The 115,343-nt window shown below is 36.6% G+C and carries 121 protein-coding genes and 3 pseudogenes (1 of these 124 running past the window's edge); 110 read left to right on the plus strand and 14 right to left on the minus strand.

What is annotated here, in order from left to right; all coding sequences use genetic code 11:
• Nucleotides 1–72: 72 nt before the first annotated feature.
• The 3 genes from CQZ94_RS17600 to CQZ94_RS17610 form a co-directional block, all read right to left on the minus strand.
• Entirely contained in the window at nt 73–750 is a 678-nt protein-coding gene (locus CQZ94_RS17600; protein ID WP_105586412.1) for an HAD family hydrolase, read from the minus strand.
• 22 nt (nt 751–772) lie between these two features.
• A complete protein-coding gene (locus CQZ94_RS17605; protein WP_105586413.1) occupies nt 773–1,027 on the minus strand; it encodes a YbeF family protein in 255 nt (84 codons plus the stop codon).
• A 165-nt stretch (nt 1,028–1,192) separates the two neighbouring features.
• Nucleotides 1,193–2,578 (minus strand): hypothetical protein, encoded by a 1,386-nt coding sequence (locus CQZ94_RS17610; protein WP_105586414.1) that lies wholly within the window; start codon nt 2,576–2,578, stop codon nt 1,193–1,195.
• A gap of 323 nt (nt 2,579–2,901) precedes the next feature.
• On the opposite strand from CQZ94_RS17610, the gene CQZ94_RS17620 reads away from it, so the two are divergent.
• Nucleotides 2,902–3,237, plus strand: coding sequence for a YoqO family protein (locus tag CQZ94_RS17620; RefSeq protein ID WP_105586415.1), 336 nt, complete (start codon nt 2,902–2,904; stop codon nt 3,235–3,237).
• Nucleotides 3,238–3,253: 16 nt separating this feature from the next.
• On the plus strand, nt 3,254–3,622 hold the full coding sequence (locus CQZ94_RS17625) for a YoqO family protein (RefSeq protein ID WP_105586487.1): 369 nt from the start codon (nt 3,254–3,256) through the stop codon (nt 3,620–3,622).
• 32 nt (nt 3,623–3,654) lie between these two features.
• On the opposite strand, the gene CQZ94_RS17630 is transcribed toward CQZ94_RS17625, so the two are convergent.
• Nucleotides 3,655–4,179, minus strand: a complete 525-nt coding sequence (locus CQZ94_RS17630) for a DinB family protein (RefSeq protein WP_105586416.1) — start codon at nt 4,177–4,179, stop codon at nt 3,655–3,657.
• A gap of 86 nt (nt 4,180–4,265) precedes the next feature.
• A complete protein-coding gene (locus CQZ94_RS17635; protein ID WP_105586417.1) occupies nt 4,266–5,336 on the minus strand; it encodes a M24 family metallopeptidase in 1,071 nt (356 codons plus the stop codon).
• A 460-nt stretch (nt 5,337–5,796) separates the two neighbouring features.
• On the opposite strand from CQZ94_RS17635, the gene CQZ94_RS17640 reads away from it, so the two are divergent.
• Nucleotides 5,797–6,978, plus strand: coding sequence for a lysozyme inhibitor LprI family protein (locus tag CQZ94_RS17640; RefSeq protein ID WP_105586418.1), 1,182 nt, complete (start codon nt 5,797–5,799; stop codon nt 6,976–6,978).
• A gap of 52 nt (nt 6,979–7,030) precedes the next feature.
• Here CQZ94_RS17640 and CQZ94_RS17645 read toward each other — a convergent pair whose 3' ends face one another.
• Nucleotides 7,031–8,740 (minus strand): Rqc2 family fibronectin-binding protein, encoded by a 1,710-nt coding sequence (locus tag CQZ94_RS17645; protein ID WP_105586419.1) that lies wholly within the window; start codon nt 8,738–8,740, stop codon nt 7,031–7,033.
• Nucleotides 8,741–8,845: 105 nt separating this feature from the next.
• Here CQZ94_RS17645 and CQZ94_RS17650 point away from each other — a divergent pair, with 105 nt between their 5' ends.
• The 17 genes from CQZ94_RS17650 to spoVM all read left to right on the plus strand — a co-directional run bounded on the left by CQZ94_RS17650 (nt 8,846) and on the right by spoVM (nt 26,865).
• Nucleotides 8,846–11,569 carry a calcium-translocating P-type ATPase, SERCA-type gene (locus CQZ94_RS17650; RefSeq protein WP_105586420.1) on the plus strand — a complete coding sequence of 908 codons (2,724 nt, stop codon included), beginning with the start codon at nt 8,846–8,848 and terminating at the stop codon, nt 11,567–11,569.
• 99 nt (nt 11,570–11,668) lie between these two features.
• Nucleotides 11,669–12,544, plus strand: a complete 876-nt coding sequence (locus CQZ94_RS17655; RefSeq protein WP_105586421.1) for a YicC/YloC family endoribonuclease — start codon at nt 11,669–11,671, stop codon at nt 12,542–12,544.
• Between the two features lie 67 nt (nt 12,545–12,611).
• Nucleotides 12,612–12,875, plus strand: coding sequence for an extracellular matrix/biofilm regulator RemA (gene remA, locus CQZ94_RS17660; protein WP_001251456.1), 264 nt, complete (start codon nt 12,612–12,614; stop codon nt 12,873–12,875).
• 13 nt (nt 12,876–12,888) lie between these two features.
• Nucleotides 12,889–13,506, plus strand: coding sequence for a guanylate kinase (gene gmk / locus CQZ94_RS17665; RefSeq protein ID WP_001257739.1), 618 nt, complete (start codon nt 12,889–12,891; stop codon nt 13,504–13,506).
• A 2-nt stretch (nt 13,507–13,508) separates the two neighbouring features.
• Nucleotides 13,509–13,721, plus strand: coding sequence for a DNA-directed RNA polymerase subunit omega (gene rpoZ / locus CQZ94_RS17670; protein ID WP_002088226.1), 213 nt, complete (start codon nt 13,509–13,511; stop codon nt 13,719–13,721).
• A 197-nt stretch (nt 13,722–13,918) separates the two neighbouring features.
• The gene (gene coaBC, locus CQZ94_RS17675) at nt 13,919–15,124 is read left to right on the plus strand and encodes a bifunctional phosphopantothenoylcysteine decarboxylase/phosphopantothenate--cysteine ligase CoaBC (protein WP_105586422.1); all 1,206 of its coding nucleotides are present in this window, start codon (nt 13,919–13,921) and stop codon (nt 15,122–15,124) included.
• Entirely contained in the window at nt 15,121–17,526 is a 2,406-nt protein-coding gene (priA, locus tag CQZ94_RS17680; RefSeq protein ID WP_105586423.1) for a primosomal protein N', read from the plus strand. Before coaBC ends, priA begins: the two co-directional genes overlap by 4 nt.
• Nucleotides 17,527–17,537: 11 nt before the next feature.
• Entirely contained in the window at nt 17,538–18,008 is a 471-nt protein-coding gene (gene def / locus CQZ94_RS17685; protein WP_105586424.1) for a peptide deformylase, read from the plus strand.
• A gap of 22 nt (nt 18,009–18,030) precedes the next feature.
• Complete coding sequence (gene fmt / locus CQZ94_RS17690; RefSeq protein WP_105586425.1) at nt 18,031–18,975, plus strand: methionyl-tRNA formyltransferase; 945 nt, start codon at nt 18,031–18,033, stop codon at nt 18,973–18,975.
• Nucleotides 18,972–20,306 (plus strand): 16S rRNA (cytosine(967)-C(5))-methyltransferase RsmB, encoded by a 1,335-nt coding sequence (gene rsmB / locus CQZ94_RS17695; protein WP_105586426.1) that lies wholly within the window; start codon nt 18,972–18,974, stop codon nt 20,304–20,306. The genes fmt and rsmB overlap by 4 nt, the downstream gene beginning before the upstream one ends.
• Before the next feature lie 4 nt (nt 20,307–20,310).
• Complete coding sequence (rlmN, locus tag CQZ94_RS17700) at nt 20,311–21,399, plus strand: dual-specificity RNA methyltransferase RlmN (protein ID WP_105586427.1); 1,089 nt, start codon at nt 20,311–20,313, stop codon at nt 21,397–21,399.
• Nucleotides 21,400–21,403: 4 nt separating this feature from the next.
• On the plus strand, nt 21,404–22,156 hold the full coding sequence (locus tag CQZ94_RS17705) for a Stp1/IreP family PP2C-type Ser/Thr phosphatase (protein WP_002014501.1): 753 nt from the start codon (nt 21,404–21,406) through the stop codon (nt 22,154–22,156).
• 8 nt (nt 22,157–22,164) lie between these two features.
• The gene (gene pknB, locus CQZ94_RS17710) at nt 22,165–24,138 is read left to right on the plus strand and encodes a Stk1 family PASTA domain-containing Ser/Thr kinase (protein ID WP_105586428.1); all 1,974 of its coding nucleotides are present in this window, start codon (nt 22,165–22,167) and stop codon (nt 24,136–24,138) included.
• 270 nt (nt 24,139–24,408) lie between these two features.
• On the plus strand, nt 24,409–25,290 hold the full coding sequence (gene rsgA, locus CQZ94_RS17715; protein ID WP_002014503.1) for a ribosome small subunit-dependent GTPase A: 882 nt from the start codon (nt 24,409–24,411) through the stop codon (nt 25,288–25,290).
• A gap of 2 nt (nt 25,291–25,292) precedes the next feature.
• The gene (gene rpe, locus CQZ94_RS17720) at nt 25,293–25,937 is read left to right on the plus strand and encodes a ribulose-phosphate 3-epimerase (RefSeq protein WP_105586429.1); all 645 of its coding nucleotides are present in this window, start codon (nt 25,293–25,295) and stop codon (nt 25,935–25,937) included.
• A gap of 100 nt (nt 25,938–26,037) precedes the next feature.
• Nucleotides 26,038–26,718: a thiamine diphosphokinase gene (locus tag CQZ94_RS17725; RefSeq protein WP_142395862.1), complete on the plus strand. Its 681-nt coding sequence runs from the start codon at nt 26,038–26,040 to the stop codon at nt 26,716–26,718.
• A 66-nt stretch (nt 26,719–26,784) separates the two neighbouring features.
• Nucleotides 26,785–26,865 carry a stage V sporulation protein SpoVM gene (gene spoVM / locus CQZ94_RS17730; RefSeq protein ID WP_001213599.1) on the plus strand — a complete coding sequence of 27 codons (81 nt, stop codon included), beginning with the start codon at nt 26,785–26,787 and terminating at the stop codon, nt 26,863–26,865.
• Between the two features lie 73 nt (nt 26,866–26,938).
• Here spoVM and rpmB read toward each other — a convergent pair whose 3' ends face one another.
• Nucleotides 26,939–27,127, minus strand: coding sequence for a 50S ribosomal protein L28 (gene rpmB / locus CQZ94_RS17735; RefSeq protein ID WP_000124776.1), 189 nt, complete (start codon nt 27,125–27,127; stop codon nt 26,939–26,941).
• A gap of 377 nt (nt 27,128–27,504) precedes the next feature.
• On the opposite strand from rpmB, the gene CQZ94_RS17740 reads away from it, so the two are divergent.
• The 56 genes and pseudogenes from CQZ94_RS17740 to dpaB all read left to right on the plus strand — a co-directional run.
• Nucleotides 27,505–27,867 (plus strand): Asp23/Gls24 family envelope stress response protein, encoded by a 363-nt coding sequence (locus CQZ94_RS17740; RefSeq protein ID WP_000021109.1) that lies wholly within the window; start codon nt 27,505–27,507, stop codon nt 27,865–27,867.
• Between the two features lie 22 nt (nt 27,868–27,889).
• Nucleotides 27,890–29,566 carry a DAK2 domain-containing protein gene (locus CQZ94_RS17745; protein ID WP_105586430.1) on the plus strand — a complete coding sequence of 559 codons (1,677 nt, stop codon included), beginning with the start codon at nt 27,890–27,892 and terminating at the stop codon, nt 29,564–29,566.
• A gap of 470 nt (nt 29,567–30,036) precedes the next feature.
• Nucleotides 30,037–32,085, plus strand: coding sequence for an ATP-dependent DNA helicase RecG (gene recG / locus CQZ94_RS17755; protein WP_105586431.1), 2,049 nt, complete (start codon nt 30,037–30,039; stop codon nt 32,083–32,085).
• Between the two features lie 88 nt (nt 32,086–32,173).
• Nucleotides 32,174–32,767 carry a transcription factor FapR gene (gene fapR / locus CQZ94_RS17760; RefSeq protein ID WP_105586432.1) on the plus strand — a complete coding sequence of 198 codons (594 nt, stop codon included), beginning with the start codon at nt 32,174–32,176 and terminating at the stop codon, nt 32,765–32,767.
• Complete coding sequence (gene plsX, locus CQZ94_RS17765) at nt 32,764–33,756, plus strand: phosphate acyltransferase PlsX (protein ID WP_002128828.1); 993 nt, start codon at nt 32,764–32,766, stop codon at nt 33,754–33,756. Before fapR ends, plsX begins: the two co-directional genes overlap by 4 nt.
• 14 nt (nt 33,757–33,770) lie before the next feature.
• A complete protein-coding gene (gene fabD / locus CQZ94_RS17770; protein ID WP_105586433.1) occupies nt 33,771–34,715 on the plus strand; it encodes an ACP S-malonyltransferase in 945 nt (314 codons plus the stop codon).
• Complete coding sequence (gene fabG, locus CQZ94_RS17775; protein ID WP_105586434.1) at nt 34,715–35,455, plus strand: 3-oxoacyl-[acyl-carrier-protein] reductase; 741 nt, start codon at nt 34,715–34,717, stop codon at nt 35,453–35,455. Before fabD ends, fabG begins: the two co-directional genes overlap by 1 nt.
• 69 nt (nt 35,456–35,524) lie before the next feature.
• Nucleotides 35,525–35,758: an acyl carrier protein gene (gene acpP, locus CQZ94_RS17780; RefSeq protein ID WP_002014515.1), complete on the plus strand. Its 234-nt coding sequence runs from the start codon at nt 35,525–35,527 to the stop codon at nt 35,756–35,758.
• 57 nt (nt 35,759–35,815) lie between these two features.
• A complete protein-coding gene (gene rncS, locus CQZ94_RS17785) occupies nt 35,816–36,553 on the plus strand; it encodes a ribonuclease III (RefSeq protein ID WP_105586435.1) in 738 nt (245 codons plus the stop codon).
• A 148-nt stretch (nt 36,554–36,701) separates the two neighbouring features.
• Entirely contained in the window at nt 36,702–40,271 is a 3,570-nt protein-coding gene (smc, locus tag CQZ94_RS17790) for a chromosome segregation protein SMC (protein WP_105586436.1), read from the plus strand.
• Between the two features lie 14 nt (nt 40,272–40,285).
• Nucleotides 40,286–41,275, plus strand: coding sequence for a signal recognition particle-docking protein FtsY (gene ftsY / locus CQZ94_RS17795; RefSeq protein ID WP_000007653.1), 990 nt, complete (start codon nt 40,286–40,288; stop codon nt 41,273–41,275).
• Nucleotides 41,276–41,408: 133 nt separating this feature from the next.
• Nucleotides 41,409–41,741: a putative DNA-binding protein gene (locus tag CQZ94_RS17800; RefSeq protein ID WP_000891061.1), complete on the plus strand. Its 333-nt coding sequence runs from the start codon at nt 41,409–41,411 to the stop codon at nt 41,739–41,741.
• A gap of 12 nt (nt 41,742–41,753) precedes the next feature.
• Entirely contained in the window at nt 41,754–43,103 is a 1,350-nt protein-coding gene (ffh, locus tag CQZ94_RS17805) for a signal recognition particle protein (protein WP_105586437.1), read from the plus strand.
• Nucleotides 43,104–43,203: 100 nt separating this feature from the next.
• Nucleotides 43,204–43,476: a 30S ribosomal protein S16 gene (gene rpsP / locus CQZ94_RS17810; protein ID WP_000268750.1), complete on the plus strand. Its 273-nt coding sequence runs from the start codon at nt 43,204–43,206 to the stop codon at nt 43,474–43,476.
• 14 nt (nt 43,477–43,490) lie between these two features.
• On the plus strand, nt 43,491–43,718 hold the full coding sequence (locus CQZ94_RS17815; RefSeq protein ID WP_002088196.1) for a KH domain-containing protein: 228 nt from the start codon (nt 43,491–43,493) through the stop codon (nt 43,716–43,718).
• A gap of 121 nt (nt 43,719–43,839) precedes the next feature.
• Nucleotides 43,840–44,355, plus strand: coding sequence for a ribosome maturation factor RimM (rimM, locus tag CQZ94_RS17820; RefSeq protein ID WP_105586438.1), 516 nt, complete (start codon nt 43,840–43,842; stop codon nt 44,353–44,355).
• A complete protein-coding gene (gene trmD, locus CQZ94_RS17825) occupies nt 44,355–45,089 on the plus strand; it encodes a tRNA (guanosine(37)-N1)-methyltransferase TrmD (protein ID WP_002014522.1) in 735 nt (244 codons plus the stop codon). The genes rimM and trmD overlap by 1 nt, the downstream gene beginning before the upstream one ends.
• A gap of 146 nt (nt 45,090–45,235) precedes the next feature.
• Entirely contained in the window at nt 45,236–45,580 is a 345-nt protein-coding gene (gene rplS, locus CQZ94_RS17830) for a 50S ribosomal protein L19 (protein WP_002014524.1), read from the plus strand.
• A 100-nt stretch (nt 45,581–45,680) separates the two neighbouring features.
• Complete coding sequence (lepB, locus tag CQZ94_RS17835; RefSeq protein WP_105586439.1) at nt 45,681–46,232, plus strand: signal peptidase I; 552 nt, start codon at nt 45,681–45,683, stop codon at nt 46,230–46,232.
• A 20-nt stretch (nt 46,233–46,252) separates the two neighbouring features.
• Nucleotides 46,253–47,143 carry a ribosome biogenesis GTPase YlqF gene (gene ylqF, locus CQZ94_RS17840; RefSeq protein WP_002066792.1) on the plus strand — a complete coding sequence of 297 codons (891 nt, stop codon included), beginning with the start codon at nt 46,253–46,255 and terminating at the stop codon, nt 47,141–47,143.
• 55 nt (nt 47,144–47,198) lie between these two features.
• Nucleotides 47,199–47,972: a ribonuclease HII gene (locus CQZ94_RS17845; RefSeq protein ID WP_105586440.1), complete on the plus strand. Its 774-nt coding sequence runs from the start codon at nt 47,199–47,201 to the stop codon at nt 47,970–47,972.
• Between the two features lie 193 nt (nt 47,973–48,165).
• Nucleotides 48,166–49,326 (plus strand): ADP-forming succinate--CoA ligase subunit beta, encoded by a 1,161-nt coding sequence (gene sucC / locus CQZ94_RS17850; protein WP_105586441.1) that lies wholly within the window; start codon nt 48,166–48,168, stop codon nt 49,324–49,326.
• 19 nt (nt 49,327–49,345) lie between these two features.
• Nucleotides 49,346–50,248 (plus strand): succinate--CoA ligase subunit alpha, encoded by a 903-nt coding sequence (gene sucD / locus CQZ94_RS17855; protein ID WP_105586442.1) that lies wholly within the window; start codon nt 49,346–49,348, stop codon nt 50,246–50,248.
• A gap of 88 nt (nt 50,249–50,336) precedes the next feature.
• Entirely contained in the window at nt 50,337–51,206 is an 870-nt protein-coding gene (gene dprA / locus CQZ94_RS17860) for a DNA-processing protein DprA (RefSeq protein ID WP_105586443.1), read from the plus strand.
• 144 nt (nt 51,207–51,350) lie between these two features.
• On the plus strand, nt 51,351–53,429 hold the full coding sequence (topA, locus tag CQZ94_RS17865; protein WP_105586444.1) for a type I DNA topoisomerase: 2,079 nt from the start codon (nt 51,351–51,353) through the stop codon (nt 53,427–53,429).
• A gap of 48 nt (nt 53,430–53,477) precedes the next feature.
• Nucleotides 53,478–54,782, plus strand: coding sequence for an FADH(2)-oxidizing methylenetetrahydrofolate--tRNA-(uracil(54)-C(5))-methyltransferase TrmFO (gene trmFO / locus CQZ94_RS17870; protein WP_002066796.1), 1,305 nt, complete (start codon nt 53,478–53,480; stop codon nt 54,780–54,782).
• A 71-nt stretch (nt 54,783–54,853) separates the two neighbouring features.
• The gene (gene xerC, locus CQZ94_RS17875; RefSeq protein WP_105586489.1) at nt 54,854–55,753 is read left to right on the plus strand and encodes a tyrosine recombinase XerC; all 900 of its coding nucleotides are present in this window, start codon (nt 54,854–54,856) and stop codon (nt 55,751–55,753) included.
• A 42-nt stretch (nt 55,754–55,795) separates the two neighbouring features.
• Nucleotides 55,796–56,338, plus strand: coding sequence for an ATP-dependent protease proteolytic subunit HslV (gene hslV, locus CQZ94_RS17880; protein WP_002014538.1), 543 nt, complete (start codon nt 55,796–55,798; stop codon nt 56,336–56,338).
• Between the two features lie 22 nt (nt 56,339–56,360).
• Entirely contained in the window at nt 56,361–57,752 is a 1,392-nt protein-coding gene (gene hslU, locus CQZ94_RS17885) for an ATP-dependent protease ATPase subunit HslU (protein ID WP_105586445.1), read from the plus strand.
• Between the two features lie 77 nt (nt 57,753–57,829).
• Nucleotides 57,830–58,609 (plus strand): GTP-sensing pleiotropic transcriptional regulator CodY, encoded by a 780-nt coding sequence (codY, locus tag CQZ94_RS17890; protein ID WP_105586446.1) that lies wholly within the window; start codon nt 57,830–57,832, stop codon nt 58,607–58,609.
• A gap of 348 nt (nt 58,610–58,957) precedes the next feature.
• Nucleotides 58,958–59,659, plus strand: a complete 702-nt coding sequence (rpsB, locus tag CQZ94_RS17895; RefSeq protein WP_100061361.1) for a 30S ribosomal protein S2 — start codon at nt 58,958–58,960, stop codon at nt 59,657–59,659.
• Between the two features lie 82 nt (nt 59,660–59,741).
• A complete protein-coding gene (gene tsf, locus CQZ94_RS17900; RefSeq protein WP_105586447.1) occupies nt 59,742–60,629 on the plus strand; it encodes a translation elongation factor Ts in 888 nt (295 codons plus the stop codon).
• Nucleotides 60,630–60,695: 66 nt separating this feature from the next.
• Nucleotides 60,696–61,418, plus strand: a complete 723-nt coding sequence (gene pyrH / locus CQZ94_RS17905; protein ID WP_002111372.1) for a UMP kinase — start codon at nt 60,696–60,698, stop codon at nt 61,416–61,418.
• A gap of 3 nt (nt 61,419–61,421) precedes the next feature.
• Nucleotides 61,422–61,979: a ribosome recycling factor gene (gene frr, locus CQZ94_RS17910; RefSeq protein ID WP_000531504.1), complete on the plus strand. Its 558-nt coding sequence runs from the start codon at nt 61,422–61,424 to the stop codon at nt 61,977–61,979.
• Between the two features lie 85 nt (nt 61,980–62,064).
• Nucleotides 62,065–62,841, plus strand: a complete 777-nt coding sequence (gene uppS / locus CQZ94_RS17915) for an undecaprenyl pyrophosphate synthase (RefSeq protein ID WP_002111371.1) — start codon at nt 62,065–62,067, stop codon at nt 62,839–62,841.
• Nucleotides 62,842–62,858: 17 nt separating this feature from the next.
• Complete coding sequence (gene cdsA / locus CQZ94_RS17920) at nt 62,859–63,650, plus strand: phosphatidate cytidylyltransferase (protein WP_002088171.1); 792 nt, start codon at nt 62,859–62,861, stop codon at nt 63,648–63,650.
• Between the two features lie 23 nt (nt 63,651–63,673).
• The gene (dxr, locus tag CQZ94_RS17925; RefSeq protein WP_002014547.1) at nt 63,674–64,816 is read left to right on the plus strand and encodes a 1-deoxy-D-xylulose-5-phosphate reductoisomerase; all 1,143 of its coding nucleotides are present in this window, start codon (nt 63,674–63,676) and stop codon (nt 64,814–64,816) included.
• A 17-nt stretch (nt 64,817–64,833) separates the two neighbouring features.
• Entirely contained in the window at nt 64,834–66,090 is a 1,257-nt protein-coding gene (gene rseP / locus CQZ94_RS17930) for an RIP metalloprotease RseP (protein WP_002160740.1), read from the plus strand.
• Between the two features lie 109 nt (nt 66,091–66,199).
• Nucleotides 66,200–67,900 (plus strand): proline--tRNA ligase, encoded by a 1,701-nt coding sequence (locus tag CQZ94_RS17935; RefSeq protein WP_105586448.1) that lies wholly within the window; start codon nt 66,200–66,202, stop codon nt 67,898–67,900.
• A 124-nt stretch (nt 67,901–68,024) separates the two neighbouring features.
• Entirely contained in the window at nt 68,025–72,326 is a 4,302-nt protein-coding gene (locus CQZ94_RS17945) for a PolC-type DNA polymerase III (RefSeq protein ID WP_105586449.1), read from the plus strand.
• A 333-nt stretch (nt 72,327–72,659) separates the two neighbouring features.
• Complete coding sequence (gene rimP, locus CQZ94_RS17950; RefSeq protein WP_000359098.1) at nt 72,660–73,130, plus strand: ribosome maturation factor RimP; 471 nt, start codon at nt 72,660–72,662, stop codon at nt 73,128–73,130.
• A 17-nt stretch (nt 73,131–73,147) separates the two neighbouring features.
• Nucleotides 73,148–74,254, plus strand: coding sequence for a transcription termination factor NusA (nusA, locus tag CQZ94_RS17955; protein ID WP_105586450.1), 1,107 nt, complete (start codon nt 73,148–73,150; stop codon nt 74,252–74,254).
• 11 nt (nt 74,255–74,265) lie between these two features.
• Nucleotides 74,266–74,538 carry an RNase P modulator RnpM gene (rnpM, locus tag CQZ94_RS17960; protein ID WP_002088161.1) on the plus strand — a complete coding sequence of 91 codons (273 nt, stop codon included), beginning with the start codon at nt 74,266–74,268 and terminating at the stop codon, nt 74,536–74,538.
• Nucleotides 74,539–74,850: a YlxQ family RNA-binding protein gene (locus CQZ94_RS17965; protein WP_001286519.1), complete on the plus strand. Its 312-nt coding sequence runs from the start codon at nt 74,539–74,541 to the stop codon at nt 74,848–74,850.
• Nucleotides 74,851–74,854: 4 nt separating this feature from the next.
• Complete coding sequence (gene infB / locus CQZ94_RS17970; RefSeq protein WP_105586451.1) at nt 74,855–76,921, plus strand: translation initiation factor IF-2; 2,067 nt, start codon at nt 74,855–74,857, stop codon at nt 76,919–76,921.
• A complete protein-coding gene (locus CQZ94_RS17975; protein ID WP_002088157.1) occupies nt 76,918–77,199 on the plus strand; it encodes a DUF503 domain-containing protein in 282 nt (93 codons plus the stop codon). The genes infB and CQZ94_RS17975 overlap by 4 nt, the downstream gene beginning before the upstream one ends.
• A 15-nt stretch (nt 77,200–77,214) precedes the next feature.
• Nucleotides 77,215–77,571: a 30S ribosome-binding factor RbfA gene (rbfA, locus tag CQZ94_RS17980; RefSeq protein ID WP_002173084.1), complete on the plus strand. Its 357-nt coding sequence runs from the start codon at nt 77,215–77,217 to the stop codon at nt 77,569–77,571.
• A 90-nt stretch (nt 77,572–77,661) separates the two neighbouring features.
• On the plus strand, nt 77,662–78,585 hold the full coding sequence (truB, locus tag CQZ94_RS17985) for a tRNA pseudouridine(55) synthase TruB (RefSeq protein WP_105586452.1): 924 nt from the start codon (nt 77,662–77,664) through the stop codon (nt 78,583–78,585).
• Nucleotides 78,586–78,628: 43 nt separating this feature from the next.
• Nucleotides 78,629–79,600 carry a bifunctional riboflavin kinase/FAD synthetase gene (gene ribF, locus CQZ94_RS17990; RefSeq protein ID WP_105586453.1) on the plus strand — a complete coding sequence of 324 codons (972 nt, stop codon included), beginning with the start codon at nt 78,629–78,631 and terminating at the stop codon, nt 79,598–79,600.
• 100 nt (nt 79,601–79,700) lie between these two features.
• Nucleotides 79,701–79,970 carry a 30S ribosomal protein S15 gene (gene rpsO / locus CQZ94_RS17995; protein WP_001229392.1) on the plus strand — a complete coding sequence of 90 codons (270 nt, stop codon included), beginning with the start codon at nt 79,701–79,703 and terminating at the stop codon, nt 79,968–79,970.
• Nucleotides 79,971–80,131: 161 nt separating this feature from the next.
• Nucleotides 80,132–82,285, plus strand: a complete 2,154-nt coding sequence (gene pnp, locus CQZ94_RS18000; RefSeq protein ID WP_105586454.1) for a polyribonucleotide nucleotidyltransferase — start codon at nt 80,132–80,134, stop codon at nt 82,283–82,285.
• Nucleotides 82,286–82,439: 154 nt separating this feature from the next.
• Entirely contained in the window at nt 82,440–83,339 is a 900-nt protein-coding gene (locus CQZ94_RS18005; RefSeq protein WP_105586455.1) for a polysaccharide deacetylase family protein, read from the plus strand.
• Between the two features lie 86 nt (nt 83,340–83,425).
• The gene (locus CQZ94_RS18010; protein WP_002088150.1) at nt 83,426–84,667 is read left to right on the plus strand and encodes a M16 family metallopeptidase; all 1,242 of its coding nucleotides are present in this window, start codon (nt 83,426–83,428) and stop codon (nt 84,665–84,667) included.
• Nucleotides 84,668–84,802: 135 nt separating this feature from the next.
• Nucleotides 84,803–85,051 (plus strand): YlmC/YmxH family sporulation protein, encoded by a 249-nt coding sequence (locus CQZ94_RS18015; RefSeq protein ID WP_105586456.1) that lies wholly within the window; start codon nt 84,803–84,805, stop codon nt 85,049–85,051.
• Between the two features lie 171 nt (nt 85,052–85,222).
• The gene (gene dpaA, locus CQZ94_RS18020; protein WP_002160749.1) at nt 85,223–86,125 is read left to right on the plus strand and encodes a dipicolinic acid synthetase subunit A; all 903 of its coding nucleotides are present in this window, start codon (nt 85,223–85,225) and stop codon (nt 86,123–86,125) included.
• Nucleotides 86,122–86,547 (plus strand): annotated as a pseudogene (gene dpaB, locus CQZ94_RS18025) (dipicolinate synthase subunit B); the annotation flags it as partial. The gene dpaA and the pseudogene dpaB, both read left to right, overlap by 4 nt.
• A 32-nt stretch (nt 86,548–86,579) precedes the next feature.
• Here the strand turns inward: dpaB and CQZ94_RS18030 are convergent.
• The 4 genes from CQZ94_RS18030 to CQZ94_RS18045 all read right to left on the minus strand — a co-directional run bounded on the left by CQZ94_RS18030 (nt 86,580) and on the right by CQZ94_RS18045 (nt 90,056).
• Nucleotides 86,580–88,127: a recombinase family protein gene (locus CQZ94_RS18030; RefSeq protein ID WP_105586457.1), complete on the minus strand. Its 1,548-nt coding sequence runs from the start codon at nt 88,125–88,127 to the stop codon at nt 86,580–86,582.
• Nucleotides 88,128–88,469: 342 nt separating this feature from the next.
• Complete coding sequence (locus CQZ94_RS18035) at nt 88,470–89,036, minus strand: hypothetical protein (protein WP_105586458.1); 567 nt, start codon at nt 89,034–89,036, stop codon at nt 88,470–88,472.
• A 120-nt stretch (nt 89,037–89,156) separates the two neighbouring features.
• The gene (locus CQZ94_RS18040; RefSeq protein ID WP_105586459.1) at nt 89,157–89,609 is read right to left on the minus strand and encodes an ImmA/IrrE family metallo-endopeptidase; all 453 of its coding nucleotides are present in this window, start codon (nt 89,607–89,609) and stop codon (nt 89,157–89,159) included.
• Nucleotides 89,610–89,621: 12 nt separating this feature from the next.
• A complete protein-coding gene (locus tag CQZ94_RS18045) occupies nt 89,622–90,056 on the minus strand; it encodes a helix-turn-helix domain-containing protein (RefSeq protein ID WP_105586460.1) in 435 nt (144 codons plus the stop codon).
• Between the two features lie 154 nt (nt 90,057–90,210).
• Here CQZ94_RS18045 and CQZ94_RS18050 point away from each other — a divergent pair, with 154 nt between their 5' ends.
• The 12 genes from CQZ94_RS18050 (at nt 90,211) to CQZ94_RS18105 (ending at nt 96,909) form a co-directional block, all read left to right on the plus strand.
• A complete protein-coding gene (locus CQZ94_RS18050) occupies nt 90,211–90,399 on the plus strand; it encodes a helix-turn-helix transcriptional regulator (protein WP_001038783.1) in 189 nt (62 codons plus the stop codon).
• A gap of 51 nt (nt 90,400–90,450) precedes the next feature.
• Nucleotides 90,451–90,699, plus strand: coding sequence for a hypothetical protein (locus CQZ94_RS18055; protein WP_105586461.1), 249 nt, complete (start codon nt 90,451–90,453; stop codon nt 90,697–90,699).
• Between the two features lie 90 nt (nt 90,700–90,789).
• Nucleotides 90,790–91,377 carry a sporulation sigma factor-processing peptidase gene (locus tag CQZ94_RS18060; protein WP_105586462.1) on the plus strand — a complete coding sequence of 196 codons (588 nt, stop codon included), beginning with the start codon at nt 90,790–90,792 and terminating at the stop codon, nt 91,375–91,377.
• A 14-nt stretch (nt 91,378–91,391) separates the two neighbouring features.
• Nucleotides 91,392–91,613: an RNA polymerase subunit sigma gene (locus tag CQZ94_RS18065; protein ID WP_105586463.1), complete on the plus strand. Its 222-nt coding sequence runs from the start codon at nt 91,392–91,394 to the stop codon at nt 91,611–91,613.
• A gap of 178 nt (nt 91,614–91,791) precedes the next feature.
• Nucleotides 91,792–92,076 carry a hypothetical protein gene (locus tag CQZ94_RS18070; RefSeq protein ID WP_105586464.1) on the plus strand — a complete coding sequence of 95 codons (285 nt, stop codon included), beginning with the start codon at nt 91,792–91,794 and terminating at the stop codon, nt 92,074–92,076.
• A 278-nt stretch (nt 92,077–92,354) separates the two neighbouring features.
• Nucleotides 92,355–93,308 carry a DnaD domain-containing protein gene (locus CQZ94_RS18075; protein ID WP_105586465.1) on the plus strand — a complete coding sequence of 318 codons (954 nt, stop codon included), beginning with the start codon at nt 92,355–92,357 and terminating at the stop codon, nt 93,306–93,308.
• Nucleotides 93,305–94,627 (plus strand): replicative DNA helicase, encoded by a 1,323-nt coding sequence (gene dnaB / locus CQZ94_RS18080; protein ID WP_105586466.1) that lies wholly within the window; start codon nt 93,305–93,307, stop codon nt 94,625–94,627. The genes CQZ94_RS18075 and dnaB overlap by 4 nt, the downstream gene beginning before the upstream one ends.
• Before the next feature lie 2 nt (nt 94,628–94,629).
• Entirely contained in the window at nt 94,630–94,818 is a 189-nt protein-coding gene (locus tag CQZ94_RS18085) for a hypothetical protein (RefSeq protein ID WP_105586467.1), read from the plus strand.
• On the plus strand, nt 94,793–95,155 hold the full coding sequence (locus CQZ94_RS18090; protein WP_002192661.1) for a hypothetical protein: 363 nt from the start codon (nt 94,793–94,795) through the stop codon (nt 95,153–95,155). Before CQZ94_RS18085 ends, CQZ94_RS18090 begins: the two co-directional genes overlap by 26 nt.
• Nucleotides 95,156–95,224: 69 nt before the next feature.
• Entirely contained in the window at nt 95,225–95,416 is a 192-nt protein-coding gene (locus CQZ94_RS18095) for a DUF3954 domain-containing protein (protein WP_002192662.1), read from the plus strand.
• A 555-nt stretch (nt 95,417–95,971) separates the two neighbouring features.
• Nucleotides 95,972–96,382: a hypothetical protein gene (locus CQZ94_RS18100; RefSeq protein WP_033716340.1), complete on the plus strand. Its 411-nt coding sequence runs from the start codon at nt 95,972–95,974 to the stop codon at nt 96,380–96,382.
• Between the two features lie 167 nt (nt 96,383–96,549).
• Nucleotides 96,550–96,909 (plus strand): hypothetical protein, encoded by a 360-nt coding sequence (locus tag CQZ94_RS18105; RefSeq protein ID WP_105586468.1) that lies wholly within the window; start codon nt 96,550–96,552, stop codon nt 96,907–96,909.
• Nucleotides 96,910–97,628: 719 nt separating this feature from the next.
• Here the strand turns inward: CQZ94_RS18105 and CQZ94_RS18115 are convergent.
• Complete coding sequence (locus tag CQZ94_RS18115) at nt 97,629–98,294, minus strand: hypothetical protein (protein ID WP_105586469.1); 666 nt, start codon at nt 98,292–98,294, stop codon at nt 97,629–97,631.
• A 2,132-nt stretch (nt 98,295–100,426) separates the two neighbouring features.
• Here CQZ94_RS18115 and CQZ94_RS18120 point away from each other — a divergent pair.
• Nucleotides 100,427–100,666 carry a hypothetical protein gene (locus CQZ94_RS18120; protein WP_105586470.1) on the plus strand — a complete coding sequence of 80 codons (240 nt, stop codon included), beginning with the start codon at nt 100,427–100,429 and terminating at the stop codon, nt 100,664–100,666.
• 129 nt (nt 100,667–100,795) lie between these two features.
• On the opposite strand, the gene CQZ94_RS31240 is transcribed toward CQZ94_RS18120, so the two are convergent.
• Nucleotides 100,796–100,960 carry a hypothetical protein gene (locus CQZ94_RS31240; RefSeq protein ID WP_029441596.1) on the minus strand — a complete coding sequence of 55 codons (165 nt, stop codon included), beginning with the start codon at nt 100,958–100,960 and terminating at the stop codon, nt 100,796–100,798.
• Between the two features lie 280 nt (nt 100,961–101,240).
• Here CQZ94_RS31240 and CQZ94_RS18125 point away from each other — a divergent pair, with 280 nt between their 5' ends.
• Nucleotides 101,241–101,711, plus strand: a complete 471-nt coding sequence (locus CQZ94_RS18125) for an ArpU family phage packaging/lysis transcriptional regulator (protein ID WP_016105984.1) — start codon at nt 101,241–101,243, stop codon at nt 101,709–101,711.
• On the plus strand, nt 101,708–102,250 hold the full coding sequence (locus tag CQZ94_RS18130) for a site-specific integrase (protein ID WP_088099465.1): 543 nt from the start codon (nt 101,708–101,710) through the stop codon (nt 102,248–102,250). Before CQZ94_RS18125 ends, CQZ94_RS18130 begins: the two co-directional genes overlap by 4 nt.
• Nucleotides 102,251–102,619: 369 nt before the next feature.
• Here the strand turns inward: CQZ94_RS18130 and CQZ94_RS18135 are convergent, their stop codons facing one another.
• Nucleotides 102,620–102,925: a WGxxGxxG family protein gene (locus CQZ94_RS18135; protein ID WP_105586471.1), complete on the minus strand. Its 306-nt coding sequence runs from the start codon at nt 102,923–102,925 to the stop codon at nt 102,620–102,622.
• A 345-nt stretch (nt 102,926–103,270) separates the two neighbouring features.
• On the opposite strand from CQZ94_RS18135, the gene CQZ94_RS18140 reads away from it, so the two are divergent.
• The 19 genes and pseudogenes from CQZ94_RS18140 to CQZ94_RS18220 form a co-directional block, all read left to right on the plus strand.
• Complete coding sequence (locus tag CQZ94_RS18140; protein ID WP_105586472.1) at nt 103,271–103,786, plus strand: DUF3231 family protein; 516 nt, start codon at nt 103,271–103,273, stop codon at nt 103,784–103,786.
• A 464-nt stretch (nt 103,787–104,250) separates the two neighbouring features.
• Entirely contained in the window at nt 104,251–104,472 is a 222-nt protein-coding gene (locus CQZ94_RS18145; RefSeq protein ID WP_105586473.1) for a hypothetical protein, read from the plus strand.
• The gene (locus CQZ94_RS31790; RefSeq protein WP_258166029.1) at nt 104,465–104,590 is read left to right on the plus strand and encodes a hypothetical protein; all 126 of its coding nucleotides are present in this window, start codon (nt 104,465–104,467) and stop codon (nt 104,588–104,590) included. Before CQZ94_RS18145 ends, CQZ94_RS31790 begins: the two co-directional genes overlap by 8 nt.
• Nucleotides 104,583–104,846, plus strand: coding sequence for a hydrolase (locus CQZ94_RS18150; protein ID WP_105586474.1), 264 nt, complete (start codon nt 104,583–104,585; stop codon nt 104,844–104,846). Before CQZ94_RS31790 ends, CQZ94_RS18150 begins: the two co-directional genes overlap by 8 nt.
• On the plus strand, nt 104,833–105,168 hold the full coding sequence (locus CQZ94_RS18155; RefSeq protein WP_105586475.1) for an HNH endonuclease: 336 nt from the start codon (nt 104,833–104,835) through the stop codon (nt 105,166–105,168). Before CQZ94_RS18150 ends, CQZ94_RS18155 begins: the two co-directional genes overlap by 14 nt.
• Nucleotides 105,169–105,291: 123 nt before the next feature.
• On the plus strand, nt 105,292–105,603 hold the full coding sequence (locus CQZ94_RS18160; RefSeq protein WP_048517240.1) for a P27 family phage terminase small subunit: 312 nt from the start codon (nt 105,292–105,294) through the stop codon (nt 105,601–105,603).
• Nucleotides 105,600–107,267, plus strand: coding sequence for a terminase TerL endonuclease subunit (locus CQZ94_RS18165; protein WP_105586476.1), 1,668 nt, complete (start codon nt 105,600–105,602; stop codon nt 107,265–107,267). The genes CQZ94_RS18160 and CQZ94_RS18165 overlap by 4 nt, the downstream gene beginning before the upstream one ends.
• A gap of 8 nt (nt 107,268–107,275) precedes the next feature.
• The gene (locus CQZ94_RS18170) at nt 107,276–108,421 is read left to right on the plus strand and encodes a phage portal protein (protein WP_105586477.1); all 1,146 of its coding nucleotides are present in this window, start codon (nt 107,276–107,278) and stop codon (nt 108,419–108,421) included.
• Nucleotides 108,421–109,161, plus strand: a complete 741-nt coding sequence (locus tag CQZ94_RS18175) for a head maturation protease, ClpP-related (RefSeq protein ID WP_105586490.1) — start codon at nt 108,421–108,423, stop codon at nt 109,159–109,161. The genes CQZ94_RS18170 and CQZ94_RS18175 overlap by 1 nt, the downstream gene beginning before the upstream one ends.
• A 3-nt stretch (nt 109,162–109,164) precedes the next feature.
• Nucleotides 109,165–110,316, plus strand: coding sequence for a phage major capsid protein (locus CQZ94_RS18180; RefSeq protein WP_105586478.1), 1,152 nt, complete (start codon nt 109,165–109,167; stop codon nt 110,314–110,316).
• A gap of 12 nt (nt 110,317–110,328) precedes the next feature.
• Nucleotides 110,329–110,622 carry a hypothetical protein gene (locus tag CQZ94_RS18185; RefSeq protein WP_002066670.1) on the plus strand — a complete coding sequence of 98 codons (294 nt, stop codon included), beginning with the start codon at nt 110,329–110,331 and terminating at the stop codon, nt 110,620–110,622.
• Between the two features lies 1 nt (nt 110,623).
• The gene (locus CQZ94_RS18190; protein ID WP_105586479.1) at nt 110,624–110,974 is read left to right on the plus strand and encodes a phage head closure protein; all 351 of its coding nucleotides are present in this window, start codon (nt 110,624–110,626) and stop codon (nt 110,972–110,974) included.
• A gap of 1 nt (nt 110,975) precedes the next feature.
• Nucleotides 110,976–111,320 carry an HK97 gp10 family phage protein gene (locus CQZ94_RS18195; RefSeq protein WP_105586480.1) on the plus strand — a complete coding sequence of 115 codons (345 nt, stop codon included), beginning with the start codon at nt 110,976–110,978 and terminating at the stop codon, nt 111,318–111,320.
• Nucleotides 111,317–111,646 (plus strand): hypothetical protein, encoded by a 330-nt coding sequence (locus tag CQZ94_RS18200; protein ID WP_105586481.1) that lies wholly within the window; start codon nt 111,317–111,319, stop codon nt 111,644–111,646. Before CQZ94_RS18195 ends, CQZ94_RS18200 begins: the two co-directional genes overlap by 4 nt.
• Complete coding sequence (locus CQZ94_RS18205; RefSeq protein ID WP_105586482.1) at nt 111,647–112,240, plus strand: major tail protein; 594 nt, start codon at nt 111,647–111,649, stop codon at nt 112,238–112,240. It abuts the gene before it with no gap.
• A gap of 6 nt (nt 112,241–112,246) precedes the next feature.
• Entirely contained in the window at nt 112,247–112,609 is a 363-nt protein-coding gene (locus CQZ94_RS18210; RefSeq protein ID WP_002128744.1) for a hypothetical protein, read from the plus strand.
• Between the two features lie 26 nt (nt 112,610–112,635).
• A complete protein-coding gene (locus CQZ94_RS31795; protein WP_258166030.1) occupies nt 112,636–112,824 on the plus strand; it encodes a hypothetical protein in 189 nt (62 codons plus the stop codon).
• 16 nt (nt 112,825–112,840) lie between these two features.
• A pseudogene (locus CQZ94_RS18215) lies at nt 112,841–114,049 on the plus strand (DUF2207 domain-containing protein); the annotation flags it as partial.
• 260 nt (nt 114,050–114,309) lie between these two features.
• Nucleotides 114,310–115,343 (plus strand): annotated as a pseudogene (locus CQZ94_RS18220) (phage tail tape measure protein); its annotated part runs 1,369 nt beyond the window's last position; the annotation flags it as partial.

Here is a 115,343-nt window from a genome sequence, read left to right on the forward strand (position 1 = left end):
AAATACCCTATAGAATAGACTTTTTTTAAGTGTCTATTCTATAGGGTACATTTTAAAACGCAGTCGTTTTTTTTATATAATCGTTAAAAATTCACGTAAAGAGCGTATAGTGGGCACAGCGTATTTTAGCTGCGAGTTGTTCCGATTTAACCATATTCCATGCATTCCAGTTATTGTACTACTAATTGCATCCGTTTCTAATCGATCGCCAATATAATAGCAATCTTTCATTTCAAGATTCGATTGCAATACGGCCCTGTGAAAAATTTCTGGGTCTGGCTTCGATATACCAATTTCACTAGAAGTAAAAATATATTTAAAATATTGTAGAATGTTTAGAGCTGTTAATTTTTCGATTTGTTGTTCATAATCACCATTACTAATGATGCCCAATGAATAACCTCTTTGCTGTAAGGATTGTAATGTGTAGAGTACATCTTCAAACGCAATCCAGTTGTTCCTATATAGTTCTATATATTGATTGAATCTGTGCTGAGATTCCTCGAGTGATAAGTTTTCTCCATATGTTTTAAATAAATGATACATTCGCATCCATTGTTGTTCTTGAAAAGATAATTCCTTGGATAAAAATTTGTTGAAATATTGTTCGGATAATGCATGCCATAGTTTCGCAGCCTCTAATTCGTTTCCTGAAAAAATATCATTATATCTTTGGAAGAAATGTGAGATACCATTTCTCTCAGCAGTGTCGTAATCAAGTAAAGTGCCATCAATATCAAAGAAAATCATGTAAAAATCTCCTTATTACTAACTATTTGCGTACTACTGCAGCCTCGTATCCTTTCATAAATAACAAAGTCATATAAGAAACAATAAATGAGAAAATGCTGTACATGCCAACCCAAAAGAAAAATTTTGGAGTAAAGGCGATAACACCTATTATTAAAAAACTAGCAAACGTTACAATCGGCATTACGTAATACGTTTTCGTTCTACGTGTTCCAATAACAGAAATAATAAAGATAAGTAATGGACAAAGAAATAAGACGAAAATCAATTCATTCATAATTATGTCCCCTTTTCTAGTAGAAGTAATATGTTTCTTGTAAACGTTTTGAATAATTGCTCTTCTAAAATAATTTCGCTAAGTTACAAAAAATACCTTTTGAAAGTCGGATATTTTAATAATGACTGCAATAAAAAAACGTAAGCAAGTATTATCTTGCTTACGTTATAGAATAAACATCGCAACGATAGTGGTGACGATTAAGCCGATAACAACTGGTAAAAAGTTTCGGCGTGCGAGTTCAAATGGATCTACTTTACAAATCGCAGCGGCAGGAATAAGGGCCCAAGGAATTAAGGTTCCGCCCCCGGTCCATATGGCAGCGATTTGCCCGAGTGCTGTTAATGTAGCTGTTCCATGCCCAAGTGCTGTTCCGAAAAGGTTTGCAATCGAACCGGCAAGTGATATACCGGAAAAACCAGATCCATCTAAGCCTGTTATGACACCAACGATAGTTAATGTCCCAGCCGATACATATTGATTTAAAGGAACCGTTTGAGACAAAGCGATTCCTAAGTCGTTAATGATTCCGTGTGAACCTTTCGGTAAATAGTCTCCAATAATTTTCACAAAGCCGCTATCTCCTAAATAAAAAAGTGCAGCAATTGGAATAACTGGGCCAAAAATTTTAAATCCAAATTGGAGCCCCTCTATAAAATAATCTGTCGTTTTATTCAGGCCATTTCCTTTGTAGGCGATGAGAGAAATAATGATAATCATAATAACTGTCGTCCCGCCGATAAGTGCTGTTGCATCGCTTCCTTGTAGTTTAAATTGAATCATGCAAAGAATATCAATGATATATACGATAGGGATACATATGGCGAGCCATTTCTTTATGCGAGGAGATAATAAAATGGTAGTTTTGGATGGTTCAGTTGATGAAGTAGAATCTTGCAACGATAAGCCTGTATGAAATTCTTTTCGTAAAAAGAAAAATGCGATAGAAGTTGTAACAACGCCCATAACAATAACGAGGGGAACACTTGCAGAAACAACGCTGGAAACAGGGAGACCAGCAGCGTCCGCTGTTAATTTTGGAGCTCCTTGAATAACGAAGTCGCCAGATAAAGCAATACCGTGTCCAAATAAGTTCATAGCAATTGCGACTCCAATTGGAGGAAGGCCGACGCGTACAGCGACTGGTAATAAAATAGCTCCCATTAAGGCGACAGCTGGAGAAGGCCAAAAGAAGAAAGAAATGGTCATCATCAAAAGGCCGATAATCCAGTAGGCGAGTGTAGGTGTACGAATCATCTTGGTAAATGGTGAAATCATCGTATCATTTATGCCGGTATGAACGAGTAAATTGCTCATCGATACGATAATGGAGATGATTAATATAGTTGGTAATAGTTCAGTAATGGCGTAAATGAAACTTTGGAAAATCCCGCTAATGGCAAGAGGGATAGAACTTGTTGCAGTTAATGCTAGTAAAAAGATAAAAACGATACAAATGATCGTCGTATCTTTCCGAAGAATAAAGAAGGTAATAATGGTTAGTAAACAAAGAACATAGAGAGCGTGTAATAGTGTTAATTCAACTCCCATAACATTCACATCCTTTAGGCATTCGTGTAGTTCATTGTATGAAAGCAGTGAAAGTATGTGAGTATAGGAAAAAGAAAAAAGTGAAATTTCATGTACTGTAATGGTAAGAATTAAAAATGGAATTGAAGGAGGACTTATGCACAAAAAAATTGGTTTTTGGGGATTCATCCCGCTATTTGTGGGCAGTAAGACTCCCACCTCAAAAGTCGGCGAATGCGAGGGGGGGGGGAGGTGGGAGATCGACTGCCCGTAAAAGCCCGATTGGTGAAGGCTAATAATCAGTGGGGGATGGACAAAACCCCCACTGATTAAAGTTTCACTGTATCATATCTTGTAGTCTATTAATCATTTTAAAGCTATTTGCAAAGAATGAATGGATAAGTATTATACCTGTTCTCGGGTTTGTGTTTATACTTTTAAATAGCTGGGATGACATAAAACAACATAGTAAGAAAAGGATTGGAATTATGATAGGTATCATTGTTGTTTGTTCATTTGTCGTAGGGGTTATTTTAATAGAGGGCCAAAAGCAAATGGAGAAAATGTCTATTTTTCAAGAATGGATGTCGTCTGCGAAGGGTTTTTATATTGTAATTATAGTCGTTATTTTTCTAAGAGTCATAATAAGAATAGGGAATTACATATTAAAGAGAGGATAGAATGGAGGTAGTACGAATGAGAGAAAAAATAGGGTATTACGGTGTACTCGCTTGTTTAATATTATCAGTCATTTCAGGACAATTTCTTAAAAGTGAATGGATAGGCGTTATATTATGTATAGGAATATTGATTTTTGCTCCCATGTATCGCTGGGATGAATGGAAAGCATATAGTCGAAAAAAGAAAATTATTTTCAGCATCGAGTTTGTCATTATAATTAGTACGATTCTATTTTTGTTACTGAAAGGAAATGAGATAATAGATGGAATTGTAATTGTTCAAGGATGGTTATTTATCGCGAAATTGCTATATTTAATATGTATTCTAATAGCGCTAGCAGTGATTGCTAAAAAAGTAAACGGAAAAATATTTGCTAATGAATAGAAGAAAGTGCCACCGGATAAGGTGGCACCTTCTTACTTTACTGAATGAGCTTTTTGCATCTTCTTAATTAAACGAATTTGTCCGCGATGATTAATTTCATCTTCAAATACGTGAAACCATTTAAAGTAGTTATTTGCTGGTTTGTCATACCAAAATTCTTTCGTTTTAAATAACCATTCATCTGGTAAAGACTGAAATGTTTCAATAGTCTTAGAGCGTACTTCTTGTAATGTATTTATGTAAAATTCTATGGAGTTTCCTTTTATTTTCTCACGTCCAAGATCCCCTAACTCAACAGCAGGTAACCAACGTTCTAATTCAGAATCTGTCGGTTCACGATCTTCAAAGGTATGAATTTGGTAGTAAAATTCAATAGCAGCCATATGGTACAATAACATGCCAATTGAATTTGCCTCATCATCATATAAATAATCAAGTTCTTCAATTGTTAAGCCTTCCACCGCTTGCATTGTTGTATAACGAGCGTAATTCATCATGGAAATAAGTTTTGAAAATTCTACGTTTAAACCATCTATTTTATCAATTACAAAGTTCAATTAAAATTCCCCCTCTTTTAAACGAATACTCCAGAGAAGGAATTCTATGTGCAGAGAAAAACTCCTGTTAAAAAAGTTCATAATTTTTAACAAGGAATAACAATTAGCTCTCTATTTGCCTTTGTAATAACTTCATATCCGTCTTTTGTAATGACGATATCGTCTTCAATTCTACAACCGCCCCAGTTTGGTATATAAATGCCCGGTTCTACTGTAACAACCATACCTTCTTCTAAAGTAGCCTTACTTTCTTGGGATAGACGGAGAGGTTCATGAATTTCTAACCCAAGACCGTGACCAGTAGAGTGGCCAAAATATTGACCGTATCCATGTTCTGTAATGTAATCTCTCGTTATATCATCGATACTTTTTGCGGTTTCTCCAGGCTTAATTGCTTCAGTTCCACGCTTTAATGCTTCTCGTACAACATTATATATTTTTTTGAATTCTTCCGATGGTTCTCCAATTGCTACAGTACGTGTAATATCGGAACAATATCCATTATAAAGGGCACCGAAATCTAATGTAACGACATCGCCGCTCTCGATTATTTTATTCGATGCAACTCCATGAGGAAGAGAAGAACGAACACCAGAAGCTACAATGATTTGAAATGATGAGGACGTAGCTCCTTTTTTTCGCATGAAAAACTCTAATTCATCTCGGACATCGGTCTCACTTATTCCTGGTTTTAGAAACTTGAGAATGTGGTGAAATGCTTCGTCAGCAATATTAGCTGCAATTTTCATTATTTCTATTTCGGGTGTGTCTTTAATAATACGAATATCTTCGATGATTTCACACACCTGAACCATTTCTGCCTTCATATATTTTTGTAAGTTCTTATATTGTTGCAATGTCATGTTATTTTCTTCAATTCCAAGTTTTTGAATGTTTAATTTGGATACTTGATTTGCAACTTCTTTTTCTAAATTTCCTTTATGCATAATGATTTCTGCGTCTTTTATTTGTGATTTCGCTTGATCAACATAGCGAAAGTCAGTTATAAAAATAGCTTTATCCGCAGAGATTAAGACGACGCCAGCGCTACCTGTAAAGCCTGTTGCATATTGACGATTTTCTTTTTTTGTAATAAGTAATCCGTCAATTTCATAGTTTTTTAGTTGATTTTGGATTTTATTAATTCTTAAAGTCATGTTAATTCCCCCTTTTCACAGTATTGAATAAAGCAAATAGCGTGCCAAAAAATATCTTTAGAGAAAAAGATAGTGGGAATTACATATGTTTTAGAGAAGATAAGAAATTTAGCCCATTATTTGTGGGCGGTGGGCTGCTCGTGAAATACAGATTACTTCAATTAACAGTGGGAGAATGAAAAAAACATCAACTCAAGATTCACTTTCTTTACACACTGTAAAAAAATTTATACAAATACGAAATAGCACTGTCAAATTTTTTGAAAATATCGAAGTGAGGAAAGGAAAGGATAAGTGATGTTTAGAGTATATATTTGGAAAAACATTATGCTTACGTTTTGTTTTGATGTAAATTTCAATATATAAATGAACGATTATTATTGATATAATAGGGAATTGTTGGATTTCTCTCGAAGATAGGGATACGTAACAAATATGAAGGGATAAGGATTGTGAGTATATGAAAAAATTAAGTAAAGTAATGTCATTTTGCTTGGTAGCTAGTATGGTTGTTCTAGCAGGTTGTGAAAAAAGTGAAAACAAAGTTCAAGTAAATAAAACAATTGAACAGCTTGATGAAGCACCAGAAGTGACAGAAAAAGAAGCGAAAAAGATTGTAAGAAAGAGCGTAGATGGAATAGCAAACTCTTTTAGTGAAATGGAAAAAGAGAATGGATGGAGTCGAAATAATCCTGGAGATTTGGGTACAGCTAAAAAAGGCGTTAAGGGTATAGTTTCAGATAAGTTTCTGGAGAAACAGCTTCCAGGTTTGCTTGATACATTTAATAGGTCAAGGGAAACTGATATGTTGCCATTCCCAATTCATATTGAGCCCGACGTGAGGATAACTTATTCACAGAAAAATGATGTTTTAAAGATTGAGACACTTACCCTTGCAAATGACATGGGGAATGAAGCGGAGACATGGGAATTTATTTTAGTTTATACAGATGGAAAATGGTTAATGGATAGATGGTCATCAAATACGCCAGCAGATTTAAAGTTAACGAAAGAAGAAGCTAACGAGCTTCTTAGAGTTCAAGGTTTCAAGAATGTCTCTTTTGTTAGAGAAGAGAATAGTGGAAATAAGAAATATATTTTTAAAGAAAGTAACGGAGTAGTTGCTGTGGACGCCCAAACATCTGTTATTACTCACAATGTAGATGAGAAAGAACAAGAAAAGGTAACGAAAGAAGATTTTATTCAAGAGCAAGAAACAGCTAAGGGAAATGATTCCAGTACGTATACTAGTTCAAAAGAAGAGAAGCAGCCTAAAAAAGAATCTTCTTCAGTATTAGGTAAAACTAAGGTTCTAAATGAGTTAGCCGCTCTAGAAAATCAAGAAAAACATACAAATGTTATGACAACAAACGATATAGTTAATGAAATAGAAGGAAATTATCAATTGTGGGATAGTAAATTAAATGAAATTTACAGCACATTAAAAAATACGATGTCACCTGATGCATTTCAGTCGTTAAAAACGAAACAAATTGCGTGGGTTAAAGAAAAAGAAAGTAAAGTTACAGCAATTGGTACTGATCCAAACAATGGAACGATGAGACGTATAGAAGCTTCAGAAGAGAAATATAAGATGACAAAAGAAAGATGTTATGAATTAGTTAATGGATATATGAACTAAGCTGGAAAAATAAAAAATGCGTTGCTAGCAAGCCAAGCAACGCATTTTTTATTTACGCTTTTAATTTCATTACGATGTCAGCATCTGGTGTTACATATACTGTTTGTTGGTTATCATACGTAACGAATCCAAGTTTTGCACCACTCGGTTTTTTAACGTGACGTATTTTAGTGAAATCAACAGGTACAGAGCTAGACTCTTTTGCTTTACTGTAATAAGCGGCGATTTTTGCAGCTTCCAGTAAAGTTTCTTCAGCAGGTTCTAAAGAACGAATGACAACGTGGGACCCAGGTATGTCTTTCGTATGTAACCAAATTTCATCACGACGGGCAAATTTCGTTGTTAAATAATCATTTTGCTTATTGTTTTTACCAACGAAAATCTCTGTACCGTCACTAGCTAAATATTTATCCAATACTGGTTTTGTAGGTTTTTTCTTTGCGTTTTTCTTCTTACGATTGCGCACATATCCTTCTTCAGCTAGCTCCTCACGAATTTCTTCAATATCTTTTGAAGAAGCAGCTTCCATTTGTTGAAGTAAGCTATCGAAATAAAGAATTTCTTCATTGGTTTTTTTGATTTGTTCTTCTACAATAACAACTGAATTTTTTGCTTTTTGGTACTTTTGGAAATAGCGTTGTGCATTGTCAGATGGTGTTTTTAAAGGATCTAATGTGATTTTTACAGTTCCGCCATTTTCATCGTAATAATTAATGACCTCAATATCTTTATCACCTTTTTTCAAAGCGTACATATTGGCTGTAAGCAGCTCTCCAAATAGTTGATATTTATCTGCTTTTCCAGCATCTTGTAATGTTTTTTCAAGTTTAATAAGTTTTTTCTCATTTTTGTTTTTTTCGTTTTGCATAAAGCGTTCTAAATCGTGAGCCTGTTGTTTTACACGGTCTCGCTCCGCTTTTCCGAAAAAGAAACGGTCTAACAATTCACTAACAGATGAAAATGTTTTTTCTTTTCCTTGTAAGTGAGAAAGAGGGAATAGGTAAAAGAACTCTTTTCCATTCGCTGTTATCATTGCTGGCACGTACTGATGTGTTAGCAAAGGTTTTTGCAAGCTGAAGAAAGCTTCAGATAATGCTTTTTCATTTGCCATACCTGCTTTTTTTACAACTTCTTTTGCAAATAATGGGGAAATTCCCATGAATGCTCCGACAAGTTGTTTGTCCATGTTGCCAGATAAAAAGTCAAGCGGTTTAATAAAATCATCTTCTGTTTCGATAAGAAGCGGATTAACTTTATGTTGTGCTGGTGGGGCAACATATTCAGCTCCAGCATATACAGTACGATGTCGGTTTACCGCTAAAGAAACGTGTTTTAAGCTATCTAAAATAACATTTGTTTTCGTATCTACTAAGATAATATTACTGTGTCGTCCCATTATTTCGATTACTAATGTTTTTACTGATTCGTCACCGATTTCATTGCGACCGCGGACTGTAATTTGAATAATACGTTCTAAGTCAATTTGTTCAATTTTTTCAATAAATCCACCTTCTAAATGTTTGCGAAGAAGCATACAAAACATCGGCGGTAGCGCTGGTGAATCGTAGTTTTGATTTGTTAAGTGCATACGCGCATATGTAGGGTGAGATGAAAGAATCAGCTTTTGGTTTTTTCCGTTTGCTCGAATATGTAATAAAACTTCATATTTTGAGGGTTGATATATTTTTGAAATTCTTCCTGTTTGAAGAGAATTTGCAATTTCATGTGTAATTGCTCTTGTAAATAATCCATCGAATGCCATGAATGAACACTCCTTTCTAACTAAAAGTTAATTATAGCATTTTTTTGGACGAGGCTGAATAAGCTTTCATTAGAGTATGTCTGGAATCAGGAGGTCGATGGCAGGATGAATTGGTATGAAATGCGAGCACATGAAGTGGAGGAAAGAACGAATACGAATGTGGAGGTAGGTCTTACAGAGCAAGAAGCAGAGGGCCGATTAAAGAAATTTGGTACAAATGAATTGCAAGAAGCAAAGCGGCCTTCTGCGCTTATGGTGTTTTTAGCGCAATTTAAAGATTTTATGGTACTTGTTTTATTTGGTGCTACAATTATTTCAGCTTTTTTAGGAGAGTATATTGATTCGATTGCAATTGTTGCAATTGTTATTATCAATGGTGTCCTCGGTTTCTTTCAAGAGAGGAAAGCTGAAAAATCGTTGGAAGCTTTAAAAGAATTGGCAGCCCCTCAAGTTACTGTACTAAGAAATGGGAAGTGGATAAAAGCACCGTCAAAAGCGCTTGTACTAGGTGATATTATTAAGTTTTCTAGTGGTGACCGTATTGGCGCGGATGTTCGCCTTGTGGAATCTTCAAGTTTATATATTGAAGAATCGGCTCTTACAGGAGAGTCATTGCCTGTACAAAAGAAGGTAGAGGCGTTACAAGGCCAAGATGTTTCAATTGGTGATCAAAAAAACATGGCATTTATGGGGACGATGATAACGAGAGGTGCTGGAACAGGGGTAGTCGTAGCGACTGGAATGAATACAGCTATGGGGCAAATTGCAAATATGTTGCAAAATGCTGAGCAAATGGAAACGCCATTACAAAGAAGATTAGAACAGCTTGGAAAAATTTTAATTATTGTTGCTCTTATTTTGACGGCTCTTGTTGTACTAGCTGGTGTATATCAAGGGAATGAAGTGTATCACATGTTTTTGGCTGGGGTTTCGCTTGCTGTTGCGGCTATTCCAGAAGGATTGCCAGCTATCGTTACGGTTGCGCTATCACTTGGCGTACAGCGTATGATTAAAAAGAGGGCAATTGTGCGAAAGTTGCCAGCTGTAGAAACGTTAGGCTGTGCTTCTGTTATTTGCTCAGATAAAACAGGAACAATGACACAAAATAAAATGATGGTAACACATATGTGGTCAGGCGGAGAATTGTGGAAAGTAACAGGTCAAGGCTATGAGCCAACGGGTTCGTTTATGAAAGGTGAAGAAGTAATTGACCCTACTAAGACGAAATCACTGTATCAACTACTTACATTTGGCTGTTTATGTAATAATGCGAATGTTATTCAAAAGAAAAAGACGTATGTGTTAGATGGAGATCCAACAGAGGGAGCTCTCGTTGCTGCTGCAATGAAGGCGGGAATATCACGTGAAGCTCTTAAAGGAAAGTTTGAAGTCATTCGTGAATTTCCTTTTGATTCAACTAGAAAAATGATGAGTGTTATTGTTCGTGATCGTGAAGGCAAAAAATTTGTTATTACAAAAGGAGCACCAGATGTTCTTTTGCAAATGAGTCAAACAATTTTGTGGGGAAATAAGCAGCAGTCTTTAAGTGAAATGTATCGAAAAGAAGTGCAGGCAGCGATTCATAGTTTAGGAAGTCAAGCTTTACGAACGATTGCGGTGGCATTTAAACCGTTAAAAGCTACAGATTCAATTGAACATGAAAGAGAAGTCGAGCAGGATTTTATGCTTGTTGGAATACAAGGAATGATAGATCCGCCAAGACTAGAAGTGGCGCAAGCGGTGAAAGAGTGTAAGGAAGCTGGTATTAGAACGGTAATGATTACGGGAGATCATAAAGTGACAGCAATGGCAATTGCGGAACAGCTAGGGGCTTTACCGGCGGGTGGACGCGTTGTTGAAGGTGTAGAACTTGCGAATATGGATGTAGAGGCATTAGAAGATATTGTAGAAGATACGTATGTATTCGCTCGTGTGTCTCCTGAGCATAAATTGAAAATTGTTAAGGCGCTGCAAAATAAGGGGCATATAGTAGCTATGACAGGTGATGGAGTGAACGATGCTCCAGCTATTAAAACAGCTGATATAGGGATTGCGATGGGAATTACAGGGACAGATGTTGCAAAAGAAGCTTCTTCACTTGTGTTGTTAGATGATAACTTTGCTACGATTAAATCGGCGATTAAAGAAGGTAGAAACATATATGAAAATATTCGGAAGTTTATTCGGTATTTGTTAGCATCTAACGTTGGTGAAATTTTAGTTATGTTATTTGCGATGTTACTTGCACTGCCATTGCCGATGGTTCCAATTCAAATTTTATGGGTGAACTTAGTTACTGACGGTTTACCAGCGATGGCATTAGGTTTGGATAAGGCTGAAGGAGATGTGATGAAGAGAACACCACGCCATCCGAAAGAAGGGGTGTTCGCTAGAGGGCTTGCGTGGAAAATTATAAGTCGTGGTTTTCTAATCGGAGCAGTGACATTAGTAGCGTTTATTATTGCATTTAACCAGCATCCGAATGAATTGAAGTATGCACAAACGGTAGCCTTCGCAACATTAGTACTGGCTCAGCTTATTCATGTATTTGATTGTCGTAGTGAACATTCTATATTTCACCGCAACCCGTTTGGCAATATATATTTAGTAGGGGCGGTTATTATTTCTTTACTGTTAATGCTTGTAGTTATATATTATCCACCATTACAGCCGATTTTTAGCACAATGCCGATACAAGCACGAGATTGGTTGTTAATTGGGGGATTATCATCTATTCCGACCTTCTTATTAGTAGGATCCTTATTAACAAGAAAAAAGGAGAAAAAGAAAAAGCCACTGTTATATAAGAAGGGATTAAACTTGAAATAGTCAATGATATGAAAATATGATATAATTTACAGAAGGTAGTAGAGTTGCATCTCTATTACCTTTTTCATTGAGTTATTTCATGGCTTGGATGTGATAAAGATGATTTGTAGTATGACAGGATTTGGAAGGTCGAAGGTAGAAAACGATACTTTTCAAATAACAGTAGAAATGAAGTCGGTGAACCATCGTTTTTTAGAAATGAGTATTCGGCTTCCGAAGCAAATGATGGTGTTTGAAGACAAGATTCGTAAAATAATTGCAAAGCAAGTTCGCCGTGGACGTATTGAAGTGTCTATTAGTATAACAGGTGAAGGGCTTGTTGAAAGAAAATTAACTGTGAATTGGGAAATTCTTGAACAGTACCAATCCATTATGGAAGATATAAAAGGAAAATTTCAATTACAAGATTCTATTACACTTCAACAGCTAATGGGAATGCCGGAAGTAACGGCAGTTGAAGAAATAGAAAATGTAAATGAACAATTTGAAACCGGTTTATATGAGGCTGTTCGCCAAGCTGCTCATATGTTGAAAACGATGAGAGATGGCGAAGGAGAACGATTACATAAAGATATAGCATATCGTTTGCAAGAGATTCATAATTGTGTAAATGCAATTATTCCACATGCACCAATGGTTACACAAAAATATCGTGAACGATTAGAAAATCGCTTAAAAGAATTACATAACCAAGATTTAGATGAACAACGATTGTTGACCGAAGTAGCAATATTTGCAGAGCGTTCAGATATTCACGAAGAATTAGTTCGATTACAAAGTCATTTAGATCAATTTCATGAAGCACTGCAAATTACAGAGCCTGTTGGAAGGAAAATGGACTTCATCGTGCAAGAGATGCATAGGGAAGTTAATACGATAGGTTCTAAGGCAAATGACTTAACAATTTCAAAATATGTCGTAGAAATGAAAAATAACCTTGAAAAAATTCGTGAACAAGTACAAAATATTGAGTAGCTTTCAAAAAATATATAAAGTTATACGTGGTGGAGAAATCGGATAGACTTACTAGGAGGCGCAAACTATGGCCATGCGGTTTTTAAATATTGGATACGGGAATATTGTATCTGCTCATCGAATTATTGCTATTGTAAGTCCGGAGTCAGCTCCTATTAAACGAACAGTACAGGAAGCGCGTGAACATAATGCTTTGCTTGATGCTACGTATGGGAGAAAAACAAGGGCGGTTATTGTTATGGATGATGGGCATGTAGTATTAAGTCCAATTCAGCCAGAGACGATTGCACATCGTTTGAATAATAAAGAAGATTTAAGTGAGGAAGGGTAGGTTTTACATATTTATGAGAAGTAGAAGAGGATTGCTCATCGTTCTTTCGGGACCTTCTGGTGTCGGGAAAGGAACGGTTCGAAAAGAGCTGTTTAGCCATGAAGACACACGTTTTCAGTACTCTATTTCAGTAACGACACGTAAACCGCGTGAAGGTGAAGTAGATGGTGTGGATTATTTCTTTAAAGAGAGAGAAGAATTTGAAGAAATGATTCGTAATGAAAAGTTACTTGAATGGGCTGAGTTCGTTGGTAATTATTACGGAACACCGATTGATTATGTTGAAAAAACGTTACAAGAAGGAAAAGATGTGTTCTTAGAAATTGAAGTGCAAGGAGCAATTCAAGTTAAGAAAGCCTTCCCAGAAGGTGTATTTATTTTCTTAGCACCTCCAAGTTTATCTGAACTAAAGAACCGAATTGTCGGCCGTGGTACAGAAACTGAAGATGTTATTGAAAATCGTTTAACTGTAGCGAAAGAAGAAATCGAAATGATGGACGCTTATGACTATGTTGTAGAAAACGATCAAGTTGAATTAGCTTGCGACCGAATTAAAGCAATTGTGGTTGGTGAACATTGCCGCCGCGAAAGAGTGGCAAAATACTATAAAGAAATGACGGAGGGTCTATAATTATGTTAAATCCATCAATTGACTCATTATTAACAAAAATCGATTCTAAATATACACTTGTAACAGTAGCTGCAAAGCGTGCACGTGAAATGCAAATTGCTGACAATTGTGTTATTGAAAAGCCTGTTTCTTATAAATGTGTAGGTAAAGCATTAGAAGAAATCGATTTAGAAGTATTAAAATATATACCAAGCGATGACACAATAATTGATTAAGACATTCTTTTCGACAAATTAAAACATAGACTTTATAATTTTCTATGTAACGGTAACAACCTATTTACAAGTAGGTTGTTATTTTTTTACGATAGGGATGAAAAGGAATCGAAAAAGACGGAACGAAATACTGGTACTGACGAGCTGAAAATTCTATTTCAGTAGAATAAGTTTGAAAAAGAAAGAGGACGAGTCATATGCTAAAAGGGAAAAAGATACTTCTATGTGTAACAGGAGGCATTGCAGTTTTTAAAGCGGCTGCGTTAACAAGTAAATTGACACAAGCTGGCGCTCTTGTAAAAGTAATGATGAGTGAGTCGGCAATGAAGTTTGTTACGCCTCTTACATTTCAAGCACTTTCTCGCCATGATGTATATACGGATACGTTTGATGAGAGAGACTCGGCTGTTATTGCTCATATTGATTTAGCGGATTGGGCAGATGTTGTACTTGTTGCACCTGCTACAGCTAATTGCATTGGAAAGTTAGCTGGCGGTATTGCTGATGATATGATTACAACTACTTTGTTAGCTACTACAGCTCCAGTGTGGATTGCACCGGCTATGAATGTGCATATGTATGAAAATAAAATTGTTCAAAAAAACATGATGACGTTAAAAACATTAGGATATACATTTATTGAGCCTGGGGAAGGTTTTTTAGCATGTGGTTATGTAGCAAAAGGAAGACTGGAAGAACCTGAAGCGATTATTGGACGATTAGAAGAGGCTTTCTCAGAACAAAAACCATTGCAAGGAAAACGAATATTAATAACAGCTGGACCGACACGTGAAAAGATTGATCCGGTTCGTTTTATGACGAATTTTTCTTCTGGAAAGATGGGGTATGCGATCGCAGAAGTTGCAGCAGGCTTAGGTGCTGATGTCATACTTGTGTCAGGACCGACAGCATTAGAGTCACCATTACATGTCACAACAATACAAGTAGAATCTGCACAAGATATGTTAGAGGCAGTCCTTCAACATTATCATAATGTGGATGTTGTCATCAAAACAGCAGCCGTTGCAGATTACCGTCCGAAATATGTTCATGATAATAAAATGAAAAAGAAAAATGGCGGTGCTGTAATTGAATTAGAAAGAACAGTGGATATTTTAAAAACGTTAGGTGAGAAGAAGGACCGACAGTTACTTATCGGTTTTGCAGCTGAAACGACAAACATAGAGGAATACGCAACGAGAAAATTACGTGAGAAAAATGCAAATATGATTGTTGCGAATGACGTGAAAGCTCAAGGAGCTGGGTTTGGTACGGATACAAATATTGTGACAATGTATAGAAAAGATGGAGAAATTATTGAGCTGCCACTTTTAACGAAGAAAGAAGTGGCTCGTGAAATATTAAAGCAAATAGAAATGATGTTAGAAGATGATTGTGTATGAAGTTTGCAAGTGTAATTGTTGATGTACCTGCACGTCAAACAGATCGACCGTTTGATTATATTATCCCTAAAAAATGGGAAGATATCGTGCAAACAGGAATGCGTGTAGTAGTCCCATTCGGTCCGAGGAAATTGCAAGGTTTTATTATTGGCATAAAGGATTCGGTTGACCTAGAAAGTAAAAAGTTAAAAGCATTGTATGAAATATTAGATGTCACTCCGGTTTTAAATGATGAATTATTGAAGCTTGGGTATTGGCTTACAAGTGAAACGTTATGTTATATGATTTCAGCTTTTCAGGTGATGCTTCCGACGGCGATAAAAGCAACATATAAAAAGCGTCTGCAACTTCGTAACCAAGAAGAAGTAGCGCCAGAAATTCTTTCTTTATTTCAAGGGAAGGAAACGATAGATTGGGAAGCTATCGAAGCGCAGCCGCACCTATATCGCACTATTCAACAAGAAATTAAAAATGGTACGACTGAAGTAGTTTATCAAGTAAAGGATAAAGTGCAGAAGAAGAAACAAAGAGTAGTTCAACCGGAGTTGCCGGCAGATAAATTGGAATTAGCAGCATTTGAACTGAAAAGCAAAAAACAACAAGACGTACTCTATTATTTTGTAGAAAACTACAAAAGTGTACCGTTAAAAAATTTAACAGAAGAATTTCAAATAACAGATGCTCCAATAAAAGCACTTGTTAAAAAGGGTCTAATCTCAGAAAAGTATGTAGAAGTATACCGGAATCCGTATGACGATGATGATTTTGAACAAACGAAACCATTTCCGCTTACTGAGGAACAAAAACAAGTAATTACACCGATTATGTCATCAATTACAAATGAAACTTACAATCCATTTTTACTATATGGTGTTACAGGAAGTGGTAAGACTGAAGTGTATTTACAATCTATAGCAGCGGTGTTGAAGAAAGGAAAAGAAGCAATTGTACTTGTTCCTGAAATTGCGCTAACGCCCCAGATGGTAGAGCGCTTTAAAGGTAGGTTCGGTTCGCAAGTTGCAGTTCTTCACAGTGCGCTTTCTGTTGGCGAGAAATATGATGAATGGCGAAAGATATTAAGAAAAGAAGTGAAAGTTGTAGTTGGTGCGCGTTCAGCTATTTTTGCTCCATTTGAAAATTTAGGAATCATTATTATTGATGAAGAGCATGAATCAAGTTATAAGCAAGAGGATAACCCAAAGTATCATGCAAGAGATGTAGCAGTGTGGAGAGGACAATACCATAAGTGTCCAATCGTTCTCGGAAGTGCAACGCCGACACTTGAATCGTTTGCTAGAGCGAAAAAAGGTGTCTATGGGTTGCTTACAATGGAAAAACGTATGAACAAACAAGCTTTGCCGACTGTAGAAATTGTTGATATGCGTGAAGAGCTTCGTGATGGAAATCGCTCAATGTTTTCAAAGGCACTGCATGAAAAAATAGCAGATCGATTAGAAAAGAAAGAACAAATGGTTCTCTTTTTAAATAGAAGGGGTCATTCTACGTTTGTGATGTGCCGTGATTGTGGGTATGTCGTACAATGTCCGCATTGTGATATTTCGTTGACATATCACAAAATGAACCATCGTTTAAAATGTCATTATTGTAGTCATGAGGAAAATATGCCAACGGAGTGTCCTGCTTGTAATAGTGCGTATATTCGTTTCTTTGGTACAGGGACGCAAAAGGTTGAAGAAGAAATCACAAAACTATTCCCTGAAGCGCGGGTCATTCGAATGGATGTGGATACAACAAGCCGTAAAGGAATGCATGAAAAATTATTAAAGGCGTTTGGTGAAGAGAAAGCAGATATATTACTTGGAACACAAATGATTGCAAAAGGGCTTGATTTTCCGAAGGTGACGCTTGTTGGGGTTTTAACGGCGGATACGATGCTTCATCTACCTGATTTTCGGGCGAGTGAAAAGACATATCAGCTATTGACACAAGTGAGTGGACGTGCAGGAAGACATGAATTGCCAGGGGAAGTTGTAATTCAAACGTATACGCCGGAACATTACAGTGTAGAATTAGCAAAGAATCAACAATATGATGTATTTTATGAGCAAGAAATGCAAATGAGGCGAATGAGACAATATCCGCCATATTACTACGTTGTACTTGTAACTGTATCTCATCCGGAATTATTAAAGGCAGTCCAAGTGACGGAAAAAATTGTCGGTCATTTACGAACGCAGTGTTCAAGGCAAACAATGGTGTTAGGGCCAGTTGCTTCAGCAATTCCAAGGATAAAAGATAGATATCGTTACCAATGCATGATAAAATACAAACGGGAACCAAACTTAAAGAACGTGCTCAAAATGGTAAATGAACATTATCAAGCAGAAATGCAAAAAGAGCTACAAATCTCAATTGATTTTAATCCAACAATGTTAATGTAGCGGAGGGAAATATGGCAGTTTTAGAAATTGTAAAGCATCCAAATGAAGTGTTAGAAACACCATGCGAAAGAGTAATTGACTTTGATAAAAAGTTAGTAAAATTGTTAAAAGATATGCATGAAACAATGTTAATTGCAGACGGTGTTGGTCTAGCTGCGCCACAAGTAGGTGTAAGCTTACAAGTTGCTGTTGTTGATATAGGTGATGATACGGGTAAAATTGAATTAATTAATCCTGTTATTTTAGAAAAACGTGGTGAACAAGTAGGTCCCGAAGGCTGCTTAAGCTTTCCGGGACTTTATGGTGAAGTGGAGCGTGCAGATTACATTAAAGTACGTGCGCAAAATCGTCGCGGTAAAATATTTTTATTAGAAGCGGATGACTTCTTAGCGCGTGCAATTCAGCATGAAATCGATCATTTACACGGTGTTTTATTTACATCTAAAGTGAAAAGATATTATGAAGCAGGCGAATTAGAATAGGTTTAAAAGGAGCGGTTTTTGAATGATGAAAGTAGTATTTATGGGGACACCGGACTTTTCTGTGCCGGTGCTTCGTCGTTTTATCGAGGACGGATATGACGTAGTTGGTGTTGTAACGCAACCTGATCGTCCAGTTGGTAGAAAAAAGGTTTTAACACCTACTCCTGTTAAAGTAGAAGCGGAGAAACATGGTATTCCAGTATTACAGCCGTTAAAAATTCGTGAAAAAGACGAATATGAAAAAGTATTAGCACTAGAGCCAGACTTAATTGTAACAGCGGCATTTGGACAAATCGTACCGAATGAAATTTTAGAAGCGCCAAAGTATGGATGTATTAATGTCCACGCGTCATTACTTCCAGAACTTCGCGGTGGTGCACCAATTCATTATGCGATCATGGAAGGTAAAGAGAAAACAGGTATTACAATTATGTATATGGTAGAAAAATTAGATGCTGGCGATATATTAACGCAAGTAGAAGTAGAAATTGAAGAGCGTGAAACAACAGGTTCATTATTTGATAAGTTAAGTGAAGCAGGAGCACACCTTTTATCTAAAACGGTTCCTTTACTAATTCAGGGTAAACTAGAACCAATTAAACAAAGTGAAGCTGAAGTGACGTTTGCATATAATATTAAACGTGAGCAAGAGATAATTGATTGGACAAAAACAGGTGAAGAAGTATACAATCACATTCGCGGATTGAATCCATGGCCAGTTGCTTATACGACTTTGGCAGGACAAGTTATTAAAGTATGGTGGGGAGAGAAAGTCTCTATTACAGAGAAAGCTGAACCAGGTACAATAGTAGCTCTTGAAGAAGATGGATTTGTTGTTGCAACAGGGAATGAGACAGGCGTTAAAATCACTGAATTGCAACCATCTGGTAAAAAGCGTATGAGTTGTTCACAATTTTTACGTGGAACAAAACCTGAAATTGGTACGAAGTTAGGAGAAAATGCATGAGACAAAATATTCGTGAGTTAGCTCTGGATGGCTTAATTCAAGTAGAAAAAAGTGGTGCATATAGCAACTTACTTTTAAATAATCTGATTGAAAAAAATACAATTGACAGAAAAGATATTGGTTTATTAACTGAAATGGTATATGGAACAATTCAACGTCGTGACACACTAGATTATTATTTACAACCATTTTTAAGAAAAAAGGTTGAAGCGTGGGTAAGAGTGTTGCTTCGCCTATCTCTATATCAAATGCTATATTTAGACAGAGTTCCAGAAAGAGCGGCTATTCATGAAGCAGTTGAGATTGCAAAGCGTCGTGGGCATAAAGGGATTTCAGGCATGGTGAACGGAGTATTGCGTTCAATTCAGCGAGAAGGTGTACCTTCGTTAGAAGAAATCGAAAATCCAGTAGAACGTCTTGCAATTGCAACGAGTCATCCAATGTGGCTTGTACAAGAATGGGCATCCGAATATGGTTTAGAGACAGCAGAGAAAATGTGTGAAGTAAATATGTTGCCACCTGTACCAACAGCACGTGTAAATGTTGATAAAGTAACGGTAGAAGAAGCGGTTGCGTTATTAGCTGATGAGGGTATAGAAGCAAAACGTGGCGAATTGTCAGAGGATGCAATTCAAATTGAAAGAGGAAATGTCGCACATACAGAAGCGTTCAAAAAAGGTTTCCTTTCTATTCAAGATGAAAGCTCAATGCTTGTAGCACGTGCTTTAGAACCGAATAAAGGAGATGCAGTTCTAGATAGTTGTGCTGCTCCTGGCGGAAAAACAACTCATATTGCAGAGCGTTTGGACGGAACTGGTAAGGTAATGTCGCTTGATTTACACGCACATAAAGTACGTTTAATTGAACAACAGGCGAAGAGACTTGGTTTAGAAAATGTAGAAACGATGGCTTTAGATGCTAGAAAAGTTCAAGAGCATTTTGCAAATGAATCTTTTGACAAAATATTAGTAGATGCACCATGTTCTGGATTTGGTGTTATTAGACGTAAACCTGATATTAAGTTAGGTAAAGATAAGGGCGATAGTGAAAGGTTATCAACGATTCAACTTGCGATACTAGAAAAAATAGCACCATTGTTAAAACAAGGTGGTCGCCTTGTTTATAGTACTTGCACAATTGAAAAAATAGAAAATGAACAAGTAATAAAGCAATTTTTACAAGAGCATCCTGAATTTGAATGGGATACTACGATAAAAGATCGCATGCCAGAAAAGTTAAATCCGTATATTGATGAAGGTCAAGTACGAATTTTACCGCATTATTTTGCAACAGATGGCTTTTATATTGCTTGTTTAAGAAAGAAGGTGTAGCATCATGGAAACGACTGTAAAAAAACAAAAGAAAAATCTAGAAACAAAGAAACCATCAATTTATTCTTTACAACTTCATGAAATGCAAGATTGGTTAAAGGAACAAGGAGAACCTAAATTCCGTGCAGGACAAATTTTTGATTGGCTATATAAAAAACGTGTAAAAAATTATGAGGATATGTCAAACCTTGCTAAAGGATTGCGCGATAAATTGTCGAATTCCTTTGATATTACTACTTTAAACACTTTAGTAAAACAAACGTCTTCGGATGGAACAATTAAATTCCTATTCCAGTTATACGATGGGTACTCTATTGAAACTGTACTAATGCGACATGAATATGGAAATTCCATTTGTGTAACAACACAGGTGGGTTGCCGCATTGGCTGTACGTTCTGTGCTTCTACACTTGGTGGGTTAAAACGAAACTTAGAGGCTGGAGAAATTGTAGCGCAAGTAGTAGAAGTTCAGCGTGCGCTTGATGTAACAGAAGAACGTGTAAGTTCTCTTGTTGTTATGGGAATTGGAGAACCATTTGATAATTATGATAACTTAATGTCATTCTTACGCATTGTAAATCATGAAAAAGGAATTCATATTGGTGCAAGACATATGACAGTTTCAACAAGTGGAATTGTTCCAAAAATTTATAAGTTCGCTGAAGAAGATATGCAAATTAATTTTGCGATTTCATTGCATTCTGCAAATACAGAGTTACGTTCAAAATTAATGCCGATTAACCGTGCCTATAAGCTACCAGATTTAATGGAAGCTGTTAAATACTATGTAAATAGAACAGGGCGTCGTATTACGTTTGAATATGGCTTATTTGGAGGGGAAAATGACCAAGTTGAGCAAGCTGAAGAACTTGCTTCGCTCTTAAAAGGTGTAAAATGTCATGTAAACTTAATTCCGGTAAACTACGTGCCAGAACGTGATTATGTACGTACGCCACGAGAGCAAATTTTCTTATTTGAAAAGACGCTAAAAGATCGTGGAGTGAATGTAACAATTCGCCGTGAACAAGGTCATGATATTGATGCAGCCTGCGGTCAGTTGCGTGCAAAGGAGCGCAAAGAAGAGACGAGGTGACGAGATGAAAGCCGTGTTTCTATCGGATAAAGGAAAAGTTCGTCAACATAATGAAGATAGTGCAGGAGTTTTTCGCAATTTAGATGGAAATATTTTAGCGGTAGTAGCAGATGGAATGGGAGGTCATCGAGCTGGCGATGTAGCTAGCTCGATGGCTATTCAATTATTCCATGATTATTGGAAGCAAACGCATAATATGAATGAGCCTAAAAAGGTAGAAAAGTGGTTACATACTAACGTTGGAATTATTAATGAGCGCATATATGCTTACTCTAAGCAGCATGCAGAATGTAATGGCATGGGAACAACACTTATAATAGCCATTTGTACATCGAATTTTGTGACTATAGGTCATATAGGAGATAGTCGGTGTTATATGGTATCAGAGGGGAAAATGACGCTTGTAACGGAAGATCATTCGCTTGTAAATGAACTTGTGAGACATGGCGAAATTTCAAAGGAAGATGCAGAATATCACCCGAAAAAGAATGTTTTGTTAAGAGCATTAGGAAATGAAGAAACAGTTGGATTAGATGTTAAAACATTGGTGCTTGAAGAAGATGATCAATTACTTCTTTGCTCGGATGGATTGTCGAACAAAGTTTCTATTGCTGATATGCAACAAATTTTACAATTGAATGAACAGCTCGAGGCGAAGGGAGAGCATCTCATTCAATTAGCAAATGATCGTGGTGGAGAAGATAATATTACCCTCGTTATTATTGATTATACGGATTCGACAAACGAAAGTAGGTGAAGTGCAACGTGCTGATTGGAAAACGCTTAAATGACCGTTATAAGCTGCTGAAAATGATTGGCGGTGGAGGAATGGCCAATGTATATTTAGCTCATGATGATATACTTGGCCGAGATGTAGCGGTAAAAATATTAAGACTCGACTATTCAAATAACGAAGAGTTTATTAAACGTTTCCATCGAGAAGCGCAATCTGTTACAACGTTGTCGCATCCAAATATTGTGAATATGTATGATGTTGGGGAAGAGGATGGTATATATTATCTTGTAATGGAATATGTACCTGGACGAACATTGAAGCAATACATAATTGATCGAGGGATGTTACCGATAGGAGAGGCTCTTGATATAATGGAGCAGTTAACGTCCGCTATGGCACACGCCCATCATTTTGAGATTGTACATCGCGATATTAAACCGCACAATATTTTGATTCGAGATGACGGAGTGGTCAAAGTAACAGACTTTGGAATTGCGACAGCTACAAGTGCAGCAACGATTACACATACAAATTCGGTGCTCGGTTCGGTGCATTATTTATCACCAGAACAAGCGCGCGGCGGTATAGCGAATAAACAATCAGATATTTATTCACTTGGAATTGTTATGTTTGAATTGTTAACAGGAAGACAACCGTTTTCTGGTGAATCTGCTGTTGCAATTGCGTTAAAACATTTACAAAATGAAATGCCATCTCCAAAAAGATGGAATGAAAATATTCCACAAAGTGTTGAAAATATTATATTGAAGGCAACTGCGAAAGATCCGTTCCATCGATATCAATCTGCTAACGCGATGAAACGAGATATTGAAACGGCACTATACCCAGAACGAATAAATGAACAACCATTTTACATACCAGAAGATATGGAAGCAACGAAAGCGATTCCAATTATTCAACAAGAACAACTATTTCAAAATGTAAGTGATGAAACGATTGTATTAAAAGGAAGTAAAGTGGATGAACAAGTAAGAAAAGAAGAGACCGAATCAGGTAAGAAGAAAAAGCGAAGTAATAAATGGCTGAAAGTTTTAATTACAACATTTTTACTTTTAGCGATAGGGATAACCTTAGCACTTACTGTTATTCCAGGCTTCTTTATTCCGAAAGATGTGAAGGTTCCTGATGTGGCTGGTATGAAATATACGACAGCTGTAAATACATTAGTTGAAAAAGGTTTTGAAGTTACTGAACCTAATCTTGTATATACAGATGATGTTGAAGCCGGAAAAGTGATAAAAACAGATCCTATAGCAGGAAGAGTAGTGAAAGAAAACTCTAAAATTACTATCTACCAATCAGGTGGGAAAAAGAAAAGTAAGATGCGTGATTTGACAGGAAAAGATTTCGAGAGTATAAGAGCTGAGTTAGAAGAAAAATATAAACAAGTTACAATAAATTATATTGAAAATGATAAGCCGAAAGGTGAAATTGTAGAGCAAATCCCAACGCCTGATCAAATGGTTATAGAGGCAGAACAAGAACTGAAAATTTGGGTAAGTAAAGGACCTTATCAAATAAGACCAGGTGATTTTTCAGGATGGACTGAAAATAGTGTAAAAGGTTATTTAAATGAAAGAAAGCTTGTTTCTGATATAAAAAGAGAGTATTCAGATACGGTTGATAAAGGCCTTGTTATTTCACAGTTACCAAAGCCTGGGACACCTTTAAAAGAAGGAGATAAAGTATCGATTGTTATCTCCGATGGTCCGAAGCCTAAAGTAACGAAAACGGTAAAAGTGGATAACATTTCTATCCCATATGAAGCTTCTGCAACAGGTGAGAAAAAGCCGCAAACAATAGAAATTTATAAAGAAGATATGCAGCAAAAAATGGATAAACCAGTTGAAACGAGAACAATTACTGAGTCAGCGATTATTTCTTTAGAATTTGTAATTCAAGAAGGTGCAAAGGGACATTATAAAATTGTCCGAGATGGAGTAACGATTATGGACAAGGAGGTACCATATCCAGCTCAATAATAGTGAATTCCATCGTCCTTATATAGAAGATGGAATTTATTACTCTTGCCTGTTATGCTGTCTACATCGTGGACTGTATAGCAGGCAAAAATATATGATTCAAAAAGCTGTAAAAGTGATACTGTTGTAAATAATATTTCAAATTTGATGGTAGATTAAATATATGCACCTGGATATATATTTGGTGGGCTTTGAAATAATTGTTTAAAGAACTCTAGTCTATTCATATTTAATTGCAGTTTCATTTTATACAAAATAAAGGAGAATTATATGCCAGAAGGAAAAATTGTAAAAGCTCTAAGTGGGTTTTATTATGTGCAGAATGAGGAAGGGATTACACAATGTCGTGGGCGTGGTGTATTTAGAAAGAATAAAATTACGCCACTTGTAGGAGACCAAGTTGTTTTTCAAGCGGATAATCCGAATGAAGGTTATGTGTTAGAAGTATTTGATCGGAAAAATGAACTTGTTAGACCTCCTATTGCTAATGTTGATCAAGCTATTCTTGTTTTCTCTGCGGTAGAACCAGATTTTAATCCAGGACTGTTAGATCGATTTTTAGTATTGATTGAATATCATAACATTAAACCGATTATTTGTATTAGTAAGATGGATTTAGTAGATGAAAAAATGAGAGAAACTGTTGAATCTTATGCAAATGATTATCGTGAGATGGGTTATGATGTGTTGTTTACTTCTATAAATACATCGGAAAGTATTGATATTCTGAAACCATTCTTAGAAGGTTGTATTTCCGTCGTTGCAGGCCAATCTGGTGTTGGGAAATCTTCAATGCTAAACGTATTACGTCCAGATTTAGAATTGAAAACTAATGATATTTCTTCACATTTAGGGCGTGGGAAACATACGACAAGACACGTGGAATTAATTACAGTTGGAAGCGGACTTGTTGCGGATACACCTGGTTTTAGTTCGCTTGATTTCATAGATATAGAAGTAGAAGATCTTACATATTGTTTTCCAGAGTTGAAAGAAGCGAGCCAATACTGTAAATTTAGAGGGTGTACACACCTTGCTGAGCCGAAATGTGCGGTGAAAGCTGCGGTTGAAGAAGGAAAGATTACTGAATATCGTTATAAGAATTACAAACAATTCGTAGAAGAAATTAGAGAGAGAAAGCCGAGGTATTAGTCATGATTAAAATTGCACCATCGATTTTATCAGCAGATTTTTCAAGATTAGGGGAAGAGATTAAAGATGTAGAAAAAGGCAGAGCTGACTACATTCACGTCGATGTAATGGATGGACATTTCGTACCAAATATTACGATTGGACCATTAATTGTAGAAGCAATCCGTCCGATTACATCGTTACCGTTAGATGTACATTTAATGATTGAAAATCCTGATAACTATATCCCAACTTTCGCAAAAGCGGGAGCGGATATTATTACTGTTCATGTAGAAGCGTGTCCTCATCTACATCGTACAATTCAGTTAATTAAATCTCATGACATTAAAGCAGGGGTTGTATTAAATCCGCATACTCCAGTTTCAGCGATTGAGCATGTATTAGAAGATATAGACATGGTATTACTTATGACAGTAAATCCTGGATTTGGCGGACAGAAGTTTATTCATTCTGTATTACCGAAAATCAAACAAGTTGCAGAAATGGTTAAAGAGCGAAATCTAGAAGTGGAAATTGAAGTTGATGGTGGTGTCAACGCTGAAACGGCAAGACTTTGTATTGAAGCAGGAGCGAATGTTCTTGTAGCGGGATCAGCAGTATACAATCAAAAAGACCGTGGTGAAGCAATTCGTGTAATTCGCGGATAAAGAATGAACGAACCTTTATCCTAGTGAAGCTTCTAGTTCATTAAGACTTCACTATTTATACATGTTAGAGTGGCAAATAAGGAGAAAGGCAATCTACCGAATGGCAGATTGCCTTTTTACAATAGAAGGGGAAGGAAAAATGATTATTCATATTTTAGCGGGAGGACCTGCAGAATACTGCGCAGATTTTTCTCGGTATGAAAATGAAGAAGTAGTTTGGGCGGCCGTTGATAGAGGAGTGTACCGTTTGTTGAAAAGAGGGATCACTCCGGCTGTTGCGTTTGGGGATTATGATTCAGTTACTGATGAGGAATTAGCATGGATGGGACAGCAGACAAATGAATTACATATTGTCCCGCGAGAAAAAGATCAAACAGATTTAGAAATTGCAATTAGCTGGGCTTTAGAACAGAAACCAAAATTAATTCGTATTTTTGGTGCTACTGGTGGAAGACTTGATCATGGTTTAGCAAATATTCAGATGCTTTTAAAGGGATTAGAAGTAAATATAGAAATGTGTATTGTGGACAATAAAAATGAAATAATGGTGAAAAAGTTTGGTATGTATATAATTGAAGGAAACGAACATTTTCCATACGTATCATTTGTACCAGTTACTGAAAGGGTAGAAGGCATTACACTTCACGGTTTTAAGTATCCTCTTACTAATAAAACAATAGAGTGGGGATCGACACTTTGTATTAGTAATGAACTCGTTGAGGAAAAAGGTACTTTTTCATTTACTTCTGGCATATTAATGATGATAAGAAGCACTGATTGAAGAAACAATTTTGCTCCTTGCATCATATAGTGAACAAGTGGAGTAATGGGGATTAGGAGGGAAACCATGAGATTTTATACAATTAAGTTACCTAAATTTCTTGGTGGAATTGTTCGTGCGATGTTAAATACCTTCAAAAAAGACTAAAAAAAGCACCTATTACCGGTGCTTTTTCCATTGGTATAATAAAAAAAGAGCCTAGCGGCTCTTTTTTTTATTATTAAACACGTTCGATTTTGCCAGATTTTAATGCTCTAGCAGAAACGTAAACACGTTGAACTTTACCGTCAATGCGTACGCGAACTTTTTGAAGGTTAGCGCCCCATTTACGTTTTGTAGCGTTCATTGCGTGAGAACGAGAGTTGCCAGAACGAGCTTTTCTTCCAGTAATAGCACAAACACGAGCCATCTATATTTCCCTCCCTTAACTACCGTAACATACGTAATTTTTCAATATTAGTCTTTTATGCGATGCTAAAAACACTTCTATAATTTAACACAACTAAAAAGAGAATGCAACACCGTAGAAAAAAGAAATCAAGAAAAATTACTTGACACTATATGTCAATGAAGAAAAATTGAAATCAAGAAAAATTGCTTGACATACTATAGTGGTACATGTTGTATAATAACAATGGACTATTTTGCTCATCATAAAAAAATGTACTTAAAAACATAAAATATGAGAGTGAAAAGAAAGAACGATGGAATTTTCTTTGAAAAGATTATATGATAGTAACTAAAGTAGTCTAGCTCACTTTCACCATTTATGAAGGGGGAAACGAGATGTCAATTGAAATTAAAACAAAGTACGGTCAAATTGATATTAGTACAGATGTAATTGCAACAATTGCTGGAGGTGCCGCAGTAGATTGCTACGGTATCGTAGGTATGGCATCAAAAAATCAGTTAAAAGATGGATTAACAGACATTTTACGAAAAGAAAACTTCACTAGAGGCGTTATTGTTCGTAAAGATGAAGACGAAGTACATATTGATATGTATATTATTGTGAGCTATGGTACAAAAATTTCAGAAGTAGCACATAACGTGCAGACTAAAGTGAAATATACATTAGATCAAACTGTAGGACTAGCAGTAGATTCTGTAAACATCTACGTACAAGGAGTTAAAGTAATAAACTTGTAATGTGCATTAAGGAGGAAAATCTGTGTCAATTCAAAAAATTGATGGAAAACGTTTATCACAAATGATCATTCAAGGAGCCAATAATTTAACAAATAATGTTCAGCTTGTTGATGCATTAAACGTATTCCCAGTTCCAGATGGCGATACCGGTACAAATATGAACTTATCAATGACTTCAGGCGCACGTGAAGTGAAAGCAAATCCTTCACAGCATGCTGGTAAAGTCGGTGTAAGTTTAGCTAAAGGATTATTAATGGGAGCTCGTGGTAACTCTGGGGTTATTTTATCTCAGTTATTCCGTGGTTTCTCTAAATCCATTGAACAAAAAGAAGAATTAACGACAGTTGATTTTGCTGCAGCTTTAGAAGCTGGAGTAGAGGCAGCTTACAAAGCGGTTATGAAACCAATTGAAGGAACGATTTTAACGGTTGCAAGAGAAACGGGTAAATATGCAGTGACAGTTGCGAAAAAACAGCGCGACTTTGTTTTGTTTATGGAAGACGTTGTAAAAGAAGCAAACGCATCGTTAAATCGTACGCCAGATTTATTACCTGTATTAAAACAAGTTGGCGTTGTAGATAGCGGTGGTAAAGGTCTTGTTGTTGTATATGAAGGATTTTTAGCTGACTTAAAAGGAGAAACAATTTCTTCTAATATGCCTGCCCAACCATCTATGAATGACATGGTACGCGCAGAACATCACCGTAGTGTACAAAGCCAATTGAGTACAGAAGATATTAAGTATGGATATTGTACGGAATTCATGGTGAAATTAGAGCCTGAAAAAATGAAGGAACATAATTTCTCTGAACAAAAATTCCGTGAAGATATTAGTGTGTACGGAGATTCACTACTTGTTGTATCGGATGATGAGGTTGTAAAGGTTCATATTCATGCGGAACATCCTGGAGATCCTATGAACTATGGACAACGTTACGGTAGTCTAATTAAGATCAAAGTAGAAAATATGCGTGAACAGCATACCGCTTTATTAGATGAACCTACCATGATGCCTGAACCAACGAATCAGCCAATAGAGAAACAACCGTATGGTATTGTAACTGTGGCTATGGGATCGGGTATTAAAACTCTATTTGAGAGCATTGGCGCAACGAAAGTTATCGAAGGTGGCCAAACGATGAATCCGAGTACGGAGGATATTGTGAAGGCGATTGAAGAGGCGAATGCTGAAAAAATCATCATCTTACCAAATAACGGAAATATAGTGATGGCAGCAGAACAAGCAGCGTCAGTTGTAGAACAAGAAGTTATTGTTGTTCGTTCAAAAACAGTTCCTCAAGGTATGGCTGCAATGTTAGCATTTAATCCAGTTGGAACGCTAGAAGAGAATGAAGAAAACATGAAAGAAGCTTTAGCTCATGTGAAAACAGGTCAGATTACGTATGCTGTTCGTGATACGGAAATTGACGGTGTAGCGATTCAAAAAGATGATTTCATGTGTATTGCAGATGGAAAAATTGTATCTACAAATGCTGAGAAAGTAGGAGCTGCAAAGCAATTACTAGAAGCGCTGATTGATGAGGATTCTGAAATCGTAACGATTCTACAAGGTGAAGATGCAACAGATGAAGAAGTGGCTGAATTAGTTGCGTTTGTAGAAGAGAACCTTGAAGATGCAGAAGTAGAAGTACATGCAGGGAACCAACCGGTGTATTCTTTCATCTTCTCTGTAGAATAAGAAAAGATTCGGTTTGAAAATAAATGGGTTACTTACTTTACTTGCTAATGGATAAGAAGTAGTGATATGAAGTTTATTACTAGTTTTTATTCAAAAGGCTAGCATATTGATGATAGAAAAGAGCCTTGCTGCTAATAGTGAGGCTCTTTTCTTACGTATTGTACAACTTTGTTTTATCCCGCATTAACGGGCAGTAAAACTCCTACCCCTAAATTCGGTTGGAGCAAAGAAGTTAGGTGGGAGATTAACTGCCCGTAAACGCCCGATTGGTTCAACTAATAATCAGTGGGGGATGAACAAAACCCCCACTGATTATAGTTTCACTTTATATAGAGGGATTAGAGTAGTTTCTCTTAGAATGCCTATGATAGAATATATAGGGTGAAATAGAGCGATTACAGATGTCAACGATGTTATTGGACAATCAATAGAATGAATCAAAGAAAATAATGTGACGGAGCGTGAGAATCTTGAATGAAGTTGTACAAGTTCCTGTTACGGATGTAAAGGGAATCGGAGGAGAAACATCTGAGTTGTTACACGAGATGGGAATTTATACAGTTTCTCATCTATTAGAACATTTTCCGTACCGCTATGAAGACTATGCGATGAAAGATCTTGCTGAAGTAAAGCATGACGAGCGTGTAACGGTTGAGGGGAAAGTTCATAGTGCTCCTTTACTGCAATATTATGGGAAGAAGAAGTCACGTCTTACAGTTCGTGTTCTCGTCGGTCGTTATTTAATTACAGCTGTATGTTTTAATAGACCATACTATAAACAAAAGTTAAATTTAGATGAAACGGTAACGATTACTGGTAAATGGGATCAGCATCGCCAAACAATTGCTGTATCAGAACTGAATTTTGGACCGGTTGTACGACAACAAGAAGTAGAACCTGTATATTCAGTGAAAGGAAAACTGACAGTAAAACAGATGCGCCGTTTTGTTGCACAAGCATTTAAGGAGTATGGAGATTCTATAGTCGAAGTGTTACCAGATGGTTTGTTAAGTCGATATAAATTATTATCACGCTATGAAGCGCTCAGAGGGTTACATTTTCCAGTGGGACAGGAAGACTTAAAGCAAGCGCGTCGCCGTTTTGTATATGAGGAGTTTTTCTTGTTTCAGTTGAAAATGCAAACATTACGGAAAATGGAAAGGGAAAACTCGAAAGGGACGAAAAAAGAAATTTCATTAGTAGAATTGCAAGAGTTTACTGATGCACTTCCGTTTCCATTAACTGGCGCACAACGCCGGGTTGTAGATGAAATAATGAAAGATATGACATCTCCGTACCGAATGAATCGATTATTGCAAGGGGATGTAGGTTCTGGGAAAACAGTTGTTGCTGCGATTTCTCTTTATGCGGCGAAATTGGCTCATTATCAAGGTGCTTTGATGGTTCCTACAGAAATTTTAGCCGAACAACATTATCAGTCGCTCGCGGAGACGTTTTCACATTTCGGTATGAAGGTTGAATTGCTAACAAGTTCTGTTAAAGGTGCGAGACGTCGAGAAATTTTGTCGAGATTAGAACAGGGAGAAGTAGACATCCTTGTTGGGACGCACGCTTTAATTCAAGACGAAGTTATATTTCATAGGTTAGGTCTCGTTATTACCGATGAACAGCATCGATTTGGTGTGGCGCAGCGCCGGGTTTTACGTGAGAAAGGTGAAAGTCCAGATGTGTTGTTTATGACGGCGACCCCAATTCCACGAACGTTAGCTATCACTGCATTTGGAGAGATGGACGTTTCTATTATCGACGAAATGCCAGCTGGTAGAAAGGTAATCGAAACGTACTGGGCAAAACATGATATGTTAGATCGTGTTCTCGGCTTTGTGGAGAAAGAGATAAAAAAAGGAAGACAGGCATATGTTATTTGCCCTCTTATTGAAGAGTCTGAGAAGCTTGATGTACAAAATGCTATCGACTTACATAGTATGCTGACTCATCATTATCAAGGGAAATGCCAAGTTGGATTAATGCATGGGAGACTATCATCTCAAGAAAAAGAAGAGATAATGGGACAGTTTAGTGAAAATAAAGTGCAAATTCTTGTGTCGACAACAGTTGTTGAAGTAGGTGTGAATGTACCAAATGCGACTGTTATGGTTATTTATGACGCGGAACGTTTCGGTTTATCACAGCTCCATCAGCTGAGGGGGCGTGTAGGGCGTGGTAGTGAACAATCATATTGTTTATTAATTGCGGACCCGAAATCAGAAACGGGAAAAGAAAGAATGCGCATTATGACTGAAACAAATGATGGATTTGTATTGTCAGAAAAAGATTTAGAGTTACGAGGTCCTGGGGATTTTTTTGGAAGTAAGCAAAGTGGTCTACCAGAATTTAAGGTTGCTGATATGGTGCATGATTATCGGGCGTTAGAAACAGCAAGACAAGATGCGGCGATACTAGTTGATTCAGAAGCGTTTTGGCATAATGATCAGTATGCTTCGCTGCGTACTTATCTTGATGGGACAGGTGTGTTCCAGGGAGAGAAGCTCGATTAAAAGTAGTCTGCAAAAATTTTTGTTGCATTCTACTTTTAATGATTATATACTACTTTTAGTACCTAGTCATAAAAATGGATGGTGCGGTATGAAAAAAAGAAGAAGTAAAAAAGAAAGACAAGAATTATTAAAACAAACAATAGAAACGAATCCTTTTATAACGGATGAAGATTTAGCGGAAAAATTTCAAGTGAGCATACAAACTGTTCGTCTTGATCGTATGGAATTATCTATTCCTGAATTAAGAGAACGAATTAAGCATGTGGCTACAAAACAACATGAAGAAGATGTGAAATCTTTACCGTTAGAAGAGGTTGTCGGAGAAATTATCGATATAGAATTAGATAGACACGCGATTTCTATCTTTGAAGTAAAGGTAGAACATGTATTTAAAAGAAATCAAATTGCTCGTGGGCATCATTTGTTTGCACAAGCAAACTCACTAGCTGTTGCGGTTATTGATGAAGAATTAGCTTTAACTGCAAAGTCCACCATTCGATATATTCGTCCTGTAAAATTAGGAGAGCGTGTTGTTGCAAAAGCACGTGTTGAAGATGTAGAGAATGATAAAGGACGGACGGTTGTCAAAGTGCGTAGCTTTGTTGGAGAAGAACTTGTTTTTACAGGCACTTTTGAAATGTATCGATCTAGTAATTATAGTGAGGAAGGTAACAACTTATGAAAATCGCAATAGATGCAATGGGCGGCGATCATGCACCAAAGGCTGTAGTATTAGGAGCAATGAAAGCTATTAAGGAATACTCAGATTTACATATTACGTTAGTAGGGAAAGAAGAGGGAATTCGTCAATATTTAACGAGTGAAGAGCGAATTACTATACTTCATACGGACGAAAAAATCGAATCGACAGATGAACCAGTAAGAGCGGTTCGTCGAAAAAAACAAGCTTCAATGGTACTAGCAGCGCAGCAAGTAAAAGACGGTGTAGCGGATGCTTGTATATCAGCAGGTAGTACAGGAGCTTTGATGGCAGCTGGATTGTTTGTTGTTGGTCGTATGGAAGGAATTGAACGACCAGCTTTATCACCTACAATGCCAACTGTTGATGGAGAAGGCTTTGTTATGTTAGATGTTGGAGCAAACGTTGATGCAAAACCAATTCATTTATATCAATATGCAGTAATGGGCTCTGTTTACGCAGAGAAGGTAAGAGGAATTAAAAATCCACGCGTTGGACTTTTAAATGTTGGAACAGAGGATGGTAAAGGAAACGAGCTTTCAAAACAGGTCTTTGCTATGCTCAAGGATGCACCAATTAATTTCGTTGGAAACGTTGAATCAAGAGATTTATTGCAAGGTGTAGCAGACGTTGTTGTATGTGATGGTTTTACGGGTAATGTAGCGTTGAAATCATTAGAAGGAACAGCACTTGCGTTATTCTCTATGTTAAAAGAACAATTAATGAGTTCGTTTACGAGCAAATTAGCAGCAGCGGTATTAAAACCAAAACTTATGGTATTGAAAGATAAAATGGATTATTCGGAGTATGGAGGAGCGGCGTTGTTTGGATTGAAAGCTCCTGTCATTAAGGCTCACGGTTCTTCTAATGACCAATCGATATTTAGTGCGATTCGTCAAACGAGAGAAATGGTAGCGAAAGAAGTAATTCCTACAATTTCAAGTGTAATGGAGAAGGAGCCGCTTCAATAAGAGGAGGATTTGAAATGGGAAAAATAGCATTTCTTTTTCCGGGCCAAGGTTCACAGGCAGTTGGAATGGGTAGACAGTTAGCGGAGAATAATAAAGAGGTTGCGAAAGTGTTTGCAAAAGCGGATGAGGTTTTGCATGATTCTCTTTCAGAAGTTATTTTTGAAGGACCGCAAGAAAAGTTAACATTAACGACAAATGCGCAGCCGGCACTATTAACAACGAGCTTTGCAATTTTAACAGCTTTGAAGGAGTATGATATTACACCTGGTTTTGTCGCAGGACATAGTTTAGGTGAATATAGCGCTCTTGTAGCTGCTGGTGCATTAACATTCGAAGACGCTGTATATGCTGTAAGGAAACGTGGAGAATATATGGAAGAAGCTGTTCCGGGCGGGGAAGGTGCAATGGCAGCTATTTTAGGCGCCAATCCGGATATGCTGAAACGAGTTACAGAAGAAGTAACAAGTGAAGGATACGCAGTACAAATTGCTAATATGAATAGTACGAAGCAAATTGTTATTTCTGGAACAAAGCAAGGAGTAGAACTTGCTTCTCAAAGAGCGAAAGAAAATGGTGCTAAAAGAGCAATTCCGCTCAAAGTAAGTGGACCGTTTCATTCCTCGCTTATGAAACCAGCTGCTGAGAAATTCCAAAGTGTTTTAAATGAAATTACAATTCAAGACACGAATATTCCTGTTATTGCAAATGTTACGGCAGATGTTATTACACGTGGTACAGATATTCAAGAAAAGCTAATTGAACAGCTCTATTCGCCTGTATTATGGTACCCATCTATTGAGTATATGGTGAATCAAGGGGTAGATACATTTATTGAAATCGGACCTGGAAAAGTACTTGCTGGTCTTATGAAGTCGATTGATTCTTCAGTGAAAGCATATGCGATATATGATGAAGAGACATTAAAAGATACCATTTCAAATTTGAGAGGAGAAAGCTGATGTTAAAAGGGAAAGTAGCATTAGTAACTGGTGCTTCACGTGGGATTGGTCGTGCGATTGCCATTGATTTAGCGAAACAAGGGGCAAATGTTGTAGTAAATTATGCTGGTAATGAGCAAAAGGCGAATGAAGTAGTTGATGAAATAAAGAAATTAGGTTCAGATGCCATTGCAGTAAGAGCAGATGTTGCAAATGCTGATGATGTTACTGCAATGGTGAAACAAACTGTAGATACGTTTGGACAAGTTGATATTCTTGTAAATAACGCTGGTGTAACAAAAGATAATTTATTAATGCGTATGAAAGAAGAAGAATGGGATACAGTTATTAATACAAACTTAAAAGGTGTTTTCTTATGTACGAAAGCAGTATCGCGCTATATGATGCGTCAACGTCATGGACGTATTATTAATATCGCTTCTGTTGTTGGTGTAACAGGAAACCCAGGACAAGCAAATTATGTTGCTGCTAAAGCTGGTGTAATTGGATTGACAAAAACATCAGCAAAAGAATTAGCGAGCCGAAATATTACTGTAAATGCAATTGCTCCAGGGTTTATTGCGACTGATATGACGGATGTATTAGATGAAAATATAAAAGCAGAAATGTTAAAATTAATTCCTGCAGCTCAGTTTGGAGAAGCGCAAGATATCGCAAATACTGTGACGTTTTTCGCTTCTAATCAAAGTAAATATGTTACAGGTCAAACGTTAAATGTTGATGGTGGTATGGTAATGTAATAAAAGAATCGATTTCACCTAGTTTTTTTGGACAATATTTTATATAATATTTGAGGGGAGGTGAATAGAATGGCAGATGTTTTAGAGCGTGTAACAAAAATTGTCGTTGATCGTTTAGGAGTAGAAGAAACTGAAGTAGTACCAGCTGCAAGCTTCAAAGAAGATTTAGGCGCAGACTCCCTAGATGTAGTAGAACTTGTAATGCAATTAGAAGATGAATTCGAAATGGAAATTTCTGATGAAGATGCTGAAAAGATTGCTACTGTTGGCGATGCTGTGACTTACATAGAGAGTCATCTATAATGTTGAGTGAAGTCCCGTTTTTTAACGGGGCTTCTCGGCTTATATCTGGAGGGACCTATGCCGTACCGAAAACATAGAGAAAAAAAATACGAAGCAAAATATCGTGAAGCTTTTAAAGTATTTCAAGAAAAGATAGGTATTACGTTTACAGATGAAAAATTATTGATTAAAGCATTTACGCATTCATCGTATGTGAATGAGCATCGAAAAAAACCGCATGAGGACAATGAGCGTCTTGAATTTCTTGGCGATGCTGTATTGGAACTCACTGTATCACAGTATCTGTTTCAAAAATATCCGACAATGAGCGAAGGAGAGTTAACAAAACTACGTGCAGCTATTGTATGTGAGCCATCTCTTGTTCGTTTTGCAAACGAAATGTCATTTGGTAGCCTTGTTTTATTAGGAAAAGGTGAGGAAATGACGGGTGGACGTGAACGACCAGCTTTATTAGCGGATGTCTTTGAAGCGTTTATTGGTGCCCTTTATCTTGATCAAGGGCTAGAAACAGTTTGGGGATACTTAAAAGAAGTTGTATATCCAAAAATTAATGAAGGTGCTTTTTCTCATGTGATGGATTATAAGAGTCAATTGCAAGAATTGATTCAGCGTGATGGTAGTGGCAATATTGAGTATCAAATTTTGCAAGAAAAAGGACCGGCCCATAACCGAGAATTTGTGTCCCGTGTAACTTTAAATAATGAGGCATTAGGTCTTGGAAGTGGTAAGTCAAAAAAAGAGGCAGAGCAACAAGCTGCTGCAGAAGCATTGAAAAAATTAAAAGAACAATCATGAGGAATCCCCCTTTGAATGAGGGGGATTCCTTATGCATAGAATGAAACTTTCCTTTTATTTATAAATAAAAGGAGTGGGAAATCCGTATAGTAGCTTGTTTTCGTACAGACAACGTTTACAACAACGGAGAATAGGAGGAAGGCCTTTCGTGTTTTTAAAAAGATTAGAAATAGCAGGATTTAAATCTTTTGCTGAGCGTGTATCTGTCGATTTTGTTCCAGGTGTAACTTCTGTAGTAGGACCTAACGGGAGCGGGAAAAGTAATATTACTGATGCAATTCGCTGGGTACTTGGTGAACAATCTGCAAAGTCATTACGCGGTGCAAAGATGGAGGATATTATTTTTGCCGGCAGTGATACGAGAAGAGCGGTTAATGTTGCTGAAGTTACATTAACTTTAAATAATGAAGACCAACGCTTACCGATTGAGTATAACGAGGTGTGTGTAACGCGTCGTGTATCTCGTTCGGGTGATAGTGATTTTTATATTAATAAACAATCTTGTAGATTGAAAGATATTATTGATTTATTTATGGACTCTGGTATGGGAAGAGAAGCTTTTTCAATTATTAGCCAGGGGAAAGTCGAAGAGATTTTGAGTAGTAAATCAGAAGAACGTCGTGGTGTATTTGAAGAAGCTGCGGGTGTGCTGAAATACAAACTTCGTAAAAAGAAAGCTGAAGGGAAATTGGCGGAAACACAAGAAAACTTAAATCGTGTACAAGATATTATTCACGAATTAAGTAGTCAAGTAGAACCACTAGAAAGACAAGCTTCTATTGCGAAAGATTATCTTGAGAAAAAAGAAGAATTAGAGAAAGTAGAAGCAGCGCTTATTGTACATGAAATTGAAGAATTACATGAAAAGTGGGAAGCGCTTCGAAATCAATTTGGGCATAATAAAGATGAAGAAGCTAAAATGTCGGCGAACTTACAAAAAAGTGAAGAAGAGCTTAAGGAATTACGCGGGCAATTACAAGCCGTTGATGAATCTGTAAATTCCTTACAAGAAGTTCTACTTCTGTCTAGTAAAGAACTAGAAAAACTAGAAGGGCAACGCGAGCTGTTAAAGGAAAGAAAGCAAAATGCAACGACACATTGTGCGCAGCTTGAAAAGCTAATTGTTGAGTTAACAGAGAAAGCTACAAGTTATGATGGCGAAATTGAAACAAGTACAGAAGCGTTAATGCAATTTGTGAATCAAGTAAAAGAATTGGAGAAGAAATTGCATGATAACGAGCAATTACTTGCGACTTTTGCTGAGAATTTAGAGGAACAAATTGAGAATTTAAAAGGTGACTATATTGAACTTTTAAATCAACAAGCAAGTCTTCGTAATGAATTATCTATGATTGAAGAACAATCAAAACAGCAAAACTCTAAAAACGAACGACTTGATGAAGAAAATGAAAAGTATGTACAGATGCGTGTGGAAATTACAGCGAAAAAGGCGAAACTTGTAGAAAGTTATGAGCAAGCGAGAGAGAAAATAGCTGGCATTATTTATAACATACAGAAGACAGAAACAGCACTTGGGAAATGTAAGTCACAGTATAGTGAAAATGAAACGAAACTGTATCAAGCGTATCAATTTGTGCAACAGGCGCGCTCTCGGAAAGAAATGTTAGAAGAGATGCAAGAGGACTACTCTGGCTTCTATCAAGGGGTACGTGAAGTATTAAAGGCTAGAGAAAATAGGCTACAAGGTATTGAGGGAGCTGTTGCAGAACTTCTGACTGTGCCGAAAGAATATGAAATCGCGATGGAAATCGCCCTTGGGGCAGCGATGCAACATATCGTAGTACAAACAGAAGAACATGCTCGTAATGCAATTGCATTTTTAAAGCAAAATAAACATGGCCGTGCAACGTTTTTACCTCAAACTGTTATTAAAAGCCGATCGCTATCATTTGATCAATTACGCATTGTGAATCAGCATCCATCGTTTGTCGGTGTAGCGGCAGAACTTGTGCAGTACAATAATAAATATGAGAATGTAGTTTCAAGTTTATTAGGTACAGTTGTTGTTGCGAAAGATTTACGCGGAGCAAATGAGTTAGCGGAACAACTGCAATACCGCTATCGTATTGTAACACTCGAAGGTGACGTAGTGAATCCGGGTGGTTCTATGACGGGTGGCGCTGTAAAACAGGCGAAATCCTCTTTATTGGGACGTCAACGTGAACTTGAAGAGTGGATTAAAAAACTAACTGACATGGAAGAAAAAACAACGAAGCTAGAAAACTTTGTTAAAGCAGTAAAGCAAGAGATTCAAGAAAAAGAAGTACAAATACGAGAGCTACGCCAAGGTGTAGAGACCGAACGTGTAGATGAACAGAAGCTAAGAGAAGAAATTAATCGTTTAGAATTAGATGAACATCGTATTAATGATCGTTTATCGATTTACGATTTAGAGATTGAAGGATTTTTACAAGATCAAGTAAAAATGCAAGGGCGCAAAGAAGAGTTAGAAAAGATTTTAGCGACTCTTCAAGCGGAGATTGGGGAATTAGATAGCAAAATCGTCGTTTTAACGAAACAAAAAAGTGAACAACATTCTTCAAAAGAAAAAGTTCAGAAGGAAATGACGGAGCTAAAAGTACAAGCTGCTGAACAACAACAACGTTTGTCTAATCAAAAAGAAAAAGTCGAACGATTGACGAAGGAAAAAGAAGAGACTGATGCGACGCTTGTAAAAACGAAAGAAGATTTAGCGTTCTTAAAGCAAGAGATGACATCTAATTCAAGTGGCGAAGAACAAATTATGAATATGATTGAGAAGAAAGCGTATGATCGTAATCAAACTTCGGAGTTAATTCGTTCTCGTCGTGAACAACGCGTATCATTGCAAGAAAGAGTCGAGCATTTAGAGCGCGGTGCGAAAGAAACAATAGGTAAACATAAATATATTCTTGAGATGTTGAAAGATCAAGAAGTGAAAATTAACCGACTTGATGTAGAGCTGGAAAATAGATTGCAACATTTACGTGAAACATATACTATTTCATTTGAAGCAGCAAAACTTAAGTATACAATGATGATGCCTGCAGAAGATGCACGTAAAAAGGTGAAACTAATTAAACTATCCATTGAAGAGTTAGGTGCAGTAAATTTAGGGGCAATTGATGAGTATGAACGTGTAGCAGAGCGCCATACATTCTTATTAGAGCAAAGAGATGACCTAGAAGAAGCGAAATCGACATTGCATCAACTTATTACGGAAATGGATGAAGAGATGAAAAAACGCTTTTCTACTACGTTCGAAGGGATTCGAACAGAGTTTCAATCTGTATTCTCTGAATTATTCGGAGGTGGAAGAGCGGATTTAGTAATGACAAATCCAGAAGATTTACTAAATACTGGTATTGACATTGTAGCGCAACCACCAGGGAAGAAACTACAAAACTTAGGTTTACTTTCAGGGGGAGAGCGTGCTTTAACGGCAATTGCGCTCTTATTTGGTATTTTAAAAGTACGCCCAGTTCCATTCTGTGTGCTAGATGAAGTAGAAGCAGCTCTTGATGAGGCAAACGTTGCTCGTTTTGCGCAGTATTTAAAGAAATTTAGTGATGAAACACAGTTTATTGTAATTACACACCGAAAAGGTACAATGGAAGAGTCTGATGTATTGTACGGTGTCACAATGCAAGAATCAGGGGTGTCGAAGCTTGTTTCTGTTCGTTTAGATGATGGTGAAGAACTTGTTGCAAGTAGATAGGAAGGATGGGAAGTATGAGTTTTTTTAAAAAATTAAAAGAAAAAATTTCAAAACAAACGGATACGGTAACAGAGAAGTTTAAACAAGGATTAGAAAAAACGAGAAATTCATTTGCTGATAAAGTAAATGACTTAGTGTACCGTTACCGTAAAATAGACGAAGATTTCTTTGAGGAATTAGAAGAAATTTTAATTAGTGCGGATGTCGGAGTTTCGACAGTGATGGAATTAATTGATCAGTTGAAAGAAGAAGTGCAACGTCGTAACATTCAAGATCCGAAAGAAGTACAGGCTGTTATTTCTGAAAAGCTAGTGGGAATTTACAAAGGTGACAGCGACTTTAGTAATGAAGTTAATATACAAGAGGATCAATTAACAGTAGTTTTATTTGTTGGTGTTAATGGTGTGGGGAAAACGACGACGATTGGTAAGCTTGCACATAAATTTAAATCAGAAGGTAAGTCTGTCCTATTGGCGGCAGGAGATACATTCCGTGCTGGGGCGATTGAACAATTAGAAGTATGGGGCGATCGTGTTGGTGTAGAAGTAATTAAACAAGGATCAGGATCTGACCCAGCGGCGGTTATGTATGATGCTGTACAAGCGGCAAAGGCCCGTAAAGTGGATGTATTGCTATGTGATACAGCAGGGCGCTTACAAAATAAAGTAAACTTAATGAAAGAGTTAGAGAAAGTGAAGCGTGTAATTGAGCGTGAAGTACCAGGGGCTCCTCATGAAGTATTACTAGTTATTGATGCAACAACAGGACAAAATGGTTTAAGCCAAGCGAAAACATTCCGTGAAGCAACGAATGTTACTGGTATTGTTTTAACGAAGTTAGATGGAACTGCTAAAGGTGGTATCGTCTTAGCGATTCGTAACGAAATGGATGTTCCGGTGAAATTTGTTGGGCTAGGAGAGCAAATGGATGATCTGCAGCAGTTTGATCCAGAACAATATGTTTATGGTTTGTTTGCGAACTTAGTAGAAACAGAAGAAGTATAAAGGAAAGAAGCGGCATTACCGCTTCTTTTTCTATAAAAAATAAGTGATGTTAAGAAAAAAACTTGACACTCTTTTGTACTCCATGTAAACTAATTCATGTAAAGGGAAATCACTTAACAAAGGATGATCCAACATGCTCGAAAAAACAACGAGAATGAATTATTTATTTGATTTTTATCAATCGTTGTTAACGCAAAAACAAAGAAGTTATATGTCGCTTTATTATCTAGATGATTTATCTCTTGGTGAAATTGCGGAAGAATTTGATGTAAGTCGCCAAGCCGTGTATGATAACATTAAACGGACTGAAGCGATGCTTGAAGAATATGAAGATAAATTAGTATTACTTCAAAAGTTTCAAGAGCGACAGCGACTTGTTGCAAAGCTAAAACAGCTAATCAGCGAAGAAGAGCATGTGAATGAAGAAATGAAACAAGTTGTTGAAGCTATCGAAAAATTAGATTAGGAGGGCGGCAATATGGCATTTGAAGGATTAGCCGACCGACTTCAACAGACAATGCAAAAAATCCGCGGCAAAGGAAAAGTTTCTGAAGCCGATGTGAAAGAAATGATGAGAGAAGTTCGTCTAGCTCTTTTAGAAGCGGATGTTAACTTTAAAGTAGTAAAAGATTTTATAAAGCGTGTGTCTGAGCGTGCTGTCGGACAAGATGTAATGAAAAGTTTGACACCTGGACAACAAGTAATTAAAATCGTACAGGAAGAACTTACAGAACTTATGGGCGGAGAGCAAAGCAAAATTGCTGTTGCTAATAAGCCACCTACTGTTATAATGATGGTTGGTCTGCAAGGTGCGGGTAAAACAACGACGACAGGTAAGCTTGCGAATTTACTTCGTAAAAAGCATAATCGTAAACCGATGCTTGTTGCAGCGGATATTTACCGTCCAGCAGCGATTAAACAGCTTGAAACATTAGGGAAGCAATTGGACATGCCTGTTTTCTCCTTAGGAGATCAAGTAAGTCCGGTTGAAATTGCGAAACAAGCGATTGCGAAAGCAAAAGAAGATCATCACGATTATGTTTTAATCGATACAGCGGGTCGCCTGCATATTGATGAAGAACTAATGGATGAATTAGCGAAAGTCAAAGAAGTTGCGAAACCGGATGAAATTTTCCTTGTTGTCGATGCGATGACAGGACAAGACGCGGTAAATGTAGCACAAAGTTTCCATGAACAGTTAGGGTTAACAGGTGTTGTATTAACGAAATTAGATGGTGATACGCGCGGTGGTGCGGCATTATCTATTAAGGCTGTAACAAATACACCAATTAAATTTGCTGGTATGGGTGAAAAACTAGATGCAATTGAAGCGTTCCATCCAGAACGTATGGCATCCCGTATTTTAGGGATGGGCGACGTCTTAACATTAATTGAAAAAGCGCAAGCTACAGTTGATGAAGAGAAAGCAAAAGAACTTGAGCAAAAAATGCGTACGCTTTCGTTTACGCTTGACGATTTCCTAGAACAACTTGGACAAGTGCGTCAACTTGGACCGCTTGACGAATTGTTAGGAATGCTTCCTGGTGCAAATAAAATTAAAGGGCTGAAAAATGCACAAGTTGATGAAAAACAAATTGGGCATATTGAGGCAATTATTCGTTCTATGACTAAAGTAGAACGAGAACAACCGGAAGTAATCAATGCTAGTCGTAAAAAGCGCATTGCCAAAGGTAGCGGTACAACAGTACAAGAAATCAATCGTCTAATCAAGCAATTTGATGATATGAAAAAAATGATGAAGACGATGACGGGAATGCAAAAAGGTAAGAAAAAAGGACTAGGTGGATTGAAGTTTCCATTCATGTAAGGAAAAAAGATGGCTCTGTTAAGAAAAAATACTTTACAAAGCAATAGTCTTTTTGCTAATATAATTATCTGTGTGAAATAAATTCGGAGGTGCTTTATAAATGGCAGTTAAAATTCGTTTAAAACGTATGGGAGCTAAAAAAACTCCTTTCTATCGTGTAGTTGTTGCAGATTCTCGTTCTCCTCGTGACGGACGTTTCATTGAGGAAATCGGTACTTACAATCCGGTTGCTCAACCAGCGGAAGTTAAGATCAACGAAGAAGCAGCATTAAAATGGTTAGGAAATGGTGCTAAACCATCTGATACAGTTCGTAACCTTTTCTCTAACCAAGGTATCATGGAGAAATTCCACTTATCTAAACAAGGTAAGTAATTGAGGCAATGACAATGAAAATGTTAGTCGAGACAATTGTTAAACCTCTTGTAGATCATCCTGGAGATGTAAAAGTTACACAGGAACTTTGCAACGGAGAAATAAAGTATCGATTAACTGTACATCCTGAGGATGTTGGAAAAGTCATTGGAAAGCAAGGGAAAGTTGCGAAAGCGATTCGAATGCTCTTGTATTCAGTGGGACATCATAATGATGAGAACGTCACACTGGAAATTCAATAAACGTAAAAAGGGCGAGGAGTTATTTCCTCTCCCTTTTTTAACATTTAAAGAGAAATTGCATGTTCCATATATAAAATGGAAATGCTTAATTTATATAGAAACCAGGGGTGACATACTATTTATGACAAAATGGTTTAACGTAGGGAAAATTGTAAATACTCATGGCGTAAAAGGAGAAATTCGTGTTATTTCTCGTACTGATTTTCCAGAAGAGCGATATAAGGTAGGGAACACGTTATACATATGGGATGAGAAAGGTACAGAATATCTTACAGTGAAGGTAACTTCTCATCGTCAACATAAGACATTTGATTTATTAACACTTGAAGGATACAACAATGTAGATGAAGTAGAGAAGTTTAAAGGTTCTTTAATAAAAGTACCAGAAGAGCAGTTAGGCGAACTAGCTGAAGGTGAATACTACTACCATGAAATTATTGGTTGCAACGTTGTAACGGAAGAAGGAGAAGCGTTAGGGACAATCAAAGAGATTCTATCTCCTGGTGCGAATGACGTTTGGGTGATTAAACGTCCAAAGGGTCAAGATCTGTTAATTCCTTATATTGATGACGTTGTACTTCAAGTTAACATTGAAAATAAATTAGTAACCATTCATGTAATGGAAGGGCTACTATAATGAAAATTGACATTTTAACATTGTTTCCAGATATGTTTACGGGAGTATTTGGGTCTTCAATTTTAAAGAAAGCACAAGAAAAAGAAGCGGTAGAGCTTCGTGTTGTCAATTTCCGTGAGTATACAACTAGTAAGCATAATAGTGTAGATGATTATCCGTATGGTGGGGGCGCTGGTATGGTATTAACCCCGCAGCCTATCTTTGACGCAGTAGAAGAGTTAACGAAGGAAACAGACCGTAAGCCGAGAATCGTCTTAATGTGTCCACAAGGAGAGCGTTTCACGCAGAAGAAGGCAGAAGAGCTTGCTGGAGAAGAGCATGTTATTTTTGTATGTGGCCATTATGAAGGATACGATGAACGAATTCGTGAGCATCTTGTAACAGATGAGATTTCTATTGGGGATTACGTATTAACGGGTGGAGAATTGGCTTCTATGGTAGTCACTGACAGTGTTGTACGTCTTTTGCCAGGAGTGCTTGGGAATCAAACGTCACAAGTGGAAGACTCTTTTAGCACAGGTTTGTTAGAGCACCCACATTATACACGTCCTGCTGATTTTCGTGGTATGAAGGTACCGGATGTACTAATGTCAGGAAATCATAAAAACATTGATGAATGGCGCCATAAAGAGTCACTACGTCGTACGTACACACGTAGACCGGATTTACTGGAAGAACGAGAATTATCTAAGCAAGAAGAGAAATGGCTGGAACAGATTAAAGAAGACCGATAAGGGCTTGATATATTTTCTATTGCAACAGTCCTAGCAATATGCTATTATAACATTTGTGCTACTGAAATCAGTAGCCGTATTAACGATGTTCCGCTGTAATTTAATAAGACTTTATAAGAGCATCTGTTTAAAGGAGAGAATTTAATATGCAACAATTAATCACAGAAATCACAAAAGGCCAATTAAAAACTGACCTTCCTTCATTCCGTCCTGGAGACACTTTACGTGTACACGTAAAAGTAGTTGAGGGAACTCGTGAAAGAATTCAGCTTTTCGAAGGTGTTGTAATTAAACGTCGTGGTGGCGGAATCAGTGAAACATTCACAGTTCGTAAGATTTCTTACGGTGTAGGTGTTGAGCGTACATTCCCAGTTCACACGCCAAGAATCGCGAACATCGAAGTACTTCGCCGTGGTAAAGTACGTCGTGCTAAGTTATACTACTTACGTAACCTTCGCGGTAAAAAAGCACGTATTAAAGAAATTCGATAAGACATGTATGGGAGCTTGTAAATACACAAGCTCCCTTTTTCCAATCTATATGAAATTTTGGTATAATACGAGCAGCTTACATAACTGTGGAGGGGAAATCATGAAGAAAGAGAAGAGCTCACTTTGGGAATGGATCAAAGCAATTTTGATTGCTGTTGTATTAGCGGGCGTAATTAGACAGTTTTTCTTTGCCCCAATTCTCGTAGATGGTGTATCGATGTCGCCGACTTTACATGACCGTGATCGAATGATTGTTAATAAAATTGGCTATCACATAGGTGATCCGAAACACTTTGATATTATTGTATTCCGAGCGACGGAAGAAAAAGATTATATTAAGCGTATTATTGGCCTGCCAGGCGACGAAATCGAATACCGTAATGATAAACTATATGTTAACGGGAAACCTTATGAGGAGCCGTATTTAGATAAGCAGAAAAAACAACTTGCTGACGGACCGCTTACATATGATTTTACTCTTGAAGAAATGACAGGAAAGAAAACTGTTCCAGAAGGTCAATTATTTGTTTTAGGCGATAATCGTCGTTTTAGTAAAGATAGCCGTTCGATTGGTACAATTTCAATGGACCAAGTGATTGGTAAAGCAAATATGCTATATTGGCCGTTAAAAGATGCACGTATTGTGAAATAAAAGAAAAAGAAGGTGGCAACATGGTAATCCAATGGTTCCCGGGACATATGGCAAAGGCTAGACGCCAAGTAACAGAAAAATTAAAGTTAATTGATGTTGTAATTGAGCTTGTAGATGCTCGATTACCTTTATCTTCTCGTAATCCAATGATTGATGAAATTATTACACATAAACCAAGGCTTGTTGTTTTAAATAAAGCGGATATGGCGGATGATCGTCTTACAAAGCAGTGGATTGCATATTTTGATGAAAGAGGTCAAAAGGCAATTTCAATTAATGCGCAAGCTGGACAAGGTATGAAAGAAATTGCAGCAGCTTGTAAAGTGCTGGTCAAAGAAAAATTCGATAAAATGGTTGCTAAAGGCATTAGACCAAGAGCAATTCGTGCTTTAATTGTAGGTATTCCAAACGTTGGTAAATCTACACTGATTAATAAATTAGCGAAGAAGAATATAGCAAAAACAGGAGATCGTCCTGGTGTGACAACGGCCCAGCAGTGGATTAAAGTTGGGAAAGAAATGGAATTATTAGATACACCAGGTATTTTGTGGCCTAAATTTGAAGATGAATTAGTTGGTCTTCGTTTAGCGACGACTGGTGCAATTAAAGATTCTATATTAAATCTACAGGATGTAGCTATTTATGCGTTACGTTTTATGGAAAAACATTATCCAGAACGTTTAAAAGAGCGATATAAGTTAAATGACATTCCAGAAGAAATTGTGGAGTTATTTGATGCAATTGGAAAAAACAGAGGTTGCTTAATGGGCGGCGGAATGATTGATTATGATAAAACATCTGAGCTTATACTTCGTGAGCTTCGTGGTGGAAGATTTGGAAAAATGACATTTGAAACACCAGAAGAGTTTGCGGAGCAGGTGGAAGATGTAGAAAAAGTAGAAGAAGTATAAGACGTGCGTTTGTACGTCTTTTCTTTTTGGTTACGTTTAAAAGGAGTGTAAATAGATGCAAAAAATGACTATTCAAGAAGCGGAATGTTTGCTGCAAGAAATTATGAGTGAAGAAGACGAGCGTTTTCAAATGTTAGTGAAAGATGAGCGAAAAGGTGTTCAAAAACTAATTTTGAAGTGGTATAAACAAAAAGAGTTAGCGCAAAAAGAAAGAGAAAAATTTCTAGAAATGTCAAAGTACGAAAATGAGTTACGTGAAAAAGGCCTCACATACATTGCTGGCATTGATGAAGTGGGCCGTGGGCCGTTAGCAGGACCGGTTGTGACGGCGGCTGTCGTCCTTCCAGAAGATTTTTATATTCCAGGATTAAATGACTCGAAAAAATTAAGTGAAGCGAAACGTGAGCGTTTTTATGATGAAATTAAAAAGCATGCAATTGCGATTGGAGTGGGAATTGTATCACCACAAGTTATTGATGAAATAAATATTTATCAAGCGACGAAGCAAGCGATGTTAGATGCCGTTGCTAATTTATCATGTACACCAGAATATTTATTAATCGATGCGATGAAGCTTCCTACATCAATTCCGCAAACATCAATCATTAAAGGTGATGCGAAAAGTGTCTCTATTTCAGCTGCATCTATTATTGCGAAAGTGACGAGAGATCGCATGATGAAAGAGTTAGGAGGAAAGTATCCTGCATATGGATTTGAACAACATATGGGATATGGGACGAAACAGCATTTAGAAGCGATTGAAGTACATGGAGTATTAGAGGAACATCGAAAATCATTCGCGCCAATTAAAGATATGATTCAAAAATAAGCTGTATATTCACAGCTTATTTTTTATTTTGGTATATAAACATTATTATTTTCGAAAAAGAATAAAGCGATTTCAGTTTTCTGACACTTTATTGTAGACAGCGTGCCAATCATCTTATACAATGGCAATGTAATGTTTTTTAAACATTAAAAAACTTTTTGAGTAAAACAGGAAAACAGGGGAGGATGGGACCATGAATATCCATGAGTACCAAGGTAAGGCAGTCCTTAGAAGCTATGGGGTTAGCGTTCCGAACGGGAAGGTTGCATTTACAGTAGAAGAAGCTGTAGAAGCAGCGAAAGAATTAGGAACGGACGTATGTGTAGTTAAAGCGCAAATTCACGCTGGTGGACGCGGCAAAGCTGGCGGTGTAAAAGTTGCGAAAAGTTTAGAAGAAGTTCGTACATATGCAGAAAGCATTTTAGGAACTACACTTGTGACGCATCAAACAGGTCCTGAAGGTAAGGAAGTAAAACGCTTACTTATCGAAGAAGGTTGCGATATTAAAAAAGAATATTATGTAGGTCTTGTATTAGATCGTGCAACTTCTCAAGTTGTTTTAATGGCATCTGAAGAAGGTGGAACAGAAATTGAAGAAGTAGCAGAAAAAACGCCTGAAAAAATCTTTAAAGAATATATTGATCCAGCAGTAGGTTTACAAGGTTTCCAAGCGCGTCGAATCGCGTTTAACATCAATATTCCAAAAGAACTTGTAGGACAAGCTGTGAAGTTTATGATGGGCTTATACAGTGCGTTTATCGAAAAAGATTGCTCTATTGCTGAGATTAATCCACTTGTTACAACAGGTGACGGTAAAGTTATGGCGTTAGATGCAAAATTAAACTTTGATTCTAATGCGCTATATCGCAATAAAGATATCTTAGAACTTCGTGATCTTGAAGAAGAAGATTCAAAAGAAATTGAAGCTTCTAAATATGACTTAAACTACATTCCTTTAGATGGAAATATCGGTTGTATGGTTAATGGTGCAGGTTTAGCAATGGCTACAATGGATATCATTAAACATTACCATGGTGACCCAGCTAACTTCTTAGATGTTGGTGGCGGCGCAACAGCTGAAAAAGTTACAGAAGCATTCAAAATTATCCTTTCTGACAAAAATGTAAAAGGCATCTTCGTTAACATTTTTGGTGGCATTATGAAGTGTGATGTTATCGCAGAAGGTGTTATTGAAGCAACGAAGCAGGTAGGTCTTGAGTTGCCTTTAGTTGTACGTCTTGAAGGTACAAACGTAGAGTTAGGAAAGAAAATTTTAAATGAGTCTGGTTTAAATATTGTTGCAGCAGAATCTATGGCAGACGGTGCACAAAAAATTGTTTCACTAGTGGGCTAATAGAAAGCGGGGGAGAAAAATGAGCGTATTAGTTAATAAAGATACAAAAGTTATTGTTCAAGGTATTACAGGTTCTCAAGGGTTATTCCATACAAAGCAAATGATTGAATACGGTACGAAAATTGTAGGTGGTGTAACACCAGGTAAAGGTGGCACTGATATTGAAGGTGTACCAGTATTTGATACAGTAGAAGATGCTGTGAAAGCAACAGGCGCAAACGCTTCAGTTGTATACGTTCCACCCGCTTTTGCGGCTGATGCAATTATGGAAGCAGTTGATGCAAAGGTTGATTTAGTAGTATGTATTACTGAAGGAATCCCTGTATTAGATATGGTAAAAGTAAAGAGATATATGGCGGGTAAACATACACGTTTACTTGGACCAAACTGCCCTGGTGTCATTACACCTGACGAATGTAAAATTGGTATTATGCCAGGATATATTCACAAAAAAGGTCATGTTGGTATCGTATCTCGCTCTGGTACATTAACGTATGAAGCTGTACATCAGTTAACACAAGAAGGTATTGGCCAATCTACTGCTGTAGGTATCGGCGGAGATCCTGTTAACGGTACGGACTTTATTGATGCGTTAAAAGCATTTAATGAAGATGAAGAAACGCATGCTGTAATTATGATTGGTGAAATCGGCGGTACGGCAGAAGAAGAAGCAGCAGAATGGGTAAAAGCTAATATGACAAAACCAGTTGTAGGCTTCATTGGTGGTCAAACTGCGCCTGAAGGCAAACGTATGGGTCATGCTGGGGCGATCATTTCTGGCGGCAAAGGAACTGCTGCTGAAAAGATTAAAACAATGGAAGCTTGTGGTATTAAAGTAGCGGAAACACCAGCTGTTATGGGTGAAACATTAATCTCTGTTTTAAAAGAAAAGGGATTATTTGAGACTTGTAAAAACTACTAATCTTTTTGAAAGACACCTTCTTATTAGAGGGTGTCTTTTTACACATTTTTTGTTTACATAATAAAAATTATGGGTAAGGAGAATTGAGATGAAAAAAGAACGTTTATTGCACCTTCATTACATGTTGGCGGATCATTGGAAGGCGATGGAGAGACTACTATATGTTGATCCAGAACTGAAGGGAATATACACTTTTAGTCCGAAACAATTTGAATATTACGCTGGAATATCCCCGAAAAAATCTTCAGAACTAGCAAATTTCCTTCAGACTTCAAATCTAAAGCAATATGTCTCCTATTTAGAAAAAAATCGAATATTTTATATAACCATATGGGATGAGGAGTATCCACAACTGTTGCAGGAAATACAAGATCCCCCTTTTGTTTTATACGGAAAAGGAGAGAGAGATTTTCTCAGCAAGATAAATAAATTAGCGATTGTTGGAACGAGAGAACCGTCTTTATATGGAAAGGAGAGTATGAAGTTTATTTTACAACCTTTATTTGAAAAAGAATGGCTTATTGTTAGTGGGTTTGCAAGAGGGATAGATACAATTGCTCATGAAGTTACAGTAAGGCAGCATTGCCCGACTATTGCAATATTAGGACACGGGTTATCTTATATGTATCCAAAGGAGAATAGAGGTTTATATGACACGTGGAAAGATTATATATTGTTATTGACAGAGTATCCGCCGCATTATGTGCCGAAAAAATGGTATTTCCCAAAAAGAAATCGAATTATTAGCGGTATAAGTAAAGGTGTTTTAGTTGTAGAAGCGAAAATGAGAAGTGGATCCCTTATTACTGCAGACCTTGCGTTAGAACAAAATAGAGAGGTGTTTGCGCTTCCTGGACCTATATTTATAGAGAGTGCAGCGGGAACGAATCATCTAATTCAACAAGGCGCGAAGCTAGTAAGAAATGCGGAGGATATCCTTGAAGGAATTTTAAATTAACCATATATTTTTATGTTTTTATTAAACAATTATTGACAAATGGTAGATTGTCGCTGTATGGTATATTCATTCTTGATTGACAAAAACAAGAGAAATCAATAAGATTGATGAAGACTTGAATCCACCTCTTAAGGAGGCACTAGCATGTCAGATTACCTCGTAATCGTGGAGTCGCCTTCTAAGGCGAAGACCATTGAAAAATATTTAGGGAAAAAATACAAAGTCGTCGCGTCCATGGGACATGTCCGCGATTTACCTAAAAGCCAAATGGGGATAGAAGTAAAGAATAACTTCACCCCGAAGTATATTACCATTCGTGGTAAGGGTCCCGTTTTAAAAGATTTAAAATCAGCGGCAAAAAAAGCAAAGAAAGTCTACCTCGCGGCCGATCCGGATCGTGAAGGAGAAGCAATTGCTTGGCATTTAGCAAATACGTTAAATGTGGACGTTGAATCAGATTGCCGAGTTGTATTTAATGAGATTACAAAAGATGCAATAAAAGAATCATTTAAATATCCTCGTGCAATTAATATGGATTTAGTAGATGCACAACAGGCAAGGCGTATACTCGATCGTCTTGTTGGCTACAATATTAGTCCTTTATTATGGAAGAAAGTAAAAAAAGGATTAAGTGCAGGACGCGTACAATCTGTAGCAGTTCGTTTAATCATCGAACGTGAAAGAGAAATTCAAAGTTTTGAACCTGAAGAATTCTGGACAATTAAAACAGAATTTGCGAAAGGGAAAGACACATTTGAAGCAAGCTTTTACGGTGTAGATGGTGAAAAAGTTCAATTAACGAACGAAGCACAAGTGAACGAAATAATCGAAAAGATGAAAGACAATGCGTTTTCGGTTGAAAATGTAACGCGAAAAGAGCGAAAGCGTAACCCTGCATTACCGTTTACAACATCTTCTCTACAACAAGAGGCAGCGCGTAAGTTAAATATGCGAGCAAAGAAAACAATGATGCTTGCACAGCAGCTGTATGAAGGGATAGATCTTGGAAAACAAGGGACTGTAGGTCTTATTACGTATATGAGAACTGATTCAACACGTATCTCAGAAACAGCTCAAACAGAGACTCGTGATTACATTACTGAGGCGTTTGGTGCGGAATACATAGGAACAGAGAAGAAGAAAGAAACGAAAAAGTCGAAAGCACAAGATGCGCATGAGGCGATTCGTCCTACTTCGGTAATGAGAAAGCCAGAGGAACTAAAAAGTTTCTTAAGTCGTGATCAACTCCGTTTGTATAAACTGATTTGGGAGCGATTTGTTGCAAGTCAAATGGCATCTGCTATAATGGATACTGTTACAGCGAGACTCATTAATAACGATGTTCAGTTCCGTGCAAGTGGATCAGTTGTAAAGTTCCCAGGATTTATGAAAGTGTACGTAGAGTCGAAAGACGATGGTGCGGAAGAAAAGGATAAGATGTTGCCACCGTTAGAAGTAGGTGAAACTGTATTTTCAAAAGATATAGAACCAAAGCAACATTACACACAGCCTCCGCCGCGTTATACAGAGGCTCGTCTAGTAAGAACACTTGAAGAGCTTGGAATTGGGAGACCGTCTACTTATGTACCGACACTTGAAACAATCCAAAAACGAGGATACGTTGCTTTAGATAATAAACGCTTCGTTCCGACTGAGCTTGGTGGAATAGTAATCGAACTTATTTTAGAGTTTTTCCCAGAAATTATTAACATTGAATTTACTGCCAATATGGAGCAAAGCCTTGATGAAGTAGAAGAAGGAAATGCAAATTGGGTGAAAATTGTTGATGATTTCTACGTAGGATTTGAACCGCGCTTAGAAAAAGCGGAAAAAGAAATGCGTGAAGTGGAAATTAAAGATGAACCAGCTGGGGAAGACTGTGAATTATGTAGTCACCCGATGGTCTTTAAAATGGGTAAATATGGGAAGTTTATGGCTTGTTCAAATTTCCCGGAATGTCGTAATACAAAACCGATTGTAAAAGAAATCGGTGTTACTTGTCCGAAGTGTGATAAAGGGCAAATTATTGAACGTCGTAGTAATAAAAAGAAACGTCTTTTCTACGGATGCGGTACGTATCCAGAATGTGACTTTGTATCTTGGGATAAGCCAATTGGTCGTAAATGTCCGAAGTGTGAAGGTATGCTCGTAGAGAAAAAGTTGAAAAAAGGCGTGCAAGTACAATGTATTTCGTGTGATTATGAAGAAGAACAACAAATGTGAGCGTAACTGCTCACATTTTTTTCGGGAAGAAAAGGAAAGGTGATATATATGACAACACAAGTAGTAAACGTCATTGGCGCAGGTCTTGCAGGAAGCGAAGCAGCTTACCAAATTGCAAAGCGTGGTGTCCAAGTAAAATTATATGAAATGAGACCAGTAAGGCAAACACCAGCTCATCATACAGATAAATTTGCTGAATTAGTATGTAGTAACTCACTTCGCGCAAACACATTAACAAATGCTGTTGGTGTTATTAAAGAAGAAATGCGCCTAATGGATTCTGTCATTATTCGTGCAGCTGATGAGTGCTCTGTACCAGCAGGAGGTGCTTTAGCTGTAGACCGTCATGAATTCGCGGCGAAAGTGACTGAATATGTGAAAAATCATCCGAACGTAACTGTAATGAATGAGGAAATCACTGAAATTCCAGAGGGACCAACTGTTATTGCGACAGGTCCACTTACGTCTCCAGATCTTTCTGCACAATTAAAAAAGCTAACAGGTGAAGATTATTTTTATTTCTATGATGCTGCAGCGCCAATCGTTGAGAAAGACAGCATTGACATGAATAAAGTATATTTAAAATCTCGTTATGATAAAGGTGAAGCGGCATATTTAAACTGTCCAATGACAGAAGAAGAGTTTGATCGTTTTTATGAGGCTTTAATTGCTGCTGAGACAGTGCCTTTAAAAGAATTTGAAAAAGAAATTTTCTTTGAAGGTTGTATGCCAGTAGAAGTTATGGCAAGTAGAGGGAGACAGACGTTAGTATTTGGACCGATGAAGCCTGTTGGGTTAGAAGATCCGAAAACAGGGAAAACACCGTATGCGGTAGTTCAGTTACGTCAAGATGATGCAGCAGGAACATTATACAATATTGTAGGCTTCCAAACACATTTAAAGTGGGGGCCACAAAAAGAAGTGTTACAGCTAATTCCAGGACTAGAAAACGCAGAGATTGTACGTTATGGTGTAATGCATCGTAATACGTTTATTAATTCGCCTAATTTGCTTCGTCCAACATATCAATATAAACAACGTGATGATTTATTCTTCGCTGGTCAAATGACTGGGGTAGAGGGTTATGTTGAATCAGCAGCATCAGGGTTATTAGCGGGTATTAACGCTGCTCGACTTGTACAAGGTGAAGAGCCAGTTGTATTACCACCTGTAACTGCAATGGGAAGTATGGCAAATTATATTACTGCGACAAATGCAAAAAACTTCCAGCCGATGAATGCAAACTTCGGATTATTTACACCGTTAGAGAAGAAAATTAAAAAGAAACAAGAGCGAAATGAAGCATATGCCACACGCGCTTTGGAAACAATTCAAAATTTTGTAAATATTTAATTAAATTTCTTGCAAAGGCTACTAAGTTGTGATACGATTTAGTAGCCTTTATTGAGGTGGGTTATATGGGTGTGAATGTGAAGAAATTGTTACAATTATTCGTTGGATATTTACAAATTGAAAGAAATTATTCAAAATATACAATTGCAAGTTATCAAAATGATTTAGAACATTTTGTGCAATTTATGGAGCGAGAAGGAATATCCTCTTTTTTAGATGTTACATACGCGGATGTTCGTTTATACTTGACGACGTTGCACGATGAAAAGTTAGCCCGTAAATCTGTCGCAAGGAAAGTATCAAGCTTACGAAGTTTATATCGTTTTTTGATGCGTGAAGGTTATCAAAAAGATAATCCGTTTGCACTTGCGTCACTCCCCAAGAAAGAATTGTCAATCCCAAAGTTTTTATATGCTGAAGAGTTAGAGGAATTGTTTGAAGTTTCTGATACGGAGACGCCATTAGGTCAAAGGAATCAAGCTTTATTAGAGTTGATGTATGCAACTGGGATTCGTGTAAGCGAATGCGTTAATTTGAAACTTACCGACATTGACTTTGCAGTGGGAACAATTTTAGTGATGGGAAAAGGGAAAAAACAAAGATATATTCCGTTCGGAAGCTATGCACAAGATGCTTTAATTACTTATATAGAGAACGGGAGAAAACAGTTAGCTCAAAAGACTGAAGAACAATCTCATATGGTATTTTTAAATGCGAAAGGTAAGCCGTTAACAGATCAGGGTGTACGGTATGTTTTGAACGAACTCATTAAGAAAGCTTCACTTACAATGCGGATAAGTCCCCATATGTTAAGGCATACATTTGCTACACATATGTTGGATGAAGGAGCGGATTTACGTACTGTGCAGGAGCTACTAGGTCATGAGAATTTGTCGACGACACAAATTTATACGCATGTCTCTAAAGAAAGATTGCGTTCTGTGTACATGAAGCATCACCCGCGGGCATAAATTGCTTTTAAAGCTATAAAAACATATAAAGGAGTTTTTTCTATGGGAAATTTCCACGCTACAACGATATTTGCAGTTCATCATAATGGAGAATGTGCAATGGCTGGAGATGGTCAGGTAACGATGGGGAATGCTGTTGTAATGAAACATACAGCTCGCAAAGTTCGCAAACTTTTCCAAGGGAAAGTTTTAGCTGGTTTTGCAGGCTCAGTTGCTGATGCATTTACTCTTTTTGAAATGTTTGAAGGAAAATTAGAAGAGTATAATGGCAACTTGCAGCGCGCTGCAGTTGAGATGGCGAAACAATGGCGTGGTGATAAAATGCTACGTCAGCTAGAAGCAATGCTCATTGTCATGGATAAAACAACGATGCTCCTTGTTTCAGGTACAGGAGAAGTAATTGAACCAGATGATGGTATTTTAGCAATTGGTTCAGGTGGACATTATGCACTTGCTGCTGGTCGTGCTTTAAAGCAACATGCAAGTGAACATTTAACAGCGAAACAAATTGCGAAGGCCAGTTTAGAAATTGCAGGCGATATTTGTGTTTATACGAACCACAACATAATTGTTGAAGAATTGTAGAATCGTAAGGGAGGCATTTTATATGCATTTACATTTTACTCCGCGTCAAATTGTGGAAAAATTAGATCAATACATCATCGGTCAAAAAGATGCAAAGAAAGCGGTTGCTGTAGCTCTACGAAATCGATACCGTCGCAGTAAATTAGTTGAAAATTTACGTGATGAAATTGCACCTAAAAACATTTTAATGATTGGACCGACAGGTGTTGGTAAAACAGAGGTAGCACGGCGAATGGCGAAACTCGTTGGAGCACCTTTTATTAAAGTTGAAGCGACGAAATTTACAGAAGTTGGATATGTGGGTCGAGATGTAGAGTCGATGGTCCGCGACCTTGTTGAAACGTCCGTTCGTATCGTAAAAGAGGAAATGGTAGTTAAAGTTCAAGATAAAGCAGAAGAGCAAGCGAATCAACGTCTTGTTGAAATTTTAGTGCCGAGTCCGGAGAAACAATCTGGATTTAAAAACCCATTAGAAATGCTTTTTGGTGGTACTCAAAATTCAAACCAAACATCTGATGCACAGGAAGATGATGAAATCGAAAAGAAACGTCAAGATGTGGAAAGAAAGCTTGCCGCAGGCCTTCTTGAAGATGAAGTGGTATCGATCGAAGTGACGGAACAACAGTCTTCTATGTTTGATATGTTGCAAGGAACTGGCATGGAGCAAATGGGAATGAATTTCCAAGATGCACTAGGAAGTATCATGCCGAAAAAAACGAAAAAACGTAAACTTTCTGTAAAAGAAGCAAGAAAACTCTTGACAAATGAAGAGGCACAGCGCTTAATTGATATGGATGAAGTTACACAAGAGGCTGTTTATCGTGCTGAACAGCTCGGGATTATTTTTATCGATGAAATTGACAAAATTGCTGGTAAGCAGTCGAATAGCGTAGATGTATCGCGTGAAGGTGTGCAACGTGACATTTTACCGATTGTAGAAGGATCGAATGTTGCAACAAAATATGGATCAGTAAAAACAGATTATATTTTATTTGTTGCAGCTGGAGCGTTCCATATGTCTAAACCGTCGGATTTAATTCCGGAATTGCAAGGGAGATTTCCGATTCGAGTAGAATTAACAAAATTATCGGCGGATGATTTTGTTAAAATATTAATCGAGCCTGACAATGCGCTAATTAAACAGTACATGGCGTTATTAGCGACTGAAGGTATAGAAATTGAATTTTCAGACGAAGCTATTCGTAAGATTGCTGAGATTGCTTATCAAGTTAATCAGGATACAGATAATATTGGAGCGAGAAGACTTCATACTATTATGGAGAAGCTCCTTGAAGATTTATCGTTTGAGGCATCTGAAATTACGTTAGAGAAAATAACGATAACACCTCAATATGTTGAGGAAAAATTAGCGACAATAGCTAAAAATAAAGATGTGAGCCAGTTTATTTTGTAATAGTGTCATCAGGTGACTCGCCCTAGTTTCCAAGTGATGAAAAAATATGTAAGTAACATGTAGGAGGAAATTTTGAAATGGAATTATTAGCAAAAACGAGAAAATTAAATGCGTTATTACAGAGCGCAGCAGGAAAGCCTGTAAACTTTAGAGAGATGTCTGATACAATGTGTGAAGTAATTGAAGCGAACGTGTTCGTTTTAAGTCGTCGCGGTAAATTATTAGGATATGCGATTCACCAACAAATCGAGAATGAACGTATGAAGCATATGCTTGCAGAGCGTCAATTCCCAGAAGAGTATACGCAAAGCTTATTCAATGTTACAGAAACATCTTCAAATTTAGGTGTGGATAGTGACTACACAGCATTCCCAGTAGAAAATAGAGAATTATTCGGTCAAGGTTTAACTACAATCGTACCAATCGTTGGTGGCGGTGAGCGTCTAGGTACACTAGTCTTAGCTCGTCTTGGTCAAGAGTTCTTAGACGATGATTTAATTCTTGCTGAATACAGCTCAACTGTTGTAGGTATGGAAATCTTACGTGAAAAAGCAGAAGAAATCGAAGAGGAAGCGCGTAGTAAAGCTGTTGTTCAAATGGCGATTAGCTCATTATCTTACAGTGAGTTAGAAGCAATCGAGCATATCTTCGAAGAATTAAATGGAACAGAAGGTTTACTTGTTGCAAGTAAAATTGCTGATCGCGTAGGAATTACTCGTTCTGTAATCGTAAATGCACTACGTAAATTAGAAAGTGCTGGTGTTATTGAGTCTCGCTCTTTAGGTATGAAAGGAACATACATTAAAGTGCTAAACGACAAGTTTCTACAGGAACTTGCTAAATTAAAAACAAACTAATTTATAAAAAAACTCTCCTCGGTTGAGGAGAGTTTTTTGCTTTTTAAGAGAAAAAATGCTTGCGTAAGGCGGCATGACAACGTTCATTAGAAAACTATTAATTAACCTTCAATTCCTTGCTTAAAGGAATTGAAGGTTAGTAATACTAGAATTTGAGCGTGAAAAAAGAAAGTTTTACATTCTTCGCATTTTCGACTTGATTGTAATATTTCAGTATGGTATAGTAAGCAGTGGTGTCAGTACAAAGTACACACGTTTACTGATTTAAGTGTTGGTGCTACGTTCGTAGTTTCGCTTAGAGATGAAGTAAACGGAGGATATCAAAAACCATTTAGGAGGAACTAAATTATGTCAGTAATTTCTATGAAGCAATTGCTTGAAGCTGGTGTTCATTTCGGACATCAAACTCGTCGTTGGAACCCAAAAATGAAGCGTTACATTTTCACAGAGCGTAACGGTATCTACATCATCGACTTACAAAAAACTGTGAAAAAAGTTGAGGAAGCTTACAGAGTAATGCGTGACATCGCTGCTGAAGGTGGAGACATTTTATTCGTAGGTACTAAAAAACAAGCACAAGAAGCTATTAAAGAAGAAGCAACTCGTGCTGGTATGTACTTCGTTAACCAACGCTGGTTAGGTGGAACTTTAACAAACTTCCAAACAATCCAAAAGCGTATCAAGCGTCTTAAAGATATCGAAAGAATGCAAGAAGATGGTACTTTCGAAGTACTTCCTAAGAAAGAAGTTGTTCAACTTAAAAAAGAGTTAGAGCGTCTTGAGAAATTCTTAGGCGGTATTAAAGATATGAAAGGTCTTCCAAGTGCATTATTCGTAGTAGACCCTCGTAAAGAGCGTATTGCAGTTGCTGAAGCACGCAAATTACACATTCCAATCATCGGTATCGTTGATACAAACTGTGATCCAGACGAAATCGATCACGTTATCCCAGCAAACGATGATGCAATTCGTGCTGTAAAACTTCTTACATCTAAAATGGCAGACGCGATCCTTGAAGCAAAACAAGGTGAAGAAACTGTTACTGCGTAACAAATTTGGAAAGGTGATAAGGGGTTCGGCCTTTTATCACCTTTTTTAAGGTATAAATACATATTTTAGGAGGATGAAAAACATGGCAATCACTGCACAAATGGTAAAAGAACTTCGTGAAAAAACTGGCGCAGGTATGATGGACTGCAAAAAAGCTTTAACAGAAACTAATGGCGACATGGAGAAAGCAATTGACTTCTTACGTGAAAAAGGTATTGCGAAAGCTGCTAAAAAAGCAGACCGCATCGCTGCTGAAGGTTTAACTTTCATCGAAACAAACGGTAACGAAGGTTTAATCTTAGAATTAAACTCTGAAACTGATTTCGTTGCGAAAAACGAAGGTTTCCAAGCATTAATTAAAGAACTAGCTGCTCACTTATTAGCTAACAAACCTGCTAACGTTGAAGAAGCTATGGCTCAAACAATTGCTAACGGCAAAACAGTAGAAGAGCACATCAATGAAGCAATCGCTAAAATTGGTGAAAAACTTACACTTCGTCGTTTCGAAATCGTATCAAAAACTGATGCAGATGTATTCGGCGCTTACCTACACATGGGTGGACGTATTGGTGTATTAACAGTTCTTGAAGGTTCTACTGATGAAGCAGCTGCTAAAGATGTAGCAATGCACATTGCAGCAGTTAATCCTAAATACATCGACCGCGATGCTGTAACAGCTGAAGAAGTTGAGCATGAGCGTCAAGTATTAACACAACAAGCTTTAAACGAAGGCAAGCCTGAAAAAATCGTTGCGAAAATGGTAGAAGGTCGTCTTGGCAAATTCTTTGAAGAGATTTGCTTACTTGACCAAACATTCGTTAAGAATCCTGACATGAAAGTTCGTCAATTCGTTGAGTCTAAAGGCGGAACATTAAAAGGATTCGTTCGCTACGCTGTTGGTGAAGGTATCGAAAAACGCGAAGACAACTTTGCTGAAGAAGTAATGAACCAAGTAAAAGGTAACAACTAATACAGATTAGGGAACACATTGTGTTCCCTTTTTTAAAATAAAGATGTAAGCAATTGGAGGTTCATTATGAGTAAACCGAAATATAATCGTGTCGTTTTAAAGCTGAGCGGAGAAGCTTTAGCTGGCGAGCAAGGATTTGGAATTAACCCAGCTGTTATTAAGTCAGTTGCGGAACAAGTGAAAGAAATTGCAGAACTTGATGTAGAGGTTGCTGTTGTTGTTGGTGGCGGTAACATTTGGCGTGGGAAAATTGGAAGCGAAATGGGCATGGATCGTGCAGGAGCAGATTACATGGGCATGTTGGCAACAGTTATGAATTCATTAGCTCTTCAAGATAGCTTAGAGAATATTGGAATTCAAACTCGCGTACAAACTTCAATTGAGATGCGTCAAGTGGCAGAGCCTTACATTCGTCGTAAAGCAATTCGTCACTTAGAGAAAAAACGTGTTGTTATCTTTGCTGCAGGTACTGGTAACCCATACTTCTCTACAGATACGACAGCAGCATTACGTGCAGCTGAAATCGAAGCGGACGTTATTTTAATGGCGAAAAATAATGTGGATGGCGTATATAGTGCAGATCCATCTATTGACCCAACAGCTACGAAATACGAAACACTTACTTACTTAGATGTATTAAAAGCAGGTTTAGGTGTAATGGATTCTACAGCTTCTTCTTTATGTATGGATAATGATATTCCATTAATTGTATTCTCGGTTATGGAAAAAGGTAATATTAAACGTGCCGTTTTAGGCGAAAATATTGGAACAGTTGTAAGGGGGAAATAAATTATGGGACAACAAGTATTGAAGTCTTCAAATGAAAAAATGGAAAAAGCAGTTGCTGCTTATTCTCGTGAATTAGCAACAGTTCGCGCTGGTCGCGCAAGCTCGTCTGTATTGGATAAGGTACAAGTTGATTACTATGGTGCACCAACACCAGTTGTGCAATTAGCGAACATTACAGTTCCAGAAGCACGTTTGCTTGTAATTCAACCTTATGATAAAACTTCTATCGGTGATATTGAAAAAGCAATTTTAAAAGCAGATTTAGGCTTAAACCCTTCTAATGATGGAACTGTAATTCGTATTGCATTCCCTGCATTAACAGAAGAGCGTCGTCGTGATCTTGTAAAAGTTGTGAAAAAATATGCTGAGGAAGCAAAAGTTGCTGTTCGTAACGTACGTCGTGACGGTAATGATGACCTTAAGAAGCTTGAAAAAGCTGGCGACATTACAGAAGATGATTTAAGAGGATATACTGAAGATATCCAAAAAGAAACTGATAAATATATTGCAAAAGTTGACGAAATCGCAAAAAACAAAGAAAAAGAAATTATGGAAGTGTAATAGCGATAATTTCGCAAATATGACCCTCTTCTTAAGGGGGTCTTTTTACACTTTTAGGCATACGTCTGCTTGTTGGAGGGTATGAATGATGTTTAAAAAGTTTCCTTTTTTTAAAAGTAAAAAGGTCACATCGTTTGATCATCTCATTGAAAAAGTAAAAAAAGGATATATCCCAGAACACATTGCTATTATTATGGATGGTAATGGAAGATGGGCAAAGAGAAGAGCGATGCCTCGCATTGCTGGCCATCATGAAGGTATGCAAGTTGTGAAAAAAATCACAAAATTTGCAAGTAAGCTTGATGTGAAAGTATTAACTCTTTATGCTTTTTCGACTGAGAACTGGAAAAGACCGAAAAAAGAAGTTGATTATTTGATGAAGCTTCCAGAAGAATTTTTAGGTGCATTTTTACCAGAGTTGATTGAAGAAAACGTACAAGTCCGAGTAATAGGGCAAAAAGATCGTCTTCCTACGCATACGCGCAGAGCGATGGAAAAAGCCATGGAAGATACGAAAGAGAATACGGGATTAATTCTTAATTTCGCGTTAAACTATGGAAGTCGAGATGAAATCGTTTCTGCTGTGCAACATATGATGAAAGATAGTGAGGAAGGGAAAATTCGTTCGGAAGAAATAAGTGAAGAAATGATTTCTTCTTACTTAATGACGAGTTCTTTACCTGATCCAGAGTTGTTAATCCGTACAAGCGGAGAGCTACGTATTAGTAATTTCATGTTATGGCAAATTGCTTATTCGGAATTTTGGTTTACAGATGTGTATTGGCCAGATTTTACCGAGGAACATTTGCTAAATGCAATTACGGACTTTCAGCATAGAGGGCGCAGATTCGGAGGCGTGTAGAAAGAGAGGGTTTGGTAGTGAAACAGAGAATTATTACTGGAGTGATTGCTGCCGCGCTATTCATTCCCATCGTAATTTACGGTGGCGTGCCTTTTACAGTTTTAGTGTATGCACTTGCTTCTATAGGTTTATATGAATTAATTCGTATGAACAAGCTTACGCTTATTTCGGTACCGACAGTTTTAGCTGCAGTATTATTGTGGATTATTTTAATTCCGAGTAGTGCATCAGAACTGTTTACATGGATTGGGTTAGGTAAATTAGAAATCACATTTGTGATTGTTTTATTACTTTTATCATATACAGTCCTTTCTAAGAATACATTTACTTTTGACAATGCTTCATTTTTACTTATGGCAACGACATATGTTGGAATGGGATTCTTATATTTAAATGAAACGAGAATATTAGGAATCAAATATGTGTTCTGTGCACTATTTGTCATATGGGCAACTGATTCAGGTGCATATTTCATAGGAAAAGCATTTGGAAAAAGAAAATTGTGGCCAGAAATTAGTCCGAATAAAACGATTGAAGGTTCATTAGGCGGTATTGTTTGTGGAATTGTTGTTGCACTTGTTTACAATATGTTCTTCCCAGTTGAAGCGAATGTAGGAGTTTTAATCGTTCTGACGATTATCATTTCTATTTTTGGACAAATTGGTGATTTAGTGCAATCTGCATTTAAACGCCATTATGGTGTAAAGGATTCAGGTACAATTTTACCTGGACATGGTGGTATTTTAGATCGAACAGATAGTTGGTTATTTGTGTTACCAATTCTATACTTCTTATTACAATACAATTAATAAATGAACGAGGGGTTGGAGTCATGAAAAACATTAGTTTATTAGGTGCAAGCGGATCAATCGGTACACAAACATTAGATGTGTTACGCTCGCACCCAGACCAATTCCGTCTCGTTGCTTTTTCTGTAGGGAAAAATGTTGATTACGCAGTAAAGGTAATTCAAGAATTTTCTCCGCAAATTGTCTCTGTGCAAAGAGAGGAAGATGTTTTAAAATTACAAGCTGTGTCTGGTAATACAAAAGTCGTATATGGTAGCGAAGGCTTATTAGAAGTAGCGTTGCACCCAGATACAGAAATTGTAGTGAATGCTGTTGTAGGTAGCGTAGGGTTATTACCGACACTCCGCGCAATTGAGGCGAAAAAAACAATTGGAATTGCAAACAAAGAAACGTTAGTAACTGCAGGGCATCTTGTAATGGAAGCAGCACGAAAACATAATGTATCGTTACTTCCAGTAGACAGTGAACATTCAGCTATTTTTCAATGCTTGAATGGTGAAAATGAAAAAAGAATCTCTCGCTTAATTATAACTGCTTCAGGCGGAAGTTTTCGTGATAAAACGAGAGATGAATTGCATCAAGTGACCGTAGAAGATGCACTTCGTCATCCAAACTGGTCAATGGGTTCGAAAATTACAATTGATTCTGCTACAATGATGAATAAGGGGCTAGAAGTAATTGAAGCACATTGGCTTTTTGGTATCCCTTATGAGCAAATCGATGTTGTTCTACATAAAGAAAGTATTATTCATTCTATGGTTGAATTTGAAGATCGTAGTGTAATGGCGCAGCTTGGCTCACCTGATATGCGAGTACCGATTCAATACGCGCTTACATATCCTGATAGATTACCTCTTTCAGACACAAAACAGTTAAATTTATGGGAAATGGGAACATTGCATTTTGAGAAAATGAATCAAGAACGTTTCCGTTGTCTACGTTTTGCGTATGAAGCTGGAAAGACAGGTGGAAGTATGCCGGCTGTAATGAACGCGGCAAATGAAGTAGCTGTTGAAGCTTTTTTACAAAAGAGAATTGGTTTCTTAACAGTGGAAGACCTCATTGAAAAAGCAATGCACCATCACACTGTCATTGCACGTCCGAGCTTAGAGGAAATTCAGGAAATTGACGCAGCCACAAGACGGTTTGTGATGGAACAAATTTAGCAAAGGTGGTTATGGAATTGAATACAGCGATTGCCTTTATATTAATTTTCGGTGCACTCGTATTTTTCCATGAGCTAGGGCATCTATATTTCGCAAAAAGAGCAGGTATTTTGTGCCGCGAGTTTGCGATTGGTTTTGGTCCGAAAATATTCTCATTTGAAAAGAATGAAACGGTGTATACGATTCGATTACTGCCCCTTGGTGGCTATGTAAGAATGGCTGGCGAGGATGCGGACACAGTTGAGTTAAAACCTGGAAAAAAGGTTGGGCTTGTATTAAATGAAAAAGACGAAGTTGTGAAATTAGTTTTTGACGGACATGAAAAATATCCAAATGTTCGTGTCATTGAAGTCGAACAAGCTGATTTAGAGCATAATCTTACAATTTCGGGTTATGAAGAGTATGAGGAGGAGCTGCAAACATTCCGAGTGAATGAAAAAGCTCGTATCATTTCTGCGGGAGAAGAAATTCAAATCGCTCCGTACAATAGACAATTTGGCTCTAAAAAATTGGGCCAACGTGCTCTAACAATCTTTGCAGGTCCTGCAATGAACTTTATTCTAGCATTTGTTATTTTTGTGATTCTTGGATTTGTACAAGGAGTTCCTGTTGACAAACCGATGGTCGGAAAAGTAATGGGGAATAGTGCTGCAGAACAAGCTGGATTAAAAGAAAACGATACAATTCAAGCAATCAATGGGAAGAACACTAGTACATGGAAAGATGTTGTAACGATTGTACGTGAAAACCCAAATAAAGAAATTACGTTACATGTAAAGCGTGATAGTGAGCAATTTAATGTGAAAGTAACACCAACGCTTGATAAAGAAGGAAAAGACGAAGTTGGTAGAATTGGTGTTTATTCTCCTGTAGAGAAAACAGTGATGGGTTCTATTAAATCAGGATTTGAACAAACATACGAATGGACGAAACTAATTTTTGATTCTCTTGTGAAATTAGTAACGGGTCAATTTTCTATTAATGAGTTGTCAGGTCCAGTAGGAATTTATAATCTAACAGATCAAGTTGTAGATTATGGATTTACGCGTGTACTAAGTTTAGCGGCAGTTTTAAGTATTAACCTTGGTTTATTTAATTTATTACCAGTCCCAGCTTTAGACGGTGGACGTTTGTTCTTCTTCTTAATTGAAGCGTTACGAGGAAAACCAATTGATCGTCAAAAAGAAGGAATGGTTCACTTTATTGGGTTTGCATTATTAATGTTGCTTATGTTAGTTGTAACATGGAATGACATCCGTAAGTTTTTCTTGTAAAATAAGAAGAAGTTTATAATGAAATAGAGCTCGTAGAATAAAATCCCTCACCTAACTCGAGGTGAGGGATTTTATTGCGTGTAAGAGTAAAATGAAGAGGTGCGAATAAATGAAACAAAGTATGGTATTCAGTCCTACATTACGTGAAGTTCCAGCAGATGCTGAAATTAAGAGTCATCAATTATTACTTCGCGCAGGGTTTATGCGTCAAAATGCTTCTGGTATTTATAGTTTTCTACCATTTGGTTTAAAAGTGTTACACAAAGTAGAACGTATTGTTCGTGAAGAAATGGAGCGCGCAGGGGCTGTAGAACTATTAATGCCAGCTATGCAAGCTTCTGAATTATGGCAAGAGTCAGGCCGTTGGTATTCTTACGGATCAGAATTAATGCGTATGAAAGATCGTAATGCTCGCGAGTTTGCGCTAGGGGCAACTCATGAGGAAGTAATTACAGACCTTGTACGTGATGAAATTAAATCATACAAAAAACTACCATTAACATTATATCAAATTCAAACAAAATTCCGTGATGAGCAAAGACCACGTTTCGGTTTATTACGCGGAAGAGAATTTCTAATGAAAGATGCGTATTCTTTCCATGCAACACAAGAAAGTTTGGATGAAGTATATAGCGGTTTATACAAAGCGTATTCTAATATCTTTGTTCGTTGTGGTTTGAATTTCCGTGCAGTTATCGCTGATTCTGGAGCGATGGGCGGAAAAGATACACACGAATTTATGGTGTTATCTGATGTAGGTGAAGATACAATTGCGTATTCTGATACATCTGATTATGCGGCAAATATTGAAATGGCTCCTGTTGTTGCTACGTATACGAAGAGTGATGAAGCCGAAAAAGCACTTGAAAAAGTAGCAACTCCAGATCAAAAAGCTATTGAAGAAGTATCTGCATTCTTAAATATTGCAGCGGAAAAATGCATTAAATCTATGGTGTTTAAAGTAGATGAGAAATTAGTAGTAGTACTTGTTCGTGGCGATCATGAAGTCAATGATGTAAAAGTGAAGAATGTATACGGAGCTTCAGTCGTGGAGCTTGCTTCACATGAAGAAATAAAAGAGTTATTAAACTGTGAAGTTGGTTCTTTAGGACCGATTGGTGTTACAGGGGATATCGAAATTATCGCTGACCATGCTGTAGCATCAATTGTCAACGGATGTTCAGGAGCGAACGAAGAAGGATGCCATTATGTAAATGTAAATCCAGAACGTGACTTTAAAGTAAGTCAATATACAGATTTACGCTTCATCCAAGAAGGAGACCAATCTCCAGATGGAAATGGAACAATTCTTTTCGCACGCGGAATTGAAGTTGGTCATGTATTCAAATTAGGAACTCGTTATAGTGAAGCAATGAACGCAACGTTCCTAGATGAAAACGGAAAAACAAAACCACTTATTATGGGTTGTTACGGTATCGGTGTATCTCGTACAGTGGCAGCAATTGCAGAGCAGTTTAATGATGAGAATGGTTTAGTTTGGCCAAAAGCTGTTGCACCGTTCCATGTGCATGTAATTCCAGTAAATATGAAATCTGATGCACAACGTGAAATGGGTGAAAATATCTACAACTCATTACAAGAGCAAGGATACGAAGTATTACTAGATGATCGTGCAGAACGTGCAGGTGTTAAATTTGCAGATGCAGATTTATTCGGCCTTCCAGTTCGTGTTACAGTTGGTAAAAAAGCAGATGAAGGTATTGTAGAAGTGAAAGTACGTGCTACAGGCGAGTCTGAAGAAGTGAAAGTAGAAGAACTGCAAACATATATTGCTAATATTTTAAAATAAGAAGAGGTACCTCGTAATGAGGTACCTTCTCTTTCTTTGTAAACGTATTTTGTAAAAGAAGAAGGAAGAAATCTTTCTTTGTAGTGCGTTTCAATTTATAATAGCAAATGGAAGGAGAGTGCTTATGTCATTAACAAATGAACAACAAGAGCGATTTCAAATTTTGCTCCAACAGTTGCAAATACCAGAAAACCTTATAAATCAATATTTACATGGCGGTGGTATTGAAAAGCTAGTTATTGATAAAGCGAATAAAAGTTGGCATTTTGACTTACAAGTGCCACGTATTTTGCCGACAGAATTATATGAGTTGCTAGAAACAAAGCTTAAGCAATCATTTTCTCATATTGCAAGAACAACATTTGCATTAGAAACAGAGAATAAACAATTTACAGAAGAAGAAGTGAAGGCATATTGGCCGCTTTGTACAGAACGAATTACATTTTCACCTATGTTCGCGTACTTAAAGAAGCAACTTCCGCAGGTCAATGGCGTGAAGTTGCTATTAAATGTGAATAATGAGCTGGAATCTACTGCTTTAAAGAAAAACGTTGCGAAACCAGTAGGTGATCAATACGAAGCTTTTGGATTCCCACGTTTTCAGTTAGACACACATATAAAGCAAAATGCAGAAGAAATGCAAAAGTTTCGTGAGCAAACACAGGAAGAAGATCGTCAACGAGTTATACAGGCTATGGAAGAGATGGCTAAAAAGCAAGCTGAAGAAAGTGATGTTGTTCATGAAGGACCAGTTGTGCTTGGTTATCTTATTAAGCCAGATGAAGAGATTACGCCGCTGCGTGAAATTCAAGATGAAGAAAGAAGAAAGACCGTTCAAGGGTATGTTTTCCATGTAGAGACGAAAGAACTTCGTAGTGGACGTACGTTATTAACTTTAAAGATAACTGACTATACGGACTCTATTATGATTAAGATGTTCTCACGTGATAAAGAGGATATCCCGATGTTACAATCCTTGAAAAAAGGAACTTGGGTAAAAGCGCGTGGTTCAGTTCAGAATGATACATTCGTGCGTGATTTAGTTATGATCGCAAATGATATAAATGAAATAACGGGACCTTCTCGTAAAGATAAAGCAAAAGAAGGGGAAAAAAGAGTAGAACTTCATCTTCATACTCCAATGAGTCAAATGGATGCTGTTACTTCTGTTTCTAAGCTCGTTGCCCAAGCAGGAAAATGGGGGCATGAGGCTATTGCAGTTACAGACCATGCTGTTGCACAGTCATTCCCAGAAGCATATTCTGCTGGTAAAAAGGCTGGAGTTAAAGTTCTATATGGTGTAGAAGCAAATTTAGTTAATGATGGTGTGCCGATAGCGTATAACGAAGCACATCGTCTACTTGCAGAAGAAACATATGTTGTCTTTGACGTTGAGACAACAGGGTTATCTGCTGTATATGATACAGTCATTGAGTTAGCTGCTGTAAAGGTAAAAGGTGGCGAAATTATTGATCGCTTTGAATCTTTCGCAAATCCTCATCAACCATTATCGGCGACGATTATCGAATTAACAGGTATTACAGATGATATGTTAACTGATGCACCAGAAGTGGACGAAGTGTTTAAAAAGTTTGAGGAATGGATGGGTGACCATACGCTTGTTGCTCATAACGCAAGCTTCGATATGGGCTTTATTAACGTAGGTTTTAAAAAGGCTGGGATAGAAAAAACGAAAAATCCAGTTATTGATACGTTAGAACTTGCACGGTTCTTATTCCCAGAAATGAAAAATCATCGATTAAATACGATGTGTAAAAAGCTTGATATTGAATTAACGCAACATCATCGTGCGATTTATGATACAGAAGCAACGGGATATTTACTTGTGAAGATGTTAAAAGATGTGATTGAAAAGGGATTTGAATACCACGATCAATTAAACGATAGTATGGGACAAGGGGATGCATATAAACGTGGGCGTCCAAGTCATATGACATTACTTGTCACATCAGATGTTGGGTTGAAAAATTTATATAAACTTGTTTCATATTCTCACTTGAATTACTTTTATCGTGTACCACGTGTACCACGATCACTATTAAAAAAATATCGCGAAGGCATTTTAGTAGGAACAGCTTGTGATAAAGGTGAAGTGTTTGAAGCTATGATGCAAAAAGCGCCTGAAGAAGTAGAAGAAATTGCACAGTTTTACGATTACATTGAGGTTATGCCTCCAGAAGTGTTACGTCATTTAGTAGAACGTGAACTCGTTCGAGATGAAGGACAGTTAAAAACAATAATTTCTAACTTAGTAAAACTAGGTGAGACGTTAGATAAGCCAGTTGTTGCTACTGGGAATGTGCATTATTTAGATCCAGAGGACGCGATTTATCGAAAAATTTTAGTAAGTTCGCAGGGCGGAGCTAATCCGTTAAATCGCCATTCATTACCGCCTGTACATTTCCGTACAACAAATGAAATGCTAGATTGTTTTTCATTCTTAGGTGAAGACAAAGCAAAAGAAATTGTTGTGGCAAATACACAAAAGATTGCATCATTAATTGGTGATGTTCATCCAGTAAAAGATGATTTATATACACCGAAAATTGAAGGTGCCGATGATGAAACACGTGATATGAGTTATATAATGGCACGAAGTATCTATGGAGATGAACTACCGGAAATTGTAGAAGCTCGTTTGGAAAAAGAATTGAAAAGTATTATTGGACATGGATTCGCCGTTATTTATTTAATTTCACATAAGCTTGTGAAAAAATCGTTAGTGGACGGTTATCTAGTAGGTTCGCGTGGATCGGTAGGTTCATCATTTGTTGCAACGATGATGGAAATTACAGAAGTAAACCCATTACCACCGCACTATGTATGTCCAAAGTGTAAACAATCAGAGTTCTTTAATGACGGTTCTGTAGGTTCTGGTTTTGACTTGCCAGATAAAGAATGTCCAACATGTAATGTTCCATACGTGAAAGATGGACATGATATTCCGTTCGAAACGTTCCTTGGGTTTAAAGGAGATAAGGTGCCCGATATCGATTTGAATTTCTCCGGAGAATACCAACCCCGTGCCCATAACTATACGAAAGTACTGTTCGGTGAAGATTATGTATACCGTGCAGGAACAATTGGTACGGTTGCGGAAAAAACCGCTTATGGGTATGTAAAAGGTTATGCTAATGATCATAACTTAACAATTCGAAATGCAGAGATTGATCGCCTAGTTGCGGGATGTACAGGTGTAAAGCGTACAACCGGACAGCATCCAGGTGGTATTATCGTTGTACCAGATTACATGGATATTTTTGACTTTTCACCAATTCAGTTTCCTGCTGATTCAATAGGTGCTGAGTGGAGAACTACACACTTTGACTTTCACTCAATTCATGATAATTTATTGAAACTTGATATATTAGGACACGATGATCCGACTGTTATTCGTATGCTTCAAGATTTAAGTGGTATTGATCCTAAAACAATCCCAACGGATGATCCGGAAGTAATGAAGATTTTCTCTGGTCCAGAATCTCTAGGGGTAACTGAAGAACAAATTAACTGTAAAACAGGTACACTTGGTATACCAGAGTTTGGTACGAAATTTGTAAGACAAATGTTAGAAGAAACGAAACCAACGACGTTTTCAGAGCTTGTCCAAATTTCTGGACTGTCTCATGGTACAGATGTATGGTTAGGTAATGCGAATGAATTAATTTATAACGGTACGTGTACACTGAGTGAAGTTATCGGTTGTCGTGATGACATCATGGTATATTTAATTTATCAAGGCTTGGATCCATCATTAGCCTTCAAAATCATGGAGTCGGTGCGTAAAGGTAAAGGTGTACCAGAAGAATGGGAAGAGGAAATGAGAAATAACAATGTACCAGGTTGGTATATTGATTCATGTAAGAAGATTAAGTACATGTTCCCTAAAGCCCATGCGGCTGCTTACGTACTTATGGCTGTACGTATCGCATACTTTAAAGTACATTTCGCACTTTTATTTTATGCGGCATATTTTACAGTTCGTGCAGATGACTTTGATGTAGAGGCGATGGCGAAAGGTTCAGCATCCATACGTGTAAAAATTGATGAAATTGCACAAAAAGGATTGGATGCAGCACCGAAAGAGAAGAGTTTATTAACGGTACTAGAAATGACACTTGAAATGTGTGAGCGTGGTTATTCATTCCAAAAGGTTGATTTATACCGCTCACATGCAACCGAATTTATAATTGATGGGGATACTTTAATTCCTCCATTTAATGCAGTGCCTGGTCTTGGTACAAACGCAGCTTTTAGTATTGTTGAAGCCCGTAAAAATGGTGATTTCTTATCAAAAGAAGACTTACAGCAGCGCAGTAAGGTTTCTAAAACGATTATTGAGTATTTAGATGGTCAAGGTTGTCTAGGAGATTTACCGGATCAAAACCAATTGTCACTGTTCTAATAGGTAGGAAAAGTCTTTGCAAATCAACATTTGCTATGGTATACTATAAACCGAGATAACCATGTCATGTATATTTTGTGAAAAAGAGAGTGGGGAAACCCACTCTTTCGTGTTACTATCTACATTTTGTTTATGTAGATAGTAAAGATATTTCTGTCGTATATACATATTTTGTTACAAGTTTTACTTCTTAAATTTGGTAATACTAAGACAGATATTCCCTGCTTAACGGCAGGGGCTTTTGTTAGCTAACGAGAAAGAATAAGATAGACCGTCTTTATGAACGGGATCTTTTCTTGTAAATGGTACATGGCGGCAGGAAGGAGGCTGTTTATGGATAAGAAAGTCACAGAAGTTGTAGAAGCATTTGCGCAGCCAATCGTTGAAGAGTTAAATCTTGAACTTGTAGATGTAGAGTATGTGCAAGAAGGACAAGACTGGTTCTTACGCGTATTCATCGATTCTGAAAAGGGAGTCGACATTGAAGAATGCGGTGCGGTAAGTGAACGTTTAAGCGAAGCTTTAGATAAAGAGGATCCAATTCCTCATCTTTACTTTTTGGATGTATCATCTCCTGGAGCGGAACGCCCATTAAAGAAAGAGAAAGACTTCCAGCAAGCGGTAGGAAAACAAGTGGCAATTAAAACATATGAGCCGATTGATGGTGAGAAGATGTTTGAAGGAAAGCTACTTTCCTACGACGGTACTACAATTACACTACTATTAACAATTAAAACACGTAAAAAAGAAATCCAAATTCCAATGGATAAAGTTGCAAATGCGCGACTTGCTGTTACGTTTTAGTAAGAAGGGGGATCTTCATGAGCACTGAGTTGTTAGATGCTTTGCTCGTATTAGAGTCAGAAAAAGGTATTAGTAAAGATATTATTATTGATGCGATTGAAGCAGCATTAATCTCTGCTTATAAACGCAATTTTAACCAAGCACAAAACGTTCGTGTGAGCTTTAATCCAGAAGTGGGAACAATTCAAGTTTTAGCACGTAAGGACGTTGTGGATAATGTGTTTGATCCACGTCTTGAAATCTCTGTAGAAGAGGCAAGACAAATTAATCCAAACTACCAAGATGGCGACGTACTAGAAATTGAAGTAACGCCAAAAGATTTTGGTCGTATTGCAGCGCAAACTGCAAAACAAGTTGTAACACAACGAGTTCGTGAGGCGGAACGTGGTGTTATTTATTCAGAATTTAGTGATCGTGAAGAAGACATTATGGTTGGTATTGTACAGCGCCAAGATGCTCGTTTCATCTATGTAAGCTTAGGTAAAGTAGAAGCTTTATTACCTGTAAGTGAGCAAATGCCAAATGAGCAATATAAACCACATGATCGTATTCGCGTATTTATTACAAAAGTAGAAAAGACAACAAAAGGACCACAAATTTACGTATCACGTACACATCCTGGTCTTTTAAAACGTTTATTCGAAATGGAAGTTCCAGAAATTTATGATGGAACTGTAGAAATTCGCTCTGTAGCACGTGAAGCAGGCGACCGTTCTAAAATTTCTGTACATGCAGTGAATATCGATGTTGATCCAGTAGGTTCTTGTGTAGGACCGAAAGGACAACGTGTACAACGCGTTGTAGATGAACTAAAAGGTGAAAAGATTGACATCGTTCGCTGGTCGAATGACCCAGTTGAATATGTTGCAAATGCTTTAAGTCCATCACAGGTTGTTAAAGTACTTGTAGACGAAGAAGAGAAAGCAACAACTGTTGTTGTTCCAGACCACCAGCTTTCATTAGCGATTGGTAAGCGTGGACAAAATGCGCGTCTTGCAGCTAAATTAACAGGCTGGAAAATTGATATTAAAAGTGAGTCTGATGCGAAACAACTTGGTATTGTGACAGAAGAAGATAGCGTAATCGCATTTGGATTCGATTCAGTTGAAGACGAAATCGAATAGAGGTGATGAGTATGAGCAATCGAAAAGTTCCGTTACGAAAATGTATTGCGACGCAAGAGATGAAATCAAAACGAGAGCTCGTTCGCATTGTTCGTTCCAAAGAGGGCGAAGTGTCTATTGATTTATCAGGGAAAAAATCAGGACGAGGTGCATATTTATCAAAAGATAAAGAAAGCATTATTCAAGCCCAAAAGAAAAACATTTTGGAACATCATCTAAAAGCGAAAATCGACAGTTCTCTGTACGAAGAGCTTCTTGAGCTTGTTGAGAAGGAGTCGAAATAAGTGTCTGATTGGAAATCGTTTTTAGGACTAGCAAACCGCGCTCGAAAAATTATTTCGGGTGAAGAACTCGTTTTAAAAGAAGTGCGAAGTGGCAAAGCAAAGCTAGTATTGCTTTCTGAAGATGCGTCAGCGAACACTACAAAACGTATCATTGATAAAACCACGTACTACAACATACCAATGAGAAAAGTCGAAAATCGACAACAATTAGGGCATGCGATTGGGAGAGACGAGCGAGTCGTTGTAGCTGTGTTAGATGAAGGCTTTGCGAAAAAGCTACGTAGCATGCTCGATACAAATTACCGGGGGTGAAGGTATGAGTAAAATTCGAGTACATGAATATGCAAAAAAAAATAATATCTCAAGTAAAGATCTTATGACAAAACTAAAAGAGATGAATATCGAGGTTTCGAATCATATGACAATGTTAGAAGATGAAGTAGTAAACAAATTAGATAATCAATATAACACTGAAGCAGAAAAACCTTCTGTTGCAGATGAGTTTGAAGTAGAAGAGAAAGTTGTTCGCAGTAAAAAGAACAGCAATAAGAAGAAGAAAAAAGGCAAAGGAAATGAAGACAAACGTCAAGATAACTTTGCTGGAAGACAACAAACGCAAATAGTAGAAACACCAGATAAAATCACTTTCTCTGGAAGCCTTACAGTAGGTGACCTTGCTAAAAAGTTAAGCAAAGAGCCATCTGAAATTATTAAAAAGCTCTTCATGCTAGGAATTATGGCAACAATTAACCAAGACTTAGATAAAGATACAATTGAGTTAATTGCTACTGATTACGGTATTGAAGTAGAAGAAGAAGTAGTTGTAAGTGAAACTGAATTTGAAACATTTATCGATGAGCAAGATGATGAAGAAAACTTAAAAGAACGTCCAGCTGTTGTTACAATTATGGGACACGTTGACCACGGTAAAACAACATTGCTTGACTCTATCCGTAATTCAAAAGTAACTGCTGGCGAAGCTGGTGGAATTACTCAGCATATCGGTGCATACCAAGTTGATGTAAATGATAAGAAAATTACGTTCTTAGATACACCAGGTCACGCGGCATTTACAACAATGCGTGCTCGTGGTGCACAAGTAACAGATATTACAATTCTTGTTGTTGCAGCTGATGACGGTGTTATGCCACAAACAGTTGAAGCGATTAGCCATGCGAAAGCAGCTGGAGTACCAATTATTGTTGCTGTGAATAAAATGGATAAACCAGCGGCAAATCCTGATCGTGTAATGCAAGAGTTAACAGAATATGAATTAGTTCCAGAAGCTTGGGGCGGAGACACGATTTTCGTACCAATTTCTGCAATTCAAGGCGAGGGAATTGACAACTTACTAGAAATGATTCTTCTTGTGAGTGAAGTAGAAGAATATAAAGCAAATCCAAATCGCTATGCAGCTGGTACTGTAATTGAAGCACAGCTTGATAAAGGTAAAGGAACTATCGCGACATTACTTGTTCAAAACGGTACACTTCGAGTTGGAGATCCAATTGTTGTTGGAACATCATTCGGTCGTGTTCGTGCAATGGTAAGTGATATTGGTCGTCGTGTAAAAGTTGCTGGTCCATCAACTCCTGTTGAAATTACAGGTTTAAATGAAGTGCCACAAGCGGGAGATCGTTTCATGGCATTCGCTGATGAGAAGAAAGCTCGTCAAATCGGTGAATCACGTGCACAAGAAGCGTTAGTTGCACAACGTGGTGAGAAATCTAAATTCAGCCTGGAAGATTTATTCCAACAAATCCAAGAGGGTGATGTAAAAGAAATTAACTTAATTGTGAAAGCAGACGTACAAGGTTCTGTAGAAGCAATGGCAGCATCACTTCGTAAAATTGATGTTGAAGGCGTAAAAGTGAAAATTATCCATACAGGCGTAGGTGCGATTACAGAATCTGATGTTATTTTAGCTTCTGCATCTAATGCAATTATAATTGGATTTAACGTACGCCCTGATGTGAATGCGAAGCGTACAGCTGAATTAGAGAAAGTTGATGTTCGTTTACACCGTATTATCTATAAAGTAATCGAAGAAATTGAATCAGCAATGCAAGGTATGCTGGATCCAGAATTCGAAGAAAAAGTAATCGGTCAAGCGGAAGTTCGTCAAACATTCAAAGTAACAAAAGTTGGAACAATCGCAGGTTGTTACGTAATAGACGGTAAAATTACACGTGATAGTGGCGTTCGTATTATCCGTGATGGCGTAGTAGTTTTCGAAGGACAACTTGATACGTTAAAACGTTTCAAAGACGACGTAAAAGAAGTTGCACAAAACTATGAGTGTGGTATTACAATTGAGAGATATAATGATCTTAAAGAAGGGGACATCATTGAAGCATACGTTATGGAAGAAGTGAAGCGATGATTATCGCTTCACTCTCATTCGAGTGTATGATTTACGATGTGCATTCTTTAAAAGAGAAACGAGCAATTTTACAACGTGTGTTAACTCGTGTGAAACAGCGCTATAATGTAGCTGTTTCTGAAGTTGGGCATCAAGATGTATGGCAACGTACAGAAATTGCAATTGTTTCCGTATCCTCAAATCGTGTTGTCTGTGAAAAAGAAATGAATCGTGTACTTGAGTATATCGATTCATTTCCTGAAATTGAACGTACGATAACACATTTGGAATGGTATTGAATGAGGTGAAGAGTTATGAAATTACGTGCGAACCGTGTGGGCGAGCAAATGAAAAAAGAATTAGGCGACATTATCAGTCGTAAAATTAAAGACCCACGTATTGGATTTGTTACAGTAACAGATGTACAAGTAAGTGGAGATTTACAAATTGCTAAAGTATATATTTCTGTTTTAGGTGACGAAGAACAGAAAGAAAATACATTAAAAGGTTTAGCGAAGGCAAAAGGCTTTATTCGTTCAGAAATTGGCCAACGTATTCGTCTTCGTAAAACACCGGAAATTTCCTTTGAGTTTGATGAGTCTATCGGATATGGTCATCGAATTGATACACTTTTACATGAAATTAATAAAGACGGTAAACGTGAAGAATAATGGATAGACATTTGTCTATCCATTTTTTCAATGTAAAATAAGTTTTGCATAATTACAATTACTACAAAAGAATAACGATGAGGTGAATATATGGAAGGTGTAGTATTATTACATAAGCCAAAGGGAATGACATCACATGATTGTGTGTTCAAATTAAGAAAGATATTGCGTGAGAAACGAATTGGTCATACAGGGACACTGGATCCAGATGTAACAGGAGTATTACCTATTTGCGTAGGGCGTGCAACGAAAATTGCGCAATTTTTAACAAGTGAAACAAAAACATACGAAGGTGAAGTGACATTAGGGTTTTCAACAACAACAGAAGATGCTTCTGGTGAAGTTGTGGAGAAACAAGATGTAAATCGTGTCATTACACGTAAAGAAGTAGAAGAGGTACTAGCGGAACTAACAGGGACAATTGAACAAATGCCACCGATGTTCTCTGCTGTAAAAGTTAACGGGAAAAAACTATACGAATATGCAAGGGCAGGACAAGAAGTTGAACGTCCAGTTCGTACAATTACAATTCATGAATTTGTATTACTTGATGAACGTGAAGTTTTTGAAGGGGAAAACATTTCATTTCGTTTCCGTGTAACGTGTAGTAAAGGAACATATGTAAGAACGCTAGCAGTAATGATTGGTGAAAAACTTGGATTTCCATCACATATGTCTCACCTTGTAAGAACAGCATCTGGTGAATTTTTACTAGAAGATTGCATATCATTTGAAGAAATTGAAGAAAACGTGCAAAATGGAACAGTAGAGTCTATTTTCATCTCAATTGATGAGGCGCTAAGTAAGTTTCCAAAAATGGTTGTAGATGAAAAGCAAGCTGAAAAAATAAAGAACGGTATGTTCTTAAAGAATGAATTAGGAACAACAGCACCATTTATTACAGTATTTGATAAAAATGATCGTTGCTTAGCAATTTATGAGCATCACCCAAAACACCCTGGCATGCTAAAGCCAATGAAAGTACTTGTGAATAATCAAGAACTAAAGCTATAATGAATTATTGGAAGGATTATTACAGAAAAAGGTGAATTCAAGCGTGAAACTTATTCATTTAACTCATCCACATGAACAAAATACAATAGAATTACCACCTACTGTAATGGCATTAGGATATTTTGATGGCATTCATTTAGGACATCAACGTGTGATTCGAACAGCGAAAAAAATAGCGGATGAAAGAGGATGTAAAAGTGCTGTCATGACGTTCCATCCACACCCATCTGTTGTATTAGGAAAAAAAGAAGCGCATGTGGAGTATATTACACCGATGCGCCTTAAAGAAGAAATCATCGCAAGTTTAGGAATTGATATCTTATATGTGGTGAAATTCGATGAGCCATTTGCTGGATTATTGCCACAACAGTTTGTCGATGAGTATATTATTGGTTTAAATGTAAAGCATGTAGTAGCAGGCTTTGATTATTCATATGGACGTTTAGGAAAAGGGAAGATGGAGACTTTACCATTTCATGCAAGAGGGGAGTTTACACAGACCGTGATCGAAAAAGTTGAATATCAAGAAGAAAAAGTAAGTTCTACTTCATTACGAAAGTTAATTCGAAACGGTGAAATGGAACAAATTCCATCTATTTTAGGGAGAGCTTACACGGTAGAAGGAACAGTTGTACACGGTGATAAGCGTGGACGTCAAATTGGTTTTCCAACTGCAAATGTAGGTTTAAGTGATGAATATCTGTTGCCACCTGTAGGTGTATATGCGGTAAGGTTGAAGGTTCATGATGAATGGCATGATGGTGTATGTAATATCGGATATAAACCAACTTTCAAAGAGAATGAGCGTCAATTATCTATTGAAGTGCATCTATTTGAATTTAATAAAGACATATACGATCAAAGTGTTACAGTGGAGTGGCACATGCGTATAAGAGAAGAAAAAAAGTTTAATGGAATTGATGAGTTAGTTGCGCAAATCGCTCAAGATAAAAAGATTGCCCAAGAATATTTTGCGAGCGTAAAGAATATACTTGCTTTTTCAAATGAAAAGTAGTATTCTATGTTATGTACTTTATGACAACCATTACTTGGCATTGCGACTCACCGATGCTTGCTAGGTAACTGGGGGTTTAATTATTAGGAGGTGAAATAGGATGGCTTTAACACAAGAGCGTAAAAATGAAATCATTGCACAATTTAGAACTCATGAGACTGATACTGGTTCTCCAGAGGTTCAAATTGCTGTCCTAACGGAGCAAATTAACACTCTAAACGAGCACTTACGTACTCACAAGAAGGATCATCATTCACGTCGTGGTCTATTAAAGATGGTTGGTAAACGTCGTAACTTACTTACTTACCTTCGTAATAGCGATATCACGCGTTACCGTGAATTAATCACAAAGCTTGGCTTACGTCGATAGTCAAAGAAGCGGGAATATTCCCGCTTTTTTGTTAGGTAAAAATATATCTTCTACTCTTTATAGCTTACTTAATTTTCGGCAATACTAGAGGAAAGAATATTGTGATATACTATCCATTTACATAGAAGAATTGAATATTTTAAATTGAGAGGGGTACTTAAATGAGTCAGGAAAAGCAAGTCTTCTCGATAGATTTAGCTGGTCGTCAGCTAACAATTGAAACAAGTCAGCTTGCAAAACAAGCAAACGGAGCAGTATTAGTAAGATATGGCGACACAGCAGTTCTATCTACAGCAACTGCATCAAAAGAGCCAAAAAATGTAGATTTCTTCCCGCTTACAGTAAACTATGAAGAGCGTTTATATGCAGTTGGAAAAATCCCAGGCGGTTTTATTAAGCGCGAAGGCCGTCCAAGTGAAAAAGCAATTTTAGCAAGTCGTTTAATTGACCGTCCAATCCGTCCACTTTTCGCAGATGGTTTCCGTAATGAAGTACAAGTTGTCAGCATCGTAATGAGTGTTGATCAAGACTGTTCTTCTGAGATGGCAGCTATGCTTGGTTCTTCATTAGCATTATCTATTTCAGATATTCCATTTGAAGGTCCAATCGCAGGTGCGACAGTTGGTCGTATTAATGGCGAGTTCGTTATTAATCCAACAGTTGAACAGCAAGAACAAAGTGATATGCACCTTGTTGTAGCTGGTACGAAAGATGCAATTAACATGGTTGAAGCAGGAGCGGATCAAGTACCTGAAGAAACAATGTTAGAAGCAATTATGTTTGGACACGATGAAATTAAACGTCTAATTGCATTCCAAGAAGAGATTGTACAAGCTGTCGGTAAAGAGAAAACAGCAGTGAAACTTTATGAAGTGGATGCTGTTTTGAACCAAGCTGTACGTGAAATGGCTGAGACAGATATGCATTCTGCAATTCAAGTGCACGAAAAACATGCACGTGAAGATGCAATTAGCGTAGTGAAAAAGCGTGTAATTGAGCATTACGAAGCTGAGGAAGCTGATGCTGATACATTAGGACAAGTAAGTGAGATTTTATATAAAATTGTAAAAGAAGAAGTACGTCGTCTTATTACAGTTGAAAAAATCCGCCCAGATGGTCGTAAAGGTGATGAAATTCGTCCTTTAGCATCAGAGGTTGGCCTTTTATCTCGTACACATGGTTCTGGTCTATTCACACGTGGACAAACGCAAGCATTAAGTATTTGTACATTAGGTGCATTAGGCGATGTGCAAATTTTAGATGGTCTAGGTGTAGAAGAGTCAAAACGCTTTATGCACCATTATAATTTCCCTTCATTTAGTGTTGGTGAAACAAGACCAATGCGTGGACCAGGTCGTCGTGAAATTGGTCACGGTGCACTAGGAGAACGTGCTCTTGAACCTGTAATTCCATCTGAAAAGGATTTCCCATATACAGTTCGTCTTGTATCTGAAGTATTAGAATCAAATGGTTCTACTTCACAAGCGAGTATTTGCGGTAGTACATTAGCGATGATGGATGCGGGTGTACCACTTAAAGCACCAGTTGCTGGTATTGCAATGGGTCTAGTGAAATCTGGTGAGCATTACACAATATTAACAGATATTCAAGGAATGGAAGACCATTTAGGTGATATGGACTTTAAAGTAGCAGGTACTGCAAAAGGTGTAACTGCACTACAAATGGACATTAAAATCGATGGTTTATCTCGTGAGATTTTAGAAGAAGCATTACAACAAGCGAAAGTTGGTCGTATGCACATTCTAGATCACATGTTATCTGTTATCGCTGAACCTCGCATTGAGTTATCTGCGTATGCTCCAAAGATTATTACAATGACAATTAACCCAGATAAAATTCGTGATGTTATTGGACCAAGTGGTAAACAAATTAATAAAATCATTGAAGAAACTGGCGTTAAAATTGACATCGAGCAAGATGGTACAGTATTCATTTCATCAATTAATCAAGAGATGAATGAAAAAGCGAAGAAAATTATCGAAGATATCGTTCGCGAAGTACAAGTAGGCGAAATCTACTTAGGAAAAGTTAAACGTGTTGAAAAATTCGGTGCGTTCGTTGAATTATTTAGCGGTAAAGATGGACTTGTTCACATCTCTGAACTTGCACTTGAGCGTGTAGGTAAGGTAGAAGATGTTGTGAAAATCGATGATGAGATTTCAGTTAAAGTTATCGAGATTGACAAACAAGGTCGTGTAAACTTATCTAGAAAAGTATTGCTAAAAGAAGAGCAAGAAAAAGAAGCAGCTAAAGAAGAAAACGCTAAAGAAGAAAACGCACAAGAACAACAATAAGTGAAAGCCAGTTTAGCTGGCTTTTTTTGTTATGTAAAAAATGTGATTCATTTAGATTTTTATGTGAGTATAGGTATAGTTTTCATCATAACGCTCAAATTAACAAAGATAAGAAGAAAATGGTTTCTTTTTTATAGTTAATGGGAGGGTTTATATGAAAGCTCGTATATTAGCGTACATATTTATATTTTCTTTATATGTGGGTTTTGGCTCTTATTCCGTTTTTGCGCAGGATAACTTGCATGAAGAGATTCAAAAACATGCAAAACAGTACGAGATTATGCCGCAAAATGCGATGATTGATAAGATTTGGAAGGCGATGCCTGGGTATAATGGAAAACAAGTGGATATAGAAGCGTCCTATAATAATATGAAGAAAATCAAGAAGTTTGATCAAAAACAACTTGAATTTAAGGAAGTATCGCCGAGTATTCACTTAGAAGATTTACCACCGGCTCCCATTTATCGAGGACATCCAAATAAAAAAATGGTGGGATTAACAATTAATGTGGCCTGGGGTAATGAGTATTTGCCACGTATATTAGAGATATTGAAAAAACATGATGTGAAGGCGACTTTCTTTTTAGAAGGACGCTGGGTGAAAGAAAACTTACGATTTGCCAAAATGATTGTCGATGCAAATCAAGAAGTAGGAAATCATTCTTACACACACCCCAATATGAAAACGCTATCTTCAGATGAAATACGAGAGCAATTACAAAAAACGAATCGAATGATAGAAGCGGCTACGAATCAGAAAGTGAGATGGTTTGCTCCACCAAGCGGAAGCTTTCGAGATGAGGTAGTAAAAATAGCAGATGATTTCCAAATGGGGACGATTATGTGGACTGTAGATACAATTGATTGGAAGCGGCCAGAACCGGGTGTGCTATTGCAGAGAGTAATGCGAAAAATACATCCAGGTGCTATTGTGCTAATGCATCCTACTTCATCTACAACAGAAGCGCTAGATACTATGATTAAAAATTTAAAGGAACAAGGATATAAAGTGGGGAATATTACAGAATTACTAGATGAAAAACGTGTGGATTAAATACATTTGCATGACATTCAACTCTAAACTTGTTATCATTAAATAATAGCAATTATTTAGAGAAACTGGCATTAGGAGGAAAGTTTTTGATTAAAAAATATACGTGTAAAAATGGTGTAAGAATTGTTATGGAGAATATACCAACTGTACGCTCGGTTGCGATTGGTATATGGATCCACGCAGGTTCAAGAAATGAAAATGAAAAAAATAATGGGGTTTCACACTTTTTGGAACATATGTTCTTTAAAGGGACAGAAACGCGAAGTGCAAGAGAGATTGCAGAATCATTTGATAGCATTGGTGGACAAGTAAATGCTTTTACTTCAAAAGAATATACATGTTACTATGCGAAAGTGCTAGATGAGCATGCTAAATACGCGTTAGATGTTTTAGCAGATATGTTCTTTAATTCAACATTTGATGAGGAAGAACTGAAAAAAGAGAAGAATGTTGTATGTGAAGAAATAAAAATGTACGAAGATGCGCCAGATGATATTGTACATGATATGTTAACGAAAGCAACATATGAAACGCATCCGCTTGGATATCCTATTTTAGGAACAGAAGAAACGCTTGAAACATTTACAGGTGATACGTTACGCCAATATATGAAAGATCATTACACACCTGAAAATGTTGTTGTATCAATTGCAGGGAATATTGATGAAGCATTTTTACAAACTGTAGAGCAATATTTCGGTAGTTACGAAGGAACAACAAATCGTGAACAAGTACATAGCCCAATTTTCCATTTCAATAAAGTAGCACGTAAGAAGGAAACAGAACAAGCGCATTTATGTTTAGGATATAAAGGCTTACAAATGGGACACGAAGATATTTATAACTTAATTGTATTAAATAATGTTTTAGGCGGTAGTATGAGTAGCCGTTTATTCCAAGAAGTACGTGAGCAACGTGGATTGGCGTACTCAGTATTCTCTTATCACTCTTCTTATGAAGATACAGGAATGTTAACACTTTACGGTGGAACAGGTAGTAAACAATTAGATACACTGTATGAAACAATGCAAGAAACGTTAAATACGTTGAAAAATACAGGTATTACAGAAAAAGAGCTTGTTAACAGTAAAGAACAATTAAAAGGGAACTTAATGTTAAGTTTAGAAAGTACGAATAGTCGTATGAGCCGTAATGGTAAAAACGAATTGCTTCTTCGTAAACATCGTTCTCTTGATGAGATTATTGAAAGTGTAAACACTGTAACAAAGCAAAATGTAGACGAGTTAATTCGCAATATGTTTACCGATGAATTCTCTGCGGCACTTATTAGTCCAGATGGAAAACTGCCAAAAGGAATGAAACTTTAATCGATTTTGTAATTCATTCGCTTTCGGAAATAACCGTATCTCTTTTATATGAGATACGGTTATTTTTTTTGTATATGCAGAATAGGTACTTATTATAGGATAACCTTCATGAAAAATAGGATAGGGGGAGATTTAATGCGTTTAAGTGAATTAAGTGGTAAAGAGATTGTGGATTTAGAAAGAGCAGAAAAAATGGGAGTTTTAGGTCATGCAGATTTAGAAATTGATGAGAGAGATGGACAAATACAAGCGCTTGTTATACCTGCTGGGAAATGGGGAGGTTTTAAAAGAGAACAGCAAGAAGTGAGAGTAGAATGGAGCAAAATTAAGAAGGTGGGAAATGATATGATACTGTGTGATCTTACGAACCATTCAAGATCGTAGTGAAAGATGACCATTTTGGTTGTCTTTTTTTATCTTTATATAAAGAAGATAAATCACGTGTGCTTTTTGTTTTTCAATCACCTCAAACTCGTACATTACATATGATGTGGAGGAAAAAGAAAAAGTAGGCATTTTTCTTATAAATGAAAGAAAAAGAAGGTGAATTAGGGGATGTTGACTGAGATGCATATTGCTGTCATAGGAGGAGATGCGCGGCAGCTAGAAGTAATTCGCAAGCTAGTCGAACTGGACGCGAAACTTTCATTAATAGGGTTTGAACAGTTAGATCATGGCTTCACAGGGGCAGCAAAGGAAAGTATACAAGATTTAAATTTCACTTCTTTAGATGCGATTATTTTGCCGGTTGCAGGGACGAATGCCAAAGGAGAAGTAGATACTATTTTTTCAAATGAAAAAGTTTCCATAACGAAAGAACAAATTGAAAAGACGCCAGAAAACTTTACTATATATTCAGGTATTGGTACACCTTACTTGGAAAATCTCGTATCTACTACAAATCGCAAACTTGTAAAATTATTTGATCGTGATGATGTTGCAATCTATAACTCTATTCCGACCGTAGAAGGTACACTAATGATGGTTATTCAACATACTGATTACACAATTCATGGATCGAATGTAATGGTTTTAGGATTTGGTAGAACTGGTATGAGTGTTGCAAGAGCCTTTCAATCATTAGGAGCACATGTCAAAGTTGGAGCGAGACGTTCGGAACATATTGCTCGTATTACAGAAATGATGTTTTCTCCTTTTCATATGCAAGACATAGAGAAAGAAGTAGGCAATATCGATATTGTGATTAACACAATTCCGCATCTCGTTGTGACAGCGAATGTTATTTCAAAAATGCCAGCTCACACGTTAGTTATTGATTTAGCTTCTAAGCCAGGTGGCACGGACTTTCGCTATGCGGAGAAGCGTGGAGTGAAGGCACTATTAGCACCTGGTCTTCCTGGGATTGTTGCACCAAAAACAGCAGGACAAATATTAGCGAATGTTCTTTCTCAGTTATTAATAGCAGATGCAATCGCAAAGGAGGAGGATGAGAAATGAGTTTGAAGGGGAAACGAATTGGTTTCGGATTTACAGGTTCACATTGTACGTATGAAGAAGTTATGCCACATTTAGAGAAGTTAATTGCAGAAGGTGCAGAAGTACGTCCCGTTGTTTCTTATACTGTCCAATCAACAAATACTAGATTTGGCGAAGGGGAAGAATGGATTAAAAAGATCGAAGAAATAACAGGGTTTAAAGCAATTAATTCAATTGTCGGAGCAGAACCACTCGGACCCAAAATCCCGCTAGATTGCATGGTAATTGCACCGCTAACAGGAAATTCTATGAGTAAATTTGCAAATGCAATGACAGACTCTCCAGTATTAATGGCAGCAAAAGCAACGCTTAGAAATGGAAAGCCTGTTGTGTTAGCTGTTTCGACGAATGATGCTTTAGGACTTAATGGGGTAAATCTAATTACACCAACAAGGTGACGACAAAGCACGAACGCTTATATGTCGCCATCTTGAGGGAGCTTAGGGTAAAGCACAAGTTCGAAATCATCAAGTCTTTGCCACTTTTCTTTCTTATAAACAGCCTTTTCTAAAACTGATTTTAGGAGGCTGTTTTTCTTTTTTGGATCATCTGTTTTGAAGTATAGATCAAGAACATGTTCCACTTGAGGAATTGTATCTTTCTTTACTTTTTCCTTTTTAATTTCGGTTTTAATTTCTTTCTTTAAGTTTTCCATCGTTGAAGTAATTTCATTAATACGATCGGAAATTACATTCGAACGTTCTAAAAACATATCGACAGTGTAAACGCCACGCTCTAATAAATCATGTAAATTATTTTTTTGTTTTTGGACATCCACTAATTCTTTTTCCAACTTACGTAATGCAACTTCATTCATTTGAATAACTTGCGTTTCTTTCAATTTGTCATCTTGCTTATGTTTTTCAAAATCAGCTTTATAATCGATATACCATTCTTTTAAAGCCTCGAGTAAACGCTTCTCGATTAATTCAGTATAGCTTGATTTGTTTTCGCAGCCACGGTGTTTACAATCCATAGCTTCTTTTCTATTTTTCGGATAACGTTGGACCATACTGTAACCACATTTACCGCATTTAATAATACCAGCCAGTGGATTTTTAATTCCATTTGTATTGTAAGGAACATGATACCTTGAATTTAATTTATCTTGTACCTGTTCAAACAGACTTTCTGAGATAATTGGTTCATGTTTTCCATCAGCAATAATCCAATCTGATTTATCTTGCCTTGCACAACTACGCTTTACAGCATCAGGACGTTTCACTTCTTTTCGTTTTTGCCACGTTACTTTTCCGATGTATACATTGTTTTTTAATATATCTAAGATACTGTAGGGGTTCCATTCGTTTCCTAACTTACTTTTGTAGCCAAGATCATTTAACTTGCTTCTGATTGCGTTAGCGCCCATATCCTCATTTGCATACCAATCAAATATCATTCTTACAACAGAAGCTTCTTCTGAATTCATCGTTAAAGTACGCTCTCGCTTATTTAAACGATGAATATCATATCCAAAGGGCGCATGTGTACCAAGGTAATTCCCAGCCTCTACACTAGCAATACGACCGCGTTGCATACGGCGTGTAATAATCTTTAACTCCTTACGTGCCATAAACGCTTCAAATTCGCTGTATTCTTCATCCCACTCATCATTAAGGTCATAAGTCTTCCTTGGTGTCATAATCTTCGTATTCGAGCGTTTAAACGTCTCTAAAATGATTCCTTGCTCTTTCATACCACCACGACCTAAACGGTCCATATCCATGCAAAGAACAGCATCATATTTGTTATCTTCAATTTCTTCAAGTAGCGCCAACATTTCAGGGCGTTTCACTAAGCTCTCACCAGAAACAATTTCCTCACGGACAGCTAAAATATTTAAGTTCATTTCCTTGGCAATTTTCAACAGGGTAGAGCGGTGCTTTGCTAAAGTTTCGCCTTCGCCACGTGCTTCGGCTTCGAGATCGGCACGGGATTTTCTTAGGTAGATCGCGGTTTTCATAGTAGTACCTCCTCAATAATATGTATTATATGAAAAACAAACATTGTGAAGAAATAAATATGATAATTAATAAAAGAAAGGCCTCTTAAGGGAGGCGCCCCTTTTGTTTTTATGTTAATTATTGTGTATAAGTTGTTTTTGAATCACTGGGAAACGTTCTCTGTTCTCAATTCATTTGTGTTTATATCGAGTTCTTGAAATGGAGTATACCTTAAATATATTTTTGAAGAAAAATCGCAAACATAAAAAGTTTTTCTAGAGAGGTCCCCACCATGATATAAAACTGATTTTTTATCATCGATAATATAAGCGTGGATTAATGGAGTTTGTTTTAATTCTTCTTCAGTGAGAATATCTACTAGATATTCTCACTGAAGAAGGTTTCTTTTTTGTTTGATTTGCAACTAAGTTTAAAAATAAACTATACAAAAGAGCAAATAAAATTATAGCAGGCATTGCAAGCCAACTCTTACTAGTAACCACTAAATAGGAAATAGGATAGAACCAAATTAAACTTAATATCATATTCGCCAATCCCCATTTGCGGGCTTTAGAATATTTTTGTACCGGCAAGTCTTTTTGAAAAGCGTAAATAAAAACGGGTACGAAACAGCATATAGAAATCATCATAAATAGCAGCCCAAACGTCCCTAGGTATAAACTCCAATTATGGGATGGTTTTTCAAATTGATAGAATGCAATTAATGGCATTAAATACATTGCAAAGAACAATAGAAACCAATCGGAAAGGAATTGAAAATCAGTAAGTTTTTTTTGTTCAGATTTATTCAGGAACAATTTGTCAAATTCGTTGAAAGTTTTAAATTTAATGCGAAATTGATAGAATGCAATAGCATTAGTTATCAGGGCAATTAGTAAAGTAATAATTGGTCCAATAAATTTATCCATAGTAATTTCACAACTCCTTAAGTTTTTGATTTAGAGTTACGATATAAATCTAGCAATTGCTTGTATAAATGACTTGATATACCTGTACTTAATAACTATCGCATCAATTAAGTAATAATTTCAACGTAAATGATTATTGTACAGTAACAAATTTTTTAAACGAGCAAAATCCCTTGGAACGCCATGAATTTCTGCTATTTCTTGAATTGATAGATTAGTATTCTGATATTCAGAAATCATTTCATCAGATAATAGAAGTTCGACTGCAAATGTATTTGCTTCAATTTCTAATCGATCTACAGAATACAGCGTTTTATTTCTTAAAAATGGAGTATTTGCTTTTGGGTGTAATAGGGCATGTCCAAGTTCATGAGCACACACAAAACGTTGAGTAGTTTCGTCGATTTGATTATTAATATGAATGAATTTAAAGCGTTTGTATGTGTTGTAAAAACCAAGAGTATTCCCAAGGTCTTCAAACAACACTATAATATTTTTTCGTCTAGCAATTTCAAACGGATTTGTTGTTTCATGTTTTTCTGCGATTTTGAGTGCGTATTCTTTAATTTCCATTTCTCGCTCCGTTCAATCTTTTTTATACTTGTTTGGAGTGAATTTTTGTTTTGCTAATTGTTTTGCCATGCGCATTGAGTTTTCCAGAGAAATACGAATCATTTCTTTTGTATGGTCGTCTATTGGTTCTCCATCAAACATTAACGCTTCATCACTGTTTTCTAAATCCTTTAATGTTTTTTCTAAGTCACGTGCAATATCACGACTATCTTTTTTTGTTAAGTCAGGAAGTGTATTGGATACTCTTGATTCATCTTCTCTTCCTAATAAATAATCTGTTGTTACTCCTAAAACATTAGCTAAATCTTTTAGCATTTCGTTTGAGGGAGTGCTATGTCCGTTCTCATAGTTACTAATGGTGCCCTTAGTGGTATTTACTTTATTGGCTAATTCTTGTTGAGTAAGTTGACGTATTTTACGTGTTTCTTTTAATCTTTGTTTCAACACTTTTAGCACCTCCCGTTAATAAAAGTACAAAGATATTGTACCTTATACAAATGAAATATTAAACTTTGTACAAGAATATTGTACAAATGTGTTGACGTACAAGAATCTTATACTTATAATGAAAGTACAAATAACTTATACAAGGAGCGAGACAGTGAACAAAAATATCAAGTTAATTAGAACCAGGAAAAAAAGTAAGTTAACGCAACAAGATCTTGCAGGTAGAATGCAAGTTACAAAATCTACAATAAGTAATTGGGAAAATGGCTATAGTAATCCAAATCTTGAAAAAGCTATAAGGTTAGCTGCTATTCTTGGGTGTGATGTAAAAGATTTAATTTGATGCATATAAGTACAAGAATCTTATACTTCCACTTAGAAAGCAGGTGAGAAAATGCCATCAACTAACATGGCAGTACCAACAGATTCGTCGCATAAACATATAAAAAGCACTTCAAGAGGTGACACCATGAGCCAACAAGAAGAATATGCAGCGACTTATGAATTTGGAAAAACGAAAGTCCATGTTGTGGCTCCTGAGCCAAAACCGCAAAAGGATATTGATAAGATCCTTCAAGCATATTACAAGGCTGGTTGGGCCATCATCAAAGAAATGCAAGTGAAAGAAAACATTGAGGAATAGTTCCTCTCTTTTTACATGAATAATAGACAAGTTACGTATGTACTAAATTCATTGTAACCATTTTAAAACTAAATATGGAGGCGAACAGATATGGGAACAAGCATATACTGCAATTCAGCGATAGGGGAATTATTACAGAATGCTAGAGAATGTTGTGATAATGTTCAGCTGAAAACGAAGAAAGGACTATCTAAGTACCTTGGCATTACACATGAACGCTTAACTCGTATTGAATCTGGACTTTCTAAACCAGAATTTGAGCTTGCGATGGATTGGTGTCATGCAACAGGAGCAAAGTTGAATCAACAAGCGATTAAACATATTTATGGTGTTGGTTTACCGCCAACAGATCCACGTTTAACTCAAGATGTGAATTTACAATTGATGAACTACATTAAACAGGCTGAAGAGGGGATTAAAGCAGCGAAGGAAATCATGAACTTACAAGTTGCAACAAGGTCATGGAAGCTTGATGAAAAAAAGAGACATGAATACGCAGTTCATGCAAAGGAAATCTTCGATACAATCCAAGCAACTCAATGTGTAGTACAAGCTTTGGAACAAGTACATTTTGGCATTATAGAGCAAACGCAAAGAAGTTGGTTGCAAAAGGCTATGTCAGAAAACGTTATTATTCAATCGGTGGATAGCTTAATGGCTTTAACAAAAGTTTTGTAAAGGAGGAAGTGTAAATGACAGTAGATTACAAGAATCCAAGTTTAAGAGAATATAAGGAACTAATTCGTTATGATGCAAAGTTAACTGGTGAAATAAAAATAGCTAAAACATTTGGTAATGATAAAAATTCAGGAGAATTACAACAAGAGAAGAAGTTAGTGGGGATTCGAATCAAAATTATTGAAGCATCATTCACTTTAAAGCATAAATGGGCAAAAGAAAAAGCTACCGCCTGAGAACAGTAGCTGGCAATATATTTTACAAAATAATTATAACATTTTATTCATTATTTGGACAAGCAACTGTGCTTGTCGTTACAACCAGAAAGGGATTGTTCCTCCATCCCCTACAATGCTCCTTTCTGGTTGTAACGATGCGTACAGCATCAACTCAAATAGAAAGGAGATGTAATTCATGACACATAAATACGATCGTCTTCATGATCTAGTTCTCCCAGGAGACTTTTCATTTGCGAATAAACTTCATAACTGTATGGTTGCATGTATTCATAACATGTTTTATGCAAAATCAGCCGAAGAATCAAATCATTGGGAAGAAGAACTGGAACGATGTATGAAAGAATTTAAAATGCTTCGTGATACAAAAGAAGAACATGAGGCATCGATGAGTTATCGTGTAGTGATTAAAGATTTAAGAGCAAGAGGAGTTAACGTCTCTTTAGTAACACGTAGAAAATAAAAAATCTACCACTTGGCAGAGTGATAGATAAATGGCTTTGGAAAAAATATTTGAATTAATTATATCAAATTAGCATTCGTATAACAACGGAGTGTGTTGCATGCCTTTAGACAAATCATTACATAGAGTGTTGTTGAACCCTAAAGTGTTTCAACAAGCAATATCAAAGCAACACCTAATTTACTTAGTAAATCAATATCTCAAAATAGGATACAAGAATTATCGCTTATTACGTGTAGAGGACGGATTTGCGATATGTAAACGGGAGGATGAATAATATGGCAGTTTATAGACCAGTACATGTTTCATTTTGGCAGGATTCATTTGTTTTAGATCTTACACCGGAGGAAAAGTATTTCTACTTATATTTGATGACAAACAGTAAGACGTCTCAATCAGGAATCTATGAGCTTCCACTTCGTATCATTGAAACTGATACAGGGTACAACCGCGAAACTGTTATGAAGTTATTAGAACGCTTTGCAGAGTACGGGAAAATTAATTACAACCAAAAAACAAAAGAATTGTTCTTAATCAACTGGTTGAAATTCAATCCGATTAAAAATGTGAACATTGAAAAGTGCGTTTTAAAAGAAATTCAATCTGTGAAGGATAAGGATTTTTTAGTTGATTTCTATGAAACTTGCTTGGAATTAGAAATGCAACAAGACTTTAAGATTCCAAGAATTAAGGAGTATTTATCAGCACGTTTGGAGGGGCTTATAAGGGGCTTCCAAGACCCTAGCAAGGAAGAAGAAAAAGAAGAAGAAAAAGAAAAAGAACAACAACAACAAGAAGAACGCGCAGGCGCGGAAGAAGTTGTTGAGGTTAATCCAATTTCTTTTTACGAGCAGAACTTCGGATTCATTACACCTTTTATTGCAGATGGTATTCACGCTTGGATAGATGATTTAAATGCAGAGCTTGTTGTGAAAGCTATGGAAATTGCTTTAGAGAAGAATACGAGAAACATGAATTACGTAAATACGATTTTACGAGATTGGCATCTTAAAGGATTGAAAACAGTAGCAGATGTGGAGGTGGCTGATAAAGCATTTCGTACTCAACGATTAGCAAAGGCGCAACAACCGACACAAGCTCCTTATCAACAAAAAGGCTTATCAGAATCTACTAAGAACGTAATACAGCAGCAACAATCATGGGAACAAAACATTCCAACGGATGAAGAGCTTGCAGCACTTAATCAACAGAATGGGTGGATGGTTCAATGAGTAACGATATGATTCGTAACGCAGAAGCTGAACAAAGTGTTTTAGGTAGCATTATCCAAGAAGGCGATTTAATTAAAGATTGTCAGCTAAAGGCAAAACAGTTTTCTTTACCAACACACCAAGTGATTTTTAAAGCGATGAGAGAGTTAGAAGATGCTGAGGTTCCAATAGACCTTGTCGCTCTCATGGGAAAATTCGATGAAAGCTTTATGAATCAAATTAGTGGAATTGAATTCTTTGTAAACCTGACAGAAGTTGTAACAACAACTAAAAACTTCTCGTATCATGAAGGTTTAGTGATTGAAGCTTGGAAGATGCGACATGCTCAAGAGGTTGCTGGCAACTTATATAATCGTCTTCAGCATGAAAGAGATATAAATGCTATTAGTACATCGATTGATGAACTAAGCGCTATTGAAGAAACAGGTTATTCAGATGAATTTAATCTAAAGGAAACCCTAGTTGATCTGTATAAGAACATGCAAATTGATGTAGGAGATCTAACCGGTATACCAACTGGTTATGACGACTTAAACAGAATGACAGCAGGACTACAAGAAGGCGATTTAATTATTGTCGGTGCCCGTCCTTCGATGGGGAAAACAGCATTTGTATTAAACATTGCTTTCCATGCAGCGAGTGCTCATACAGCAACAGGAGTCTTTTCGCTAGAGATGGGAGAAGAACAGTTACTTAAGCGTATGATCTCAAGTACTGGAAATATAGATGCTACGAAATTAAAAAACCCTAAAAAGCTATGTAATTTAAAGGATTGGGAAAAGATTAGTCAGGCTATGGGCTTGATAAATGATTTACCACTAGAAATATACGATAAAGCCAATGTAACGATGCAAGAGATTTACGCAAAGACTAGGAAACTAAAGCGCAAATACCCAGACAAAAAGGTGTTAGTCGCAATTGATTACTTGCAGCTTATTGTAGGTGACCCAAAGCACAAAGGAAATCGTATGCAAGAGATTGGTGAGATTAGTCGTAAGCTAAAACTTATGGCAAGAGAGCTAAATGTATGTGTGGTTGCATTATCACAGTTAAGCCGTGCTGTTGAAAGTAGACAAGATAAAAGGCCGTTACTCTCAGACTTACGTGAAAATGGTCAAATTGAGCAAGATGCGGACTTGATTGCATTCTTATATCGTGAAGATTATTACGACCGTGAAACAGAAAATAAAAACATAACAGAAATCATTTTAGCGAAACAGAGAAACGGTCCAGTTGGTGTTGTTGAACTAGCATTCATTAAAGAGTTTAGTAAGTTTGTAAATTTAGAGCGGAAGTTCAGTCACCAACAGGAGGCCTAATCATGTTGTTACGTCAGGAAGTAGAGCGTAGAAAACTAGCAATCATTCGTAAATTATCGGGATTAGGACTATCGGAAATTAATGGGCAAACATTAGATCAACTAACATTAACGCAGCTTGAAGGAATCTTAATTGCAAGCTTGCAGGTATTGGAGGGAACAAGCGATGACAAAGCAGCTAACAATTTTTGATGTTGAACGAGTTGTGTCATTTGATCCTAAGAAGGCTCATGTTCATCGGTTAAATTCTAAACTACGTTTTGCTGACGTTGTTGTACAAATACCACGCCAAGCAAAGGCGATTGACGAATTAAAACCAACGACAGCGCCAGATGATCGTTACGAATTATTTGAGGATTACACAATTGGGATTTGGCGTTATAAGCGAGTGGAGGATAAACAGTTTGATTGGGAAGAAGCTGAAGAGATATGTAAGCGAGCAAGGGATAGCAAAGAGCCGATTCCAATACGGCTTCATCTATCCTTGGAACAATCGTTTGTTCCGGAGAATGTTGTGCAGTATTTATAAGCAAATAAAAAAGCCGAGAATACTCCCGACTACTTTCGACAAAGTAATTATATCATGGGAGTGGTGAATGTGGCGATTATTAAAGAAGATATTGCAGAAATGAGAGCGGAAATTTCTTTAGCTGAAAATATGGTTTATATCGTGAAAGATGGACAAGTTCGTCAAATAGAGCCGCCGATAAGTGGTCATGGTGAGCAGTCCTTGATATACAAGAATAAAAAAGTAATTCGTATTGAAAAACGAGAATCAGAGTTGATTTAGCCTAGCTTTTATTTTTTTAAACAAGTTGGAAATTGGGGTAATAATAAACCTTGAATTTTGTTCAGGATGAAGACTCAGTGAACAATTAATGAATATAAGGAGAAATCCCTGCGGGGGCAAGGATTTCGGAGGGGAGAGGCTATTGTCGTACTGTGTCGAAATTTGGCGTATTCGACAAATTAATATTATCACGAATTTTCAAGTAGTTGTGATGTTCGATGTGTCAAAAATGTGTACGAATTTTATATAAAAGCGTTATTTTGTTAAAAAGTAATGCGGAGATAAATAAGACCGCTCCTTTTATCGGAACGGCCGTACAAGTAACCTGTGCTGGAGGTCTCATCAAATAGCTTGAGATGTTTTCTCTAAACAGTATGGACAAGGATTTTTACGATTATACGTAAAAACGGCAGGTAATTGACTAAGTTACCTGCCATGTCCTGAAAAGATACGGAGGAGAGAGCTCCGATTTGAAAGAGTGAAGCCGGTGGGAAGTCGGCTTGCAGGTAGTATGCACGATATAAAAAAGATTATACGAAAAGGGGAATGGGAGATATGAAATGGATGTACAACCTTGATAGCAATAGTGAGATTTGGACAAGTGATAAATATGAAACGAAAGAGGAAGCCATTCAAGCAGCTTTAAAAGATTGGACGGATAGAATGGTAGCGGATAGAGCATCAGTTGATAATGAATTCCAAATTGGAGAATTCAAACAGTATACGCCATGGATCAATGCGGATGTATTGTTGGATGAATTATATGAACGAGCAAACGATGAATGTGGAGGGGTTGCAGATTCTTGGCTTTCAGGGGTAGCAAGAGATGAAGGTGAAAAACTTCAAGAACAAATAAACAAGGTAGTTGAAGGATGGCTAAAAGGAATAAATGAGTACCCTAGCTTTGGATCAATTGAAAATATCGAAACGATAGACGCTAGCAAACTTGAATACCAAGGAAACTAAACAAAATAGTTATTTTAACAACAAAAGCCCTAGCAGGGGAGCTAGGGCAGGGGATAGGGTATTAAGAATTGCCGAATTAATAACGAATGACATCTTCGAATGAATTTAGTGTAACACACAAACTTGTATACATCTGTTACAAAATCATGAACAAAGGGGAATGAGAAATGAATGAAGAGGTACAAAGCTTGGTAGAAAAAACACAGGGATTTTTCCCGAAGGCTTTTGTAAATAGTAGTAACGAATTAATATTTGACCCTAAAAGTAACCTTTATTTCAGATTAGAAGACGTAGAAAACGATTTGGATTTTATATGTAAGATGTTCGCTTGGTTATCAAGACCAATTAGTAAAGGGTTGAGTGATTACAAGTCTAGAAAAATCTTAAAAAGCTTTAATCAGTTATTAGGGACAAGCTTCACAAAAAAAGAAATGTTATTGATTTACAATCGCTTAGGAAATGATGTGAATAGAAAATTATGCATGAAATTTATTGAATCAAATTATGATTTATCACTGTTGAAGTAGCGATTATATAGAAAACTAAACAAAATCCTTATTTTAAATAAAAAGAGCGCCTTTAAAAGCGCCCTATGACCAAGGAGTGTATCGAAAATGATACTAAATGATTAATAATGAGATGATCATGATTATTGTATGTACGTTTCTAATGTATGTGCAGTCTTTATATACAATCAAAAAGAGCACGCATATAAGCATGCTCTTTGACAAGAAAGGTAGATTTCTATGAGTGGAGAGTCTTCATACAATAACGTATGCTTGTCCGGTTAAAAGGTGAAAATTTTTTTAATAAAACCTTTATTTAAATAAAAAGAGCGCTTTTTAAGGCGCTCTATGACCGAGATTTATATAAAAAGGTGACTATGATTATTGTATGTATGTGTTTAATATATGTACAGTTTTCAAACAAAATCGTTATTTCATAGTAAATAAGAAAGAGCACACATATAAGCATGCTCTTAAACAAGAAAGGTAGATTTCTATGAGTGGAGAGTCTCCATACAATAATATATGCTTGTCCAGTTTAAAGGTGAAAAGTTTTTAATAAAAACGTTATTTAATACTGAAATTATCCACTTTAAAAAGAGCACTATAAAAAGTGCTCCTCCAAAAAAATATGGTTATTTACTTAGTTTTAATAATAACTAACAAAAAGAAAATGGAGTTTGCTTACTGTAATATAAGTTGCGGAAAATTTATTCCGGCTGGGATTACTGGAAATATTCTTAGTGAAATTGTTGTTGACCTTGTTGGTTACCCATTTGTTGCTCTTGTTGGTTACCCATTTGTTGACCTTGTTGGTTACCCATTTGTTGACCTTGTTGGTTACCCATTTGTTGACCTTGTTGGTTACCCATTTGTTGACCTTGTTGGTTACCCATTTGTTGACCTTGTTGGTTACCCATTTGTTGACCTTGTTGGTTACTCATTTGCTGTCCTTGTTGGTTACCCATTTGTTGACCTTGTTGGCCCATTTGTTTAATTTGTTGCTGAGCCTGATATATAGCTTGATTGATTTGATTTAATGTTTGATTTGATTGAAGATGCTGTAAGCCTTGATTTAAAGTTTGGATAGCTTGTTGAATAGTTTGTTGCAATTGCTGATCTGCTTGTTGCATTTGTTGTTGAGACTGTTGACTAAATTGTTGAAGTTGTTGCATCAACTGATCGGCTTGTTGAAGGCCTTGCTGACTTTGCAGCCCTTGTTGTTGTTGTTGTTGTTGTTGTTGTTGTTGACCTTGTTGTTGTCCTTGTGAAGATTGAGACATTTGAGATAAAGCTTGTTGTAAATGTTGAACTTGGTGGTGAATTGCACTTAATTCTTGAGAAATTTCTGTATCCGCTGCCTTACGTGCTACAGCTTCAATTTTTTTTTCCGTACGTTTGTCCATTTTTAACTCCTCCTTATGTACCCACATAATAGTGTGGAACACCTTTATAATGTGCTAAATTTTATTTTTAATACTAAAAAATAAAATTTAGAGACTAGGGAAGAGAGGTATATTAATAGTGCTTTGATCGAAAATAGGACAAGCAAAATTGCTTGTCCTAAAAGGAGGGGGATACTTCAAAACGACCAAATGACTCGTATTGGTAAACAGGTTCTCCTAGATAGTATGATTCAAACTAAGAAAGTTATACAAAAATAGCAGGCAAAGAAACTTTGCCTGCTTGTGGGTTGAATGAGTTAGCCAATTGCAATAAAATGCCTTCTCATTCTTTTACAAGAAGAGTGAAGCCACTAGTTCGAATGACTTATAAGTATCGTGTGCAGTTTAGCTAAAAATATGTAATAGAAGATAAAGAACTTATTTTATAGCAAAGAGAGCACTCCTTATAATTGCTCTTGAAAGACGCGCTTCAATAATAACAAGAGATTAACTCAATATAATTTATGATTTTCTTATTTTACGGTGAAAATTAAACGTAAAATAGGAGAACAGATGCATAGGCTGTTCTCCTAAGGAGCGGGAATACTGAATTTGAAGTGCATCTCAAATGACAATCAATCAAGCATTTCATAAATAGCATGTGGATTTTTTTGAATATTATACATGTGTTGAGAATTTAATAAAAAGTTTATTTTGTAGAAAAAAGAAACTAAAAAAGAGCACCATGTACAAGTGCTCTTTAAGATAGGAGGTAACCCAGTAAGCTGAACGTCTAGGTTAGAAGTATATGGTGTGAAAAATAAATAAGAACAAAATTTTATTAGCTCAGTACAAAAAAAACAGTTAGCAAAAGCTAACTGCCTCTTGTACACAAGAACAATACATTTACAAGGAAACAACAATATGTAACTTTAAGTTTCAGTTATAGTATAAACAGGATTAGGAATGTTATGCAGATTAAAAAAGAGCACTGTATATAAGTGCCCTTGAGAGGTAGGTGTAATACTAATCATAACCAGTATTAATATACGCTTAATATAATTAAAATATGAAAAAAGCAGCTAGCAAAAGCTAACTGCAGTTAGAACAATACAACCGTGAATTTAAGGAGTACAAAATCTCATGGTTGAGTATAGTATGGATATAAGTTCCAAATTTATGTAACAAAATTTAAAAAAGAGCAGTTAGTTGTATTAATTGTTCTATGTGATACAACCTGGGCAAGAAGCAGAGTGTACTGTGATTAATATTAGTGGAATATTAACTTTTATTCAGGTTGTTCAAATGTAGTTAAAGAAAGAACTTAAATATGTTTGTAAATATCATAAGATAAAAGGTTATACAAAGATGGATCGTGAGCAGTTAATACATCATGTAAGAGTAATTCTTGGTCATATAAAAACTAAATAAAAATGCTATTTTAATTTCAAACAAAAGAACAGTCAGCAAAAGCTAACTGTCCCATTTTGGAGGAAAATCAATTGTTACAGATTGGCATATTCAAAGTATGTACAGAAATTGGGGATTTATTCAGGCAAAACTAAAAAGAGCACTATCAATTAGTGCCCTTTGTAAAAATAGCGTAAGTGGCCAGCTCACGTTATAAAGAAAGGTAGAATTTAATATATTCAAACCCTGCTTAAATGGTGAAAACAAAAGAACAGCTAGCAAAAGCTAACTGATCCATTGCAACTTGTTAACAAAAGAAAAAGGTTGCTATTCAGGAATTGAACAGCTTGTAGATATTATGTGGAAGTTTTGGAATTTTATTCAGATAAATTACAAAAGCAGCTAGCAAAAGCTAACTGCTTAGCCCCAAGGAAGAGAGAGGAGCGCTTGATTAGGTCTAAGGCTGAAATAAGGGTTTTAGATGTTAAGACCTAAGACCTAAATATAGTATAGATCTCACTTCAGAAATTATGCATATAAATTGTATTCCTACAAAAATGGTTAAAAAACAAAGCAGCTAGCTCAATTAGCTAACTGCTTGTTGTACAAAAGAAAATTAGGCCCTACAAGTAAATGATATGTAACTTTAAGTTACAGCTATAGTATAAGCAGAATTAAAAATAGTATGTGGGAGTGAAAATGAGCTTAATAAAAATTTCATTTTGTAGAAAAGGGGAATGGATATGGCAAAGTGTTGTGATCGATGTAAACAACCTATTAATCCTAAAGAGATGTGTAAGGTGAAAGTCGAAATTAGATTTCGAGAGTACGTGAGAAACTTCCTCTTATCATTTCAGCGAAAAATTAACGGTATGGCTGATTATGATGACATGATTACGACCGGGAATGTTGAGATGTGCGAAAGTTGTAGGAATTCATTACTTAAATTTTTAAATGGTGCAGATGTAGTGAAAACAGAATAAAAGCAGCTAGCAAAAGCTAACTGCTCCCTACAAGGAGATACAGAGAAAACTACTTCAAATGAGTTATGGCATACAGCCTATATACATTATTGACGGAATATTTAGTTTTATTCACCGCAAGATTCATATTTAAATTAAAATCTCTGTTATTAATATTATCATTCCTACAAGAAGCAAGAATTCAAGCGAAATCCAAAATACACTTTTCTGTGGTTTTTTAAATTCTTGTATTAAAGAGAAGATGGAACTTATTGCTACAAAGATGAAAAGGATGAGTCGTATCATATCTGGCATTTTAACCACTCCTAAGGTTTGAATAGATTCATTATATAACGATTTTTAAATTTTTTTGATAATTAAGGGTGAGAATTAAGCAAAATTTAAACAAAATAATCCTTTGAATAGAAAAATAGATAAATTGTGTAAAAATGGTATAATAAATAAAAATTAAATATTTAGTCCTACTGGAAGAACCAGCGGACATCAAACCATAAAGGGCATTAGTGATAGTGTTCTATGGTTTGGTGTCCGTTTTTTTATTTTCATTAATAAAACAGATAAGGAGTGTTTATATATGACGCAATTAACATTCTTACCAAAAATTGATCGTAAAGCAACACAAGTACGTTTAGAAGAGGTTCTTGAAAACGTTCGTATTTATAGACAGTTTGGGATGATTAGAAATGAGATGAAGGTCACAGCTTCTTGCGAGATAAGATATCACGGTCCTACAAACATGGTAGGCAAGCCAGCTGAAGATGTTGCTTTAGCAAATGTTGCAATGAGTGAAAGAGAAGTGAAATTACAACGCTTATCCTTTCAAATTGATAAGGCATTAAGTCGCTTTAGCAAGAATCAAAGAGACATCATTGTAAAGCGATATTTAGAAGATGAAGAAGTCTTTGATTACATGATTTATAACGAGGTTGGAATGAGTGAACGTACATACAGACGCAATAAATCTAATGCTTTTTATAAACTAGCATTTGCTCTTAGATTAGAAGTATATGAGGCAGAAGAGCATTACGGAGGGGATGACCGATGAATTTTGTTCAGCCAATACGTGATCCAGAGCAAATACAACAGATTAAAGAATATCTGAGGGAAAACAATGAGCGCAATTATATTTTGTTTGTAATGGGGATTAATACAGGTTTGCGGATCAGTGATATTTTAAAACTAAGAGTTAGTGATTTAAAAGGAAGCCACATCTCAATGAGAGAAAAGAAGACAGGGAAACAGAAACGTATTCAATTAACTCCATCATTAAAAAGAGAACTACGTTGGTACATTGAAGAAAGAGATGACAATGAGTATTTAATTAAGAGTCGCGAAGGAAAGAATAAACCGATTGGACGCAGCATGGCATATAAGATACTTAGAAGTACGGCATCAGAGTTTGGATTAGATGAGATAGGTACACATACATTACGTAAGACATTTGGATATCACATGTATATGCAAACAAAGAATATAGCCTTACTTATGGAGATATTTAATCATTCATCCGAAAGAGTTACGTTAAGATACATAGGTGTCAACCAAGATGCAATGGATAAAGCTATGATTAAATTTAAAATATAGCAACATCCTTTTTATTTTTTTGATTTTTATAATTACCCATTTTTTACGTGTTGTGTAATTCAAAAGGAAAAAGCTTATGAAGCTATGAATATCAAAGGATTCAGCGATAGGGGCAGTTACACAAAATATAAGATATGGGTAAGTGAAGAAACGGCATAAAAAGAAGCGTAGTTCGTCAAATGGACGTAATGCTCCATTACCATCAAGTTAAGAAATTCATTGTTTCCGATTAATAGTATCCGTTTTTATGTGATAGTTATGGATTTGAAAAAATAAAAAATCGCCTTATTTAAAGGCGATTCATAATGTATTCATTTTGCATTCTTTTGATAAATAAATATCTTTTAAAATTAAATGCAATGTTCTACATTAACGTGTTTCTGGATCTTTGTCTTTTTTTCTAAGACCAAATAATCCTACTAGTCCCAATAAACCAAGCCAAGCCCAATTATTATTTTTATTACGATTATCATTTAAATCATTTGTCGTATTTACATTTCGAGTTCTCACATCATTATTAACTCTATTCATGTTATGGTCATTAACTCGAGTTGTAATATTATTATTGTTAACTCTATTCGTATTATATCCATCGTATTCAGCATGGACGCTTGTACCAAAAACCATAATAGTTAGTAATAGGGCACCTAAAATAGATGAAAGTCTTTTCTTCATGTTTTTCCCTCCTTTCGTATTTAGTAATGTCTCCAGTCCCTTTAGACAATATTCGGTTGAAAATATATAAAACCATTTGAATTGAAATTATGATAAATATCTTTAATTTTTATTATTAAAAGTACTTATAATAATGGATTAAGTTAATTGAAATGTAATTATTATTTATAAGAATAAATTTTTGGTAACGGTACATTCTATGAGAGGTAATTACTATATTTGGGTAAGGTGTTCCTTATGAGTTATAAGAACTTATTTTCTTTAATCCAGAACATGGTTGGGAAAATTTTTTCTATAGTAAGTATTGTTGCTAAAAGTTTAATTTCTTTAAGGAGGAATATTTTTATGGGTATTTTAAGTGGAAATCCACAAAATGAACCAATGCACTACGGAGAAGTCTTTGGGATTTGGAGTTATCTTGCAGCGGCACAAGGCGCAATTGCTGGATATCAAGTTCTTATTAACCACACAGGAGACGAGGATTTAAAGAAATTTTTAGAGAACCTTGTAGAGAATGATGTCCAATCAGAAGTTGAAGAATTAAAAAATTTATTGAAATTGAATGGTGTTGCATTACCACCAGCACCTCCAGAAAGACCAGTTGCATCTATTGAAACGATTCCTCCTGGTGCTCGTATTAATGATGCGGAAATTGCAGCAACGGTTTCTGCAGGTCTTGCTGCTGGTTTAGTAGCATGTAGCCAAGCTATGGGACAATCCCTTCGAGAAGATGTAGGAATGATGTTTGGTCAATTCCATATGAAAAAAGCACAAGCTGGAGCTACATTACTTCGTCTGAATAAGAAAAAAGGCTGGATTATTCCGCCGCCATTACATGTTCTACAATCAGATCAAGCATAATACCTAAATAAACATTCAATCTATTCTTTATGACTGTCACAGTGAGTTAGTCTAGGGAAATAAAGGTTATTAGCGAATTAAAATAAGTGGCAGAGTCGTGACCGCTTTTTGGCAGTAAATGTACCGGTTGTTTTACAATTACCGTGTTATATTTGTATTGTGAGTAATGGCGGAAAACATAACTCATAAAGATTCCTTTATATTTTGTCTAAACGATTCATAATGATGGCATATAAAATCCGTAACCAGCAGATGGTAGTGATTGAATGATACCGTTATTAGGAAGAGCTTTTGCTCTTCTTCCAGCTACTTAATAATGTTGGTGCAGATAAACATAACAAAATTAGGTGGTTGGAAGAAGAATAAAACTTCATTTACCGTAATTGAAGTACAAATTAATACTTAATGAAAAAGCATCCATTCGGGTGCTATTTATTTTGAAGAATATAAAGGTGGTGTAAGTAATGGATACATTATTACAAAACATCAAATTGAAAAAGAAATTCAATCAATTATTTACAGATAATCAGGAGTTAAAGGAATCGGTTAAAGAATTATCTCGAACTGTGGAAGGTTTAAAAGTTACAGTCGATAATTTACAAAAAGAATTAAATGAAAAAGTAAATGGTGAAAACATTTTGGATGCTATCGTATATGCGATTGAAGAAGTGAAAGAGATTGATTAACCCAATAGCAATTATCGTAGGTGCTGCCGAGATCGGTGTAGCGTCTTATTTGTTGTTAAGGAAAGATAAGCGAAAACGTGTTGCATTTTATAAAGAAGGAGTGAGGATAGATGGATAGTGTTTTAAACGGTAAGATTGCTGTACTTGGTCTTATACCTATTGATAAGAAAGCATATAGCAAATACCTTAAGCCTCATGAGAAAGCGTACAAGAAGGCTGGGGTAGATGTTAATCGATTCAAGTATTATAAGCTGTATGGACAGAATCACATGCTTTACTCTATAAAATATCTTGAACAAACTTCAATAAAAGAATTGTTGGAAAGAGATAGAGGGAATCAACAACGTTGGGTAAAGACAGATGAAGGAATATAAAACTAAACAACAGAAGCGTAAGTTCTATGACAGTGGTGAGTGGAAGAGTATACGTGAACAAGTGAAGAAGCGTGACAACTATGAATGCCAAGAGTGTAAACGAAACGGTCGTGTTCAAACTGATACCAATGAGTACAGTGAGAGTGCGAAGCGTAAGAAGATACAACTCGTTGTCCATCATATAAAAGAACTTGAGTACCATCCAGCTCTTGCATTAGAAATAGATAATTTAGAAACAGTCTGTGTGGATTGCCACAATAAAGAACACGGTAGAACATTCAAAAAGAAAACGAATAAATGGCAACACGATGAAAAGTGGTAAAAATGATTCAGAAACAATACCCCCCCTTAAAATATTTCATCAAAAAATGGTCTAAGGGGCACCGGAGGAGGGGGTTAACTGTCAGGTTTTTTTCGGAATTACGCACGTAAGGGGGGTGGGTAGATGGCTGTTAGTATTGTAAGGTTAAAAGAACAGCTCATGAATAGTATTGATATTGCAGATTTAGTCGAAGTTGAAAAGGTAGAAAGATACATTGATCTTGTTAAAGCATTTAGAAAAATAAATAAAACTATTAATAAGGAAGGCGAGTCCGTAACAGTAAAAAACGGTTCTCAAGTTTTTGTTAAAGCCCACCCTCTTATAGGAGAAAGGAATAAAATTAACAGTTCTTTAATCGCGTTAGGCAGAGATATAAAGTTTGTTGTTAAGGCTAACATTCCTAATGCGGGTTATAGTGAAAGTGATCTAACATGATTGGGCAAAAGTACATTGATGAATATATTGAACTTTATCGAAGTGGAAAAGTGAAGTTCAATAAAGAAAGAGAATTGTTAATTGAATATCTAGAAAAATATGTTTTGAACAGAGACGATTTATATTTTGATGATGAAATGATTGAGAAGTGTATTCGCTTTGGTGAGAAGTGGTACTTTCCATTACAATCTTTTCAGAAATTCTTAATAGCATTCGTCTTTTTATTTTACAAGAAAAATGGACGCGTATTTTATCGTAAATTCCTATGGATGCTTGGGCGTGGTGGCGGTAAAAACGGATTAATATCAGTCATCATTCACTTTTTAATTAGTGAAATGCATGGTATTCCGGAGTATAACATTTCCGTTGTTGCAAACAGTGAAGAACAAGCGAAAACAAGTCCTGATGAAGTTCATAAATGCGTTAAACGAAATGAAATATTGCAACGAGCATTTAAAACAACATTAACTCAAACTGTTTCTAAAGCTACAGGAAGTGTATTGAAGTTTAGGACATCAAACGGAGATACAAAAGATGGTTTGCGTGATGGTGCGGTTGTATTTGATGAAATACATCAGTATGAAAGCAATAAAGATGTTCGAGTCCATATCAGCGGTTTGGGGAAAAAGAAAAACCCACGAGAATTTTACATTGGAACAGATGGATATGTACGTGATGGTTTCTTAGATAAGCAAAAAGAAAAAGCAATGAAGGTTTTAAACGGTGAAGCCCGTCCAAACGCTATCTTTCCGTTCATTTGTAAATTGAATGATGAAAAAGAAGTTGATGATCCAGATAATTGGGAAATGGCAAACCCTATGTTATCGCAGCCTTTAAGTGAGTATGCCGAAGGATTACTTGAAACAATCAAGGAAGAATATGAAGATTTAGAAGATGATCCAAGTAACCGAGAAGAGTTCATGACGAAGCGTATGAACTTACCAGTTACAAACCTAGAGCGTTCCGTTGCAAAGTGGTCAGAAATTCTTGCTACAAATCGTCCATTCCCTAATTTGTATGCTCAAGAATGTATAGGAGCATTAGACTTTGCAAGTATTAGAGATTTTGCAGCATGTGGCCTTTTATTTAGACAAAATGGTGAGTACATTTTTAAAACGCATTCCTTTGTCCGAAAGGAATTTGTAGATATCTATTATGGATATTCTAAAAAAGCAGGTGAGTTTAAAAAGCAGAAATTTGCTCCAATAAAAGAATGGGAAGAACAAGGACTACTAACGGTTGTGGATGAACCGACTATTAATCCTCAACACATTGTTGATTGGTTTGTAGAAATGCGCGAACAATACGGAGTTAAAAAGATTATAGCTGATAATTTCCGTATGGAAGCAATAAGGCCTTTATTAGTTGCGGAAGGGTTTGAAATAGAAGTTATACGAAATCCAAAGGCAATTCATAGTTTGCTAGCCCCACGTATTGAAATGGCATTTGCAAATAAACAAATTATTTTCGATGATAACCCTTTAATGCGTTGGTACACACAAAACGTATTGGTTGTTATCAAAGGTGATGGAAACAAAATATACGAGAAAAAAGAGCCAGTACGTAGAAAAACAGATGGATTCCAATGTTTTGTCCATGCTCTTTATCGAGCGGATGAGATACAAGAGGCAACCGACTTTATACTAAGCGATATTAAATTCTAATAAAGGGGGTGATAACCATTGGATGGTTAGGTTCAGTATTCAAAAGAAATAAAGAGCTAGAATTTATGGTCGATTTGGATTTGATTGCTGATACAGCAAACAGGGTTCATATGAACCGATTAGCAATTGATACATGCGTATCATTTTTAGGAAGAACAATTAGTCAATCTGAATTTAGAGTAAGAAACGGTAAAGCATTTGAGAAGAATGAGCTTTATTATCGATTAAACGTTAGACCGAACAAAAACATGACGGCCAGCACCTTCTGGGAAAGATTTATTCGCAAACTTATTTATGATAATGAGTGTTTAGTTATACAAGCAGATGATGGTGATTTACTTATTGCTGATGGATTTCAACATAACGAATATGCTGTGTTTGAAGATACTTTTACCGATGTAATAGTAAAGGATTATACGTTTAAGAGAAGTTTTAAGCAAAGCGAAGTTATTCATTTAAAATATCGGAATGATAAATTATCTCCACTTATTGATGGATTATTTGCAGATTACGGGGACTTATTCGGTAGGCTATTAAACTCTCAAAAACGTAAGAATCAAGTTCGTGGAACAGTTGATATGGATATTATCGGTGCTAAAACAGAAGAACAGATAGCCAAGTTGCAAGAGTTTATTGACAATATGTATAAAGCAATTGGTACGAAAGATATCGCTATTGTTCCACAACAAAAGGGTATTAATTATAACGAAATATATAATGGGGTTGCGAATGGTCCTAGTGTGGAAGAAATCAATAAAGTAACCAATGGTTTTTTAAATCAAGTAGCAATGGCTATTGGTATTCCAACAGCTTTGTTATATGGCGAAATGGCTGATGTAGAGAAGCAAACGAAAAATTACATGCTTTTTACAGTAAGGCCATTATTAAAAAAGTTATCTGATGAAGCGAATGTTAAATTCTTTGAAATGAATGAATATCTTTCAGGACAAAAGATTGAAGTTAAAGCTGTTTCTTATCAGAGTATATTTGACCTTGCAACAAGTATTGATAAACTCATTTCTTCAAGTGCATTTACAGGAAATGAGATTCGTTCAGAAGTAGATTATGAAAGTTCTGATGATCCAAACTTAAATATCCATCATATTACGAAGAACTATACGAAACTAAATGAATCTGAAGGAGGTGATAAATGATGGAACATTTGAACATGAATAAGCTTTTAAATTTAAAACGAGATATTCGCTTTGAAGATAAAGGTGAGAATGGGTACAAATTAACGGTTTATGGATCAATCGGTGGATGGTTTAGTGAAAATAACGCTGAAGCAGTAAGAAGAAAAATTCAAGATGTAAAAGCAGAAAAAATTCACGTTCATATTAATTCGGGTGGAGGTTCAGCATTTGATGGTGTAGCAATTTGCAATCTGTTAAAGCAGCATGATGCCGAAATTATAGTTCATATTGATGGGTGGGCAGCCAGTGCAGCATCTGTTATTGCAATGGCTGGTGATAAGATTGTTATGCCTAGTAATACTATGATGATGATTCATCAAGCGAGTACCATCGAATATGGAAATGCAGACCTATTTGAAAAAACAGCACGAGATTTACGAAAGATTGATTCAGCTTTAGCGGCATCTTATAAGAAACGTTTTGTTGGAACAGATGAAGAATTAAGGCAACTATTAAAAGATGAAACATGGCTAACAGCAGAGGAAGCAGTTGCTCTTGGTTTAGCTGATGAAATTGCTGATGAAATTGAAATTGATGATACGCAAGAAGATGAAGAAGAGGAAGTTGTAGAAAATTTTAAAGAAGATTTAGTAGCTAAGTATACGAAACAACCAAATAATCAAAATCCAAAAGAGCCTATTCAAGAGCCTGTTAATAAACAGAACTTGAGTACGCTCTTTTTAAATTTAGGAGGAAAATAAAATATGGTGATTAAATTTAATAATTTTGAAGAGAAAAAAATAGCTTTTGCGAAAGCAACACAGGAAGGAACACCAGAAGAACAAACAGCGGCATTAAATTCTATGATTGAAGCACTTGCTACAGATGTCCGCTCAGATATCTTGAATCAAGTCAATGAATCTATTGTAGACCGTTCTATTATGCAGTCTCGTGGTTCTAATGTATTAACAAGTGAGGAAATGAAATTCTTTAATGCAGTTGTTCAAGATGGTGGATTTAAAGATACTGAAACATTACCTAAGACAACACAAGAACGAATTTTTGATGATTTAGTTCAAGGTCATCCGTTGTTAGAACATATCGGATTAGAAAACTTAGGTGCTGTGACAGAATTTATCTATGGAGATCCAGAAGGTGCAGCTGTATGGGGACCATTATTCGGTGATATTAAAGGGCAATTAAATGCTACATTCCGAAAAGAGTCTATCTCTCAACTTAAATTAACGGCATTTATCCCATTGGCAAATGACATGCTTAAACTTGGTCCAGTGTGGGTGGAACGCTATGTTCGTACAATGATTTCAGAAGCTATGTCTGTAGGTTTAGAACGTGGATTCGTAATTGGTACAGGTAAAGATGAACCTATCGGATTGTTAAAAGATCCAAGTGGAAGTGTTGTTGGAGGAGTATATCCAGATAAAAAAACAGCAGGGACTTTAACATTTGAGCCAGGTCGAAAAACAATCAATGAATTAAAAGGAGTTGTTAAATTACTGGCTAAAAAGCTAAATCCTGATGGTAAAACTGATGCAGACAGACCAAAAAATATTGCTGGGAAAGTAGTTATGGTAACAAATCCGTTTGATACTTTTGATATCCAAGCAAATGCAACAATTCAAAATGCAGCTGGAGTGTATGTGACAAGCTTACCGTTCAATCCAACTCCTACAGAATCAGTGTTTGTACCTCAAGGTAAGGTGCTTTTTTTTGTTAAAGGAGAGTATATTGCAGCGATGGGTGGAACTGAACCAATTAAAAAGTATGAAGAAACATTAGCTTTAGAAGATGCAACACTTTATATTGCTAAACAATATGCTACGGGTAAGCCGAAGGACAAATATACTTCACAAGTTTACACATTAAGCCTGGAGGAAACACCACCAGCAACTAAATAAGGAATGATGTAAATGGAAACAGTAATTTCAAATGAAATATTACAGCAATTCAAAGATAGGATGCGATTAGGTGATGATGAAGATGATAACCTAAGACGCATCCTATTTGCATCAAATAAAGCTTTAATAAAAGACTGTGGATCATATGACATAAACAAAGACGAGACGTTCAAAGAATTAGTTTTTGAACGTTCTCGCTATGTTTATAATGATGCACTCGAGTATTTTTCTGAGAATTTTTTAACGGAAATTAATAGCTTCGGCATTCAAAAAGCTTTAGAAGAAATCAAACTGGACGGTGAATAAAATGCGTCCTTTTCAATACAAAAAGCCACTGAATACAGGCGATTTTAGAAATCGAATCAATATTGAACAACCTGTAGTAATAAAAGATGAATTAAACCAGGTAATTGAAACATCTTGGCAGGAGTTAAAAAAAACCTGGTCAATGATAAAAACGGTGAAAGGTTCCGAGTATATTGAAGCTTCAGCTTCACAGGCTACACGGGTGTATCGTTTTGTGATTCCATATACTTCTGGTATTACGGAAGAAATGCGAATTAATATGAAAGGCCGTATCTTTGATATTATCGAACCGCCAATGAATGATGATGAAATGTATCAAACATTGACTATTATCGCAAAGGAGCATGTTTAGTATGAATGATTTTGCGAGTGATCTTGCTAGAGAATTACAAAGATATGCAAGTATTGTGGAAGAAGATTTGGAAAATGAAATCGATGAAGTAGCAGATATTGCTGTAAGTAAATTAAGGCAAAGTGGTCCTAAAAAAACAGGTGCTTATCGTAAGGGTTGGCGTAAGAAAAAAGAGGGGAATGGCGTTGTTCTTCATAATACAAAAGGGCAATTAACACATCTATTAGAAAATGGGCATGCAAAAGTTGGTGGTGGTCGAGTGCCAGCAAAAGTGCATATTCGTCCAGTTGAAGAGTATGTAATTGACGAATTGCCAAGACGTATCGAAAGGACGATTGGGCAATGACATTAGGTGAATTAACAAAAATTCTTGAAGCGACCGGTTATCCTGTGGCTTATTCGCATTTCACAGCAACGCCAACCAATCCAGTTCCAGCACCACCTTATATTTGTTTTCTTGTGGACGGTTCAGCCAATCTCATGGCTGATAACAAGGTCTATCACAAGATAAACGATTTAAATATTGAGCTTTATACAACTAGAAAAGATTTAGTTGCAGAAGCCAAACTTGAAAAGGTCCTAGACGATCATGAAATTCCTTATGATTCATACGAGACTTTTATTAAATCTGAAAAACTATATCAAAAATTTTATGAAACGAGGTTGATGTAAATGAATGAAAATAAGGTAACATTCGGTTTGAAAAATGTACATTATGTACCATTAGATACTAAGGATTTTTTAGTTAAATTCGGGACACCAATTCCATTACCTGGTGGAGTTGAACTAACTTTTGAGCCACGCGGTGATTTAATTGAATTCTATGCAGATGACATGCTTTATTACGCGGCAAGTAACAACCAAGGTTATGATGGAACGTTATCCATTGCGACTATTCCAGAGCAATTTGCTATTGATGCACTTGGAGAACAATTAGATCCGGAAGACGGAGTGTTAAATGAGTTGGCGGATGCCAAAGGAAAATCATTTGCACTACTATTTGAATTTGATGGTGATGTGAATGCAACTCGTCATGTTATGTATAACTGTTCAGCAAGCCGTCCAACACTAGGATCTAAAACAAAAACAAACTCTGCTGAACCAAATACGAATGAATTGAAATTTGTCTCTAGTCCAATTATTTTAGTACCTGGTGGAAGACCAATGGTTAAAACAAAAACAACATCTAAAACAACTCAAGCAATCCATGATAATTGGTACAAAGAAGTTTACGTGAAAAAAACAGCAGCACCAAAAGGAGCGTAATTATAAATGGAAAAGACAATTACAATTGACGGAAAACAAGTTCGATTAAAAGGTACAGCGGCAACAGTTAAACGCTATAAGGCACAATTCAGACGTGATTTATTCGCAGATATGATGGCATTAGGAGCTATTGGTACATTTACCTCGCAAGATGAGTCACAAGGTACTATCGACCTATCAACCGCAGATTTTAAGAACGTCGATTTCGAAGTTATTTACGACTTAGTTTGGTTATATGCAAAAACAGCAGATCCAAATCTTCCTGATCCAATTACATGGCTAGATGGATTTGACGAGTTTCCTATTTATGATATCATGCCAGAAATTAATGACATGATTCAAAGTACAATGGGAGCAAAAAAAAAATAACAGAAGATGATGAAGAGCAAGGAGCAATCGGTGATGACGAATTAACAACCGATACGTTTCTTGCTCTTTGTTATAAAGCAAAGTTAACACATGGCGATTTAGAAGAAATGACTGTTGGCGATTGCTTTGATTATATTGCTGAATTTGCTGAAATGGAAAATCCAGATAAAGAAAAAGTAAGAAAAGCGAATCAAAAAGATTACGATTCTTTCTAAGAAATGAGGTGAAAATATGGCAGGAAGAATTAAAGGGATTACGATTGAAATTGGTGGAGAGACCACGGGGCTTCAAAATGCTTTAAAAGATGTTAATAAACGTAGTAATGATTTAACTAAGGAGCTTAAAGATGTTGAGCGACTATTAAAATTTGATCCAGGAAATGTGGAAGCATTAGCGCAAAAGCAACAGTTACTTACACAACAAATTGAAAATACAACACAAAAGCTAGATAAATTGAAAGCAGCGGAACAACAGGTTCAGGAACAATTTCAAAATGGAAAGATTTCTGAAGAACAATACCGCTCGTTTAGGCGTGAAATTGAATTTACACAAGGATCACTTGATGGGTTAAAAAATAAGCTTGGAAACATGAAAGCTGAGCAAGAAAATGTGGCAAGTTCCACAAGGCAATTAGAAACTTTATTCAGTGCAACAGGTAAAAGTGTTGATGATTTCGCAGGAGCATTAGGGAATCGTCTTGTAAATGCAATTAAAAGCGGTACAGCTACAAGTAGACAGTTAGAACAAGCGATTGGAATTATCGGCCGAGAAGCATTAGGAACAGAAGCTGATATTGAGAAATTACAACGTGCGCTCAGATCTGTGGATGACGGTAATTCGATACAACAAGTTCGAAATGAATTGAGAGATTTACAGCAAGAAGCTGACAGAACAGAGAAAAAGTTTGAAGGCTTACAAGTAGGATTAGAAAATGTTATAGGTGGAATGGCAGCTGGTGGCGGTATTGCAAGTGCAGTTGAACAAGCGTTGGATATGTCAAAGTTAAAAACAAAAATAGATATCACTTTTGATGTTCCAGAGTCTTCAAAAAAGTCAGTTGAAGAAGCTGTTAGAGGGATAACTGCTTATGGTGTGGATGCAGAAGCATCTTTAGAAGGTGTGCGTCGCCAATGGGCTTTGAATAAAGGTGTTAGTGATGAAGCGAATGCAGCAGTTGTTAAAGGAGCAGCCGCAATTGCTCAATCTTATGAAGGTATAGATTTTACCGAGTTAATTCAAGAAGTTAATGAAATAGGTAATGAATTAGGTACATCGCAAGATGATGCTCTCGGGTTAACCAACGCCTTATTGAAAATGGGATTTCCTCCTGAACAATTAGACGTTATTGCTGAATATGGTGGGCAATTAACACGAGCTGGATACAACGCGAGGGAAGTTCAAGCTATTATGGAAGCTGGTGTTGAAACTGGTACTTGGAATTAGATTATAGTTCCCTTGTATGGCGACATACAAGGAAAAACTCCTTTAATTCAGTGAAACTCTCAAAAGAGACAATACTGAGCGAAGCCTTTTTATTAAGGAACGTGCAACGACTAGTCGAAAGACGTAGGGTGTAAGCAAATGACACTCGAAACGGGGAGCAACTCAAGTAGTTGAAGATATAGTCTAATCTATACGGTGACGTATAGCAGTTCGTAAGAGAACGGGCGTGACGTTGCGAATCACGTTGAATATAAATGATTGATAATCTCTTAGATGGTTTGAAAGAGGGGCGTATTAAAGCTGCTGAGTTTGGTCAAGGCATCGATAAAGCAATGAAAGAAACCCTTGAAGGTACTAATATTTCAGCTGAACAATTGCAAAAGTGGGGTCAAGCTGTAGCTAATGGTGGCCGTGAAGGTTCGGAAGCTATGACACAAATTGCTCTAGCATTATCACAAGTTGAAAATGAAACGAAGAGAAACGAATTAGGTGTAAAACTATTCGGTACAATGTACGAAGATCAAGGGCAAAATATCATTAATACTTTGCTAGGTGCAAAAGAAAAAACAGTTGATTTTAAGAATAACCAAGATCAATTGAATGACTCAATAAAGAAAATGGATGCGAACCCAGCAGTTAAAATGCAAAAAGCCATGAATGATTTAAAAATGGCTCTTGAACCTGTACTTGGGGTCGTGGCGGATTTAGTAGCAAAGTTTGCTGAGTGGGTCACAAATAATCCGGAGTTGGCAGCGACATTAGCAACAATTGCTGTAGCCATTGGCATAATATCAGGTGCTATCATGGCACTTGCGCCTATAGTTGTGACAGTCATGAGTATCTTCGGGATTGGAGCGGCTGCAGCGGCTGGAATTGTTGCTGCTATTCCCCTTATCGTAGCCGCGATAGCTGCCATAGGTTTTGCGATTTATAAAAACTTTGATGACATTAAACAATGGATTATAGATATTTGGAATTCTATTACGGAATATTTAGTAGAGCTTTGGGACGGTATAGTTCAATCATCCAGTGAAGCGTGGAGTTCATTTTTAGAAACAATGCATGAGTTTTTTGATCCCATTGGTCAATTTTTCAGTGATTTATGGACAGGTATAGGTGAGGTATGTAGTAATGCATGGAATTCAATTGTTGAATTCTTTTCTGGAGCTTGGGCTTCATTTACAGAAATGATGCATAGTTTTTTTGATCCGATAGGCGAATTTTTTAGTGGCTTATGGTCTGGAATTGTTGAAACTGCTTCCTCTTGGTGGTCTTCTTTAGTTACAACAGC

Origin of the sequence: Bacillus sp. MYb209 (assembly GCF_002975175.1) — a bacterium.
In the GTDB taxonomy this organism is placed as follows: Bacteria; Bacillota; Bacilli; order Bacillales; family Bacillaceae_G; genus Bacillus_A.

Bases quoted from the DNA above. Each gene is read 5' to 3' on its own strand.
- CQZ94_RS17600 (WP_105586412.1), bottom strand. From the start codon at position 750: ATGATTTTCTTTGATATTGATGGCACTTTACTTGATTACGACACTGCT.
- CQZ94_RS17605 (WP_105586413.1), bottom strand. From the start codon at position 1,027: ATGAATGAATTGATTTTCGTCTTATTTCTTTGTCCATTACTTATCTTT.
- CQZ94_RS17610 (WP_105586414.1), bottom strand. From the start codon at position 2,578: ATGGGAGTTGAATTAACACTATTACACGCTCTCTATGTTCTTTGTTTA.
- CQZ94_RS17625 (WP_105586487.1), top strand. From the start codon at position 3,254: ATGAGAGAAAAAATAGGGTATTACGGTGTACTCGCTTGTTTAATATTA.
- CQZ94_RS17635 (WP_105586417.1), bottom strand. From the start codon at position 5,336: ATGACTTTAAGAATTAATAAAATCCAAAATCAACTAAAAAACTATGAA.
- CQZ94_RS17640 (WP_105586418.1), top strand. From the start codon at position 5,797: ATGAAAAAATTAAGTAAAGTAATGTCATTTTGCTTGGTAGCTAGTATG.
- CQZ94_RS17645 (WP_105586419.1), bottom strand. From the start codon at position 8,740: ATGGCATTCGATGGATTATTTACAAGAGCAATTACACATGAAATTGCA.
- CQZ94_RS17650 (WP_105586420.1), top strand. From the start codon at position 8,846: ATGAATTGGTATGAAATGCGAGCACATGAAGTGGAGGAAAGAACGAAT.
- CQZ94_RS17655 (WP_105586421.1), top strand. From the start codon at position 11,669: ATGATTTGTAGTATGACAGGATTTGGAAGGTCGAAGGTAGAAAACGAT.
- remA (WP_001251456.1), top strand. From the start codon at position 12,612: ATGGCCATGCGGTTTTTAAATATTGGATACGGGAATATTGTATCTGCT.
- gmk (WP_001257739.1), top strand. From the start codon at position 12,889: ATGAGAAGTAGAAGAGGATTGCTCATCGTTCTTTCGGGACCTTCTGGT.
- rpoZ (WP_002088226.1), top strand. From the start codon at position 13,509: ATGTTAAATCCATCAATTGACTCATTATTAACAAAAATCGATTCTAAA.
- coaBC (WP_105586422.1), top strand. From the start codon at position 13,919: ATGCTAAAAGGGAAAAAGATACTTCTATGTGTAACAGGAGGCATTGCA.
- priA (WP_105586423.1), top strand. From the start codon at position 15,121: ATGAAGTTTGCAAGTGTAATTGTTGATGTACCTGCACGTCAAACAGAT.
- def (WP_105586424.1), top strand. From the start codon at position 17,538: ATGGCAGTTTTAGAAATTGTAAAGCATCCAAATGAAGTGTTAGAAACA.
- fmt (WP_105586425.1), top strand. From the start codon at position 18,031: ATGATGAAAGTAGTATTTATGGGGACACCGGACTTTTCTGTGCCGGTG.
- rsmB (WP_105586426.1), top strand. From the start codon at position 18,972: ATGAGACAAAATATTCGTGAGTTAGCTCTGGATGGCTTAATTCAAGTA.
- rlmN (WP_105586427.1), top strand. From the start codon at position 20,311: ATGGAAACGACTGTAAAAAAACAAAAGAAAAATCTAGAAACAAAGAAA.
- CQZ94_RS17705 (WP_002014501.1), top strand. From the start codon at position 21,404: ATGAAAGCCGTGTTTCTATCGGATAAAGGAAAAGTTCGTCAACATAAT.
- rsgA (WP_002014503.1), top strand. From the start codon at position 24,409: ATGCCAGAAGGAAAAATTGTAAAAGCTCTAAGTGGGTTTTATTATGTG.
- rpe (WP_105586429.1), top strand. From the start codon at position 25,293: ATGATTAAAATTGCACCATCGATTTTATCAGCAGATTTTTCAAGATTA.
- CQZ94_RS17725 (WP_142395862.1), top strand. From the start codon at position 26,038: ATGGCAGATTGCCTTTTTACAATAGAAGGGGAAGGAAAAATGATTATT.
- spoVM (WP_001213599.1), top strand. From the start codon at position 26,785: ATGAGATTTTATACAATTAAGTTACCTAAATTTCTTGGTGGAATTGTT.
- rpmB (WP_000124776.1), bottom strand. From the start codon at position 27,127: ATGGCTCGTGTTTGTGCTATTACTGGAAGAAAAGCTCGTTCTGGCAAC.
- CQZ94_RS17740 (WP_000021109.1), top strand. From the start codon at position 27,505: ATGTCAATTGAAATTAAAACAAAGTACGGTCAAATTGATATTAGTACA.
- fapR (WP_105586432.1), top strand. From the start codon at position 32,174: ATGAAAAAAAGAAGAAGTAAAAAAGAAAGACAAGAATTATTAAAACAA.
- plsX (WP_002128828.1), top strand. From the start codon at position 32,764: ATGAAAATCGCAATAGATGCAATGGGCGGCGATCATGCACCAAAGGCT.
- fabD (WP_105586433.1), top strand. From the start codon at position 33,771: ATGGGAAAAATAGCATTTCTTTTTCCGGGCCAAGGTTCACAGGCAGTT.
- fabG (WP_105586434.1), top strand. From the start codon at position 34,715: ATGTTAAAAGGGAAAGTAGCATTAGTAACTGGTGCTTCACGTGGGATT.
- acpP (WP_002014515.1), top strand. From the start codon at position 35,525: ATGGCAGATGTTTTAGAGCGTGTAACAAAAATTGTCGTTGATCGTTTA.
- rncS (WP_105586435.1), top strand. From the start codon at position 35,816: ATGCCGTACCGAAAACATAGAGAAAAAAAATACGAAGCAAAATATCGT.
- ftsY (WP_000007653.1), top strand. From the start codon at position 40,286: ATGAGTTTTTTTAAAAAATTAAAAGAAAAAATTTCAAAACAAACGGAT.
- CQZ94_RS17800 (WP_000891061.1), top strand. From the start codon at position 41,409: ATGCTCGAAAAAACAACGAGAATGAATTATTTATTTGATTTTTATCAA.
- ffh (WP_105586437.1), top strand. From the start codon at position 41,754: ATGGCATTTGAAGGATTAGCCGACCGACTTCAACAGACAATGCAAAAA.
- rpsP (WP_000268750.1), top strand. From the start codon at position 43,204: ATGGCAGTTAAAATTCGTTTAAAACGTATGGGAGCTAAAAAAACTCCT.
- CQZ94_RS17815 (WP_002088196.1), top strand. From the start codon at position 43,491: ATGAAAATGTTAGTCGAGACAATTGTTAAACCTCTTGTAGATCATCCT.
- rimM (WP_105586438.1), top strand. From the start codon at position 43,840: ATGACAAAATGGTTTAACGTAGGGAAAATTGTAAATACTCATGGCGTA.
- trmD (WP_002014522.1), top strand. From the start codon at position 44,355: ATGAAAATTGACATTTTAACATTGTTTCCAGATATGTTTACGGGAGTA.
- rplS (WP_002014524.1), top strand. From the start codon at position 45,236: ATGCAACAATTAATCACAGAAATCACAAAAGGCCAATTAAAAACTGAC.
- lepB (WP_105586439.1), top strand. From the start codon at position 45,681: ATGAAGAAAGAGAAGAGCTCACTTTGGGAATGGATCAAAGCAATTTTG.
- ylqF (WP_002066792.1), top strand. From the start codon at position 46,253: ATGGTAATCCAATGGTTCCCGGGACATATGGCAAAGGCTAGACGCCAA.
- CQZ94_RS17845 (WP_105586440.1), top strand. From the start codon at position 47,199: ATGCAAAAAATGACTATTCAAGAAGCGGAATGTTTGCTGCAAGAAATT.
- sucC (WP_105586441.1), top strand. From the start codon at position 48,166: ATGAATATCCATGAGTACCAAGGTAAGGCAGTCCTTAGAAGCTATGGG.
- sucD (WP_105586442.1), top strand. From the start codon at position 49,346: ATGAGCGTATTAGTTAATAAAGATACAAAAGTTATTGTTCAAGGTATT.
- dprA (WP_105586443.1), top strand. From the start codon at position 50,337: ATGAAAAAAGAACGTTTATTGCACCTTCATTACATGTTGGCGGATCAT.
- topA (WP_105586444.1), top strand. From the start codon at position 51,351: ATGTCAGATTACCTCGTAATCGTGGAGTCGCCTTCTAAGGCGAAGACC.
- trmFO (WP_002066796.1), top strand. From the start codon at position 53,478: ATGACAACACAAGTAGTAAACGTCATTGGCGCAGGTCTTGCAGGAAGC.
- hslV (WP_002014538.1), top strand. From the start codon at position 55,796: ATGGGAAATTTCCACGCTACAACGATATTTGCAGTTCATCATAATGGA.
- hslU (WP_105586445.1), top strand. From the start codon at position 56,361: ATGCATTTACATTTTACTCCGCGTCAAATTGTGGAAAAATTAGATCAA.
- codY (WP_105586446.1), top strand. From the start codon at position 57,830: ATGGAATTATTAGCAAAAACGAGAAAATTAAATGCGTTATTACAGAGC.
- rpsB (WP_100061361.1), top strand. From the start codon at position 58,958: ATGTCAGTAATTTCTATGAAGCAATTGCTTGAAGCTGGTGTTCATTTC.
- tsf (WP_105586447.1), top strand. From the start codon at position 59,742: ATGGCAATCACTGCACAAATGGTAAAAGAACTTCGTGAAAAAACTGGC.
- pyrH (WP_002111372.1), top strand. From the start codon at position 60,696: ATGAGTAAACCGAAATATAATCGTGTCGTTTTAAAGCTGAGCGGAGAA.
- frr (WP_000531504.1), top strand. From the start codon at position 61,422: ATGGGACAACAAGTATTGAAGTCTTCAAATGAAAAAATGGAAAAAGCA.
- uppS (WP_002111371.1), top strand. From the start codon at position 62,065: ATGATGTTTAAAAAGTTTCCTTTTTTTAAAAGTAAAAAGGTCACATCG.
- dxr (WP_002014547.1), top strand. From the start codon at position 63,674: ATGAAAAACATTAGTTTATTAGGTGCAAGCGGATCAATCGGTACACAA.
- CQZ94_RS17935 (WP_105586448.1), top strand. From the start codon at position 66,200: ATGAAACAAAGTATGGTATTCAGTCCTACATTACGTGAAGTTCCAGCA.
- CQZ94_RS17945 (WP_105586449.1), top strand. From the start codon at position 68,025: ATGTCATTAACAAATGAACAACAAGAGCGATTTCAAATTTTGCTCCAA.
- rimP (WP_000359098.1), top strand. From the start codon at position 72,660: ATGGATAAGAAAGTCACAGAAGTTGTAGAAGCATTTGCGCAGCCAATC.
- nusA (WP_105586450.1), top strand. From the start codon at position 73,148: ATGAGCACTGAGTTGTTAGATGCTTTGCTCGTATTAGAGTCAGAAAAA.
- rnpM (WP_002088161.1), top strand. From the start codon at position 74,266: ATGAGCAATCGAAAAGTTCCGTTACGAAAATGTATTGCGACGCAAGAG.
- infB (WP_105586451.1), top strand. From the start codon at position 74,855: ATGAGTAAAATTCGAGTACATGAATATGCAAAAAAAAATAATATCTCA.
- CQZ94_RS17975 (WP_002088157.1), top strand. From the start codon at position 76,918: ATGATTATCGCTTCACTCTCATTCGAGTGTATGATTTACGATGTGCAT.
- rbfA (WP_002173084.1), top strand. From the start codon at position 77,215: ATGAAATTACGTGCGAACCGTGTGGGCGAGCAAATGAAAAAAGAATTA.
- truB (WP_105586452.1), top strand. From the start codon at position 77,662: ATGGAAGGTGTAGTATTATTACATAAGCCAAAGGGAATGACATCACAT.
- rpsO (WP_001229392.1), top strand. From the start codon at position 79,701: ATGGCTTTAACACAAGAGCGTAAAAATGAAATCATTGCACAATTTAGA.
- pnp (WP_105586454.1), top strand. From the start codon at position 80,132: ATGAGTCAGGAAAAGCAAGTCTTCTCGATAGATTTAGCTGGTCGTCAG.
- CQZ94_RS18005 (WP_105586455.1), top strand. From the start codon at position 82,440: ATGAAAGCTCGTATATTAGCGTACATATTTATATTTTCTTTATATGTG.
- CQZ94_RS18015 (WP_105586456.1), top strand. From the start codon at position 84,803: ATGCGTTTAAGTGAATTAAGTGGTAAAGAGATTGTGGATTTAGAAAGA.
- dpaA (WP_002160749.1), top strand. From the start codon at position 85,223: ATGTTGACTGAGATGCATATTGCTGTCATAGGAGGAGATGCGCGGCAG.
- CQZ94_RS18030 (WP_105586457.1), bottom strand. From the start codon at position 88,127: ATGAAAACCGCGATCTACCTAAGAAAATCCCGTGCCGATCTCGAAGCC.
- CQZ94_RS18035 (WP_105586458.1), bottom strand. From the start codon at position 89,036: ATGGATAAATTTATTGGACCAATTATTACTTTACTAATTGCCCTGATA.
- CQZ94_RS18040 (WP_105586459.1), bottom strand. From the start codon at position 89,609: ATGGAAATTAAAGAATACGCACTCAAAATCGCAGAAAAACATGAAACA.
- CQZ94_RS18055 (WP_105586461.1), top strand. From the start codon at position 90,451: ATGCCATCAACTAACATGGCAGTACCAACAGATTCGTCGCATAAACAT.
- CQZ94_RS18060 (WP_105586462.1), top strand. From the start codon at position 90,790: ATGGGAACAAGCATATACTGCAATTCAGCGATAGGGGAATTATTACAG.
- CQZ94_RS18065 (WP_105586463.1), top strand. From the start codon at position 91,392: ATGACAGTAGATTACAAGAATCCAAGTTTAAGAGAATATAAGGAACTA.
- CQZ94_RS18070 (WP_105586464.1), top strand. From the start codon at position 91,792: ATGACACATAAATACGATCGTCTTCATGATCTAGTTCTCCCAGGAGAC.
- CQZ94_RS18075 (WP_105586465.1), top strand. From the start codon at position 92,355: ATGGCAGTTTATAGACCAGTACATGTTTCATTTTGGCAGGATTCATTT.
- dnaB (WP_105586466.1), top strand. From the start codon at position 93,305: ATGAGTAACGATATGATTCGTAACGCAGAAGCTGAACAAAGTGTTTTA.
- CQZ94_RS18085 (WP_105586467.1), top strand. From the start codon at position 94,630: ATGTTGTTACGTCAGGAAGTAGAGCGTAGAAAACTAGCAATCATTCGT.
- CQZ94_RS18090 (WP_002192661.1), top strand. From the start codon at position 94,793: ATGACAAAGCAGCTAACAATTTTTGATGTTGAACGAGTTGTGTCATTT.
- CQZ94_RS18100 (WP_033716340.1), top strand. From the start codon at position 95,972: ATGAAATGGATGTACAACCTTGATAGCAATAGTGAGATTTGGACAAGT.
- CQZ94_RS18105 (WP_105586468.1), top strand. From the start codon at position 96,550: ATGAATGAAGAGGTACAAAGCTTGGTAGAAAAAACACAGGGATTTTTC.
- CQZ94_RS18115 (WP_105586469.1), bottom strand. From the start codon at position 98,294: ATGGACAAACGTACGGAAAAAAAAATTGAAGCTGTAGCACGTAAGGCA.
- CQZ94_RS18120 (WP_105586470.1), top strand. From the start codon at position 100,427: ATGGCAAAGTGTTGTGATCGATGTAAACAACCTATTAATCCTAAAGAG.
- CQZ94_RS31240 (WP_029441596.1), bottom strand. From the start codon at position 100,960: ATGCCAGATATGATACGACTCATCCTTTTCATCTTTGTAGCAATAAGT.
- CQZ94_RS18125 (WP_016105984.1), top strand. From the start codon at position 101,241: ATGACGCAATTAACATTCTTACCAAAAATTGATCGTAAAGCAACACAA.
- CQZ94_RS18130 (WP_088099465.1), top strand. From the start codon at position 101,708: ATGAATTTTGTTCAGCCAATACGTGATCCAGAGCAAATACAACAGATT.
- CQZ94_RS18135 (WP_105586471.1), bottom strand. From the start codon at position 102,925: ATGAAGAAAAGACTTTCATCTATTTTAGGTGCCCTATTACTAACTATT.
- CQZ94_RS18140 (WP_105586472.1), top strand. From the start codon at position 103,271: ATGGGTATTTTAAGTGGAAATCCACAAAATGAACCAATGCACTACGGA.
- CQZ94_RS18145 (WP_105586473.1), top strand. From the start codon at position 104,251: ATGGATACATTATTACAAAACATCAAATTGAAAAAGAAATTCAATCAA.
- CQZ94_RS18150 (WP_105586474.1), top strand. From the start codon at position 104,583: ATGGATAGTGTTTTAAACGGTAAGATTGCTGTACTTGGTCTTATACCT.
- CQZ94_RS18155 (WP_105586475.1), top strand. From the start codon at position 104,833: ATGAAGGAATATAAAACTAAACAACAGAAGCGTAAGTTCTATGACAGT.
- CQZ94_RS18160 (WP_048517240.1), top strand. From the start codon at position 105,292: ATGGCTGTTAGTATTGTAAGGTTAAAAGAACAGCTCATGAATAGTATT.
- CQZ94_RS18165 (WP_105586476.1), top strand. From the start codon at position 105,600: ATGATTGGGCAAAAGTACATTGATGAATATATTGAACTTTATCGAAGT.
- CQZ94_RS18175 (WP_105586490.1), top strand. From the start codon at position 108,421: ATGGAACATTTGAACATGAATAAGCTTTTAAATTTAAAACGAGATATT.
- CQZ94_RS18180 (WP_105586478.1), top strand. From the start codon at position 109,165: ATGGTGATTAAATTTAATAATTTTGAAGAGAAAAAAATAGCTTTTGCG.
- CQZ94_RS18185 (WP_002066670.1), top strand. From the start codon at position 110,329: ATGGAAACAGTAATTTCAAATGAAATATTACAGCAATTCAAAGATAGG.
- CQZ94_RS18190 (WP_105586479.1), top strand. From the start codon at position 110,624: ATGCGTCCTTTTCAATACAAAAAGCCACTGAATACAGGCGATTTTAGA.
- CQZ94_RS18195 (WP_105586480.1), top strand. From the start codon at position 110,976: ATGAATGATTTTGCGAGTGATCTTGCTAGAGAATTACAAAGATATGCA.
- CQZ94_RS18200 (WP_105586481.1), top strand. From the start codon at position 111,317: ATGACATTAGGTGAATTAACAAAAATTCTTGAAGCGACCGGTTATCCT.
- CQZ94_RS18205 (WP_105586482.1), top strand. From the start codon at position 111,647: ATGAATGAAAATAAGGTAACATTCGGTTTGAAAAATGTACATTATGTA.
- CQZ94_RS18210 (WP_002128744.1), top strand. From the start codon at position 112,247: ATGGAAAAGACAATTACAATTGACGGAAAACAAGTTCGATTAAAAGGT.